Origin of the sequence: Neorhizobium sp. S3-V5DH, from assembly GCF_004343065.1 — a bacterium.
In the GTDB taxonomy this organism is placed as follows: Bacteria; Pseudomonadota; Alphaproteobacteria; order Rhizobiales; family Rhizobiaceae; genus Neorhizobium; species Neorhizobium huautlense.
This window is the reverse complement of sequence record NZ_SMCL01000004.1, coordinates 1-115343: the sequence shown is the minus strand read 5'-3', so window position 1 is coordinate 115343 and position 115343 is coordinate 1. Positions and strand designations below refer to the sequence as shown.

The window sequence follows — 115343 nt, the reverse complement described above, 5'->3', positions numbered from 1 at the left end:
TCTTTTACGGCGTCGATTGCGCCAGCGGCGATTTCTGGATGGTTGTCTAGACCGAGATAGGAGCAACGAACGAAATCCAGGAGACTGCGAGCACCAGAGTTAAGATCAACAGAAACGTGCCTTTTCTCCAAAGGTCTGGCAGACAATCCCATCACTTCTGTTTGGTAGGCGAGATCAAAATGCGGGCGGGCCTTGTCGATCATTGCACGGGTGTTGCGTGTGGCTGTGATGGAGACAGCAGCGGCCCCCTTATGAATTGAATTTATGGCCATTTTACCCTCCAGATCAACTGTAACGAGCATAGGGGGCGAAGCTAGACGGAGAAAGTGATATCTTTTATATCATCTTGATATATCTATCGAATATCCTCTGTTTAGTTCGGCATGTTTTGGGACGAAGAGCTTCCTTGTTCTTTCGACAGTCAAAAAATCGAGAATTTTATGCTCGTAATGCTTGCATTGGAAATCTGATAGTGTATAAGAATATTGAGCAGCCATGCTGCTTGGGGCTTCGAATCCCCATAGGTCGGTCCGTGCCACCGGAAGGCAACACTCCTCTATGGTCGGGGAGCCTGCGGCGTATAAAACAGGCTTAGCCGAAGGCCGCAGGGGCTGAATCTATCGGCATTCGAACTCCCCGATCACCAGGTTTTCTAACCAGCGGGCGAAACGTCCGCCCTGGAGGAGTTCATGACGCATGCAGTCGTTCGCCGAGCCCTATCATTGCAAGCAGGGGAAAAAACCGTCGATCAGTTGGTTGGCCAGCAAATCCGACTCCGCCGCACCCATTGCGGTTTGACGCAGACAGGGCTCGGAAAGCGGCTGGGGGTTTCATTTCAACAGGTGCAGAAATATGAGACCGGCGCCAATCGGGTCAATTCCTCGACCCTTTATGAAATGAGCCTCATTTTGAAAGTTCCCGTCGAATTCTTCTTCAGTGCGCTGCCAAATCCAATGCGCGAGGGAGCCGAAATGGGGCCTGAATGGGCAGGAAGGCTTGCCTATATCTCGACGCCCGAGGGGCAGCACCTTGTGGATGCCTTCCAGGATCTGCCGATACCGGTTCGCGCCAGTATTTTGGGGATGGTGCGAACCCTGGCAAGAGTGGGAGGCCTGGCGGCGGATGAACTGACGCGTCCAGCCGCCGAATCTGTTGCCTGACAGAAGTTTTTATTAGCTGTTCTTAAGACTTGTCGCGATTGCTGGCTGATGCCTATCGCGGCGCGATCGAACCTGGGAAAGGCCATTCCTCGTCAGCAACGAACTTGCCTAAAACCCACTTCAATGTCCTTGAATAGTCCAGCAGATTGTACAGGAAAAAGTCAGGACCAAGCGGCCAACTCGGTCTTCGTGGCGAAACATCGGTTGAGCCCAATGGGGCTCGCTGACGGTACATATAAATAGGTCCGGAACACTGACGGTGGCGGTCGCTGGGCCTCCGCATCGTTGGCGAATCCGCACTACCGCCACATAGGCACTGTGTGGGCGCAGTCATCATTGCCTGATACTGTTGAAATCAAACCGATATGATAATGTGGCGACGGCTCTTTCTGCTCAGCGATAGTTGGAAATAAAGGTTTGATGGAGAAAATTTTGCGCGACCAAGACGAATTTCAAGCTCAAGCGAGCGCAATTCGCATCCGCATCCTTGATGTCCTGGCGCAATTGCCGTGGGATGGCCTCAGGTTCAAGCATGAAATTCCAGGGCTTTCGCTCTATAGCGTCGTTGAGCCCGTCGGGCCTTTTTTCACTTTGTATGAGCCCAGTCTCTCGATCATCATCAAAGGAAGCAAGCGCGTCAGCGTCGGGGATAAAACGCTTGTCTACGACGAGTCCTGTTTCTTCCTAACCCCCATCGGTCTGCCGATGACAGGTCAGATCTGCGAAGCGAGCAAGTCGGAGCCGTATGTGGCCGCCATGCTGCGCCTGGATCTTGAGGCACTTCGGCGCCTGATCGTGAACTACGAATTGCATCCGCCAGTTTCATCTGACCGTGACCAAGACCGCGGCGTCGTGGTGGGTCGGGCCACGCCGGAACTGTTCGACGCCTTCTTGCGCTTGATTTCGCTTGCGAATTCGCCTGACGACATGCCCTTCATGGCAGCACACATCCAAGATGAGATCTTCTACCGACTGCTGACCAGCGAACAGGGGGCCAGGCTGCGCCGTTATGCACTTGCCGGAACGAATAGCAATCGGGTGGCGAAGGCGGTCGCCTGGCTAAAGGAGAATTACGTTCTGCCGCTTCGCCTCGACGAACTGGCGGAGATTGCAAATATGGGCGTGTCCACGCTGCATCATCATTTCCGGGCGATGACGGCCATGAGCCCGCTGCAATTCCAGAAGCATCTGCGGCTGCATCATGCGCGGGAACTGATGCTGTCAGGATCCCTCGATGCGGCGACAGCCGCGCTCAGGGTCGGCTACGAGAGCCCGACTCAATTCAACCGGGAATACCGGCGAATGTTCGGTCACCCGCCGCTACGTGACGTCAAGGCAATCCTCAATTCGGATCAGCCGAACAGGCGCAACTCCGTCGGTTAGAGCGATCGGCGATCGGATGAAGCGATCCGGGCCGCCTGTAATGAAACGGGTAAAATAAACAGAACGTGACTGATCACGACAGGATTGAGCAATAATCAGGCAGGATCGAACCTATCGGCAGTGAGCGTCGTCTTTTAAGTTTGCGGCGCAAATGACGAAATCGGAAGGTCGAAACCGGTCGGGTTGGCGCGAAATTCCGCCCGTCGCAACGTAGGAAGAACGCCATGGTGACTTTAACGATCAACGGCAAAGAACATAAAATCGATGCCGAAGCGGATATGCCGCTGCTCTGGGCGATCCGCGATCTAGTCGGGTTGACGGGAACGAAATTCGGCTGCGGGATGGCGCAATGTGGCGCCTGCACCGTTCTTCTAGACGGCGCGCCGGTGCGTTCCTGTCAGACATTGGTCAGTGATATCGACAACGCAAAGGTGACGACCATCGAGGGGCTTGCGGGCAAAGTGGCGGAAACTGTGCAGACCGTCTGGGCCGATCTCGACGTACCCCAGTGCGGTTACTGTCAGTCTGGCCAAATCATCTCGGCCACCGATTTACTTACCAACACTCCAAAGCCGACCGATGATGATATCGACGCTGCTATGGCGGGCAATCTCTGTCGTTGCGCCACCTATCACCGAATCCGTGCCGGGATTCACGAAGCTGCCAAGCGCTTGGAGGCCTGAACGATGATCCCGAAACTGATGCAATCGCTTGCCCTTCCCGTCGCAAAGACACCGGCGTCTCGCCGGCAGTTCATGCTCGGCGCGCTCGCAGCTGGTGGCGGTCTCGCCATCGGCTACCAGGTTCTGGCTTCGTCGCCTGCGGCCGCGAGCGAAATTGCCGCTGATGCTAATAAAGCAGCTGCGGCCTTTACTCCCTACCTCACCATCGACGTTGACGGTAAAGTCGTGGTGCTTTCCTCCCAGTTCGAGATGGGGCAGGGCTCGTATAACGGCCTTGCAACCCTTGTTGCAGAAGAACTCGACGCAGATTGGCAGTCCATCGATGTCCGCGGCGTCGCCGGCAACGTCAAGGCTTATGGCAACGTCGCCTTCGGCGGTACCATTCAAGGAACGGGCGGGTCCACCTCCATGGTCACTTCCTGGGAGCGCTATCGAAAGGCAGGCGCGGCGGCGCGCGCCATGCTGGTGGCTGCCGCCGCATCCGAATGGGGTGTCCAACCGGCAGAGATTACCGTCGAAAACGGGGTCCTGGCGCATCCATCGGGCAAGAGCGGCGGGTTCGGAGCGTTTGCCGCCAAGGCGGCGGCGATGCCTGTGCCGAGCGATGTAACACTCAAGCAGCCCGGCGATTGGAAGCTCATCGGCAACGCCAAACTGAAGCGGTTCGATAGCGCGCGCAAGACGAACGGAACCGAGCAATATACGATCGACATCAAACTGCCGGGAATGCTGACGGCCGTGATGATCCATCCGCCCATGTTTGGCGCCAAGGTAAAATCCTTCGACGCTGCGGCCGCACGTTCCGTCAAAGGTGTTGTCGATGTCGTCGAGACGCCGCGCGGTATTGCCGTCGTCGGCGAGCATATGTGGGCCGCGATCAAGGGCCGCGAAGTGGTCACTGTCGTTTGGGACGAGACAGGCGCCGAAAAGCGCAGCACAGCTGAACTTATGACGATGTATAAGGAACTCGCAGACAAGGCCCCAGTAGCCGTTGCGCGCAAGGACGGCGATGCCGATGCCGGCTTTGCGGCAGCAGCCAAGGTCATCGAGGCGAGTTTCGAGTTCCCCTATCTGGCGCATTCCGCGATGGAGCCGCTCAACGCGGTGGCGCGCAAAAACGATGACGGCACGCTGGAGATCTGGGGCGGACATCAGTTCCCCGATGTTTATCAGATGCTTGCCAGCCAGATCGTCGGTATTGCGCCCGACAAGGTGCAGTTGCATGTCATGAAAACAGGCGGCAGCTTTGGTCGGCGCGCGGTGTTCGACGGCGACGTGGTCGTCGAGTCCGTCTATGTCGCCAAGGCAATCGGCTTCCGGGCGCCTGTAAAGGTGCAATGGACCCGCGAGGACGACATGCGCGCCGGTCGCTATCGGCCATCCTATGTGCATAAGCTCAAAGCCGGGATCGATGGTGACGGGAAGCTCGTGGCCTGGAGCGACCACATTGTGGGTCAGTCGATCATGGCCAAGACGGCCTTTGACGGCATGGTACAGAACGGCGTCGACCCGACGTCTGTGGAAGGGGCAAACAACCTGCCTTATGCAATTCCCAACCAGATGGTCGGCCTGACGACCACCGAGGTCGGGGTTCCGGTTCTGTGGTGGCGTTCGGTGGGTTCGACGCATACCGCTTTTGCCGCCGAAGCCTTTATTGACGAAGTGGCCGAAGCGGCAGGGCGTGATCCGATCGAATACCGCCTGTCGATGCTTGAGCCGCAATCGCGTCACGCGGTGGTCCTCAAGCTCGCAGCAGAAAAGGCCGAATGGACAAAGCCTTTGCCGGAAGGCCGTTTCCGCGGAGTTGCCGTGGCGGAGAGCTTCGGGTCGGTCGTTGCACAGATTGCCGACGTTTCTCTCGATGGCAGCGGGGGCATCAAGGTCGAACGTGTCGTTGCCGCCGTCGATTGCGGCCTTGCAGTCAATCCGGATCTGGTGCGTGCCCAAGTTGAGGGAGGCATAGGTTTCGGTTTGGGCGCCATTCTGGGCGAAGAGATCACTTTGACCGCAGGCAAGGTCGATCAAGGTAACTTCGACGCGTACACGCCTTTACGGATCGATGCGATGCCGGCAGTGGAGGTTCACATTCTTGCCTCCACAAATCCGCCATCAGGTATCGGCGAGCCGGGCGTTCCGCCGATCGGACCCGCAGTTGCCAATGCCATCTACAAAGCGTTGGGCAAACGGATCCGCGTCATGCCCTTCACCAAGACATTGAATGCATGATTTGATCTCCGGCCGCCTCACGCGGCCGGAGATGTTACCGCGTGATGGAGTGGCCGCCTCGTGTTGCGCCGGGATTCGGGTCAGCGCTATCGGCTGCTTGGCATAACATCACGTACGATTCGATATTAACGCCGTGATTGTTGTAGATGCTGAGCATACTGCGAGAAGACGAAGCACAATTTCGCTGGCATCGTTTCCATCGCCACCGCACCTCTTCTTGGGCAAATCCGTCTATGCTGCCTAACTTTGTGCTTTCAGCTCTGCGCTCGTGGAAATGAGCGTCGCATCTGCTTTCGCGGGAAATGCTTGTTGGCAATGTGTCGCCAGCCGTAGCCTTGGAGTAGGAGGACGTTCTGAAGCGAGAAGGTACGTGGTAGTAAGGGGAGATTGACACTGTGCTGGCGGCGGTTTTCGGTCAGGCTTATCTCGTTTCCCATGGTTTCGTTTCAGACCGTTCTCGGCCGATCGAAGGACGACATCTACATCGAATACGCTTTACCGTAACCGGTGTCACACCCGCACCTTGACGCCGCAGCCTATTTTTGTGGCGAGCGGGTTCAGACTGAGACGTAATTGCAAAACCGGACTGCGTGAGCTACTTAGCGTCATCCACAAGGACCCGGTGAAACTCCGGGTGGCTCTTCTGGCCGCCGATCCGCCAGACAACACAGCAACGCAACCTATTCCATTTTCGAGGACCGAGTTTTGCTCGGCCCGTTGCCTCAACTGTGAAAAATCATCAATGCGAACTCTTTCAAACTACCGTCAGGAGTGGTTCTCCAACATCCGTGGCGACGTGCTTTCGGGTATCGTCGTCGCTCTCGCGCTTATCCCGGAAGCGATAGGCTTTTCGGTGATTGCGGGTGTCGATCCCAAGGTTGGCCTGTACGCCTCCTTCGCAATCGCCTGCGTGGCGGCCTTTGTGGGCGGCCGGCCCGGCATGATCTCTGCTGCAACGGCCGCGACCGCTGTCGTCATGATCTCCCTGGTCAAGGAGCACGGCCTTCAGTATCTGTTCGCCGCGACCATCCTGATGGGCACCATCCAGATCGTCGCGGGATGGCTGAGGCTCGGCCGCGTGATGCGCTTCGTCTCCCGGTCGGTCATCACGGGCTTCGTTAACGCACTTGCGATCCTGATCTTCATGGCCCAGTTGCCTGAACTTATTGGGGTCCCGACGCTCACCTACGTGATGATCGCGGGCGGCCTCGCCATCATCTACCTCTTTCCATACGTGACCAAGGCAATCCCATCGCCGCTCGTGGCCATCGCGGTCCTCACGGCCATGGCATGGTGGTTTGGCATGGACCTGCGCACCGTCGGCGACCTCGGCGAACTTCCGTCTTCGATCCCATTCCTGATGCTTCCGCAGGTTCCGTTGACCTGGGAAACGCTGCAGATCATCTTCCCATACTCAGTGACGCTCGCCGCCGTAGGACTGCTGGAATCGCTGCTTACCGCGCAGATCGTCGACGACATGACGGATACGCCCAGCAACAAGAGTCAGGAATGCGTTGGACAGGGCGCGGGGAATATCGCCTCGGCACTGATCGGCGGCATGGGCGGATGCGCCATGATCGGACAGTCGGTCATCAACGTAACATCTGGCGGTCGAGGACGGCTTTCTACGTTCGTCGCGGGTGCTTTCCTGTTATTCCTGATCGTCGTCCTTAACGACCTCGTCCAGATCATCCCCATGGCCGCGCTTGTTGCGGTTATGATTATGGTTTCCATTGGCACTTTCTCCTGGCGGTCGATCCTCGACCTGAGACGCCATCCGCTTCCGTCATCCGTCGTCATGCTGGCGACGGTCATCACCGTCGTCGCAACGCATGATCTGGCAAAGGGCGTGATCGTTGGCGTCCTGCTGTCCGGCATTTTTTTTGCTGGCAAGGTAGCCCGTCTGTTCAGGGTCACGCGCCTGGAGAATCCCGAACAGAACAATGTCACCTATGCAGTGGTGGGGCAGGTCTTCTTTGCTTCGGCAGAAGCCTTCATCCACGCGTTCGACTTCACGGATAAGGGTAAGCGGATTATCATTGATCTCACAAGGGCCCACCTCTGGGACATCACCGCAATTGGCGCGTTGGACAAGATCGTGCTGAAGTTCCGTCAGGCGGGCGACGAGGTCGAGGTTCTCGGCTTTAACGAAGCGAGTGCTGATATGATTGACCGCTTCGCGCTGCACGACAAGGATGAGCGGCTTGCGGCAAACGCCTCACTACACTGAACAATTTGACTGCGGACCGTCGTGCGCAGCCATCTGCCCTGCTACTGTTGCTCCGCTCCAAGGGCAAATTGTTCCAAGGCAAAAGCTCATGTATCTGGCCCTGCTTGTGGCCGTTGACGATGGCAGTGAGTGTGGGGGTCAGATAAGCCAGCGGATCGATGCCATTGAGTTTACAGTAACGGGAAAGTGCGGCCCCCGACTGCTGCCAGAAAAACTGTCGCGCGAGCGTATCACTTGATTCAAGACCCAGTTAGTAGCGCGGCAGGATAAGGCGCGCCTCAAGCCCGCCGGCGGGATGATTGCGTAGCTGAACCTCCCCCTTGATTCTTCGCGCTATTCCGGACGCGATGGCTAATCCCAAACCGGAACCACCGGTTTCGCGATTACGAGATTGCTCAAGCCTCACGTAAGGCTTCAACACGGTGTTCATATCCTTTTCCGGGATCCCTGGCCCTTCGTCTTTGATCGACAGAAGCAAATTTTCCTCGTCATGTTGAAGCGAAATTCGTGCTCTTCTGCCATACTTAATGGCGTTTTCGATCAAGTTGCGAAGTGCTCTTCTCAGTGCGACAGGAGGCGCGAGGCAGACCAAGCGGGGGGAGCCATTCCTAGGAGCCTCCATAAAGGCGTCATCGTATTCCTCCGCGATAGTATCCGCCATGCTCCAAAGATCGATTAATTCCGGCGGTTCATCGATGGCATTCAGCTTGGCCAATCCGATGACAGATTCTACCGTCTCCTCGATATCTGCGATGTCCCCCTCCAGCGATTTTTTAAGAGCCGAGGTCCTTATCAGCGCGAGGCGGAGCCGCATGCGCGTGAGTGGTGTTCTGAGATCATGCGCTAATGCTGCCGCCAAAAGCTCCCTCTCTTCAAAATGCTCCTGTAAACTTGCCTGAGTCTGATTCAAGGCACGGGCGGCATCTCGGAAGTCGCGACTACCTTTCTCCAAGAGGGGTGGGCTGTGGAGATCATCGCCAAGCTGGCGGACGGCTGCCTCGAGCAGTTGGTAGGGTGCTGTAAGACGCCAGACTGCCCAGAAGGCGATAACCACGACGCAGATACTGACGGCTAGATATGGTGACAAGCTGTCAGAGGCGAGAAGCGGCCCGGTCGGCGTTTGGGGAGTGACGATATTGAGCCACTGGGCGTCGGCGAACTTCAGCGAAACGATATAGCGTGGGCTCTTCAAGAAATCACTGGCGATCTCGGAAAGGTTTTCCTCTACCTCGCTTATCTCATCAGTACTTTGCATACGCTGGTTCGCCGCAGTTGGCGAATGAGACTCTTCCAGCTTGAAGCGAACTTCATCGATCCCGAACCTCGCAAGCCGTGCGGAAAGAATGTCCTCAAGCTCGGCCAGAGGATCGTGTGGATCTACGGCAGAAGCGACACCTGGGGATGCGGAGAGGCTGAGAACACCGGTGGAATCCACCATCTCGCTGCTGAGGCGTCGCCGCTCATCGGGCGATAGTGGGGCCATCAGCTTGGCGAGCCAGAACGTACGCTCATTGATGCGGTAAAAGTCAATTGTCTCGTTCGACATCATGCGATCGCGAGACATGATAACGAACGCGCTCGTCTGGGAAACGAGAAGCACAGCTACTAAAACGATCAGCACCCAGGCTGGCAACGTCCGCGGGATGAGACGCTTGCTGGTAAGCCATCTCAAATCTCTCTTGGTCGAAATGGCAGCCTCCAGAATTTTTGCAGCGACGCCAGCGTAGCGAATACCATCTAGGCTCTCGTTCGTCAGTCTCATCCGCCGTAATGCTTACAAATGCGAAATACGATTTCCATGCGGGGCGAAAGGCCTACCGTTCTCTCCATGCGACAAACGTGAATTGCGATTGGACTGGTTGTGGATGGAGGGGGTAATGTACGAAAGAACGCCATACCTAAGATCGAGGAGGTTTATCGATCTTTCCGTGCAGCGAGCGCAAAATGACAACCTTCCTGCGGGTGAGAATACACATTGGACCGGAACTGGAAGATACGGACGGCAGCCGCATTAAAGCCGATGGTCAGGCGAGTGAGTTCATTGCTCCAACAGATGACGAGATCGCTCTGATGGTAATTTCGGACATTGCGGCAAGCGCGGAGGAAGCGGAAGTCACCGCGATAGAGGAAGCGCGGCGCATGTATCTGGCTGGCCTGGCGCTTGCAATCGAGTCAATTGCTGTCCTGTGCACAACAATCTTCCTGTTTTGATTACCGGTTTATTTCTGCCACGAATTGATACCCGTCTCCTCGAACAGTCTCAATCATTGAAGGTTTTTTGGGATCATCCTCAAGCTTGCGCCTCAGCCGACTGATGAGAATGTCGATGCTGCGGTCAAAACTCTGACTCGCGTTGCCTCCACATCGTTCGATAAGCTGCTCACGGCTGAGGACGCGACCGCCGGCTTGCACCAGGGCCTCGAGAAGATTGAACTCGGCGCGCGTCAATTCTACTCGCACACCGCTAACGTCGGTCAGCCTACGACGGCCAAAATCAAGCGTCCATCCAGAAAACTGGACAACGGCATTAGCCGCAGGTGCCGGTTCCTCCAGCTGTAGTCCGCCCTGGCGGCGGAGTACAGCTCTAATACGCGCCAGGAGTTCCCGCGGGTCAAATGGCTTTGACATGTAATCGTCAGCGCCGAATTCCAAGCCAACAATTCGGTCGCTGGTATCAGTGACGGCCGTCAGCATGATGATCGGAACTCGCGACCGCCTCCGAATTTCCTGACATAATTCAAGACCGGAACGCCCCGGCAGCATTATGTCGAGGACAATCAAATCGACTTTGGTCCGTTCAATCTCGGCGTCGAGTTCGCTGCCATCCTTCGCCAGCGACACCCGCATGCCGCGCCGCTGAAGAAAATCCTTCAATAGCAACCGTATCTCGGCGTTGTCGTCGACGATCAAAATGTGAGGAGCGAGGTTCAAAGTAGGGAATCCCATCACGCTTGTTGCTAGTTAGGGTAACGAACGGTCATCCGCCATCCCCTCTGATCGCCATTACAATCCGGAAACACTTTTTAAACTTCCACGAAAAGCTCTTTGTGTGGTGTTTATGCGAAACAAGCGTGGCGGTCGATTCACTACCAACCGAGCGCGTACGAGCAGTTTTGCGTCCTTGCCGCGTGCCAGGAACTCTGCCTCGGGCATTGTGAGAGCAGCTTGAATCTTCCTATCGCGTTCAGTGCCATGAACCTCGATATGCAGCCTATGATCATCGAGAAGCACCTGCATCTGCCAGACCTTTGGAATCCCGCCAAACGGGCTAGGCCGATTCAGCATTTCACCGCTGTCTGGATCCTCGAGCGGCCCTCGGCGGTGGTGGAGGGGCATCAGCGCTAACACGCGCTGGGCCCTGTCTTAGGTCAAGCGCCATTAAGGCCTCACGCTAGCCGGCAAATCAGACAAAACTTTCAGCACGAGTTTACACATGAGCATTTTCGGCACGATGAAAGCGGCAATTCGAGTGTCACGGCAGCCAGCATCGACGAAGAACCCTCACTCTTTAGCAATTCTACAAGGTTGTCGCGAGGCTGTTGAAAATTGCCGACGAGATGGGGAAAACATTGCAGATGAAGTGTCAATCATCGCTGACAAGAAGCGATATGAGATTATCGACGGTCTACGCGGTTACTTCTTGGTGACCATGCTGCTGAACCATCTCATATTCATCGGCGGTAACTGGATGCTGTCGATCAACCAGAATCAGCTCGCTTTCGTGGAAAGCGCGCAAGGATTCATTCTTCTGTCGGGCCTGCTGGCCGGCATGATCTACAGCCGCAGAATGATCATCCACGGCTATCGGGAGGCCCGCCGACAGAGCTGGGCTCGCGCCTTTGAAATCTACCGGTATGCGATGGGTGTCATTATGGCGGTACTCGTCCTGCAGATGCTTCTGCCCGATGCTGGGCGAATATGGCATGACTGGCTGGGAAAAACGACACTGGACGAGCCGCTTCGTCTGGCAGCGATCGCTACGCTTCTCTTCCAGCCGACGTTCATGGACATCTTGCCACAATACGTCCTCTACATGTTTTTTCTCCCTGCCGTCATCTGGCTCTGCCTGCGGGGAAAATTGGCCTACGTCTTAGCGGGCTCGCTGGCACTTTGGATGGCGGCCCAGCTCGGCATCCAGACATTCGCCACCGAGGTCGTCGACAATTTGATCGCAAGCAGCGACAAGCAGGGCCTCCGCGCCAGCTTCAACCTGTTCGGCTGGCAGATGGTCTTCTTTGCTGGAGTGATTACCGGTGTCCTGACGGCAACGGGCAAGGTCGACTGGTCGCAAATTTTCCGGCCGAAAGCTACTCGTATCCCGAAACTCTGCCTCGCCATCTGCGTTTTCTTTCTGCCGCTTAGGATCCTCTCGAGCCATGATCTAATGCCGCAGTTCGTCCTCGCCAAGTTCGCGACGATGGAAATCCGCGCCGATTTCGGCCCGGTCTATCTGATGAATTTCATCGCCGCGGCGGTCGGCTTCACATGGCTGCTGATGGCGGGCTCGCAGCATGGTAATCCGTGGGTCCGCAAGTTGTCCTTTGCCCTGCGATGGCTATTCTCGCTAAGCTTCCTGCGCCTACTTGGCCGGCACTCATTGCAGGTTTACGTATGGCACGTGGCGATCGTTTATATCGTGTTTTACATCGACCAGCGGACGCCGGAGTTCTCCCAGTTTACGAAGAGTTTTATAGGTATAAGTTCCATTATGCTCCTTTCATTGCCTGCGCTTTGGAGAGAGCGTGCCCGGTTCGCCGGAGGTCCACAGCCGCAGATTATTCAGGGGACTTCCTCGGGCGTGTAGCTAGGAGCTCGATCTCCACGCCTACAAAACCGAGCCGGCGGCTCGCCCTGGCGCCGGCCGGCTCAACACTCGACGCCCACGATCCGCCTTGAGCTGCAGATGTCGGATCCGGCTTACTGCAATCAAAATACACCTCCACGCCTGCCCGCGAATGACATTCTAGGCGAGGAAATGGGGGTGCCGTCAGAAAACCGTGGGTCCGGTCTTCGATGCGCATCAACGCGAAGGATGCAACGGCACGTTATTAATCATCTCCAGATGAAGGGACAGCCACTGGCGGTTCCGCCGAACCTTTGATAGCGCCCCTTGCAGCACGCTTGGACATGATACTTAGAGCGTCTTGGTTTTGCTGTTTGCGGACTGACTGCTTCTGACTAGACCTACGACGGCAATCTGATGCTAGCTCCAGAGGCAAATAGATTTGTATGCACATCTCTGCAGCCGTCTCCCGTTCCGCTAGTCGCGTCAAAGCTTCCCAATCTCAGAGCTCTATAGGTACCCGGCGGAGGCTGAGAAGGTTGGTCGGGCGCAGCTATGGCTTCGCAGCTCATGTGCCGCGGTAGGGCAGCCGACCGGATTTTCAATTGCAAAATGTAGCGTAGCTCACGCGGCTTTGCAGGGGTGACAAGTTGAAGATTCCAATTACACTACCTGGAAGGGTGAGGGACTCATAGGCAGACGCATGCGTTGCCTGTTGAAAATTGGCCGCCGCAGAACGGGTTAGCCGTTACTGCGCACAATCGTCGGAGAGGAGCCTCACGATGCCGAACCCAAGCCAGACCAGCGACGAATGGTGGGAAAACGATCAGACACCGGACAACCCTTATGGGAAAAGCGAGGATTATGAATCCTTTCTCGATTATCTTGGGGCATTGCCGCGCAGCCTGACGCCCGAGATCGCCGCGGGTACGCTGAGGATCAACGTTTACGAGCTCAATGACCATCCCGAGTACAAGGCCGCCGCGATCGGCGCCTTACAAATGTGGGCGTCCGTGACCCCCCTGAAATTCGAGATCGTCGACGACGTGCCGTTCGACAGCACAACGGACTGGATGGAGGTTGTCAGCCCCGAACTCGGCGAAGAGGACGATGGCAGCGCTTATTCGAGCAATCGCTATGTCAGCATCGGTCAGCGTTTTCACGATACGGAGCCAAACAAGACCGATATCGGCGGATATGTCTTCGATTCCTTCATCCACGAATTCGGCCATGAATTCGGCCTGAACCATCCCGGGCTCTACAACTACAGCGGCCCCGGTGGCGTGCAGATCAACTATCTGAACAATGCGACCTGGACCTATGACCGCCAGCAATACAGCGTCATGTCCTATTTCGATGGGATCGATGTCGGCGAAACCACCCGCTGGTCTGCAGCGACGCCGCTTATGGCTGACATCGAAGCCGTCATTCGTCGCTTCTTTTCAACCGTCGACGAGAACGGCGTGCGCACCTATCAGCACATCGACCTCAACACCGGGGACAATGTTTACGGCTTCGGGAGCACGCAGTATGGCTATCAGTTGACCGCATCAGGCATGCAACATGACATCGGTTTTGCGATCCATGATACCGGCGGCACCGACACGATCGACTTCTCGGGCTCGACGGCTGGCACGATCCTTGACCTGCGCGCGGGACAGTTCTCCAGCGTCAACGGTCATAGCAACAATGTATCGATCTTTGCTGGACACAATGCGGATGGGACCGACTACTACATCGAAAACGGTATCGGCAGCGGTTACAATGACATTCTGATCGGTAATGACGGCGCCAACGTTCTCGACGGCCGATACGGCGCCGATCGCATGGCCGGCAACGGCGGCGACGATATCTATTTCGTCGACTCGTTGGATGACATCGTTCGCGAAGAGGCCAACGGCGGCAACGACACGGTCATTCTGCTGTCCCGAGATCTGAGGATTCGGAGAATCGCCAACGTCGAAAATATCATCTATGCCGACGAATCGACGCTTCAGCCGCCCGCGGGCGACAACGCACCCGCGCCCGTTTTTGGCGACAATACACTGACGAGCATCATCTTCGGCGACAATGGAAACAACACGCTTGACGGCGGCGCCGGCGACGACACGATCTTCGGCCAGGGCGGTGACGACCTGATCATCGGCGGCCGCGACTCGCTCGCCAGCCGTGACATCAACAACACGATCGATGTCGAGGATCTTGAAGACCAGACCGAAAGCGATGACGGTAACGACACGCTCTACGGCGGCGGCGGCAATGACACCATTCTTGGCGGCCAGGGCAACGATATTCTGGATGGCGGCGCCGGCGACGATACGCTGAGCGGCCAGGACGGCGTTGACATATTCAGGGGCGGCTCTGGCGTCGACACGGTCGATTACAGCAAGGAGAGCCCTTTCCAGCTGCTCGTCAACCTTGCCACCAATGTCGCCAGCGGAGGCACCGCCTCGGGAGACACTTTCTACAGTATCGAAAACTTGATCGGTTCCGACGACCGCATCGACCGCTTTATCGGCACGGCCGACGCAAACCATTTCTGGGGCCAGGGCGGCGGGGACTATTTCAACGGCGGCGGCGGCAATGACATCCTGGATGGCGGCAATGACGGCGATATCCTCTATGGCGAGGAGGGCGACGATACGATCATCGGTGGCGCCGGCCAGGACTATCTGGATGGTGGTTCCGGTATCGACACGGTCGTCTATGCCGGCAGTTCCGACGGTGTGACGATCGATCTTATGAACGGCACGGCCAATGGTGGCGATGGTGATGGCCCGGTGCAAATCGTTGGCCGAGGTGCAGTAATCCGTCATGATATACTCGTCGGCTTCGAAAATGCCGTCGGCTCATCTTTCGACGACCACCTCATCGGCAATACGCTCGCCAACGAGCTCTCCGGCGGCACCGGCGACGACACGCTGACCGGCGGCGGCGGGGCCGATATATTGAATGGCGGCGCCGGAAGCGACACGGCAGACTATGCTGACGCGACAAGTGGACTAAGGCTTAGTCTTGCCGGGGGCAGGTCCGGCGGAGATAGATATATCTCCATCGAAAACCTTGCAGGCTCTGGATTCAATGACCGTCTGACCGGCAACGGCGCAGCCAATGTCCTGACCGGCCAGGGCGGGAACGATGTGCTCGATGGCGGCCGCGGCGACGACATCCTGCTCGGCGATTTCGCCTATCAGGGCGACGCGCCGCCACGTCCGGGCATGGGAACCGGTTATGCTACGCTGGGACCGGACGCGACCAACAACTCGGTCGCAGCCGCGTTCGACATTTCTAATAATTTTTCGCTCGCCAGCGATCCCGATATCTTCGATTCGACGACCGTTCTTCATACGACCGTCAACGCCACGGGCAACGGCCAGGGCGGATATTACAAGGTCGATCTGGCCGCCGGTACGGTCATTACGATCGATATTGACGGGATTGCCGATCCCAATGTCCACGACAGCTGGGTCAGGCTGCTCGACAGCGCCGGCAACATAGTCGCTCAGAATGACGATGGCGGCGGCGATCCGGGCTCAGCGAGCAACCGGGATTCAAGCCTGGTATTCGTCGTTCAGGAGACCGGGTCCTATTACATACTGGAGGGCAGTTGGTCCCCCGATGTGCCGGGTGACGGCTGGGCGGAAGCTGTACCGGACGGCTCGACATACGAGTTGAACGTATCGGTCGAGTTTCCCCCGGCACCGGCTCAGCCAGGAGAGGCGGGATCCGATAAGCTCACCGGCGGTGCCGGCAGCGATCTGCTGGATGGCGGTCTGGCGGCCGACACGCTCATCGGCGGCGCAGGAGAGGATACATTCCGCTTCTCGACCGAGATTGGGAACGGCAATATCGACTGGATCAGAGACTTCAACGTCATCGACGACACGATCCTCCTGGACAATCTCATCTTTGAGACTGTGGGTGTCGACGGAGTCCTAGGTCTGGGGGCGTTTTACGGGAATGCGGCAGGCGCCGCTCACGACGCCGATGATCGCATCGTCTATGACACCGACAGCGGCGCCCTGTTTTATGACATCGATGGCAGTGGAGAAGGCGAAGCCATTCAGTTTGCGCAGTTGAACGCAAATCTGAGGTTGTCGGCGTCCGATTTCATTATCATCTAGCGTAACTCCGGGAGGGCGCCGTTGAGACGCCCTCCCGCGACCATCTTTTCAGATGCCCAAAAAGTGCGGCATCCTTCGGCGCCAGCGTTTCATCCTTGAAACGGCCTAGGTTTGCCGGAAACATGCAACCGTACGATTTTCGAACCACAAGATGAGCGGCAGTGCCGCTAAGCGCCTTGCGGGGCGATAGTGGAGAATGTGGAATGAAGCGCCCGACCGACCGCCGCACAGTATTGATGACCGTCGGAGTTGCGGCTGTCGCCGCGGTCGCAGGCCCAGCCGCTGGGCAATCGGCGGATATTCGCGGCGCAGTCACGTTCGAGGGCAGCGCTTTTATCCCGGAAGGTCATATCGAGATATATCTGGAGGACCCCGCCGTTCAGGATAGTAAGCGACGTCGCGTCACGGAGACGCGCGTCAAAAGCGATGGCGGGTCGAAGACGATAGCCTTTTCCTTGACGCCGCCGGTCAGCTCGAGTGCGTCGCCGACGTTGCAGATCATTGCGCGCCTGGAGCGCGCCGATGGCTGGCTGCTGGCGCGCGGCAGCATACAATTCAAGGCGGGCGAACCTGTTCATGTGACGCTCAACACCGTTATGTATTAGGAGGTAGAAATCAACCTTCAACGCCAGTCGAGATCGCCGATAGCATCATCGAGGGGAAGGCCTGCGCAGTCTCAATCAAGCTCGGCATGTCTGCTTTCAGGCCAATGGCAACGGTCGTCAAACGTGTGAATTGCACGTTCTTAAGCTGTGGATAACATGTGGATGACCGCGTCCAGCTCACCTAACAAGTTCCTATAATGTTCTAGCGGTGAGAACTATCAATCTAGATTGTTTTTGAGCTGCCCGCCGTGGCTGGTGGAAGATCATAAGAGCGGTTACCGCTCCGGCTCCGACATCCTCCTTGGCTCGAACCTGCATGGCATCGGAGAAGAAAACGAATTTTGACACGACGTAACCGATCACAATGACTACACTTCGCGCACGGAGCACCGCTTCGATGGTATTGCGCAAGGTTGATGCCAACTTCCCGCGTCAAAATGATGCGAATCAAGGAAGCAGTGCTTCGATAGCGGACGCATTTGGCAGAGGGACATTATGAGCGAAATTTCGAAGGGCAACGGCAAGGTTGCATTGATCACCGGCGTCACCGGCCAGGACGGTGCCTATCTTGCCGAACTGCTTCTCCGGAAGGGCTATACCGTTCACGGCATCAAGCGGCGCTCTTCAAGTTTCAATACCAATCGCATCGAACACCTCTACGAGGATCCGCATATCGAGAATCCGCGCTTCATCCTGCATTTCGGCGATATGACGGATTCGACCAATCTCATTCGCGTCGTGCAGGAAACGCAGCCGGATGAAATCTACAATCTCGCGGCACAGAGCCACGTGCAGGTTTCCTTTGAGACGCCGGAGTATACTGCCAATGCAGACGGAACTGGAACGCTGCGTCTATTGGAAGCTATCCGCCTTTTGGGGCTGACGAAGAAGACGCGCTTCTACCAGGCCTCCACCTCCGAGCTTTACGGCAAGGTGCAGGAAGTGCCTCAGAGTGAGACGACACCCTTTTATCCGCGTTCTCCTTACGCCGTAGCAAAGCTCTACGCCTACTGGATAGTCGTGAATTATCGCGAAGCCTACGGCATGCATGCATCCAATGGCATCCTGTTCAACCATGAGAGCCCGATCCGCGGCGAAACCTTCGTCACCCGCAAGATCACCCGTGCAGCGGCTGCCATTCATTTGGGCCTTCAGGAGCGGCTGTTCCTCGGCAACCTGGATGCCAAGCGCGACTGGGGCCATGCGCGCGAATATGTGCGCGGCATGTGGCTGATGCTGCAGCAAGACGAGCCCGACGATTATGTGCTCGCAACCGGCGAAACACACACCGTGCGTTCCTTCGTTGAAAAGTCCTTTGCCAAGGTCGGTATGCCGATCGAATGGCGGGGGCAGGGCGTCGACGAAAAAGGATATGACGTGACATCCGGCCAGTGTGTTGTCGAAATCGATCCCCGCTACTTCCGGCCGACGGAAGTGGACCTGCTGATAGGCAATCCCGCGAAAGCCCATCAGAAGCTTGGCTGGAGCCATGAGACCAATCTTGACCAGCTCGTTGCTGAAATGGTTCGCGAAGATTTGAAGGTCATGGCGCGCAATGTGCCGACCGCCGGCGGCAACAAGGGTCTTTCCCATGCCTGAAGTGATCTACAGCCTTGCCGGCAAAAGGGTCTATGTTGCCGGCCACCGCGGCATGGTCGGCTCGGCGCTCGTTCGTCGCCTGGTCGCCGAAGATTGCGAACTTCTAACGGCAACACGTTTCGAAGTGGACTTGACCCGCCAGAGCGAGGTCGAGGCCTGGATGGAGAAGAATCAACCGGATGCTGTCTTCCTGGCGGCTGCCAGGGTTGGCGGCATCCTCGCCAACGATACCTATCCCGCCGATTTCCTTTACGACAACCTGATCCTTGAGGCGAACATCATACACGCTGCCCACAAGGTGGGCGTAGAAAAGCTCCTGTTTCTCGGCTCGTCCTGCATTTATCCGAAATTTGCTGACCAGCCGATCGTCGAAGAAGCATTGCTGACTGGGCCGCTAGAGCCGACCAACGAATGGTATGCGATTGCTAAGATCGCCGGCATCAAGTTGTGCCAGGCCTATCGTAAGCAACATGGGAGCGACTTTATCTCCGCGATGCCGACCAATCTCTTTGGTCCCGGTGATAATTTCGACCTGAATTCCAGCCACGTTATGCCGGCCCTGATCCGCAAGGCGCATGAGGCCAAGCTAAACAATCTGCCTGAAATTACCATCTGGGGCACGGGAACGCCACGGCGCGAGTTTCTACATGTGGATGACTGCGCTGACGCCTGCGTCCACCTGATGAAGGTTTATTCTGGTGACACTCATGTCAATGTGGGATCTGGTGAAGACTTGACGATCCTCGAATTGGCGCGGCTAGTCTGCAAGATCGTCGGATTTCAGGGCGACATAGTCAAGGATCTTTCAAAGCCAGACGGTACGCCTCGCAAGATGATGAGCTCCGAAAAGCTTCTTAGTCTAGGGTGGTTTCCGAAGTTTGAGCTGAGACAGGCAATTGAGAGCGTCTATCGGTCGTTTCTCGAGGAGGGCCATGTCGGCGTGATTAGCACGAACACGCGAACAGGCGCGGACTGTTAATGGAATGGCCTCCGAGCAACGGTTTGACGCATGTGTTGATTTGCGCCGTAGGCCACCGCCAAACACGGACCACAAGATTGAATGTACCTAGTCGCCTTGCCCTGGCCGGTACCGCGCGTGTTCAGCCGGGTATCGTGCCAATCATAGGCACGCCAATGGGCGCCTACACACATGATGCGGCCGGTGGGCTACTGGCAAAATTCAGGAGGCTGTTACGACGAATAACGATGGTGACCCGGCGCGCTGGTCAGCAAGTCCGGGAAGTCGACCTACGGATGTATCCGATGGCAGGTAACTTGTTTGCTGCCGATGAGATGGCTTTCGCCAAGAAAGAAGAGCCGTGTATCTGCGGCAGTCTCTCGCCAATGCAGGGCTATGCCCTTCGTTTCGTTTGGTATTCCGATAATCGGCTAGTCACCACCTCACCTTGAGGGGACAAACGCAAAGGTCAGCCGAACGGCGAGAGCGTGTTTGAACCTCGACATGCTTTCCAGAATGGGACAATATCACGCTGGGAAGGTAAGAGGAGGAGCGATATGAGAGTTCAGGCGTATATTATTGCGTTGCTGATCAGTCTCCTGTTATGGTCAACGAGCTTCTTTGTACTTCGCGAGAGCTACCGATTTGCACATTCGAACGGCATCATATCGAACCTGCACATTCATAATAGGCTGAACAACTTGCTTGAGGGGTAAGCAGGGGTCAGATCTACAATGGGCTGAGCAGCATCTCACGCTGCTTTCGGTCTTCGTTGGCTTACGGGCGTGCTATCTGCCATGATGTTACTGCCCGGGGCAAAATCGGCTTTGTATATTTTTACGCAGAAGGTTCCGGCTGATGTTGCCTTTGCAGCATTGCGGCATTGAACGAGATATGTGTATTGGGATTAAGGTGGTCTTTTTTGAAAGCGAAGCGCCGGTCTTACCGGAAACTTCGATTAACTGTTCAGATCGAAATCATCCCCTGGATTGCTCCGGTCTCAGTGGGTATTTCTCTTGCAACATCATGGGGCAAGAGGGGGCTCGAATAATGAATCCCCCTGACTTGCGTATTGCGCGGTCGTCGCCGGAACCGGTCTTTGCGAGAAGTATTCAACCTGCGGCACATCTGGAATGTTTGCCTGCGAATAGGCTTCTGCTGATTTGAAGGGACGCGTCTGGAAGAACCGAAGCTTTTCTCCGAAGATCGGGATCTGCCCTTCGACGAGGAGCACCATCCTATCCTCCCGCATTTGCCGGACCTCCTGCGGCATCATCAGATCCCGTTCACGGATCTGCTCCATCTTGGTCCGCCGCGACAGACCGAGCAATTCCACCGTTCGCGATTCCGATTGATAGCGGATCGTACGCTTGCCGAGCGCCTTGGACACATAGTCCGCCGTCACCAGGTCATTGGCCCCGAGAATCAGCTGATAACCGCAATTGCCAAGCAACGAATGGCGCGCGGTTTCGCCGTAAACTTCATCGAGGGCCTTTAGGTCCTGGATGATGAAAGCGAGCTTGATATTGTAGCCCGCGACATAGGGAAGCTTCGTCACGATCTCCTCCATCCGCTTCAACTGAACGAACTCGTCGAGGAGGAAATAGACCGGCACAGACCTTGGGTCGTGGTTTAGCGTCAGCATGGTCATCACCTGCTGCACGAACAGGGTTAGTAGGGGACGCAATAGCGTCAGATCGGTGATATTGGGCGCCAGATAGATCGAGATCGCCCGGTGCTTCAAGGCACGGATATTCATGTCGGTGACGGTGGTCGCGGCAACAACCCGTTCATTCTTGAAGGGACGCAAGGCCCTCTGGATATCGAGAAGAGCGGAAGCTGCAGCGCGATCGGAAAGCGCGATATAGGAATTGAAGCTCTCCACAGTGAACTTCGAAAGAAAAGGCTCTTTCTCCTTGATGAGCTTCATCAAGGACTGGAGATCCTGTCCCGTGTTGAAGAAGGAATTGACCTCGCCGAGATTGCGGCGATCCTTATAAAGCGGGCTTTCCAGAATGTAGCTGATGACGCCGGCCAGAACCTGTTGCGCAGTCGCCTGCCAGACTGAATTTTCAGAGTCTATGTTTTCAGGGACAAGGATGCTGACGATGTTTTGAATATCTGTGGTGCGGTCGCCGCGTTCCGCCCGCACGAAGTCAAGCGGATTATAGCGGTTTGTCCTCTCTGACGCCGGCGCAAATAAAAAGACCTGGGAGCCTTGTCGGCGGCGGTATCCGGCTGTTGCTTTAAATATCTCACCTTTGATATCGGTGACGATCATCGATCCCTCGTGCATCAGGGCATTGGGGACGACGTAACCGGCGCCCTTGCCCGAGCGCGTCGGGCCTATAATCACATGATGGCGGTCATCCTTGACGCGCAGAAGGCGCCGTCCCACTCGGCCGAAGATGTGACCCCGCTTTTGGAACCACTTGCCGCGCCGAAGCGAAGCCATGTTCTGAAACGCCGCGTTACCCAAAGGATTGCTCGCGGACTTCAGACCAGCATAGGCGACAAGACCGGCTAGAAACAGCGCCGGCATCACCGATCCGAGCGCTACTTTCTGCAGGGTGGGGTTCGTTTTGTAAAACCACAATTGCTCAATCGGCGCCAACGGATTGCTGCTGATCGTGGCTTCTAGTATCCGCCCGTCTTTGTAAAAAAACTGAAGCCAAAGACCATAACCGAGCATCCAGCCGACAAATGCTATCCCGGCACAGAAGATGAGATAAATGGTTCGCAGGCCTTTGGTCATGATGCATCCCGAGCAAAGAAGACCTCGCAGACACTGCGTTTTCCCCCCTCGCGGCGAAGTTGGATGACGATCGGGATGACCATCTTGATATAGGACATAAGATCCAGCTTTGAGACGCTCGCAGACATGCCAGCCTGTTGCATCATCATGATGATCTGTTCGTAGGCGCCAATCGGCGTATCGGCGTGGATCGTCGACATGCTGCCGGGATGACCGGTATTGATGGCGCGCATAAAGGAAAAAGCTTCTGTGCCTCGGATTTCTCCCACAAACAAACGATCTGGCCGCATGCGTAGCGAGGCTTCAAGCAGGTTCTGGATCGTCACGTCCGCCGTCCCCTGATCGCCTTTTGAGGCTATCAGGTGGACTATATTGGTTTGCGGCGGAAAAAGTTCACGTGTGTCTTCGAGCGTAATGATCCGCTCAGATGCCGGCACGCATTTCAGGCAGGCATTCAGGAACGTGGTCTTGCCGGAAGACGTGCCACCGCTGATCAGGATCGAAACCCGCCTGGTAACGGCAGTACGGATGAAGTCGTAAATCCTGTTTTTATGCAGATGCTCGATCAGTTCTCGATCGACCTCGCTGAGGCCGCCGACCGCAACCGACACCTGGTCCAGAAAGCCTCTGTCGCGATAGTCCTCGAGCGCGAAATTACTGACGACCTGTTTTCTGAGCGAAATAGAACCGCCTTGCGGCGCTGCAGGCGGCAGGACGACCTGGATGCGTTCGCCGGTCGGAAGCGAGGCGCTGAGAATCGGTTTGGCGCGGCTGATAAACTGGTTGGTGGCAGCGGCAACCCGCTCGCCGATGTTCTGGATCTCGTCGGCCGTCAGAGCAACGATCGGATGATGCTCCATATGGTCGGTTCCAAACCGTTCCACATAAACGTCGCCGGGCTTGTTCACCGCGATTTCAACCACGTTTGGATCATCGAGAAATTGCCTGATCGGTTCAAGAGCGCGATTGAGGAAATAATGGGGATCGTGCCTGATCCTGGTTGGATTACCTGCCGCGACGTTCACGTCTGATCTCCTTCATCGCTTCGGTGACGGGATCGTCGTAAAGGCCGCTGAAATCGAGGTCCTGGCGCACATAGACGAAGATGCGCTCCCCTTGATCAACACTGATTGTCGGTGGGATGCGTAGGTTTTCGGTAAGGACCGTATTTGCCATATCGCTGAAAGTTTCGGCGATGGTTTCGCGTGCAAGCTCTGCGCCGCGCTCGGCGTCATCGCGGTTACCGGACGATTGTCTGCTTCCGTAGCCGGTCAGATAGCTGGCACCGGCACCAACGATCGACAGCATCATTGACGCGCCGAACCGTTCACGGAACTTGTTGTCCACATGGCCGGTCAGCCCTGAACGCCCCAGGCTATCGGCGCCGATCGAATTGAGCCGGATAGACACGCCATCATCGCGAATTAGGCGGCTCCAGATGACAAAAATCCGCTTTTGGCCCCGCGTCAATTCCGACTGATATTCGCCAATGAGGCGTGTGCCAGCCGGGACGAGGATACGCCGTCCATCAAACGAATAGACGTCCTCAGATGTAAGTGCCCTGATCTGGCCGGGCAGGTCGCTGTTGATCGCGGTTTCCAAAATACCGGGAATCAAGGTCCCCTCCGGGACCATGGCATCAATCCGCTCGATCCGGCCTGCCCTTGCACTGCGGTCGGAAAGACCGGCAGCAGTGTTAAGATATTTGCTGTTGCGGTCTTCTCCGGCAACCACCAGTCCTGACGGATCTTCCTCGCTTTCGCTTCCTGTTCCACCCGGCTTGCCCTGATTAAGTGTGACCAGCTTTGACTTGTATCGCTCCGGGAAGGCCTGCTCGACAGGTGGCGAGGCCTGTGGCGGCGATATTACATCGGGCGGTGGAGGAACGTCGAATGTCGTCGTTTGAGGTGACGGTTCGACCGACGGTGGGGGAGGCGGCAGATGGATGACCGGTTGTGGAGGCTCAGGGTTCGGTTTTTCGGTCTCTCTTAAAAATGACGGCGGCTGAAAAGTCGTTGTTTGAAACTCCTCGTCGCTCTGGACATTGTTTTCGGGCTTTTGCGTCGAGGTTGTAAGGGCAAAATAGGCAGCGATGACGCCACCCAGTAACAGGGTCGCCATTCCCAGCGTCTGATTGCGTGCGGCGTTCCTGTCGCTGACTGCCGCGTCGTCCGCCGCAACCATTGCCTGCAATTCGGGGCTTAGCTTCATCGATTGCCGCTCCTCCAACGCGTGGTTGCTTGCGTGTCGAAAACCGGCCCCAGGGTGTCTGGGTCCGAAACAGCGAAGTCAGATCTTCTGAGATTAAAAATGCAGGTCCATTGGTCGCCATCGCGCAGTGTATATTGTGTGGCAACGCCATCGACGACGATGTAGTCGCCCTCTTTGCGAAAGTTGCGCAGCGATTCCGAAAAATCGGATTGGACGGCGAAAATGGCCGGTACCCGCCTTTGGAACCTGAAGAAAGTCTTCTTGCCGTCATCAAAGATCATCTGCGGCTTCAGCGCCGGATCGCCGGAAAACGAATAGTCGATGTTGAGGTTTGCCGTGTCGATATTCCAGACATTGGGAAAAACCGCCCTATGTTCGGCTTCTTTACGCAATCGCGCATTCAGATCCTTCTCAGGATAAATAAAGCGGATACCGAATACCTGCTTGTCGTCGCTCGGTGCGTGGTCATTGAGTTCGAGGAAATAGATCCGCTTCGAGGTCACCACATTCATGTTGGTGGCGACATCTTTTGCGACCGGTTTTACAAACAGGATATTCCCCTTTTCCGATGGAGCGACCTGCCAGCTATCAGTGTCACCAAGTGAGATGGTTTCGAACTTTTCGTCCTCGTCGAAAATGATCATTGTCGAGATGCCGTAGGTGGCGGAAACCTTCACCACATTGTTGCCCTGGTAGACGACGCTGGTAACCCGTTGATCAAGCGAGCCCGCTCGCGGCACTTGGGCGGCAAGAGCCTCGCTGGCCATGGCGACAATAAAGGCCGCTGGGAGGGTAAGTCGCCTTATCATCCGGCCTCTCCCGGCGTCACCGTCTCCTGGTCGCGACGGTAGTTATAGACCTGGAAGCCGAGCGGATTTTCAAACCGCCACTCATTGGTGGCAGGGGTTTCGGTGTAACGATACCGAACCACCGAAATAAAATGGCGCATGATCTGATCGGTGTCTGACTTTTCGGTGGTCGAAAACCTGACCAAGGCGGTGCTAGAATTTGGGAAGGAGACGGACTTGATCTCGACTGTCACTTGCCGGTTTTTGCCGTAGACCTTTGCCGGATTATCCGGATTAGCCGCGCTATAAAGCTCCTGCAGCTCCCGGGCCGCGTGCTCCGCAGAAAGAAGTGCGGCAATGCCGAAATTTTCCGTGATCGCAAAAGGATCGTAGCTCTCGCGCGCACGAATGTAGCGCACGACATTGGCCTGGGTGACGGCTTGCTGGTCGGTCAGCTTCCCAGATCGGGTGAGACCGGATTTAACCTCGAGGTAGCCCGTGTTTTTATCGACTTCGATGATATAGGGCTCAAACGTCTTGAGTGGCACGAGCATGATGAGTGCCGTCAACGACAACAATGTGATCGTGCCGAAGATGGTGGTAAGGAACCAGGCGATCGTTCGCGATCGCTCCGCCTGCTTCAAGATTTCCTGTTCCCAGCGCTGGCCATCTTGAAAATAGCTACAAAGAGCAGCCTCATGCGATTGGGTCATCCGTGGTACTCCAAGACAATGACGAATAACGGGTTCAACGGGGAAGGCTGTTGCTGCTGATGCGGTTCTGCATCGCTTCGGCAGTTGCATTTCGAATATTTGTTCTCATGCCTTCCATCGTTCTGGCTTTCGCTTTCATCCCGAGATCACCAGCAATCCCTAATAATGTACGCCCCACCCCGACCGCCGCCTTCGGCAGCGTCCAGGACACGAACCGTCCCGTGTTGCGGGCAACTCTTCCGATTCCAGCGGCAACCCCGCCGGTAATGCCCTGCGCAAGCACCTGGATGTTGAAAAGCACAAACGCACCGGCGCAGCAGAGCAGAAGAAGGGCGGAGATGTCGCTCAGCCGAAGCTCTTTCTGACCAGCGACGTTCGTCACCTTGGTCAGCTCTGGATCCAGCGCTGCAATCAAGAAGGCGGCAACGACATAGACGAACAGAGGAATGAGCGCATACATCAGTACCTGCTGAAACCAGGCAACGCCGAGGCCTCGGGACCGTTCGAAAAGCATGCAGGCGATGAAGATCGGAGCAGTGCCGATCAGCACCCACATCATTACCTTTGCAAGCAAAAGGATAGCCAGCGCCACCGCGATGAAGACCGCGACACACAGCAGGATTAAAAATCCGACCATGGAAGGAAGGACGGAAAGAAAACCAGACTGCTCGGCAAAAGCAGAGGCGGCTTCATTTGCCGTTTTCCAGATCAGCGAAAGCCCGTTGGTGGGCTCGGTGATGCCGGTGCCAGTGGCGGTGAGAATCGCCCGTCCGACATCTTCGGGCGTATCCGTCAGCCAGGCGTAAAAAAGGCTGTTGAAATTTCTCCACTCGCTGACAAGCGCTAGGATGACCAGCATCCGCACGACCCGGCTGATGATCTCGCTGATGCTGACCCGCGCCGTTCCCATCACCAGCTGGACGCCGTAATAACTGACATAGGCAATGAAGAGGATGGTGAGGAATGGCACGACTTCGTCGCCGACGATTCCGAAGGCCTCTTCAGAGAAGTTTGCTCCCGTCCTTTCAACTCTTGCCAGAAGATCACCAAGGAAATCGTGCATGCCGGCAGCTCCTATCTTACCACCATCGCATCAATCGCCGCCAAAACGCTCGATGCGTTGCTATTTATCCTCGCCGTCGGACCGCAATCCGGCCGAGGATGAGGTGCATAGGAGGTCAGATTGGCGGGTCTTCTGCAGGGCGCGGTCTTTTCCTTGTAAGCGCTACCGCAGCCGGCAAGGGCGCCAGCAGCAAGTAGGAAAGCAAACATCCTGGCGGTCATGATGAGCTCACTCTTCGGTATAGCTGAGTGCTTTTTTGGAGTTAGACATGTCCGTCAGCCGACGCTGATTGTCGGCCTGCAGCGAAGACACAGCGCCATTCATGACGCCGATCAATTCGTTGATGGTGAGGCCGGCTTGGACCTGGAGCTGCGTATTCTGGTCGATCGAGCCTTTGATATCCTTGGCTTGACCAATTTTTGAACCCGCCTGTTCGAGCGACATGCGGCGGGTCTGAACGGCTTGCTGCGAGCCGGCGACAAGGGCGGCCACGCCAACTACCGTCTTCACCATCTCTTCGTAGGACTTGTCTCCCGAAAACGAGCTGCCCTCGCGGCCCGAAAGGTTTTTGACGAGCTTGAGGCCATTGATGAGCGTCGTTGCGACCTCCGCGACATCTGGGCTCACGCTCCCGAGATTTGCGGCCCCACCTGACATCAGGTGGTCAAAAGACGGTAGCTGCGAGACACTGAAACCCCGGCCCACCGCAAGGTTTTGCAGAGGGCTGGCGTCGTTGCCGCGATCGCCAGTTACGGCCTTTAAGGTTTCCTCGGCCGTCTTGAGAACTTGCCTGTTGGTTTCGAGGATCTTGTCTGTTGTCTCAGAGGTTTTCCTAGCAACGCGCAAATTTGCATTGTCGATGACAGGCACCTGCGCGAATGCGGCGGATGCAATGGGCAGCAGGAATGCAACGAACATCATTCTCTTCATGGCATGTCTCCTCATCGAGCGTTCAACATCAGTGCTATATCGGCCAACCGTTCGCGCACCTGCACGCAAGCCTTTTCCTTCGGGTTCCATGCAACCCCCCGGCGGCCATCGCAAAAACCAGCCCCGGGATCGCCATCGCCGCCGTTTTGGCTAAAGCTTCCCGTGTGCGATGAGCCGGACAAGCCGCTGATCTGAAGAGCATTCCGGGAGTTGGCGAGATCTGCGATCGTTATCCCGAGACGAATGACCTGGTTCAGCATTTCAAGATTTGCGTTCCGGGCTCCCGAATTATGATCCCAACTATCCTGCACGGCGCCGCTCGGCATCTGGCCCAACTGCTGAAACCAGGAGGTAACGTTGCCGCTCCCATCGGAGATAGCTTGTCCCGTCGCCATCGCCCTAATGGCGGAATTTCGCATCTGATTAAAAGCGGTCGCATCGCCACCATACTGAGCCGGTATGCCGGCAACGTTCGCCCCGCCGAAGGCGGGCAGCCATTTTTGGGTTATAGCCCCAACATAACCTTGTGTTTCTTTGAAAGGCGGAATGCCGCCATATGTGACAACACGGCCAGGACCGGCGTTATAGGCCGCCAATGCAAGTTTTGGATTGCCGCCAAACCGTTGCAGCTGTTGTTTTAAGTATCGGGCTCCGCCCGACAGGTTGTCTTCCATGTCATAGGGATCGACCCCAAGCTCTCTTGCCGTCTCCGGCATGAGCTGCGCTAGTCCGATTGCTCCGGCCGGCGATCTGGCACAGGGATTAAAACGGCTCTCCTGATAAACCAAAGCTAAAAACAGGCTCTCGTTGACATCCTCCTCCCGAGCGATACGCCTCACGAGCTCCGTGATCTCTGGATTGGCCGCCGCGGTCGAGGCGGCATCTCCGGTCCGACCGGGCTGATAAATCGAGCAGGTCACGCTCTTGCCAACGGAAAAACGGTTATAATCCGTTTCCTCAATATTTGAGGAAATCCGGTCCCGGTGGGTATCGATTGTCAGGACCGCCCGATCGATGACCGGAACTTGAGAAGAGGCCGGATCTACAATCGAGAGCGCCAGTGCGCTGCTCAACAGCCATAGGACAGACCGCCCCTTCATTCGCCCGTCTCCCATCCACAGAACCGAGCAAGCCAACGCTCCGGTTCCTCGCCATGAAGTTCGCGCAGGCGTGCACATTCCTCGATCGTCTCTTTACGCCCAGACAGAACCTTGACGAGATCGGGCATGGCCGACAGATCGAGTCTGGCGATGACGGAGTCATTGCCGTGCTTGATCAGGAAGGTCCTTTTTTCCGGAGGCGTGGCCTTGATGAAGTTGAATTCCTTCATCGTGAGGTCAAAGCGTTTGATATAGCTTTCTTCGTCGGCTCGGGGGTTGGGAAAGTGAATATGGGTGGCCGTCTGCTCAATCAACGTATGGGAGGCTTTCGCCTTAGCGATGTCGGCCGCAGATTGTGTGCCGAAGCCGACAATGCCGTTCAGCTTTCGGATCGTCTTCATCTTGTCGATGATGAAGTTGCTAAACGTCTCGTCCATTAAAAGCTGCCAACCTTCGTCCATGAAGAACATCGCGGGATTTCCATCGAGCAGCTCGTCAAGGCGGTGGTAAAGGTACATCAGCGCTGGCGTGCGGACGTCCTCGTTTGCGAGAATGTGGGTCATGTCGAAACCGAAGACGCGACGGGACGACAGCGACAGGACGTCGTCTGCGGCATTAAACAGCCAGGCCTTCTCGCCATCGATCCAAGCGCGAAGGCGAGAATGAAGGTCATTGGCATCCGCCCGTGAGCGGCCGATCAGAAGGCCTGCGAGGTTTATAAGGTTTCGCTCGGCCCGCGGCTCTTGCATCAGGCGCAGGATTGCCCTTTCCAGTGTGTCCTCGTCTTCCTGGGTGAGTTCGCTGCGATCGCCAGATCGCAGCATCGCCTTGGTGAGCCGGAGGAGGAAATCACGGTTCGGACCTGTATTGTCGAGTTGCAGCGGGTTAAAGCCGGTCGGCGTTCCCGGCACCAAGATCTCGTAGGAGCCCCCGATCGCTCTTATGAAGATCTCTGCGCCCCGATCCTTGTCGAAGAATACCGCCTTTGGCTTCGGTGAAACACGCATGGCCTGCGAAAGTAGGAAGGTTAATACAACAGTCTTCCCCGATCCCGTCGGGCCGGTGACCAAGAAGTGGCCGATGTCACGGCGATGAAAATTGAACCAGTAGGGGGTCTGCGACGTCGTCTCGAGGATGGTGATCGGCAGGCCCCAATGTGCGCGATCCGCCTGTCCGGTGGCAAAATTATGCATAGAGGACAGGCCCGAAAAATTTGCACTCGATAACATCGCCTTGCGCGCAATGTAGGAATGATTGCCTGGAAGCTGCGCCCAAAATGCCGCTTCAAGGTTGAGGTCCTCGCGCAGCCAATTGATGTTCATATCGGTGAGGCAGGCGCCAAGCTCAGAAACACTGCGGCTGATGCCGTCCAGATCGCGCGACAGGCAAAGTAACGACAGGTGATGGAAGCCAAATACGGCCTCCTGGTTCATCAGGCTATTTAGCGCATAGTCGATCTCAAGTTCGACCGAGCTGCCGGCTTCATCCGAGGCCCTAATTTGTCTTTGCAGTCGGGAAATCCGCTCCTGCGCAATCGGCTTGTCGGCGATGGTGAATGACTGGGTAAGTATAAACTCCTGGTTGACCTGTAGAAGACCATCCAGCATGCCGGGGCCTGTAAAAGGGGGATATTCCTTGATCGACAATATAGCGCCATAGCGACTGTCTTCATCGACAGCCGCTTGCGCCTGCATGGTCCGCTTGCCGAAATGCAGTCGTGAGCTGCCGACAAAGTTGCGGATCCCCATGCGCGGCAAGCGCATTTTTTTTGGCGCGCCGCAGGTCAGGATCGTATTGAAGAATTCACAGGGTTCAGAAAAAGGTTCTGCCCGCGTCCCGTCCGTCTGCTCTTCTGCAGGTATGGGGTCGTCGTGACGCGTCCGATGGGTGATGCCAAGCGCATGCGCACCATATTTGCTGAGATCCTGCACGATGGTGGCAACAAGCTCCTCAAGCTCGGTGATGTCGTCAGGGCTCTGCTGTCGTTTGCCACGCCTGTCCGAACGCCTGAAAATCTTGTTGAAACGATCACCAATGCCGAGAACACCACGCATCCCCGAGCGTATGATGGTAAGGTAGATTTCGTTTTTGAACATGCGCTTGTCGCGCAATTGGTCCATATAGCGTCTGTTCAAAAGATCGCAGAACCCATCATCGAAGGTGGCATCAAGGTCGGTTTCGACCTCTCTCCGCACGACCGTCGACCAAAGTGAATAGCGGCTGGAGCCGAGAGCCCGGATCATTGTATTTTGTACGACTGAACGCATATTGAGTTCAGCCTGGTCTTCCGTTTGGAAGAATAACCCCTGCAACTTGATGACGCTCAGGAGCGATCCGTCTTCAAGTCCAATGATGGTATCCGACACATGCCGCAGATACGGGATATGTCGCGACATCGGCCGCTCCCTTCGGGCGATGGGGCCGAAACCAAGCTCTTGCCTGACCACCTTCAGCATGGTTACGGCCCGTAAGAGTTCGAGCCCCAGAAATGCTTGTTAGGCGTCCGGGGGGTTGTGCGAGAGGCCACTTGCAGCACCTCGAGTATCTTGCTGTCGAAGGCGCAGAGCGAGAATAAGACAAGATAGGTGGCTGGTGCGATCAAGAGTGCCAAAAGATCGTTCGTCGCGAGCCAGCCGATAATGGTGATGCCCACGATGATGACGACCGCCATATAGGGAACGCCCCATAACGTCGGTGACCTAGTCAAGCCGACCACAAGTGGCGTGAGAGTTGGCCTTTCATCTTCGACAAGTGCAGTCATCGGTCACTGTCCGACCGCTGATATCATCTGGTCGACGATCGCCGGTGCGCCAAATACCAAGCCGATACCGATGACGACGGCCCCAGCCGTGAACCAGGAAAGGCGACCAGCAAAGGCCAAAAATCCAAGCCCGATCACTGCAATGATCGCCAAAAGCCGGCCAAAGGGGCCGGTAATGAAATCAACGATCATCTGAACGGCCGTTTCAAGCGGTGCGAAAGCACCGCCACCGCTAGTTTGGGCCAGGACGGCATCGGCGGTGATGATCTGGAGGAGGGCGATGATGCCTATCAGGGCTACAACTTTCGGTGCCCGTCGCTCGATCTTCTGCAATGGGGTATGCATCGATTTTTCTCCTTCAAAAATGCATCACACCGCCGATAAACCGGCCATTCTTTTCAATCGGGACAATGCGTATATCTTTGCCGCGATCGGTCCCCGCAAACGTGCGAGCCCCGCTGATCCCAACGCGAGATTTCGGCGTGGGCATCCTCAGACCGAGTTGATAGTTGATTACCTTTGCGACATATCTGACGGTTTCGGGAAAGGGCGGAATCCCGGCATATTGGTAAATGCGCTGCTCGCCACTGTTGTAAGCGGCCGCAATCAAGAGAGGATTCTTAAATTCCTCCTGTAGTACCCGCAGGTATCTTACCCCGCCTTCGACGTTTTGTGTTGGGTCGCAAATGTCCTCAACGCCGAAGCGAGCAGCGGTTTCGGGCATCAGTTGCATCGGACCACGCGCGCCCTTCGGGGAATTTCGCTTCGTGTCGAAATCGCTCTCGGCCCAAGCAATTGCCACTGCCAAGTCTTCGTTGACCCCGTAGCGTCTCGCGGTTTCGGCGACGAGACGTTGGACGTCGGCTGGCATCAACGGCGAGGGACCGCATTCGAGAGCCCGTTGCCCACTTTTGATCCTTGGAGGTTTTAAGCTTGAGGGTCTGACGCCGGACCCTTCAGGATTGGCACCACTCGTCATGTTTGAAGACGAATTTGGTATTCTTTCTCTTTGAAGTGGAATATGACTCAAATAGTTATCAATGATCGAGCGTCCGCAGCTTACGCCGGCAGCGCTGACGATCTTTTTAGATGAAGGGCAGGGGGGCTGGTTCGTGTCACCCGAAGGCGCAGAGATGAGAGATTGGGAAATCTTCCCCGATGAAAGAGGTGAAATCGCATAAATACCAGAAAGTAAAGGAGTTTTTGGGAAAATTTCCTCCGCATTAGTTTCACCTGTCGCAGCTGCGAAGCCTGCCGTGAGGGCTAGGAACGCCCTGCATACGCATCGGGAAAGGCGACGGTCGTGGCGCATTTTTCTCTGGCTCGCTTTTGACTTGAGCTCCGATGTTGGGTAGGCTGCAGTCCGAGGTGCTATACTGTATGAGTATAGTTTTACAGAGAGAGAATAGAATTTCAAGACCCTTTCTCGGGAAAATTGTATACGGAGTTGATATGGTACGTCTCGTAAGGCTTGTGATGGTTGTTGCGATTGGCAGCGGCCTTCTCGCCCGTCCCACGTGGGCCGTTCAGCCGATCGACGAAAACTATGTTCGGTCGCTGGCGGCACCAGGAAAGGTTGTGTTGGTGATCGAATATTACGAAGGCCAGGGCGAGGTGTTGGAGCGGAAGGGATATGCAACTTCAGGCTCTTTTGAAGTGCTGTCGGGGACCGACTTCCGCGTCCACGATACGATGGTCATCCATCTCTATGGTGTCGAGCCTTGCGAAGGCGAGATGGTCAATCGGCGGGACGGCTTTGCCGGACGCTGCATTGATTTTGCCCGTCAACAGCTCGCAATCATGCTGAAAAATCCCAAGGTGGTCTTCTGTCGGGCGTTCTTCACTGAAACGAACGCGCCGATTCAAAACGCCACCTGTTATGCGTATCACTATTTTCCGGGCAGTCTCGACAGCATCGACATGTTCGAGGAGCAGCTTGTATCGCTTGGCGCGCTCCGTCTTATAAAAAAGCCCGATGGAACCTTAGCCCGTCCAGATCTTAAACCGGCGGAGGAAATCGGCAAGAATGGCTCCTTTGGGATGTGGGCCGATCCGGGAGCAGGTCAGCGTTGATTTAAGGGCGGGGGGTGGCTAGCGCGTTTGTTTCTCGCCGGCGATAGAGACGCCTTCATCGGATACGGGCAGGCCATGTGTCAGCTGATGGTCGCTGACGCACTGTCCGTATGAAGGCTCGTAGTACCTGAGGATTTACACTTTTTTCCAGGAGGCGTCGGTACGTTATTTCTAATTAAGTTATCTATGTTTTCATCACTATCGTCCGATCTGTGGCGCCCCTCGAATGCCGAGCCGGAAGATTTTTCTACGAAAGTCCAGCCATGTTCTTGGATGAAGATCACGAAGCACTCGAAGCAGCAGAGCTTACCAAGCAGACACTTGTCGACACACAGGAGAGGATGGGCATGATGCTCGATCTCATGCCGATGGGGCTGCTCATTCATACCAGGCAGGGAATCATTTTCGGAAACCAGGAGGCGGCACGCCTATTGCAAGTGCCGCAAAGTGAAGTCGTCGGCAAACACTTCCTCGATTTTTTGACCACACATGCTGAAGACGCCGCCCGACAGATGGAGCAGGCCTTTGACGGGCGGATCAGTGTTGAGCCGACCGAGGCTGAGGTCAAAACCGCCGCGGGTGAAACACGGACGATTAAATTGATCGCAGGCGCCTTGCCTTGGGAAGGCAACCCAGTCGTTCAGCTTCTCCTACAGGATATTACCGATCTAAAGATGATCCAGGACAGACTACACCTCTTGGCCGTGACCGACGAACTGACCGGTGCGTTCAACCGCCGCCATGCTTTCGCAGTTGGCCACGGTTTGTTCAACGAAGCGAAAGCCGGTCACCGCAAACTCGCCGTGGCTGTCCTCGACGTCGACCATTTCAAGCGCGTAAACGACACCTTCGGCCACGCAGCAGGCGACACCGCTCTGAAATCCTTGACGGGGTCGATCCAGGAGATCATCGCCGCCGATCCGTCCAGCGAGATGACCTTTGCCCGTGTCGGTGGTGAGGAATTCATGATCGTGTTTCCGGCTGTCGAACCGGCCAAAGTACTTAAGATATGCGAACAGGTGAGGCGTGAGATCGAGGAGCGGCCCGTCTTATCGGCGGCGGGGACATTCCGGATGACAGTCTCCATTGGTCTGGCTTGGCAAAGGGCAGCCGACAGTTCCTTCGACGCCCTATACTCGAATGCCGACAAGGCGCTATACGAGGCGAAGTCCGCCGGCCGAAACCGTGTTCGCCAGGACGAGCGAGAACCAGAGTTGCGCCAAAGTTTGACGGGGCAATAAGGCTAAAAGCTCGCCAAAACGGTAATGTGCTGAAGCAGCTAAATGGCTTCGAAAAAGAGATGACCAAGGGCGTAATGGTAGCGTGGTTCTGACCCCGAGGATCCCGCATTCATAGCGTCTGGAAGTCTGCCGGCAACTCGATCCGTCTTCAATCAAAGCGATTTTTCTAAGAGTAAGCTCAGAAGAATCTTTCCACTGATCGGCAAATGGCTTTGATCTCCACCGCATCAAGATGAGTCCCGGTCGCCAATATGTAGCTCGCCAAGTGCTCAAGTTTCAGGTGGGCTTCGTGTTCATCCAAGGGTAGCCATGACACGATCCTGCTGCGAACGTCACGTTCGGCGTTCCGAAGCTGCGCGGCAAATGGGTTGTCTCGAGCAGGATTGCGCTGCCCCTTCAGTGCAAGGAGGAGCCTCCGATGGAGCGCGATGAGGGTCGTAAGATTGTCCAGAACGTTACCATCATCCATCGTCCAACCTGATTTGATCGCTTGGTTGTCACTCTCGGTTGACGCCGGACCTTCGCGTCTGGCCATTGGAAGCGCCGTTGATGTATGAGGGTTAGAAAACAATGATAGGCGCCTTTCATGAGAAGCAGAGTTGAGAAATACATTGAGGACAAAGGTCTCCTTCAGACGAGAGATCCCGAGGTCGACAAGCCGATTTTTCGGGGGCCGGGGTTTGAAGGGGTGCCTGAGTTTTCCGAACTCGACAGCCGAATTTCGGATGCGCTGAGGCAGGCGCGGGAGCGGACCGGACTTACCCATGCTGATGTTGCGCCTTTGCTTGGACTTCACCCTCAAGTCTACGGTCGATATGAGCGCAACGAGACGAAGATGAATGTCACGCGGCTCATTCATCTGAGTGAGCTTTTGGATTTTTCGCCGATTGATGTCGTCATGGCCGCCGCCCCATATCGATTTGGGAAAACTGAACGTGAAGCAGAAAGGCGCCGGGAACTGATCAAGATTGTCGAAACACTTCCGGCCGACGCCGTCGATTCATTGTTATCGCTGGTCGATGCAATGACCAGATTGCCGCCGAAAACAGAAAACTAATGGCGCAGCGACTGTGACATTGCAGCCCTTGTCTGCATTCGTCAAAAAGTCACGAAGTCCCTCACAGACCGTGTCCGTTTTCGACGCATCCCGTGCTCACGACGCCATCTGAGAAGTTGAGCGCCACACCACTTTCTGCGTCTCTTCTGAGCGGAACGTCGTTCGTGAAAGGACGCTTCGGTTGCTCGGCAGATGGCATGGATAACAGGGATTGCCGTATCCCATGCGTTTTCCGGTGCAGTTCGAGCAGTTGGGGCGAGGGTTTGGCGGCAATCGCCATGAGCATTTCGCCGCAGTAAAACATCGGTTCACAAAGAACCTGCAGAGGGTAGCCTCTCTTCCGGATCATCTCTACGAGCATCGGATTTGTCTGGATGATGACCGTTTCCACTCTCAGACGGACAAGGAATTCAAGAACTCCGGTCATCAAGATGTCGGCGGTTGCGACATCCCCGATACAAGGAACACGAGCGTCGGTGGCGCAACGTCCCCATTCGAAGACATGCCGTCCTTTTGGATAACTCTTTCCACCAAGTAATTCCGGATAAATATGGGAGAGAAGGTGCGGTTTTGTCGTCGGAAGCAGGCGAGAATATCCAACGACCTCGCTCATTTCCATTAGTACCAGGTGAATGGTGGACCGCGTATCGAACTGATCCTGCTCGCGCTTATCAGACCGTCGGAGTGCTTCCCAGCCAAGCTCTTCGACAAAGCGCTGATGGCGAAAACGCCAGACCTTCTCCATGGTCGTCTGTTTTTGTCCGATTTGGCTGCCTGTTATGATTTCAAGCATCGAATTTCCTCCAATCGAGCGTGGTCATTGTGCAACCGGAGGAGACTGAATTCTATCCGTAAAAGTTCGTAGATTTCATCGTTGCAGTCCGCGTCGAAACGCCTCTGCAATTAGCTGAGCCCGATTTCCTGCATCGAGCTTGCGCTGCAGGTTGGCGAGATGCGTCTCCACGGTTCGCTCCGAGCGTCGCATTAAGCTTCCTATTTCCTTGGCCGTCTTGCCAGCAACACACCAGGCGAGACATTCACTCTCGCTGGGCGTAATCATGACATCGGTCATCTTTTTGTCGTTTGTTCCCCTGAGATCTTGAAGGCGGGTGTGGGCGCATATTGCAATAATTCGCAGGAGGTCTCGGTGGGCGACAGACAATGAGACTTGGCGGCCGGCCAGAGAAAAGAGACCTACAAGACCGCACCGCGAGAAGATAGGGACCGTCACGCCGTCCACTAGCCCGAAATCGGCAGCTTCGCGCATGATCTTACGGCCTTTGGACGACAGAGCCTGCCCCCTGATCGCCTCCGACCAGACGATTGTACGGTCGGCGCGACGGACAAGGTTTACGATAGGGTCGCTAAAAAAGTAGTTCTTCTCAACGTAAACCTTAAACCATCCAGGGGACCAGCCGTTCAAGAGAAAGTAGGCCTCCAGACTCTCATGAGGGAGGGGATATCCTGCCATGGCAAATCGCTCGAAACCTAACGATGCGGTGACGCGCTCGACCAAAGCTGAAACTTCCGCTGGGCTCCGCGCTGCGGTACAAGCTTCGCAAAACTGAAGCAGCAAACTCGCCAATAACATCTCAAACTCCGCGCTCCATTGCTGGTGATCTTGGCAGAGCCGCTGACGATATGTCCCATAGGGCGGGGGAGCCGCTGGAGATTTAGATATAATTGTGGCGGCCCACCTGAACCCATCCATGGCAGCGGGACGCCTCTCAGACCAGAGCTCGATGAGCCGGCCGAGAGGTGCGACGCTGAGTTATCGAGGTCAGCTCCGACTACCTCCAGTCTTTCGCAGGACCGGTCGATCAAAACGACACCACTCCCGCTGTCAGTTAAAGCCCCTATCTTATTAAAGCGCTGCTGCCACTGTAAATTGCGAGATTTCGCATGTTCGCGCCAGGCCCTCTTCTATCCGCAAGAATGGTGGCTTCGCGGGCCACGATGCTGGGCTGGCTACCGTTCAAAGCTATCCGTTTCGTCCCGTCGGTTGAGTCCGCCCCAGATGGCCGTCCAAACCATCGAGCGGAGCTTTCGTTAGGGAACCCGCGTGCCTCAAAATCGGTTCTAACTTAGTTGCAGATTAGGAACGGTACATCGGCCAACCATCCGGAAGACGGCCCCATGACGAAGAATGGGATGATAGGCCTGCTCCTGATCGTGGTTATAGTTCTGGTGGCGGCGGTTTTGATGCGTGGACCAAGCCAGCCAAGCCGATCAGGTGTGGTAGCGCCGGCTTATACGCCTCCGCCCGTAACCACGCCTTCCCCACCAGCCATCACTCCAAGCCGATGATTGGCGCCAGCGTCTTGCTAATACCGGAAGATTTTCACCGGAGGCGTCGTCTGAATTTTGACACCTGGGTAAAAGATGGGCTGATGCCAGAAGGGAAACGGGTTCGCGGTGTAATGCTGTGGGACGCGGAACGAGTGCGCGCCGCATGGCAAGCTCTTATTGACCAAGATGATTCGAAAAAGGACGATGGGGTGAACCCGTTCGATCAGATGGTGGTCTGATGAAGACGGAGCTACGCTTTCTCGTTCACGATCCCGATAAGCGCGGAAATGATCGATCCTACCTGCGGCTCAAGGGCCGCCCGAAAAAGCGCATTCGGCAGACATTTAAGGATGCTGAAGGCAACATCACGCAGGATTTCATGGCCGCTTATTGGGCGGCACTTGCCGAGCTGCGTGGTGAAGTGCCGGCGGAGAAAAAGACCGTACTCCGCGAGGACACGTTCAACGGGCTATTTGCTCAATACTACTCATCCGCCATGTTCAAGCGCCTCGACCCGGCGACACAGAAGGACAAGCGGAGCGTCATAGACCGTTTTTCGGAGGCGGCCGGAGACCTCCCTTATAAGAAGTATCGCCGGGAGGATATGGAAAAGAGCCAGCAGGCTCGCGCTAAGACCCCCGGCGCGGCCGACAAGTTGGTGAAGGTTCTGAGGGCCGTGTTCAATTGGGCCATGGCTCAGAAGCCGCCGCTGGCGAACCTCAACCCTGCGGCCGGGATAGAGCCGATCAACAGGAAAAAGGGAGGCTTCCACACTTGGACACCTGACTAGGTCGATAAATACCGGTCGCATTGGGCCGTGGGTACTGTCCCTCGGCTTGCCATGGAAGTGACGATCACTATCGGTGCACGTCGATCGGATGCTGCTGCTATCGGCCCCCGGCACGAGTTCACCAAGGATGGTGAGCGGTGGCTGCGCTTTAGGGCTCACAAGGGCCGCAATCGCTTTCCGGTCGAGATCGAGGCGCGTCTGACGGCCGAGCTGATCGAGGCTATCGAGAAACCGAGGTCGGGCATCAAACCTATATTTTGAGTGCTCGGAAGGAGCCTTATACGATCGAGAGTTTTGGCAACGCGTTTTCTCGCTGGTGTGGCGAGGCGGGCCTGCCTCATTGCTCATCCCACGGCCTGCCGAAGGCGGCTGCTGTGGCGTATGCCGAGAGCGAGGCAACGGCTCCCGAGCTTATGGCTGTCTTCGGTTGGTCTAATCTGCGAACAGCTCAAATTTACATCGAACAGGCTGAAAACCGCGGATGCGGAGGAACGCTTTCGTCCGTCGAGAGGCATACGAAAAACTGAGAAATGTCCCACTTTCTGGAGCGGCAAGCCCGAATGAGACAAACGAGGGAAAAAGCGATGAAAAAACAGCGTGATTTTAATGTAATGGTGGGCGATGAGAGACTCGAACTCCCGACATCCTCGGTGTAAACGAGGCGCTCTACCAACTGAGCTAATCGCCCGTCTGCGGCTGCGGAGAAGATGTCCCGCCGCGTCGGTGGCCGTGATCTATGCGGATCGCGGGAAAACCGCAAGAGCCTTCGTGATGTTTTTTTGAAATTTTTGGGCAGACCTTTATAATCAACAGGTGGAGTAGGGCAAACAGGCGAGGCGTCATCCTTTTGTCTTGAAACCTGCTTGACACCCGATCACGAACCTCTTAGTTAGCCGCTCAACCGAGCGGTCGAGGCCGCAAGGGGAGGGCTCTTTGCCCTTGAGAAATGTGCGGGTGTAGCTCAGTCGGTTAGAGTGCCGGCCTGTCACGCCGGAGGTCGCGGGTTCGAGCCCCGTCACTCGCGCCATTCTCCTCCTCGAATATCCGCCAGTCGCGCGATCAGCGTGATGAAGCGGACGCCGAAAATCGGCAATATGCGCGGGTGTAGCTCAGTCGGTTAGAGTGCCGGCCTGTCACGCCGGAGGTCGCGGGTTCGAGCCCCGTCACTCGCGCCATTTTTCGGGACTCATCTCCATTTGTTGCTGTTGATCTCATGTAAATGAGCGTCCTCTAAAATATTTATCCCTCCGACTATTGCATCCGAAGCGCGATTTGCATATTTCCGCGGCGTCGCTTGCGGCTGAGCGATGTGTCTGTCGAGGCGAGCTTTAGGAAGCGTCGTCTGTCCAACTTCGTGATCCTTTTGGAGCTCGGCAGGTTTCTGCCGAGGGCACTCATGCCGGTCCTTCGGCCCAAGCCACGCGCTCATTGCAAATTGTGCTTTGGAACTGCTTCATTTTGGTGCAGGGGCTGCCGTTCAAAAGTCTTGCGCCGCGCCTTCGGCTGCGCTAGTCACGGCTTATTGCAATGCACGTTCGCTTGCCGCGTACGAATGATGGGCGCCGCCCCGGCGCTGTGGCAAGCAGGGATCGAATATCATGAGTGAACTCCTCACTTCCTATGTCCCGATCGCGATATTTATCGGCATCTCCATGGTGATCGGATTGGCGCTTTTGATCGCGCCGTTTGCTGTTGCCTACAAGGCTCCCGACTCGGAAAAGCTGTCAGCCTACGAGTGCGGCTTCAACGCCTTTGATGATGCGCGCATGAAGTTCGATATTCGGTTCTACCTCGTCTCGATTCTCTTCATCATCTTTGACTTGGAAGTGGCCTTCCTGTTCCCCTGGGCAGTGTCCTTCGGTGCCATCGGCTGGTTCGGCTTCTGGTCCATGATGGTTTTTCTTGCCGTTCTGACGATCGGCTTCATTTATGAATGGAAGAAAGGAGCGCTGGAATGGGAGTAGTCGATAGCGGCAATACCCTGGTGGCGCCAAAGCCGAAGGGGATCATCGATCCCAATACCGGCAAGCCCATCGGCAGCGACGACGCCTTCTTTGGCGAGATCAACAACGAGCTCGCAGACAAGGGTTTTCTCGTCACCTCGACCGACGAGCTGATCAACTGGGCCCGTACCGGCTCGCTGATGTGGATGACCTTCGGCCTTGCGTGCTGCGCCGTGGAAATGATGCAGCTCTCGATGCCGCGTTATGATGTGGAGCGCTTCGGGTTTGCTCCCCGCGCGTCGCCGCGTCAGTCGGACGTGATGATTGTCGCGGGCACGTTGACCAACAAGATGGCGCCGGCGCTCCGCAAGGTCTATGACCAGATGCCGGAGCCACGCTACGTGATCTCGATGGGCTCCTGCGCCAATGGCGGCGGCTATTATCACTATTCCTATTCGGTGGTCCGCGGCTGTGATCGGGTCGTGCCGATCGACATTTATGTTCCGGGCTGTCCCCCCACGGCCGAGGCGCTCCTTTACGGCGTGCTTCTGCTGCAGAAGAAAATCCGGCGGACCGGCACGATCGAGCGTTGAGGCCAAAGGCTAAGGGTAATTGGACAAGATCATGAGTGAAGCCCTGAACGAGCTTTCGACCTATATCCGCGAAGCGCGTCCGTCGCTCGTGGAGGACGCGGCGATTGCCTATGGCGAACTGACGCTGACGACGGCAGCGCAAAACCTTCTGTCCCTGCTGACATTTCTCAGGGACGACGTGCAGTGCGGTTTCGTGAGCTTCATCGACATCTGCGGTGTAGATTATCCCGCGCGTGAGAAGCGTTTCGACGTGATCTACCATCTGCTTTCGCCGCGCCAGAATCTGCGTATCCGTGTGAAGGTAGCAACCGCTGAGGATGAACCGGTCCCGTCTGCCTGCTCGGTTTATCCGGGAGCCGATTGGTTCGAGCGCGAAGCGTGGGATATGTACGGCATTCTGTTTACCGGCCATCCCGATCTGCGCCGCATCCTGACCGATTATGGTTTTGAAGGTCATCCGCTCCGCAAGGATTTCCCGACCACCGGATTTGTCGAAGTTCGTTATGACGACAGCGCCAAGCGGGTGGTCTACGAGCCGGTCGAGCTTCGCCAGGAATTCCGCAGCTTTGACTTTCTTTCTCCCTGGGAGGGCACGGACTACGTCCTTCCAGGTGATGAAAAAGCCAAGGTTTAAGAAAAACCGGCGCGGTGAGCGCCGGCCAAACGCATTCCTTCCCGCTCGGTCTTCGCCCGGCATGGAGCAAGCAGTATGACTGAACACAACGTCCGCAACTTCAACATCAATTTCGGACCGCAGCATCCGGCGGCGCACGGCGTGTTGCGGCTTGTGCTGGAGCTGGATGGCGAGATCGTAGAGCGTGTCGATCCGCATATCGGTCTTTTGCATCGCGGCACCGAAAAGCTGATCGAAACCAAGACCTATCTGCAGGCGATTCCCTATTTCGACCGGCTCGATTACGTCGCGCCGATGAACCAGGAGCACGCTTTTGCCTTGGCCGTCGAAAAAATGATCGGCCTTGAGATCCCGATCCGGGGGCAGCTGATCCGCGTGCTCTATTCCGAAATCGGCCGCATCCTCTCGCATCTGCTGAACGTCACCACTCAGGCCATGGACGTGGGCGCCTTGACGCCGCCGCTCTGGGGCTTCGAAGAGCGTGAAAAGCTGATGGTGTTCTACGAGCGTGCCTCAGGCGCGCGCATGCATGCCGCATACTTCCGTCCAGGCGGGGTTCATCAGGATCTGCCGCCCGAACTGGTGGAAGACATCGGCAAGTGGTGCGATGAATTTCCGTCAAAATTGGACGACATCGACGACCTGCTCACCGGCAATCGTATCTTCAAACAGCGTAACGTCGATATCGGCGTCGTGAAGCTGGAAGACGCCTGGGCCTGGGGATTCTCAGGCGTCATGGTTCGCGGTTCGGGCGCTGCCTGGGACCTGCGCCGCGCGCAGCCCTACGAATGTTATTCGGAGCTGGATTTCGATATCCCGATCGGCAAGAACGGCGATTGCTACGACCGATACCTCATCCGCATGATCGAGATGCGCGAGTCCTGCAAGATCATGAAGCAGTGCGTCGACCGCCTGCTGGGCGATGCCAAGACCGGACCGTTCTCCTCCACAGACGGCAAGGTCGTGCCGCCGAAGCGTGGCGAGATGAAGCGCTCGATGGAAGCCTTGATCCACCACTTCAAGCTCTACACCGAAGGTTACCACGTGCCGGCCGGAGAGGTATATGCGGCAGTCGAAGCGCCGAAGGGCGAGTTCGGCGTCTTCCTCGTTGCTGATGGTACGAACAAGCCTTACCGCTGCAAGATTCGCGCGCCGGGTTATGCCCATCTGCAGGCGATGGATTTCATCTGTCGCGGGCATCAGCTGGCGGACGTTTCGGCGGTCCTCGGCTCTCTGGATATCGTGTTCGGTGAGGTCGACCGCTGATGATCCGCGCTATCGTCGCTGCCGGAATGGTCCTTGCGGCTCCTGTTGCTTTCGCGCAGCAGGATCAGGCGCAGGTGTCCGGTGGGTCGACGGTCAGCGGCGGGTCCAGATCAATGCCTGATCTTTTGTCGGAAGGGTACGAGATCAAGGCAAGCGTTCCGAATGGAACAAAGTTCATAGTGTTCATGCAGAAAGAGAAGTCTGCCTATGCCTGCGAATTCGTGACGCTCACGAAAACCAGGTGTGGATCCATAAACTGATAAGGCGTGGAAAAGAATGTCCGTTCGTCGATTAGCCGAAGATAGCGTCCAGCCGGTAGCGTTTGCCTTCAACGAGGAGAATGCGGCCTGGGCCGAGGCAACGATCAGGAAATATCCGGAAGGCCGGCAGCAATCTGCCGTGATTCCGCTTCTGATGCGCGCGCAGGAGCAGGACGGCTGGGTGACCCGGGCAGCAATCGAGCATGTCGCCAATCGATTGGACATGCCCTATATCCGCGTGCTGGAAGTTGCGACCTTTTATACGCAGTTCCAGCTGAAGCCGGTCGGCACCCGCGCCCATATCCAGGTCTGCGGCACCACCCCCTGCATGCTGCGCGGCGCCGAAGACCTGATGAAGGTCTGTCAGCACAAGATCCATCACGATCCCTTTGCGTTGAACGCCGAGGGTACGCTCTCCTGGGAAGAGGTCGAATGTCAGGGCGCCTGCGTCAACGCGCCGATGGTCATCATCTTCAAGGATGCCTATGAGGACCTGACGCCACAGCGGCTGGAGGAGATCATCGACGCTTTCGAGGCCGGCAAAGGCGACCAAATCAAGCCGGGCCCGCAGATCGACCGTCATTTCGCAGCACCTGAAGGAGGCCCGCTGACGCTTCTCGAAGACGTCAAGCCGGTTCGCACCAATCTGGAACCGCAGCGCGATCTGGCGGAGACTGCGGCTGCCACTACCGTGCCGCCGGCCGATGCCGCGCGTCCCAAAGACACGGCGCCGGAAACCAATCCGACCCTGAAGACGCCGGCGACGGATAAGGAAGGCGCCAGGAAGCGCGCCAAGACTGCGGAGAAGCAGCCGCTCTCGGGAACGGCGAAAAGCAAGCCTGATCCCAAGGCGGCGGGCAGCGTCGCAGAGGGTGCTCCGCCGGAACCGGGTGCGGTATCTGGCGATTTGAAGCCGAAGCGCACCAGGCGTAAGACGACCACGGAAGGTGAGTCGTCGTGATCATCGAGAAATCTTGTGCGGCCTTCGAAAACGGCTGCATGATGCTAAACAATGACCGGTTCAATCTCGGCGGACTTGTGGAATAGATCATGTTGAAAGATCAGGATCGCATCTTTACCAATATCTACGGCCTCAAGGACAAGTCCCTGAAAGGCGCGATGAGCCGCGGCCACTGGGATGGCACCAAGACCATCATCGAGAAGGGCAGGGACTGGATCATCAACGAGATGAAGGCCTCCGGTCTTCGTGGACGCGGTGGTGCCGGGTTCCCGACTGGTCTCAAATGGTCATTCATGCCGAAGGAATCGGACGGTCGTCCGCATTACCTGGTGGTCAATGCCGACGAATCCGAGCCCGGTACCTGCAAGGACCGCGAAATCATGCGCCACGATCCGCACACGCTGATCGAAGGTTGCCTGATTGCCGGTTTTGCGATGGCCGCACATACCGCCTACATCTACGTCCGCGGCGAATATATGCGCGAACGTGAGGCGCTTCAGGCGGCGATCGACGAATGCTACGATGCCGGATTGTTGGGAAAAAACAACAAGAACGGCTGGGATTTTGACATTTACGTGCACCACGGTGCCGGCGCCTATATCTGCGGCGAGGAGACCGCCTTGCTCGAAAGCCTCGAAGGCAAGAAGGGGCAGCCGCGCCTTAAACCGCCGTTCCCGGCGAATATGGGCCTCTATGGTTGCCCGACGACCGTCAACAATGTCGAGTCGATCGCCGTTGCCCCGACAATCCTGCGTCGCGGCGCCGGCTGGTTTTCCTCGATCGGTCGGCCGAACAATGTCGGCACCAAGCTCTTCATGATCTCGGGCCATGTGAACAAGCCCTGCACGGTCGAAGAGGCCATGAGCATTCCGTTCCGTGAGTTGATCGATAAGCATGCCGGCGGCATCCGCGGTGGCTGGGACAACCTGCTTGCCGTCATTCCGGGCGGTGCATCCTGCCCGGTCATCAAGGGCGAAGACATGGGCGACGCGATCATGGACTTCGACGGGATGCGTGACAAGAAGTCGTCCTTCGGTACCGCTGCGATCATCGTCATGGATAAGTCGACCGACGTCATCAAGGCGATTGCCCGCCTCTCGGCGTTCTTCAAGCATGAAAGCTGCGGACAGTGCACGCCATGCCGCGAAGGTACGGGCTGGATGTGGCGCGTCATGGAGCGCATGGTGAAGGGCAATGCCCAGAAGCGCGAGATCGACATGCTCTTGCAGGTATCGAAACAGATCGAAGGGCACACCATCTGCGCGCTCGGTGATGCGGCTGCCTGGCCTGTCCAGGGCCTCATCCGCAATTTCCGACCGGAGATCGAGGCACGTATCGACCAGTATACCTATAACGCCATGGCGCATGGCGCTGTCATGGAAGCCGCGGAGTAAGCACTTGGCCAAGAAGAGTGACGAGCGGAAGATAGGAACGGCGGACGATCCTACGGTCGATCGCGCGCGCGCGCCTGATTTTTCCGAGGCATTGTCGCTCAACCCGCTGTTTGCGCACTCGGCTGCAGCCATGGCCGCGGCGACGGCGATAGGCTTTGGTTTCGCGAACCAGATGGCAAGCGCCTTCTTCGGAGCCTTGCAGGGGGCGCTGGAAACCGCCGGTCAGAAGAGTACCGAGAAGCAAGCCGAGGCATCGAGGACGGTGGAAGCGCCTGAGGCGCCCGCTTCGGCCGCCGGTCTTGCAGTCGACGCACCGTCCGTTGCCAAGACCTCTGGCGTGGCGCCTGAAAAGCCCAAGGCGAAGCCGGCTCGCAAACCTGCCGCCCAAAAGAAAACTGCTGCAAAGCCTGTGCAACCAGAGGCCCCTGTTGTCAAAGCCAAGAAGGCGGTTACAGGGAAGCCTGCCGCTGTGTCGGGCGCCGATGATTTGAAGCGAATTTCCGGGATCGGCCCAAAGCTGGAAGCTGTCTTGAAGGGGCTTGGCGTGACGAGCGTGTCTCAGATTGCCGCCTGGAAGGATGCGGACATCACCCGTTTTGACAAGGAACTGGGTTTCGAAGGACGCATCAAGCGGGACGACTGGGTAGGCCAGGCGAAAGCTCTGTTGAAATAAAAGGATTATGTCCCGGGCCTTCGGCTCAAGGGATGGAACTAGGGACGTAAGTGATACGATGGCAAAGCTGAAGGTAGACGGCAAGGAGATCGAGGTTCCGGATCATTTCACGCTGCTTCAGGCGTGCGAGGAAGCCGGCGCTGAGGTGCCGCGTTTTTGTTTCCACGAACGCCTGTCGGTCGCCGGCAATTGCCGCATGTGCCTGATCGAGGTGAAGGGCGGACCGCCGAAACCGGCGGCATCCTGCGCCATGGGCGTGCGCGACGTTCGCGGCGGACCGAATGGCGAACTGCCGGAAATCTTCACCAATACGCCAATGGTCAAGAAGGCCCGCGAAGGCGTGATGGAATTCCTGCTGATCAACCACCCGCTGGATTGCCCGATCTGCGACCAGGGCGGCGAATGCGATTTGCAGGACCAGGCGATGGCTTTTGGCATCGACTCGTCTCGCTACACGGAGAATAAGCGCGCCGTCGAAGACAAATATATTGGGCCGCTCGTCAAGACGGTGATGAACCGCTGTATTCACTGCACGCGCTGCGTTCGCTTCACGACTGAAGTCGGCGGCATTTCGGAGCTCGGCTTGATCGGCCGCGGCGAGGATGCCGAGATCACCACTTATCTCGAGCATGCCATGACGTCCGAGCTGCAGGGCAACGTCATCGACCTTTGCCCGGTTGGCGCGCTGACCTCGCGCCCCTTCGCCTTCACTGCGCGTCCGTGGGAGCTCGGCAAGACCGAATCGATCGACGTCATGGATGCGGTCGGATCCGCTATCCGGGTCGATACTCGCGGTCGGGAAGTGATGCGCATCATGCCGCGCGTCAACGAGCAGGTGAACGAAGAGTGGATCTCCGACAAGACCCGCTTCATATGGGACGGCTTGAAGACGCAACGCCTCGACCGTCCGTACGTTCGCAAGGACGGCCGCCTTCAGGCTGCATCCTGGGGTGAGGCTTTCGGCGCCATCAAGGCTGCGGTCTCGGCAACGTCGGCGCAGAAGATTGGGGCGATTGCCGGTGACCTGGCATCTGTCGAAGAAATGTATGCCTTGAAGGAACTGATCCGCTCGCTCGGATCGGAAAACCTCGACTGTCGGCAGGACGGGACGGCGCTTGATCCGTCGATCGGCCGCGCAAGCTACCTCTTCAACCCCACGATCGAAGGCATTGAACAGGCCGGAGCGCTGCTTCTGATCGGCGCTAATCCGCGCCTCGAGGCTGCTGTTCTCAACGCCCGCATCCGCAAGCGTTTCCGCCGCGGCAACTTCCCGATCGGCGTGATCGGCGAAGTCAGCGAACTGCGTTATGCCTACGATTATCTCGGCGCCGGCCCGGAAACGCTCTCCGAGCTTGCCTCCGGGGCGAACAGCTTTGCTGATAAGCTTCGCAATGCCAAGAACCCGATGATCATTATAGGGCAGGGGGCTCTCGCGCGTCCGGACGGCCCTGCGGTTCTTGCCGCGGCCGCCCAGCTTGCCGGCTCGGTCGGCGCATTGACGGAAGACTGGAACGGCTTTGCCGTGCTGCACACGGCTGCCGCCCGCGTCGGTGGCCTTGATCTCGGCTTCGTTCCGGGATCCAAGGGCGTGAATGCCGCGAAAATGCTCACCGGCATGGATGTCCTCTTCCTGCTCGGTGCCGACGAGCTCGATTTTTCGAAGAAGGGTGCCAGGTTTACCGTCTATATCGGCAGCCACGGTGATGCGGGTGCGCATAATGCGGACGTTATTCTGCCGGGTGCGGCCTATACGGAAAAGTCCGGGACCTGGGTCAACACCGAAGGACGTGTCCAGATGAGCACGCGAGCCGGGTTTGCCCCGGGCGAAGCACGCGAAGATTGGGCAATTCTGCGTGCGCTCTCGGACGTGCTTGGAAACAAGCTGCCGTTCGATTCGCTGAGCGCACTGCGCGCAAAGCTCTACGAAGCATATCCGCATTTTGCCGCTTTGGACGAGATCGCGGCTGGTTCGGTGAACGAAATTGCCATACTCGGCCAAAAAGCCGGTGAGATGTCGAAGTCCGGGTTTGCGTCGCCGGTCAAAGACTTCTATTTGACGAACCCAATTGCACGGGCTTCGGCAGTGATGGCCGAGTGCTCGGCATTGGCCCGCAACAATTTCCAGGCTGCGGCGGAGTAATTTTGAACATGGACTCGTTCTTTTCCATCTATGTCTGGCCGGGCCTGATCATGGTCGCGCAGTCGCTGCTGCTTCTGGTCTGCCTGCTCGTCTTCATCGCCTATATCCTGCTTGCCGACCGCAAGATCTGGGCAGCCGTGCAGTTGCGCCGCGGTCCGAACGTCGTCGGTCCGTTTGGCCTCTTTCAGTCTTTCGCCGACCTTTTGAAATTCGTCTTCAAAGAACCGATCATTCCGGCCGGTGCCAACAAGGGCGTCTTCCTTCTGGCTCCGCTCGTGTCCGTGACGCTGGCGCTGGCCACCTGGGCCGTCATCCCTCTCAACGAAAACTGGGTGATCGCCAACATCAATGTCGGCATTCTCTACGTCTTCGCGATCTCTTCCCTTGAAGTCTACGGCATCATCATGTCGGGCTGGGCGTCGAACTCGAAGTATCCGTTCCTCGGTGCTTTGCGTTCTGCGGCGCAGATGGTTTCTTACGAAGTGTCGATCGGCTTCGTGATCGTGACGGTTCTCCTCTGCGTGGGCTCCTTGAACCTCACCGACATCGTTTATGCACAGAAGGACGGTCTCGGCACGATGGTCGGCTTGCCGAACTCGTTCCTCGACTGGCACTGGCTGTCGCTGTTCCCGATGTTCGTGATCTTCTTCATCTCGGGACTGGCGGAAACCAATCGTCCGCCATTCGACCTTCCGGAAGCGGAATCGGAGCTGGTTGCGGGCTACATGGTGGAATATTCCTCCGCTCCGTACATGATGCTGATGCTTGGCGAATATGCCGCCATCCTGCTTATCTGCTCGCTGACGACGATCCTTTTCCTGGGAGGCTGGCTGCCGCCGCTCGATATTGCCGTTCTCAACTGGGTTCCCGGCATTATCTGGTTCGTGCTGAAGGGATCGTTCGTCTTCTTCCTCTTTGCAATGGTGAAGGCTTTCGTGCCTCGCTACCGCTACGACCAACTCATGCGGCTCGGCTGGAAGGTGTTCCTCCCGCTGTCGCTTGCCATGGTCATCATCACCGCATTCGTGCTGAAGCTGGCAGGGTGGGCATGACTATGACCATCTTGGCTTCTGGCATCATTGGAGAATAAGGATGGCAAGTCTCGGCCAAGCCATTAATTCGTTGTTCCTCAAGGAGTTTGTAGGCGCGTTCTTCCTGTCGATGCGCTACTTCTTCAAGCAGAAGGCAACGATCAACTACCCGTTCGAAAAGATGTATTATTCGCCGCGCTTCCGCGGCGAGCACGCCCTTCGCCGCTATCCGAACGGGGAGGAGCGCTGCATCGCTTGCAAACTCTGCGAGGCGATCTGTCCTGCCCAGGCCATCACCATCGAAGCAGGCCCGCGCCGCAACGACGGCACCCGCCGCACCGTGCGTTACGACATCGACATGGTGAAGTGCATCTATTGCGGTTTCTGCCAGGAGGCCTGCCCGGTCGACGCGATTGTCGAGGGACCGAACTTCGAGTTCTCGACCGAGACGCGCGAAGAGCTTTATTTCGACAAAGCGCGGCTTCTCGAGAACGGCGACCGCTGGGAGCGGGAAATCGCCCGCAATCTCGCTCTGGATGCGCCCTATCGCTAAGGGCGGGACGCATCTGTCGGTGCCGCCGCGTCTGCGGGCAGTGCGCCGATGATATCTGGATGAAATGCCCGGTGCGTAGAACGCGGCCGGGTTTCGACGGGAAGGGGCACTCGCTCCGATCCCGCTGAGGGACGAAAAGGCACCACGATGGGTCTGCAGGCTATCTTCTTCTATCTCTTCGCGTTCATCGCGGTGGCGTCGGCGTTTATGGTCATTTCGGCCAAGAACCCGGTCCACTCGGTGCTCTTCCTCATCCTCGTCTTCTTCAATTCGGCCGGGCTCTTTTTGCTGACGGGCGCCGAATTCCTGGCGATGATCTTGCTGGTCGTTTATATCGGCGCGGTTGCGGTTCTCTTCCTCTTCGTCGTCATGATGCTCGATATCGACTTCGCGGAACTGCGCTCGGGCGTGCTGCAATACGCGCCGGTCGGGATACTCATCGGATTGATCGTCGCGGCGGAACTGATCGTCGTCATTGGCGGCAGTGTCCTGACTCCCGATGCGGCGCGGTCGATCACCATGCCGATCCCGAACCCGACGGTGCGCACCAACACCGCCGCCCTCGGCGACGTGCTTTATACGAATTATGTGTATTTCTTCCAGATCGCCGGCCTTGTCCTTCTTGTGGCGATGATTGGCGCGATCGTGCTGACGCTGCGTCACCGCACCAACATCAAACGCCAGGATATTTCCAAGCAGGTGGCCCGTACGCCCGCGACCGCCGTCGAGGTGGTCAAGGTCAAGCCGGGTCAGGGCGTCTGAGGCGGAAAAAGGAAAAAAGAAATGGAAATCGGACTTTCCCATTATCTCACGGTCAGCGCCATCCTCTTCATTCTCGGCGTTTTCGGCATCTTCCTGAACCGCAAGAACGTCATCATCATCCTGATGTCGGTCGAACTGATCCTGCTTTCGGTCAACCTCAACATGGTGGCCTTCTCCTCCTTCCTGAACGATATCGTCGGCCAGGTCTTCGCGTTGTTCATTCTGACCGTTGCTGCTGCGGAAGCGGCCATCGGTCTTGCAATTCTCGTCGTCTTCTACCGCAACCGTGGTTCGATCGCCGTCGAAGACGTCAATATGATGAAGGGCTGATCAGGTCATGATCTACAAGGCAATCGTCTTCCTTCCCCTGATCGGCTTCCTGATCGCCGGCCTGTTCGGTCGCTCGATCGGCGCCAAGGCGTCCGAATACGTCACCAGCGGCTTCATGGTGATCGCGGCCATCCTCTCCTGGATCGTTTTCTTCAACGTGGCCCTTGCCCATGGTGAAGGCCATGAGGTCATCAAGGTCGAGGTCATGCGCTGGATCCAGTCCGGCGGCATCGATGTCGAATGGGCCTTCCGCGTCGATACCCTGACGGCGGTCATGTTCGTTGTCGTCAATACCGTCTCGACGTTGGTGCACATCTATTCGATCGGCTACATGCATCACGATCCGCATCGGCCGCGGTTCTTCGCCTATCTGTCGCTCTTCACCTTTGCCATGTTGATGCTGGTGACCTCCGACAACCTCGCCCAGATGTTCTTCGGCTGGGAAGGCGTCGGTCTCGCCTCCTATCTGCTGATCGGTTTCTGGTACAAGAAGCCGTCGGCTTCGGCCGCAGCCATGAAGGCCTTCATCGTCAACCGCGTCGGCGATTTCGGTTTCGTACTCGGTATTGCCGGCGTCTTCGTCCTGTTCGGCTCGATCAGCTTCGAAACGATCTTTGCCGCTGCCGCCAGCTATCTGCCAGCCGAAGGCTCCCCGGAGGCTGGACAGGCGATCGTCAACATCTTCGGCATGACGCTCGACAAGGCCAATGCGATAACCGTCGTCTGCCTGTTGCTCTTCATGGGCGCCATGGGCAAGTCGGCCCAGTTTCTCCTGCACACCTGGCTGCCGGACGCGATGGAAGGCCCGACTCCGGTTTCGGCTCTCATCCATGCAGCAACCATGGTCACGGCCGGCGTCTTCCTTGTCGCCCGCATGTCCCCGATCTTCGAATTGTCGCACGATGCACTCGTTGTCGTGACGTTCATCGGTGCAATCACCGCCTTCTTCGCAGCGACGGTCGGCCTGGTGCAGAACGACATCAAACGCGTCATTGCCTATTCGACCTGCTCGCAGCTCGGTTACATGTTTGTGGCGCTCGGGGTCGGTGCCTATGGCGCGGCGATCTTCCACCTCTTCACGCACGCCTTCTTTAAGGCGCTGCTGTTCCTCGGCGCCGGCTCGGTCATCCACGCTGTGGATGGTGAGCAGGACATGCGCTACATGGGCGGCTTGCGGAAGCATATCCCGATCACCTTCTGGATGATGACGATCGGCACGCTTGCGCTGACTGGCGTCGGCATTCCAGGCACCATGTTCGGCTTCGCCGGGTTCTTCTCCAAGGACGTGATCATTGAGAGTGCCTATGCCTCCCATTCGGTGGTATCCGGCATTGCTTTCACGCTTCTGGTGATCGCCGCGCTTTTCACCAGCTTCTATTCCTGGCGCCTGGCCTTCCTGACCTTCTTCGGCAAGCCACGCGCCTCCGCCGACGTGATGCACCATGTGCATGAATCGCCGATGGTCATGCTGGCGCCACTCTACGTGCTGGCGGTCGGCGCCGTTTTGGCCGGTGTTCTCTTCGAAGGTTATTTCTTCGGTCACGAATATGCGGAGTTCTGGAAGGGCGCCCTGTTCACGCTGCCGGAAAATGAAATTCTTGAAGAATTCCACCATGTGCCGGCGCTTGTGAAGTGGAGCCCCTTCATCGCCATGGCGATCGGCTTCGTGACGGCCTGGTACATGTATATCAAGTCGCCTTCGACGCCGCATCGTCTGGCGCAGTCGCAAAAGGTCCTCTACGAGTTCCTGCTCAACAAATGGTACTTCGACGAACTCTACGACTTCCTCTTCGTCCGCTCCGCGAAGGCGCTCGGCCGGTTCCTGTGGAAGAAGGGTGACATCGGCGTCATCGATACCTACGGCCCGAACGGCGTTGCCGCCCGCGTGGTCGACGTCACCAACCGGGTCGTCAAGCTGCAGTCCGGTTACCTTTATCACTATGCGTTCGCGATGCTGATCGGCATCGCCGCCCTCGTCACCTGGATGATGCTCGGGAGCTCAATGTAATGACCGACTGGCCAATTCTCTCGACGGTCACCTTTCTGCCGCTGGTCGGCGTCCTGCTGCTGCTGCTCACGCGGGAGGAGGGTCCCTACGGTCGCCGCAATATCCTGAACGTCTCCCTGTTCACGACGGCCTTCACCTTCGTGGTATCCTTGTTCATCTGGATCGGTTTCGATAATTCCAATCCGGGCTTCCAGATGGTCGAGAAGCATGCCTGGCTCGGCACCGGCATCTCTTATCATTTGGGCGTCGACGGCATTTCCATGCTGTTCGTCATCCTCACCACCTTCCTGATGCCCTTCTGCGTACTTGCCAGTTGGGATTCCGTGGGCAAGCGCCTCAAAGAATACATGATCGCCTTCCTCCTCCTGGAAGTGGTCATGGTCGGCGTCTTCGTTTCGCTGGATATCGTACTCTTCTACGTCTTTTTCGAAGCGACCCTCATTCCGATGTTCGTCATCATCGGCGTTTGGGGCGGCAAGGACCGGGTCTACGCGTCGTATAAGTTCTTCCTCTACACGCTGACCGGTTCCGTGCTGATGATGCTTGCCGTCATGGCCATGTACTGGCAGACCGGCACGACCGATATCACCGAACTCCTGAAATACGGCTTCCCGGCCGGCATGCAGACCTGGCTGTGGCTCGCCTGCTTTGCCGCTTTCTCCGTTAAGATGCCGATGTGGCCTGTCCATACCTGGCTTCCGGACGCCCACGTCCAGGCTCCGACGGCCGGATCGGTCATCCTGGCCGGCGTCATGCTGAAGCTCGGCGGCTACGGTTTCGTCCGCTTCTCGCTTGCCATGTTCCCCTTGGCATCCGACTACTTCGCGCCTTTCGTGTTCACGCTGTCGGTGCTGGCGATCATCTATACCTCGCTGGTCGCGATGATGCAGGACGACATCAAGAAGCTGATCGCCTATTCTTCCGTTGCCCATATGGGTTACGTCACCATGGGCATCTTTGCGGCCAATGTGCAGGGCCTCCAGGGAGCGCTCTTCCAGATGCTGTCGCACGGCATCGTCTCCGGCGCGCTCTTCCTCTGCGTCGGCGTCGTTTACGATCGCCTCCACACCCGCGAAATCGCGGCCTATGGCGGGCTTGTCAACAATATGCCGAAATATGCCGTCGCCTTCATGATCTTCACGATGGCGAATGTCGGCTTGCCGGGCACCTCCGGTTTCGTCGGCGAATTCCTGACGATCATCGGCGTCTTCCGGGTCAATACCTGGGTCGCGCTTTTCGCCGCCACGGGCGTCATCCTTTCGGCCTCCTATGCGCTATGGCTCTACCGTCGGGTGATCTTCGGCGCGCTGGAAAAGGAAAGCCTTAAAGGTCTGCTCGACCTTTCGGCGCGTGAGAAGCTCATTCTCTATCCGCTGGTCGCACTTACCATCTTCTATGGCTTCTATCCGGCCCCGATCTTCGATGCGACGGCGGCCTCGGTAGACCAGCTGGTGAACAATTATTCCGCAGCCCTGCAGGCGGCGAAAGACCTTGCACTCAATGTGCACTGAGACGGGACACGACAGGACATGACCGCTGAAATACTCTCTCTAAGCCTGCAGCTCTCGATGCCGGAGATCATTCTGGCCGTGGGTTCGCTCGCTCTCCTGATGATCGGAGTTTTCTCCGGCGACAAGTCGACGTCGACGGTCACGGGTCTTGCGGTGGCGCTGCTTCTGGTCGCCGGACTGTGGCTGATCTTCATGCCGGGCGAGGGCGAAGCCTATGGCGGCGCATTCATGCTTGATCCCTTTGCCCGGTTCATGAAAGTCATCGCTCTGATCGGTTCGATCACCGCCATGGTGATGTCGGTTGGCCGTGCCCAGTCGGATCAGCTCGACCACTTCGAATTTCCGGTTCTGCTGGTGCTTTCGACGCTCGGGATGATGCTGCTGATCTCGGCAAACGATCTCATTGCGTTCTATCTCGGCCTCGAATTGATGTCGCTGGCGCTCTATGTCATCGCGGCCTTCAACCGCGACAGCATCCGCTCGACGGAAGCCGGCCTTAAATATTTTGTACTCGGCGCCCTGTCTTCCGGCATGATGCTTTACGGCATGTCGCTGGTCTACGGCTTCACCGGTAATACCGGTTTCGACGAAATCGCCGGCATACTGAGCTCTGAGCCCCGGCATATGGGCCTCATCTTCGGCATGGTCTTCATACTCGCCGGCGCCTGCTTCAAGATTTCGGCTGTGCCGTTCCACATGTGGACGCCGGACGTTTATGAAGGCGCGCCAACCCCCGTCACGGCATTCTTTGCGGCTGGCCCGAAGGTTGCTGCGATGGCGATCCTGGTGCGCATCGTATCGGAAGCCTTCCTGCCGATCCTGGCCGACTGGCGCCAGATCATCGTCTTCGTGTCGATCGCCTCGATGCTGCTCGGTTCCTTCGCCGCGATCGGCCAGCGCAACATCAAGCGGCTGATGGCCTATTCCTCGATCGGCCATATGGGCTACGCACTGGTAGGTCTTGCTGCAGGGTCCGAAACCGGCGTATCCGGCGTCGTCCTCTACATGACGATCTACATGGTCATGACGCTTGGAACCTTCGCCTGCATCATGGCGATGCGCCGCAAGGAAGGCGGCAATGTCGAAAACGTGGACGATCTCGCCGGGCTTTCTTCCACCAAGCCTTTCATGGCGATCGTGCTGACGGCGCTGATGTTTTCCATGGCGGGTATCCCGCCGCTGGCAGGCTTCTTCGCCAAGTATTTCGTGTTCGTGGCAGCGATCGAAGCCAAGCTCTATGCATTGTCGGTCATCGGCGTACTTTCGTCCGTCGTGGGTGCCTATTATTACCTGCGCATCGTCAAGCTCATGTGGTTTGATGAAGCCCAAGGCGAATTTGCCCGCATTTCCGGTGAGTTGCGCCTTGTCTTTGGCCTTTCCGGGCTCTTCGTCACAGCCTACGTACTCTTTGGTGGCCCGATCGGCATCGCTGCAAATGCGGCAGCCAAGTCCTTCTTCTGAGGATGCCAAGTCGGGGCAGCCGCTTTTCGCTTGATGAGTTTCGCCACGAAGCTCTGAGCGAAGTTGGTTCGACAAATAGCGAATGTCTCGCCCGCGCTCGCGCGGGCGATTTCGGTTTGTTGTGGATCACCGCCAGCCGCCAGCTTGCCGGACGCGGAAGGCGAGGGCGCGCCTGGACGTCGGAGCCCGGCAACCTCTACGCCTCCTTGCTGTTAATCGACCCGGCTCCGCCTGAACGGTTGGCCTCGCTGCCCCTGGCCGTCGCTGTTGCCGTGCATGCGGCGATCCGAGCCGTGCTGCCGCCGGGTGGCGATCCGGTCGAAGTTAAATGGCCGAACGATATCTTGATCGGACGCAGGAAGACCTGCGGCATTCTACTGGAAGGCGAGGGGCTGCCGGACGGCCGCCGTGCACTCGTCATCGGTATCGGCATCAATATCCGCCACATGCCGCAGGATGTGCCCTATGGTGTCACCCGGCTCGCCGATCATGGCTTTGGCGCGTCTCCGGAAGAGGTTTTTGCTCATCTCTTCAGGGAGATGGCCGATGTTCTGAAAGTTTGGGACGAGGGGCGTGGCATGACAGAGATCAGCAGGCGCTGGCGTGCCGTCGCCTGTGGCATCGGCGAAAAAATCACCGTAAACCTGTCCGACCGCTCGCTTGTCGGAACATTCGCAGGTATCGATGACAAGGGGTTTCTGATGCTGGACACCGGGCACGGCGAGATTTTGCCGATTGCCGCCGGTGATGTATTTTTCGACAGAACGGAATAAGAGAGAAATGGCAAAACAGGAAGAACTGGTGTTTCTGCCGCTCGGCGGCGTGGGCGAGATCGGCATGAACCTCGCCCTCTACGGCTATGGTTCGCCGGAGAAGCGCCAGTGGATCATGGTCGATTGCGGGGTTACCTTTCCGGGGCCTGACCTGCCGGGTGTCGATCTGGTTCTCCCGGACATCCGCTATCTCGCAAGTCAGCGCAACAACCTCAAGGCCATGATCATCACACATGCCCACGAGGATCATTACGGTGCGATGAACGACCTGTGGCCGGGTCTCAACGTACCGGTCTATGCCTCGCCGTTTACGGCGGGCATGCTGGAAGCGAAGCGAAACTACGAAGGCTCCCGCGCCGATATTCCCGTCACGATCTTCAAGGCGGGTGACCGGATCAATATCGGCCCCTTTGAAATCGAGGCGGTGGGGGTCAATCATTCGATCCCCGAGCCGATGTCGCTCGTCATCCGCACGCCGCTCGGCAATGTCGTCCATACCGGCGACTGGAAGATCGATGCGGCGCCCACACTCGGGCCGCTGACCGACGAACATCGGTTCCGTCAGCTGGGAGACGAGGGCGTGCTGGCCCTCATGTGCGACTCCACCAATGCGATGCGCGAAGGCGTGTCGCCTTCCGAAGAGGAGGTCTCCGAGGGACTGCGCAAGGTGATCGAAGAAGCCGAAGGCCGCGTTGCGATTACAACCTTTTCATCGAATGTCGGCCGCATCCGCTCGATCGCGCAGGCCGCGGAGGCAGCAGGCCGGGAGGTGCTGCTGCTCGGCAGCTCCTTGAAGCGCGTCGTCGATGTCGCCCGCGACATCGGCATTATGGAAGGCTTGAAGCCGTTCATAGCCGAAGACGAATATGGCTATATTCCGCGCGACAAGATCGTCGTTATCCTCACGGGCAGCCAGGGCGAGCCGCGCGCAGCGCTTGCCAAGATCTCGCGCGACGAGATGCGCAACGTTGCGCTGTCGGCCGGAGATACGGTGGTCTTCTCATCGCGTACCATTCCGGGCAACGAAAAGGCCATTATCGAAATCAAGAATGGCCTCATCGAGCAGGGCATCAAGATCGTCACGGATTCAGATGCGCTGGTGCATGTTTCGGGCCATCCGAGGCGCAATGAACTCCTCAAGATGTACGAGTGGACGCGGCCGCAGATTCTGGTGCCCGTGCATGGCGAGGCTGCGCACCTGACGGCGCAGGCCGAACTTGCTGCATCGGCCGGTATCAAGACCGTGCCGCGGGTGCGCAACGGCGATATACTTCGGCTTGCGCCGGGACCGGTTGAAGTCGTCGACGAGGCGCCGCACGGCCGGATATTCAAGGACGGCAAGCTCATCGGCGATTTCGATGAAATGGGCATCGGCGATCGGCGCAAGCTCTCCTATGTCGGTCATGTGGCAGTGAATGTGCTTCTCGACAACCGCTATGAGTTCCTGACGGATCCCGATCTGGTATCGTTCGGCCTGCCGGAATTTGATGACGAAGGCGAGGACATGGAGGATGCACTCTACGATGCCGTGCTTGGAGCCGTAGAAAGCATTCCTCGCGCCCGCCGAAAGGATCTCGACATGCTGCGCGAGGCGGTCCGCCGGGCAGTGCGCGCCGCCGCCAACGAAACATGGGGCAAGAAGCCGGTCGTCACGGTATTCGTCACGCGGCTTTAAAGGTCAGGCCGGAAGGAAGAGATCATGCTGGGACGCGTCAATCACATAGCCATCGCGGTGCCGGACCTATCTGCCGCCACCGCGACCTATCGCGACACTTTGGGGGCGCGCGTATCCCAGGCCCAGGCTCTTCCGGAACACGGCGTCACGGTGGTCTTCGTGGAGCTTGAAAATACCAAGGTCGAGCTTCTCGAACCCCTTGGCGCGGACTCACCCATTGCCGCTTTTTTGGAGAAGAACCCGGCGGGTGGCATGCACCACATCTGTTACGAAGTGGACGATGTCCTGGCTGCGCGCGACCGGCTGAAGGCAGGGGGCGCGCGTGTGCTTGGTGACGGCAATCCGAGAACTGGTGCACACGGAAAGCCGGTCATCTTCCTTCATCCCAAGGATTTTAACGGCACCCTCGTCGAACTCGAAGAGGTCTGAACTAGTACCAAGAATCCGGAAATCACAGTTCCTTCCGCGAGTTAAGCGCCGACCCGGATTCACTTTCGCAAGCTGCGACATCCCGTCCGCCGCCATCGTTTGAGCTTCACAAGCTTTCGTCCTATAACGCCGCCTGTTTCTTAAATTCGGGAAAAAGATCATGTCCCTGCTGACGGTCGCGGCCATCTATTTTATTCTTTGGTGGACTGTCCTCTTCATGGTCCTGCCGCTTGGCTACCGCAGTCAGCAGGAAGACGGCGAAGTGACTGTCGGAACGGTCGAGAGTGCTCCTACCAAATTCCGCGGCGGCCGGGTCGTGATACTCACAACTCTGATCTCCGCTGTGCTTTACGCTACCTATTATCTGGCTTCGACCTGGTTCGGTTTCGGGATCACCAATATTCCGAACATCGTGCCAAGCTTCGAATAGAAACTACCGCAAGAAGCATTTCATATTCCTGTTACGTTTCGTATGCATAGCGGGCGCGTCAATCACGCCGCAGAGGCGCTTTGGGATTTAAAGGCAAAAAAAAACAAGGCGGTTAAGCCTTGTTTCTAGTTTCGCGTGATCCTTAACCGTTACCGGGGCAGCGAACAAGCGCGCCTAAGATCTGATCCTCCCAAGACTTGACCGCGAAATGGCAAGAATTTGAACTCCTTGCCTCTTTTGTAAGCTGAACCTAGCTTAACGGTTGGGCTTTGTCACTCGATTTTTTTGTATTTTTGACACACTTCGATAAAATTTTTTCGTTGACACAAATGTCGCGGACTTGCCATGAAATCCCCACTTTTTCGCGATCTTCAGGCGCGGCCTCGAATCGTGGCTTTCTCGCGATTCCTGCGGGAGCGGGTTCCCATCCTTCTCTGAAACCGCTATGTAGCCGCGCGATATCCTTACAAAATGGCCTGATTCCTCGACCGAGAAATCGGCCCGGCAACCTCGGAAATCTCGATGCGCCTTTCCCGCTATTTTATGCCCATTCTGAAGGAAAATCCCAAGGAAGCGGAAATCATCTCCCACCGGCTGATGCTGCGCGCGGGCATGATCCGCCAGCAGAGCCAGGGCATCTATTCGTGGCTGCCGCTCGGCAAGAGGGTTCTGGACAAGGTCAACGCCATCATTCGCGAGGAGCAGAACCGCTCCGGTGCGATCGAGCTTTTGATGCCGACGCTGCAGTCAGCCGAACTCTGGCAGGAAAGCGGTCGTTACGACGCCTACGGCAAGGAAATGCTGCGCATCAAGGACCGCCAGGATCGGCCGATGCTTTATGGTCCTACCAACGAGGAAATGGTCACGGACATCTTTCGGTCCTATGTCAAATCCTACAAGAACCTGCCGCTCAACCTCTACCACATCCAGTTGAAGTTCCGTGACGAGATCCGTCCGCGGTTTGGCACCATGCGGTCCCGCGAGTTCCTGATGAAGGATGCCTATTCCTTTGATCTGACGAAGGAAGCTGCCGAACATTCCTATCGCAAGATGTTTGCCGCCTACCTGCGCACGTTCTCGCGGTTGGGGTTGCGCGCCATTCCGATGCGCGCCGATACCGGCCCGATCGGCGGCAACCTTTCTCATGAATTCATCATCCTGGCCGAGACCGGCGAGTCGGAAGTATTTTCCCACAAGGATTTCGTAAATTTCGAAATTCCCGGTGCGGAAACCGATTTTGACGATGTCGCAGGCCTGCAGGCGATCTTCGACAAGTGGACGTCGGTTTATGCGGCGACCTCCGAGATGCATGACGAGGCAGCGTTCAATGCCATCCCCGAAGGCGACCGGCTTTCAGCCCGGGGTATCGAAGTCGGCCATATCTTCTATTTCGGCACCAAATATTCAGAGCCCATGGGCGCCAAGGTGCAAGGTCCGGACGGCAAGGAACACCTTGTTCACATGGGTTCCTATGGTATCGGACCGACCCGCCTTGTTCCCGCCATCATCGAAGCATCGCATGATGAGAATGGAATCATCTGGCCGGCATCGGTGGCGCCCTTTGACGTCGTGGTGATCAACATGAAGCCGGGCGACGACGCCTGCGATCGTCTCTCCGAAACCGTTCACAGCGGGCTGACGACGATTGGCAAGGACGTACTTCATGACGATACCGACGAGCGCGCCGGGACCAAGTTCGCCACGGCCGATTTGATCGGCGTGCCGTTCCAGGTGATTGTCGGTCCGCGCTCCGCCGGCAACGGCGAGGTGGAGCTTAAGAACCGCAAGACGGGCGAGCGCGAAGTGCTTACCCTCGAAGCGGCCATGAACAAGCTCGCCGGGGCCTGATACGGCGATTTGCCGGAGCAGTTCCAGATCATCTGTCTGGAACTGTCAAAGACAGAGACTGGGCTGGTTGAGGAGACGGCATGGCGAGCGTCGCGACGAATGGTGAAGCGGAAAAGGCGGGGCGCTCCCCTTCGGCAGGCCCTTTTTCGGCCTTCGAGCGCATGGTCGCCTGGCGTTACCTCCGCTCTCGGCGACGCGAGGCGTTTATATCCGTCATTGCTGGTTTCTCCTTCGTCGGCATCATGCTCGGTGTTGCAACGCTCATTATCGTCATGGCGGTAATGAACGGTTTCCGCACCGAGCTCATTTCCCGCATCCTTGGCATCAACGGCCATATGATCGTCCAGCCGATCGACGGTCCTTTTAACGATTACGCCGAGCTGACGCGGAAATTCGCGGCCGTCCCTGGGGTGAAGATGGCTCTGCCCCTGGTGGAGGGGCAGACACTGGCTTCGGGTCGCGGCGGTGCGGGGTCTGGAGCCCTGGTTCGCGGCGTCCGTCCGGAAGATCTTGAAAAGCTGGCCGAGGTCGCCGGAAACGTAAAATCCGGCGACATGGTGGGTTTTGCCTCGGGGCAGGGCGTGCTTGTTGGTTCAAGGCTCGCGGCGCAGCTCGGCCTGAGTGCAGGCGATCAGATCACACTTATTTCGCCCGAGGGAGACGTCACTCCCATGGGCGTCAATCCGCGCGTGAAATCCTATCCCGTATCCGGCATCTTCGAGATTGGCATGTCGGAATACGATGCAACGATCATCTATATGCCGCTTGAGGAGTCGCAGCTCTATTTCAACGCCGATGGCATCGTGCAATCGATCGAGCTCTTCGTCGACAATCCGGATAATGTCGATGCATTGCGCCCGCTGGTGGAAGCAGCCGCCGGACGACAAATATTCATCACCGACTGGCGCCAGCGCAATCAGACCTTCTTCTCCGCGCTACAGGTAGAGCGGAACGTGATGTTCATGATCCTGACTCTGATCGTGCTGGTGGCAGCGCTCAACATCATCTCCGGTCTCATCATGCTCGTGAAGGACAAGGGCAGCGATATCGCGATCCTGCGCACCATGGGCGCGGGGGCCGGCGCAATCATGCGGATCTTCTTTATGACCGGGGCTGCGATCGGCATCGTCGGTACGATCGCAGGCGTGGTGCTCGGCGTCGTCGTCTGTCTCAACGTCGAGTCGATCCGGCAGTTCTTCTCGTGGTTGTCAGGCACCGTGCTCTTCGATCCGGAGCTTTATTTCTTGAGCCAGCTGCCGGCCGAGATGAGCTTCAGCGAAACCCTGTCGGTCGTGATCATGGCGTTGGCGCTCTCCTTCATCGCGACGATCTTCCCTGCATGGCGGGCCTCGAAGCTCGATCCAGTCCAGGCCCTTCGGTACGAATAGGACCCGCATCCTTGGCACGTAAACCCGTCCTGCAACTCTCTGGTGTCGAACGTATTTACGGCCAGGGCGAGACCACGCTTTCGATCCTCAAGGGGGCTGACTTCGAGCTTAGAAGCGGAGAGACCGTTGCCCTGGTTGCACCGTCCGGCACCGGTAAATCGACCTTGCTGCATCTTGCCGGTCTGCTGGAACATCCAGACGGTGGCGAAGTCTTCATCGCCGGCCAGCCCTGCAACGATCTGAGCGACGACGAACGCACAGCCATCCGGCGCAACCAGATCGGCTTCGTCTACCAGTTCCATCATCTCCTGCCTGAATTCTCGGCTTTGGAAAACATCATGATGCCGCAGCTCATTGCGGGTCTTGCCAAGACCGAGGCCAAGGAGCGAGCAAGCCAGCTCCTCGACTACATGCGCATAGGCCACCGGGCCGACCACCGTCCGGCGGAGCTTTCCGGCGGCGAGCAGCAACGCGTGGCAATCGCACGAGCCGTGGCGAACGCGCCGCGCGTGCTGTTGGCAGACGAGCCGACGGGCAATCTCGATCCGAAGACGGCATCATACGTTTTCGAGGCGCTTGAAGCACTGGTGCGCCAATCAGGTCTGGCTGCCCTGATCGCCACTCACAATCATGATCTTGCTCAACGTATGGACCGCCGCGTGACGATCCAAGGCGGCAAAGTCGTGGAAATGTGACGAACCTCCGGTCAATACGGAGGTCTTTTGCCGACCCTCGCCGGACCGTTGACCTCACCACTTCCTAACGGCCGGGTGGAACAGGGATCGCAGACATGCGTTGCATCTGCCTCATGGAGGAGCCGGATGCTGAAGGAAGCGAAGTTCGAACGGCTGGCACGCTTTGGTTATGCTGCTCGCGGTATCGTTTATGTTCTCATTGGTGGCATGGCGCTGTTGACGAGCTTTGGCGGCGGGGAGCCTGACAGCAAGTCTGCTCTGCAGCTCGTACTGGAGCAACCGCTCGGTGCGATCTGGCTGGCGCTGATCGGCATCGGGCTGATTGGTTTCGTCCTGTGGCGGGTGGTGCAGGCGGTCTTCAACACCGACCGGCACGCCTCCGATGCCAAAGGTTATGCGGTAAGAGCCGCTCTTTTCGTCAGTGCAGCCACCTATACCAGTCTGGCGTTTTATGCCCTGGGGCAGGCAATGCAGGTGGGGCTTGGCGGCAGCCAGTCGGGCGACGAAAAAAGCTGGGCTGCATGGTTGATACAGCAGCCCTTCGGTCCCTATCTGGTGGGGATGGTGGGCATTGCCATCATCGCGGCCGGAGTGGCACAGATCGTCAAGGGAATGAGAAAGAGTTATTTGAAATATTTCGGCGCGGATTGGGAGCGGAGGTCGCTCCTGAACGGTATCTGCATGTATGGGCTCGTGGCGCGGGGTGCAGTTTTTCTTATCCTCGGCGGATTTTTCCTCTATGCAGCATTCGCGGTCGACCCGTCGCAAGCGGGAAGCCTGGCAGACGCGCTCGCCTGGATACGCCAACTGCCATTCGGTTCCATTTTGTATGCCTTGGGGGCTCTTGGTCTTTTCGCCTTCGGCGCCTATGGCCTGATCGAGGCCCGCTTCAGGAACATCGCACCGCCAACGCTTTCCGACGCGCGTCATGCGCTCCCGGTCTGAGACCAGCACAAAGTACAACAGGAAGGAGAACATGGTCTTCCATTCTCGGATGAGACAGAGGATCGTCGAAAGGTTCATGACCTTCGAGCCGATCGGTTTGATGATGTTCGCATTTCTGGCGGGCGGTCTGTTTATCTTCTTCAACCTGACAAGCGAGGTCGTTGAAGGCGATACGCGTGCGTTTGACGAGCGTATTCTGCTTGCCCTGAGGACGACAGCCGACCTGTCGATACCGGTGGGTCCCTATTGGCTCAGCCATGCCTTCGATGACATCACCGCGCTCGGCGGCACCACGGTGCTGTCGCTGATGACTATCATGGGGACCACTTACCTTCTGCTCGCCAGGCAAAGGGCGATCGCGATCTTCATGTTCCTGTCGATCCTCGGCGGATGGCTGGTCAGCAACGCCTTGAAGCTTGGCGTCGCGAGACCGAGGCCGGATATCGTGCCTCATCTGATCGAAGTTCATGACCTCAGTTTTCCGAGCGGTCACGCCATGCTTTCCGCCGTTACCTATCTGACGCTCGGAGCACTCCTGTCGCGAGCGCAGCAGTATCGGTCCACCCGCATCTTCCTGATCGCCGCCGCTATATTTCTTACGCTTCTAATCGGCTTCAGCCGGATTTATCTGGGCGTCCACTACCCCACGGATGTGCTGGGCGGCTGGTGCGGCGGTGCCACCTGGGCTGTCGGTTGCTGGATGATCGCGCGCCGCTTCATTTCTGCAAAGCCGTCCGCAAACGCCTGATTGGCCGCGCAAGCGTGCGAAAAGGGCGCATATGCCCGCCTCTTAACTATAATTCAAAATCCGCAATTCCCGTTTTGTTCCTCTGTTGACTCTCAAACAAAATGAGAACAAAATGAAAACATAAAGGAACAAGGGAGACGACGATGACTGACCTTCTTCGTGACATTGCCGCATTTGCTTCCATCGCCACCTTCGTGGCCAGCCTTTCCATGATCGTCATGGCAATGTGACATCCCGGCCTGTCTCCGAAAGACGTTGAGCAAGGAAATCCGATCTGGACTCTCTGGACGCCGCACTGGAAAATGACCCGATTCAGGAAATGGGTATGGCGCGGACATGGCAGATTTGACGCAGATGGGATCGGGTGCCGAAGGGCAAGGGGATTCCCCGCAATTTGTGCACCTTCGGGTTCATTCTGCCTATTCGCTCCTGGAAGGAGCGCTGCCTCTTAAGAAGATACTCTCCAAGGCGATAGCGGACAATCAGCCCGCGATCGCCATCACCGACACGAACAATCTCTTCGTTGCACTGGAATTTGCCCAGAAGGCAGTCGGCGACGGGTTACAGCCGATCATCGGCTGCCAACTGTCGATCGATATGGAAGATCAGTCGGATGAACGGCGAAACAGCCACCAGCAACTCGCCAAGCTACCGACGATCGTCGTGCTGGCGGCAAATGCCGTCGGTTACGAACGTCTCGTTGACCTCATCAGCCGCGCCTATCTCAGCGGTGAGGGGCATCACTCCACCCATATCTGCCGCTCCTGGTTGGAGGAAGGCGGCACCGAGGGCCTGATCGCCCTGACCGGCGCCGGCACCGGCCCGGTGGACGTAGTCCTGAAAGAAGGCAACGCAACGCTTGCCGAAGCAAGACTGCTCAAGCTCAAAGAGATATTCGGTGACCGGCTATATGTCGAACTGCAGCGCCACGGCGCCTACGACCGGCGCCACGAGCACAAGGTCGTGACGCTTGCCTACGACCATGACCTGCCGCTGGTCGCCACGAACGAAGCCTTCTTTCCGTCCGAAGCCGACTACGACGCCCATGACGCGCTGATGGCGGTTGCTCACAATGCCATCGTTTCCGACGACAGCCGTTTCCGCCTGACACCGGACCACTATTTGAAAAGCCGTGCCGAAATGTCCGCGCTGTTTGCCGACCTGCCGGAGGCGCTGGAAAACACCGTCGAAATCGCCAGGCGTTGTTCGTTCGTTCTGAAGACACGCAACCCAATCCTGCCGCGCTTTACTGGCGCCACCGACGATCCGGCAGAAGCCGAACGTGCCGAGGCGGACGAACTTCGTCGTCAATCGATCGAAGGTCTGGAAGAGCGTATAGCCACGCTGGGCATGACTCGCGGTTTTACCGAACAGGATTATCGGGAGCGACTGGATTTCGAACTCAGCGTTATCGAGAAGATGAAGTTTCCAGGCTACTTCCTGATCGTTGCCGACTTCATCAAATGGGCGAAACAGCAGGGCATCCCGGTCGGGCCTGGCCGCGGTTCAGGTGCGGGCTCGCTTGTCGCCTATGCGCTGACCATTACCGACGTCGATCCGCTGCGCTTCTCGCTTCTGTTCGAACGCTTCCTCAATCCCGACCGCGTCTCGATGCCGGACTTCGACATCGATTTCTGCCAGGACCGCCGAGAAGAGGTGATCCGCTACGTACAGCAGAAATACGGTCGCGAGCAGGTGGCGCAGATCATCACCTTCGGTTCGCTGCAGGCGCGTGCCGCGCTTCGCGACGTCGGTCGCGTGCTGGAAATGCCCTATGGGCAGGTCGACAAGATCTGCAAGCTGGTGCCGAACAACCCAGCCAACCCGACGCCGCTTTCCAAGGCGATCGAGGAGGAGCCGAAGCTTCGGGAGGAGGCCGAGAAGGAACCGGTCGTCGCGCGACTGCTGGACATCGCGCAGAAGATCGAGGGTCTTTACCGTCACGCTTCGACGCATGCTGCCGGCATCGTTATCGGCGACCGGCCGTTGTCCAAGCTCGTGCCTATGTATCGAGACCCGCGCTCGGATATGCCGGTGACCCAATTCAACATGAAGTGGGTGGAGCAGGCGGGTCTCGTAAAGTTCGACTTCCTCGGCCTGAAGACCCTGACAGTGCTGAAAACGGCGGTGGATTTCTGCAGGAAACGGGGCATCGAAGTCGAGCTGGAAAAGATCCCGCTCGACGATCAGAAGACCTACGAGATGCTGTCGCGCGGCGAGACGGTCGGCGTGTTCCAGGTGGAAAGTGCCGGCATGCGCAAGGCGCTGATCGGCATGCGGCCGGACTGCATTGAGGATATCATCGCGCTTGTGGCGCTCTACCGTCCGGGACCGATGGAGAATATCCCGACCTATAACGCCCGCAAGCATGGCGAGGAGGAGATCGAATCGATTCATCCGATGATCGATTATCTGCTCAAGGAGACGCAGGGTGTCATCGTCTACCAAGAGCAGGTCATGCAGATCGCCCAGGTCCTGTCAGGCTATTCGCTCGGCGAGGCCGATCTTCTGCGCCGCGCCATGGGTAAGAAGATCAAGGAGGAAATGGACAAGCAGCGTGCCCGTTTCGTCGACGGTGCGGTGAAGAACGGCGTTTCGAAGCCGCAGGCCGACAATATCTTCGATCTTCTGGCCAAGTTCGCCAATTACGGCTTCAACAAGTCGCACGCCGCCGCTTACGCGATTGTCTCTTACCAGACCGCCTATATGAAGGCGCATTTCCCCGTCGAGTTCCTTGCCGCATCGATGACCTACGATATGGCAAACAGCGAGAAGCTGAACGACTTCCGCCAGGATGCCGGTCGTCTCGGGATTACCGTCGTTCCGCCGTCCGTCCAGACCTCCTTTCGGCATTTCGAAACGGGTGAAAACAAGATCTACTACGCACTCGCGGCTCTCAAGGGTGTGGGCGAAGCGGCCGTTGATCATATTACCGCGGTGCGCGGCGATCGGTCGTTCAAGAGCATCGAGGACTTCTGCCTTCGTATCGACCCGAAACAGATCAACCGTCGCGTGATGGAGAGCCTCATCTCCGCCGGTGCGTTTGACTGCTTTGGAATAGACCGTGCCGAACTCCTCGGCGGTCTTGATCGCATCATCGGTTATGCACAGCGCGCGCAGGAGGAGAAGGTTAGCGGCCAGTCTGATTTCTTCGGATCGTCGGCGAGCGCCGGCCCGGAGAAGCTCATCCTGCCGCAGTTCAATCCCTGGACGCCATCGGAAAAGCTGATGCGCGAGTATCAGGTCCTGGGCTTCTATCTGTCGGCTCACCCTCTTGATTCTTACGCCGCCGTGCTCGCCAAGATGCGTGTCCAGACCTTTGCGGAATTTTCCGCTGCCGTGAAGCAGGGTGCGACGGCCGGCCGCCTGGCCGGCACGGTAACGAGCAAGCAGGAGCGTAAGACGCGCACCGGCAACAAGATGGGCATTGTCGCTTTTTCAGATTCGTCAGGCCAGTTCGAAGCCGTGCTGTTTTCGGAAGGATTGGCGCAGTATCGAGATCTCCTCGAGCCGGGCAAATCCCTGGTGATTACCGTGCAGGCGGAAGAACGGCCGGAAGGCATCGGGTTGCGGATTCAGACGGCCCAGTCTCTTGAAGAGAAGTCGGTGCAGATGCAGAAGGCGCTGCGTGTCTATGTCCGGGATTCCGGTCCGTTGAAGGCGGTTGCGCGGCACCTCAACGCAAGGGGCGACGGCCTCGTCTCCTTCGTCGTCATCAAGGATGATGGCAAGCGGGAGATCGAGGTGGAGTTGACGGAGAAATACCGCATTTCCCCCGAGATAGCCGCTGCGCTCAGAACAGCGCCGGGCGTTCTCGACGTGGAATTGGTTTAGGCTTTCAATACAGCCCGATCCCGCGGGGCTTCAAGGCAGCGGATGTCTGACGCACCGGGCGGACCTTCGTAACGGATGCCTGGGCCGCTGCTTGGCGCTGCGGATGGGTGACAGTGACGAAATCCGTCCCCTTGCCGGTCTCCGGCCCGATACCCTGGTCGTTTATCGTTACCGATGTGCCGTCGGTCATAAGCGTCTCGATCCGGTCGCGAATATCGGCAGGGATCTCGATCCGATCGAGCGCGCTGGCAGCGGTTGCCGGTGCGGAGCGATCTACGGTGACAGTGATGCCGAGCCGCTGCTCGGTCGCCTCGCCGAGTTGATTCGGCAGCGTCAGAGCGGTCCATTCGGCCGTTTCTGCGTTACGCTCCACCTTGTCCACCGTGAAGAAATGGGTGCCGAGCGCGATTTCGGGATTCTTGATGCCGACAGGTGCTTCGAACAGCGGCTCAAAATTCCGGCGCACCATGATCTGACCCGCCGGCGGCTGGGGTTTGCCGGCCGTTTCGTAAAGGGCGGTCAGTAAGTCAGGTGTCAGCAACGGCCCCTTTTGGGAAAGCCCCTTCCAGCGCTTGAAGCCCGCAATGGCTTGTCGGGTAAGCGGCCCTGAATATCCGTCCGATCCGCCTGTCTCGAAACCCAGATCCTGAAGCAGCAGCTGGGCATCCATCAGCGTCTCCCGTTCACCTCGACGGGTGATCAGGATCCGGAGCGGGGCGGCGTCAGGGTCTGTGGCGGCGATTGCAGGGGCAGGGGCTGGATGGGGGGCGGCAGGATTGCCCGGCACGATGTTCATGGCCACTTCGACAGGCCTGTCGCCCGCGCGGATCGCAGAGGCGCGCAGCTCCACGTCGGACATTAACGGCCCCGTCGGCAAGGGTTTGCGAGGACGGAAGAGATTAGCATGGTCGATCCGCTCGGGCTCGACCGGCGCGTCGGTGATGATCACATGCGCGCCCTGCTCGGTCATCTGAAAGAGGGACTTCGCAAATGCGCCCGGCATACGGACGCAGCCGTGCGACGCCGGATAATTGGGCACGCTGTTGGATTCGTGAAGCGCAATGCCCGACCATGTCAGCCGCTGCATCCACGGCATCGGCGCATTCGAATAGAGATTCGACTCGTGATACTTGCGCTTTTCGAGGATCGAGAAGATCCCGCTCGGTGTCGTATGTCCGGCCTTGCCGGTCGACACCTTGGAGGTGGTCACGACGTTGGCTCCGTCATAGACGACCAGCTGCTGCTTGTCCTTGGAAACGATGATCTGAAGTGTGCGGGCGCCTTCCGCCAAAGCCGGATGCGACAGCATGGTCGCAGACAAGAGCCCAATTCCGAACGCAATACGACGCAGCATGTCTCGACCCTATACGCAATACACAGGCGGCATATTAGCTAACGAGGTTTAACGAAGATTTTCCGCGGGTCGAAAAGTTCGAATGTGGTGGTTGAAAACGGATCACATTTCATTGATCCCGACGGCGGTCTGCGAAGGTGTAACCGGTCTCCACTGCCGCCTTGCCGAACTTGTCGCGCAGCTTGTCCATCGCCGCCTCCGCTGCGGCGCGGCGGCCGGATTGTCGGTCGACGAGGTCCGGCGGATCGGCAAGGGCCGGATCGGTGAGGTCGGTGACCCCGATTCCGATCAATCGAAACTTGGTACCGTCGGTTTCTCTTTCCATCAAGGAGAGGCCTGTGCGGAAGATCCGATCCGCAAGCTGCGTCGGATCCTCGAGCCGCCGATTGCGCGTCCTGCCCTTGAAGTCGGCAGTCTTCATCTTCAGGACGACGGTCTGCCCGGCGATTCCATGTTTCTTAAGGCGTGTGGAGACCTTTTCCGAAAGCCGGCGCAGGATCGGCACCAGTTCATCGTGGCTCGAAATATCGTCAAAGAACGTCGTCTCGGCAGAGACGCTCTTTGCCGCCTCGTTGGGATGCACCTCGCGGTCGTCTATGCCTCGCGCCAGGCGATAAAGGCGCTGCCCCATGCTCCCGTACCGACGCATCAGGTCGCTTTCCTCCATACTCTGAAGTTGGCCGATGGTGCGGATGCCGTCGGCCTCCAGGGTGGCATTGAAGGCCTTGCCGACCCCCCAGATGGTCGTCACCGGACGTGCCATGAGAAATTCCAGGGCTTCTTCGCGGCCGATGACGGAAAACCCGCGAGGCTTGTCGAGATCGGAAGCGACCTTGGCGAGAAACTTGCAATAGGAAAGACCGATCGAGATGGTAATACCGAGTTCGCTCTGCACCCGCGTAGCGAGCCGGGCGAGCGTGCGAGCCGGCGGATCGTGATGCAGCCGCTGCGTTCCAGCCAGTTCAAGAAAGGCTTCATCGATGGAAAGTGGCTGAACCAATGGCGTCAGATCCATCATCATCTGCCGCACCTGGCGCCCCACCTGGACATATTTGTCCATATTCGGTCGGATGACGACCGCATCCGGGCACAGTTCCAGCGCCTTGAACATCGGCATGGCAGAGCGAACGCCGTTGATCCGCGCGATATAGCAGGCAGTCGAGACGACGCCTCGCTTGCCTCCGCCGATGATCACCGGCTTGTCCGCAAGGTCTGGATTATCGCGTTTTTCGATCGTCGCATAAAAGGCATCGCAATCGATATGCGCCAGCGTCAGCCCATAAAGTTCCTTGTGATATAGGAGGCGGGGGCTGCCGCAACTGCGGCACCGGCGCGTTTGCGCCTTCTGCTCCGCAAGGCAGTCGCGACAGAAGCCGGATGTCGTATCAGGCGTGGGCGTCATGACAGAGAACAAAGGTTGAACACCGCGACGTTAAGGCCTAAGCTCGCGAGTCACAAGGGGCGATGTGGAGGTTTGGCGTGGATATCGAGCTTCATTTCGAGCCTGTGACAGCGGAGCGCTGGGAGGATTTCGAGATGCTCTTCGGCCCGCAGGGTGCCTTCTGCCACTGTTGGTGCGTCGCTCTGCGCCTGCCGCATGCGGTGCGCACCAAGATGCAGCCGCAAGAGCGGAAGGATCATATCCACAACCGCATAAATGCTGGTCCGCCGCCCGGCATTCTGGCCTACGCGGATGGCGGGCCGGTCGCCTGGGTACAGGTCGGACCGCGCCATGATGTGCCGCAGTTCAATTCGCCGCGTACCGTCTCGCGCCCGCTGGACGAGGCGGATGCAACCGATCCCTCTGTCTGGGCGGTCAGCTGTTTTTTCCTGACGCCGAAGCTCCGGGGCAAAGGGCTGAGCCACCGCCTGCTGTCGGGTGCCATCGACTATGCGCGCCGGATGGGAGCGCGGTTCGTCGATGCCTGTCCGATCGATCATGTTAAGCAGTCGAAATCGGTGACGCTGTGCATCGGCTCGACGGCGATCTTCGACGCCGCCGGCTTCGAAGTGATAGCCCGCCGCAAGGATGGCCGGCCGCTGATGCGGCTGGAGCTTTGACGTCGGGCGTCCTCGGAACGGATATAGGTCCGCACGAGTTTACCGCATGACATCCGTCGATCGCTCGCCCAGCGCCTTCCAGCGGGTTTCGGAGCGGGACGATGGCAGCGGTGAGTCGAGCATCTTATGGAGAGGAGGGACGCGAGCGGTTGGTCATTTCAGTATTCGCTGGAATCGAAGCTGGTCCCGGCGTAGTGCTGCCAGGCCGCCGCCACGGTTTCCGGCCTGGTATCCGTTGCCTGGCAGAACGCAAGCAATGTGGGCTCATGCCCCATCAGGAAGTCGATCATGCCCGCAAGAAAGCCCGGATCGTTGACGGCATGGCGCATTTGATTGGGCTGCAGGCCCGATAAAGCAAGGAAGCGCCCGAGCATCTCCGGCTCGTTGGCCAGCCAGCCGAGCACAGCGGCAGCCGTTTCCTCCGCATTGGCCGCGCTGGTGTTGGTTCTTGTCGGTTCGCGGCGCATCGTCTGAAGGTTACCTTTTCTTCAACCAAATCGTCTTACTATGCCTAAAATAAGGCCTGTGGAATCGACCGTTGGCAGAGCTTATATACAGAAGGCACGCTTGCAAGGCGGGATTAAGGAACGGATCGCTATGCCCAAACGGGTCATGATCGTCGAGGACAACGAGCTGAACATGAAGCTCTTCCGCGACCTGATCGAAGCATCGGGATACGATACCATCCAGACCCGCAATGGCATGGAGGCGCTCGACCTCGCCCGCAAGCATCGGCCGGACCTCATCCTCATGGACATCCAGCTCCCGGAAGTTTCGGGCCTCGAAGTCACCAAGTGGCTGAAGGAGGATGATGAGCTTCACATTATCCCCGTGATCGCCGTAACTGCCTTCGCGATGAAGGGGGACGAAGAACGCATTCGTCAGGGCGGCTGCGAAGCCTATGTCTCCAAGCCGATTTCGGTCCCGAAATTCATAGAGACGATCAAGACTTATCTGGGTGACGCGTGAAATCGGATCGGATGGCATGACCGCACGCCTGTTGGTAGTCGACGATGTTCCTGCAAATGTGAAGCTGCTCGAAGCGCGGCTGCTCGCCGAGTATTTCGATGTGCTGACGGCAGATGACGGGTACAAGGCGCTTGCGATCTGTGAAAGCACCCATGTCGATCTGATCCTGCTCGACATCATGATGCCCGGCATCGATGGTTTCGAAGTCTGCGAGCGGCTGAAGGCCAATCCGCGGACTGCCCATATTCCGGTCGTCATGGTCACCGCGCTCGACCAGCCTTCCGATAGGGTTCGGGGCTTAAAAGCCGGCGCCGACGATTTCCTGACCAAGCCGGTCAATGACCTGCAGCTCATTTCCCGCGTAAAAAGCCTGGTAAGATTGAAAGCCCTGACGGACGAGCTGCGTATCCGTGCCGACACCGCCCACAATATCGTGCTTGAAGATGTATTGAAGGGGGTAGACGGTCGTGAGGAGCCTGCCCAGGTCCTGCTGGTCGATGGACGTGCAAGCTCTCAGGAGCGGATCGTCAAGGCATTGAAGCCGATTGCCGAAGTCATCGCAATGTCCGACCCGCAGGCGGCGCTCTTCGAAGCCGCGGAAAATCCGGTCGACCTGGTCATCGTCAACGCCAATTTCGACGAATATGATCCCTTGCGTCTCTGCTCGCAGCTTCGTTCGCTGGAGCGTACCCGCTTCCTCCCGCTATTGCTGGTGACGGAGCTGGGGGCCGACGACCTGATCGTTCGGGCGCTGGATCTGGGCGTCAATGACTATATCGTACGACCGCTTGACCCGAACGAGCTGATCGCCCGCGTCCTGACGCAGATCAAGCGCAAGCGCTATAACGATCGCCTGAGGATGAGCGTCCGCCAGACGATCGAACTTGCTGTAACCGACGGGCTGACCGGCCTCAATAACCGCCGCTATCTCGACAACCACCTGAAGGTGTTGTTCAACCGCGCCGCGGCGCGGGGCCGGCCACTCTCCGTTTGCATCACCGACATCGATCGCTTCAAGTCCGTCAACGATACCTACGGGCATGATGCCGGAGACGAGGTGCTGAGAGAGTTTGCTGCGCGCATACGCTCCACTGTGAGGGGAGCCGATCTTGCCTGCCGATACGGCGGCGAGGAATTTGTGGTCGTGATGCCCGATACCGATGCCGTGGCCGCGACCGCTATCGCCGAGCGCCTGCGCGGCATCATCGAAAGCCAACCATTCTCTCTGAAGAGTGCGGGCGCTGCCCTCAACGTCACTGCGTCACTCGGAATCGCGTGCAACACGTACGGAGCCGAAACTCCGGAACAACTCTTGAAGCAGGCCGATCGGGCGCTCTACGAAGCCAAGAACGGCGGGCGCAACCGAGTAGTCGCCGCCGCAGCATAAGAGAATCATTTAATTCTAAAATACCTATTTGAACGCCTATGGATTTTCGATTTCGGCAATCACTGCTGTTCATCCCTCATTATTTGCCCCTCGCGCAGGGTTTTTGGGGATTAAAGTTTGCACAGAAAAAGACCTTGCTAGGAAGACCATAAATCTTCTGGTTGAACAGCTTCGAGAAGTCTTAAGCTGTATCGCCTACCCATTTCCCAAGTGGAATGAAACTAGCGGGCTGATGCAGCTTCACGTTTTTTGCGGGGCGCAGAAAAAACACTCTGACGCTAAAGCTTATTCTTGGAACGGCCGATAGTTTGTTGAAAATTACCTGAGTAGAAAAGGTTGATTTTCATCAATTGTTGATGGGTTTCTCCAAAAAGTCAGATGACGTGGAGATGTTCCAGCGTGAATTTTAACCAACAAGGTATGTGGATTGAACATCGAGTTAAGAATCTGTTGATTTTCTTTTCGTTTTGAGCAACTTTGGCCGCAACCGAAACTATGGGTTCCCTAAAGGGATCGTCATACCCCATGATGTTCAGGTCCGCCGCATCTCCTGGGTCGTGGGGTCGGTCGACTGGCAGGCATACCAAAGCGGTTCCTCGTGCCGTGATTGCAAGCTGGTCGACCCCCATTTAAAAAGCGCCGCTTCCATGTCATGGGAGCGGCGCTTTTCTTTTATGCGAGTGCGTCGAGCAGCGAAGGCCGAACCTCGGCCAAAAGAAAAGGCGCCTGAAGCCTGACGGCCGGCGCCTTCTGACAACCTCGGATCAAGGTTTACTTGATCTTGGTTTCCTTGAATTCAACGTGCTTCTTGGCAACCGGATCGTACTTGGTCTTTGTCATCTTGTCCGTCATCGTGCGGCTGTTCTTCGTCGTGACGTAGAAGAAACCGGTGTCAGCCGTCGACAGCAGCTTGATCTTGATGGTCGTAGCTTTCGCCATGGTCGTTCTGCCTCTAAAAAAATGAAGCCGTGGACGCGGGTGAGCTCCACGGCAAAATCTGGCGCGAAATTACAAATCGCGCCCGAAAAGTCAACCTCGTTTTGATCGGAAAAGTAAGCGGCAGCCCGAAACCACCACATAGAAGCCGAAGAAACCGGCCAGTGCCCACGCAAAACCGTCATTGCCGCCGACGTCCATCGCGGCCCCGATGCTCTGCGGTCCTGCGACCGTACCCACTGCGTAGCAAAAGATAAAGGCCGCATTGGCGGCTGCAAGATCCGGGCCGCTCAGCCTTGCGCCCAAGTGCGCCAGGCCCACTGTATAGAGCCCGGACACACAGCCGCCCCAGAAAAACAGGACGACGGCCATCAGGATCCAGTTTTCGATCAGCATGGGGAGCGCCAGCGAGCCTGCAACTCCCAGCGCTGCCATAGCGGTCAGAAGCGGTCGGCGGTCGCGCATTTTATCGGAAATCAGGCCAAGGGGAATCTGAAAAGCCATGTTGCCGATTCCCATTACCGTGAGAAGGACCGCAGCCTGCTGCTCGCTCAATTGCTCGCGAAGCGCATAGATCGGGAAGAGTGAGAGGCCGCCTGCCGAAACTGCCCCGAAAGCGAAGACGGCTGCCGTCGCGGTGGGCACCAGAAAAATATAGTGGAAGAAATGCCGGTCGGGCTTGGTGTCGAGCACCGGGCTTTCGTGCCGGGCGATGAAGATCGGGATCACCGCGAGCATGATGATGCCGGCACCCACCAGGAAGGGCAGGATGCCATCGCTGCCGAGCGCCGAGAAAAGCAAGGGGCCACTCGCAAAGCCGATCGCCAGGACGGTTGCATAGATCCCCAGCACAAGCCCGCGTCGCCGCGGAGGTGCGGCCTCGTTGATCCAGAATTCCGATAGGATGAAGAGGGTGGTGGTAGCGCCATGAAACGTAAATCGAAGCGGGAACCACATCCAGAAGGCGTCGGCGTAATAAAAGCCGATAGCGCTCAATGCCGCCACCACGACGGCGAATATCATGGTCCTTGCAACGCCGTAGTCATGCGCGAGTTTGGTCGTGACGGGGGCGGCAAGCATTGAAGCGACGCCCGCCATGGCCGCGTTGAGCCCGATCAGCGTTGAGGGAATTCCGCGCTTCTCCAGGATAATGCTGAGGAGCGGCAGACCGAGCCCGATGGCAATCCCGACTGCGCTGATGGCGGCGATAGCGGCGATGAGCGACGGCCAATGGATCCGCTCGACATGGCCGTTGGCGTCGGTCGTCGGCTGGGGCATTCGATATTCCTTACAGTCGGCTGCGGACGAATCGTCCATGGCGCATGAAGTAGAAGGACACCGGATTTCCGAACGACAAAGAGGGATCGGCTGTCATGAGATTTTTCACGTCCTCCAAGACCGTCTTCGTAATGGCCGGGAGTTTCAGACCGGAAAGGTCGGCGATGTCAAGCCAGCGCACGTCCTGAAGTTCGCTGGAATCTCCCAAACTCGTCATGTCGAAGACAGTCTCGTCCGAAAAGGCAAGGAAGAAGCGCGTGTCGTAGCGACGTACATTGCCGGGAGGAGTGATCGCGCGTGCGACATAACGCAGACGTGAAAGGTCCGGTGCCATCCCGCTGGCTATTCCCGTCTCCTCACGAAGCTCCCTCAATGCGGCAAGCGCGAGCGCCCGCGCGCGATTTGGGGTCAAGCGGGACGATGTGCCGAGAAGGAGTTTTTCCAGAACAAGCGTATCGAGATCGGCGCTGAAGGGCAGGGCATGATCCCGTGCATCCCGCCGTCCGCCGGGAAAGACATAGACATCCGGCATGAAGACATGGCCGCTGCCGCGCCGGCCCACGAGGACGCGCGCACCGCCTGCGGAGCGATCGATCAGGATGAGCGACGCTGCATCTTTCGGCCGCACGCCGGCGACGGGCGCATGCTTCAGCGAGTCCATTGCCGACGGCATCTGTTCCTCGGCAGAGGAAATCATGCGATCGGTCCGCCGCGGCCGGGATCTGCTACCCCGCCGTCCTCACCGCCGAAGCCGTGCATCCTTAGCGCCCATTGCAGGCCGATGACACCGCCTTTGATCGGCTGAATGGTCAGCAGTGCGGCGAGCACGGCAAGCGGCACCCAGATCGCAAGGTGCACCCATGGGGAAACGAGCAAGACCATGTCGGTCAGCATATAACCTGTAAGCAGAACGTGCCCGACGACGACGATGACCAGGTAAGCCGGCAGGTCGTCGGCGCGGTGATGAGAAATGTCCTCGCCACAGGCAGCACAAGCATCCACCGGTTTCAGAAAGGCTCGAAAAAGACGGCCGGTCCCGCAGTTCGGACAGCGGTTCAGCATACCCCGTTTTATCGAGCGCCCGAGCGGCCTCCCGGCTTCCACGGCACTTCCGTACCGGACCGTCTGCTCGTCCTGTCTTTCCATTCCTATCTCCTCCGGCCGCTGCGTGGCGGCCGCGTACCGGGCTTTGCTCGGCCGCTGGATCGGTCGCGCCGTCCCGACTTGTGGAAGGAGCGGCTCGCCGTGGGCAGTTTTTTACCCTCGCTCAGCATTTCGAACTGCAGCGAACCGGCAAGCGGGATGGCTTGCACAAGCTTCACATCGACGGTATCGCCGAGCTGATAACCTACTCCCGTTTTCTCGCCGGACAGCGCCTGATGCGCCTCGTCGTAGATGAAGTAGTCGTTGCCGAGGGTAGATATAGGGATGAAACCGTCGGCACCATAGGCCGGAAGCGAGACAAATAGTCCCGCCTTCGTGACGCCGGAGACGCGGCCTTCGAATTCCTCGCCGACCCTTTCACTGAGATGATAGGCAATCAGCCGGTTGATCGTGTCACGCTCCGCCGCCATGGCGCGGCGCTCGAACGTTGAAATTTCCGCAGCAATATCGTCGAGCTGTGCCTCTTCGTCCGGCGTAATCCCGCCTTCGCCGAGCCCCAGGGAGCCGACCAGCGCACGATGCACGATCAGATCTGCATAACGGCGGATCGGTGAGGTGAAATGCGCGTATTTCATCAGGTTGAGGCCGAAATGGCCGATATTCTCGGGGCTGTAGATGGCCTGGCTCTGGGAGCGCAGCACCATCTCGTTGACCATGCTCTGATGCGGCGTATCGAGCGCGCGGGCGAGGATGCCGTTGAAGGAATTTGCCCGCATTTGCCCGCCTTTGGCCATCGAAATGCCGATCGTAGCCAGAAACTCCCTCAGCGCCTCCTGTTTGGAAAGAGCCGGCGTGTCGTGAACGCGATAGACGAGCGGCTGGCGCTTCTTCTCAAGGGTCTCGGCCGCAGCGACGTTAGCCTGGATCATCATCTCCTCGATGAGCTTGTGCGCGTCGAGGCGTTCGGGCACATGAACACGGTCGACCGTGCCGTCCGGCTTCAAGATGATCTTGCGTTCGGGCATGTCCAGTTCGAGCGGCTGACGGCGGTCCCGGCCGCGTTTCAGGATGCGATAGGCGTGCCATAGGGGCTTGAGAATCGGCTCCAGCAGTGGCCCGGTCTTATCGTCAGGCTTTCCGTCGATCGCCGCTTGCGCCTGCTGGTACGAGAGCTTGGCGGCGCTCTTCATCATAACACGATGGAACGTGTGGCCGGATTTTCGACCTTCCTTGGAGAAAACCATGCGCACGGCGAGTGCCGGCCGATCCTCGCCTTCACGAAGAGAGCAGAGATCGTTCGAGATACGTTCAGGCAGCATCGGCACGACGCGATCCGGAAAATAAACGGAATTGCCGCGCTTCAGCGCTTCCCGGTCGAGCGGCGAACCGGTGCGGACATACCAGGAAACGTCGGCTATCGCGACCGTGACGATCACGCCGTCCGGGTTGTCAGGGGAGGGGTCCGGTTCGGCGTAGACGGCGTCGTCATGGTCCTTGGCGTCGGCCGGATCGATGGTGATGAGCGGAAGATCGCGCCAATCGTCCCGTCGGGACATGGTCGCGGGCTTGGCGGCTTCTGCCTCATTGAGAACCGCCTGAGGGAAAATATGCGGGATACCGTGAGAATAAATGGCGATCATCGAGATCGCCTTCTCCGACCCGACGGAGCCGACAACGGATAGCACGCGGGCGCGGGGAAGACCGAAACGGCCTGAACGGACGACTTCCGTCTCGACCAGGTCTCCGTCCTTGGCGTCGCCGATGTCGGTGCTCTCGATCACCATTTCCTCGCCCCGCCGGTCGGTCGGCAGCAGGCGCAGTTCACCATCGGCGAGCTTTTTGACGACGCCGAGCGAGGCACCGCGGCGCTTGTCGATAACCTTGATGATCCGGGCCGTGTAGGCGGGGCCGGAGCGGTCCTTGTTCGCGAAGATTTTTGCCAGCACCCTGTCGTTGAGGCCTGCGGCCGGCGTCTTGCCCTTGCCACGGTTTTCCGAAGGCTGGCGGATGAGAACAGCGGGTGCGGCGCCCTGTTCTTCCGGCCATTCGGCGGGACGGCCTATCAATTCGCCGTCCTTGTCGCGAGTGGTGATGTCGAGCACCGTCACCGGGGGCAATGCGCCGGGGCGTGTCAGCGACTTGCGGTTCTTGGTGAGAAGGCCTTCATCCTCCAGCGTCCGCAAAAGATCCTTCAGCTCGACTCGCGTTTCTCCCTTCAGGCCGAAGGCTTTGGCAATCTCCCGCTTCGAAGCCTTGTCGGGGTTTTCGGCGATGAATTCGAGCAGGACCTCCCGGGGCGGCACCGCGCCGTGAATGATCACGCGCTTCTCGCCGGCGGAAGAGGTAGTCGCGCCGACAGTTCTGTCCTGCCGTTTGCCGTGGTGTTTCGATCTGTCGCGCGGTTCTCTCACGTTCCCGTCTTCTTCGCCTTGGGCGCCGCCTTCTTGGCAGGCGCTTTTGCCTTTGCCTTCGGCGCAGCTTTCTTGGCGCCGGTGCCCGCCTTGGCGGCTGCCTTTTTCGGCGTGGCTTTGCCTGCAGGCGCCTTGCCGCCCTTTTCAACAATCAGCGCGAGCGCCTGTTCCAGGGTGACCCCTTGCGGGTCCATGCCCTTCGGCAGAGTGGCATTCACCTTGCCCCAGTTTACGTAAGGGCCGTAGCGGCCGTCACGCACCGTGATCGATCCTCCATCGGGATGGTCGCCGAGCTCCTTCAGAGCCGCAGGTGTTCCTCGGGTTCTCCCGCCGGGACCCTTGCTCTGCTTCTCCGCAAGCACCGTCACGGCCCGGTTAAGTCCGATTGTGAAGACGTCCTCGATAGATTCGAGATTGGCATAGGTGCCGTCATGCAGGACGAAGGGACCGTAACGGCCAAGGCCGGTCGAGATCATCTTGCCGCTTTCGGGATGCTTGCCCACATCGCGCGGCAAGCTAATCAGAGCGAGCGCTTTCTCGTGATCGATCTCCTCCGGCTTCCAGCCCTTCGGCAGCGACGAGCGTTTGGCATCCTTGCCCTCGCCACGCTGGATATAGGGACCGAACCGGCCGGAACGCAGCGTCAGCTGCTCGCCGGTATGCGGGTCGGCGCCCAGTGCCTTCGGTTCGTTCAGGCCGTTCGCTTCCGCCTCCGCGCCGCCTTCTGAGGAAAGCTGGCGCGTATAGTTGCATTCCGGGTAATTCGAGCAGCCGACGAAGGCGCCGTATTTGCCGAGTTTCAGCGATAGTTGGCCGGTGCCGCAGACCTGACAGGTGCGCGGGTCGCTGCCGTCCTCCCGTTTCGGGAAGACGAGCGGCGCCAAAGCCTCGTTCAGCGCGTCGAGCACGTTGGTGACACGCAGCTCCTTCGTGTCTTCGATCTGGGCGAAGAAATCCTGCCAGAATTCGCGCAGGACTTGTTTCCAGTCGAGTTCACCGGCGGAAATCTTGTCGAGCTTCTCTTCAAGGTCGGCGGTAAAGTCGTATTCCACGTATCTGGTGAAGAAGCTCTCGAGGAAGGCGGTTACCAGCCGGCCCTTCGCCTCGGGAACGAGCTTGCGTTTGTCGATCGTCACGTATTCACGGTCGCTCAACGTCTTCAGTGTCGCGGCATAGGTGGAGGGCCGGCCGATACCGAGCTCTTCCATCTTCTTGATCAGCGATGCTTCCGAATAGCGGGGCGGGGGCTCGGTGAAGTGCTGGCTGGCATTCACCTTGCTCTTGTCGAGCTTTTCGCGCGCATTGATTTCAGGAAGCCGGCCGTCGTCCTCATCATCGTCGCCTTTTTCGCCGTCCTCGCGTTGGTCCATATAGGCGCCAAGGAAGCCGTCGAAGCGAATGACGGAGCCCACTGCTCTGAGACCGGCCCGCTGGCCGTTGTTGTCTGCAAGGATCTCGACCGTGGTGCGCTCGATTTCGGCGGATGCCATCTGGCTTGCGATCCCGCGCTTCCAGATCAGTTCGTAAAGCCGGGCCTGGTCGGCATCGAGGTAGCGGCGCACCTTGTCCGGCGAGCGGTTGAAATCGGTGGGGCGAACGGCTTCGTGCGCTTCCTGTGCGTTCTTCGCCTTGGTGGAATAGAAGCGGGGCTTTTCCGGCAGGTAGCGGTTTCCGAATTGGTCGGCGATAGCGTGACGGGCCCCTTCAATGGCTTCGGGCGCCATCTGCACGCCGTCGGTACGCATATAGGTGATGAGACCGACGGTTTCGCCGCCTATATCCACGCCCTCATAGAGCTTCTGCGCGACCTGCATGGTACGCGAGGCATTGAAGCCGAGATTGGAGGACGCAGCCTGCTGCAGGGTTGAAGTGGTGAAGGGCGGGCCAGGATTGCGTTTGACGGGCTTTGCCTCGACCGTGTCAACGACATAGCTGGCGCCGTCGAGGAGCGTCTTCAGCCGATTGGCGTCCTCGCCGTTTTTGATGGAGCGGTTCTGCAGGCGTTTCCCGTCTGCGGAAACGAGGCGGGCCTCGAACTCGTCCCCGCGCGGGGTGCGCAGCAGGGCGGACAGGTTCCAATACTCTTCCGAGACGAAGCGTTCGATTTCCGATTCCCGGTCGCAGACGAGCCGCAGCGCGACGGATTGAACGCGGCCCGCCGAGCGTGCGCCCGGCAGCTTGCGCCAGAGAACCGGCGAAAGATTGAAGCCGACGAGATAATCTAGCGCACGGCGGGCGAGATAAGCATCGACCAGAGGCACGTCGATGTCACGCGGATTGGCCATGGCATCAAGCACGGCTTTCTTGGTGATAGCGTTGAAGACGACCCGCTTGACCGGCTTGTCGCCTATCACTCGCTTTTTCTTCAGAAGATCGAGCACATGCCAGGAGATAGCTTCACCCTCGCGATCAGGGTCGGTCGCCAGAAACAGCCCGTCCGAACCCTTCACCGCGTCGGCAATATCCTTCATGCGCTTCTGGGACGCACCATCGACCTCCCAGGACATTTCGAAATCCTGGTCGGGAAGCACGGACCCATCCTTCGCTGGAAGATCGCGCACGTGGCCGAAAGAGGCGAGAACCTTGTAGCCGGAACCGAGATACTTATTGATCGTCTTGGCTTTGGCTGGAGATTCTACAACAACAACATTCATCTTTTTTCTCTGAATAGAGGCTTCGCCCAGCAGCGGTCGCGGCCAGGCGGAAATCTTGACCTCCCGACATGGAGGGCGTTTGCCCCGCGGTCAAGAGGTGATCGACAAAATCGGGATACAACGGAATGCAACCCAAGGAAGATTTCCAATCGGTTGCAATCTTAAATAAATGCTATATGGTCGGTTGCACATGCTGCTATGCGTGGCATCCAACCCGCCGCGTTGCTCGACAGGAATGTAACATGGTCCCTCAAAATGAGATGAACGGTCGGCGTGAGGAGAATACCAGGGAGAATATTGCCTATATCCGGCAGATGCTTGGAGAATTGAGGCAGGTTGCTCTTGGGGAGGGGGCGGATATGCTCTGCTATCTGATCAAAATGGCCTATGTCGAGGCGGGGATGTTCAGGCCGGGCGCCGTCCCAGGTCATTCCTCCATCGCGAGCGAGACAAATCCCCAACGTGTCGGTGTAGACGGCCGGCCAGGTCGAGCTCAAGCAAGATCAGGTAAACGCAGGAGGCGGGCAGTCCGGTATGCCGGATGACGTCATCCACCTCCACCGGCGTCGGTCCGAGCGCGGAAACGATCCTTGCGCGGTCGTCGTCATCGGGCGGGAGCATGCTGCCGCTCGTCTTGTCCGGTTCTTCCACGACCGATCCGTCGAAAAGATCAAGCTCGGAAAGTGGCGCTAGGGCCTCGATGACGTCGGTCGAGGCGGTGGTTACGATAAGCGCCCTGTTTAAGCAGGCCGTTTGTGCCGTGACACCTGGGGTCGAGCGGCGAGCCGGGAACGGCAAAGACCAGTCGACCGAAATCGGTGGCAATCCGCGCGGTGATGAGCGAGCCCGAGCGTTCTGCTGCGTCCCCCACGACGACACGAAGCGAGATGCCGGCAATCAGTCGGTTGCGACGGGGGAAATCCCTTGCGCGGGGTTCCCAGCCGAAGGGCATTTCGCTCACTGCCAAGCCGGCGCGGTCGGTGATCTCGTCGACAAGCGGACTGTTTTCCGGCGGGTAAGGCTGGTCGAGCCCTCCGGCAAGCACCGCAATCGTTCCGCTCTCGAGGCTGGCGCGATGCGCTGCGGTGTCGATCCCCCGAGCGAGGCGGGACGTGACTGTATAGCCTGCGCGACCACAATCGCGGGCAATCATTGCCGCGAACTTGGCGCCAGCAATCGAGGCATTGCGTGATCCCACGACACCGACTGACGGGCGCGTTGCCGCCGGGAGGTGACCTTTGACGGCCAATAGCGGTGGGGCGCCATCGATCTGGCGAAGAGCTGGCCGGTAATCCGGTTCGCCGATGCCGATAAACCGTGCGCCGTGGCGACGGGTGGCGTCGAGCTCGCTTTCTGCTTCCGCGACCGTGGCGATGCGGATCGCTCTTGCCGCACCACCGCGTTTGGAAAGTTCCGGCAACATGGCGAGAGCGTTTTTTCTGCGGAACCGCAATGATTGATGAGGTCGCGAAAGGTCGCGGGGCCGACATTGTCGGAACGGATCAGCCTGAGCCAGGCGATTCTTCGTCTTTCCGTCAGCGCAATCCCAGTCCGCCTTGCGCTGCCATCCATATTATCCCTTTTGGCCGATCTTGCTTTCCGTACCGGCGATCAACCGCTTGATATTGGTTTCGTGCTTCCACCAGGAGATGACTGTCATGATCGCCATGATCAGTGCAATCTTCGGCTCATCTATGAACCACAGCACAACCGGGATGACAAGAGTTGCAACCAGAGCGGACAGCGAGGAATATTTGCTGAGCTTCGCGGTTGCAAGCCAGATCGCGGCGAAGACGAGAACCATCATCGGCGCCACGCCGAGCAGGGTGCCGATATAGGTGGCGACGCCCTTGCCGCCCTTGAAACCCAGCCAGACGGGGAAGAGGTGGCCCAAAAAGGCTGCAGATCCCGCCAGCAGCCCCGCTTCTTCACCGAAGAAATACCAACCGATCACGGCCGCGGCCGTGGCCTTCAGAGCATCGAGCAAAAGAGTTGCCGCCGCGAGCTTTTTGTTGCCGGTGCGCAGAACGTTTGTCGCGCCGATATTGCCGGAACCGATCGACCGGATATCGCCGAGGCCCGCGGCTCGGGTGAGGATGAGGCCGAAGGGAATGGAGCCTAGCAGGTAGCCGAAGATGAGCACTGCAATTGCGATAGGCAGCGTGATCTGCCAATTGAATAGCTCACTCAAGCATCGTCCCCCATCAAAGCGAATGTACGCATTTGCCCGCCACGTAGGTCGCCATGGCGCGACCTGAGAAACGCGCGTCTTCAAAAGGCGTGTTCTTCGAACGGGACAAAAGCATATCCTTCGATACGATCCAAGGCTCGTCGAGATCGATGAGCGTGATATCAGCCTTGGCCCCCGGTTTCAGCGTGCCGGCGTCGAGGCCGAAAATCTGCGCCGGACGGGTCGACATGGCGTCGATTAGGCGCATCAACGGCACCCGGCCGTCGTGATGCAGCCGGAGGGCGGCGGCGAGCATCGTCTCAAGCCCGATCGCGCCGTCGGCGGCATCCGCAAAAGGAAGGCGTTTGGTGTCGACGTCCTGCGGGTCGTGCGAGGACACGATGATGTCGATCGTGCCGTCGGCAATTGCATCGGCCATTGCAACGCGATCGTCCTCGGAGCGCAGCGGCGGCGAAAGCTTGAAGAACGTCCGGTATTCGCCGATGTCGTTCTCGTTGAGCGACAAATGATTGATCGATACGCCGCAGGTGACTTTCGCGCCGCGCGAGCGAGCGACGCGGACCGCCTCAGCCGATTCCGCCACGGAGATCTTGGCCGCATGATACTTCGCACCGGTCAGGCCGGCGATTCGTAAATCGCGCTCGAGCGGAATGATCTCCGCTTCCTTCGGCACGCCCGACAGACCGAGCCAACTCGCGAACAGACCCTCGTTCATGACCCCGTTGCCGAGATATCGTTCCCGTAATTCGAGAGCTATGACCGCATCGAATTCCCGCGCATAGGTCATGGCGCGGCGAAGAAGCAGGCTGTCGGAAAGGCCATGGCGACCGTTGGTGAAGGCAACCGCACCGGACTGCTGCAACAGCCCAATCTCGGTCATCTCTTCGCCGGCGAGTCCTTTGGTCAGTGCTGCGGCCGGATGAACGTTGACCAGTGCCTTGTCGCGCGCCGTCTTCTGCACGAACTCGATCAGCGCGATATCGTCCAGCACCGGATCCGTGTCCGGCATCATGATGAAGGAGGTGACGCCTCCGGCGGCTGCCGCACGGCTCGCCGATTCGATCGTCTCGGTGTGCTCGGCGCCTGGCTCGCCGACGTAGACGCGGGCGTCCACGAGGCCCGGTGTCGCGACAAGACCCAAACAATCCTTGATCGTTGCGCCTTCCGGCGTGCCCTGGTTCTGCGCATCCCTCCCGGCAGCAAGAATGCGGCCGTCGTCGCCGATGATGATCGTGCCGGTCTCATCAAGATTGCGCGAGGGGTCGATGATGCGGAGGTTCTTCAGAACAGTCGCGGTCATGCGCGCTCTCCCTGGTTATGCGAGACGAGCAATGTCTCCATCACCGCCATGCGCACCGCGACCCCCATTTCAACCTGCTGCTCGATGACGCTTTGCGGGCCGTCCGCCACCTCGGAGGCAATCTCCACGCCGCGGTTCATCGGGCCCGGATGCATGACGAGCGCGTCCTCCTTGGCCGCCTTGAGTTTTTCTGCATCGAGACCGTAGAAGCGGAAATATTCGCGCACGGAGGGTACGAACGCCCCGGCCATGCGCTCTCGCTGAAGCCTGAGCATCATTACCACATCGGCATCCTTCAGGCCTTCCTCCATCGAGTGGAAGACCTCCACGCCCATCTCCCGGATGCCGGAGGGCAAAAGCGTCGACGGCGCGACCACCCGAACCCGAGCGCCCATCGCGTTGAGCAGAAGGATATTGGAGCGGGCGACGCGCGAGTGCAGCACGTCGCCACAGATCGCCACGATGATGCGCGACAGCTTTCCCTTGGCGCGGCGGATCGTCAACGCGTCGAGCAGGGCCTGGGTCGGGTGTTCGTGCTGACCATCGCCGGCATTGACGACCGAGCAGGCCACCTTCTGTGCAAGCAGTGCGGCCGCACCCGCCGAGGAATGGCGCAGCACCAGCACGTCGGGACGCATCGCATTGAGCGTCATCGCCGTGTCGATCAGGGTCTCGCCTTTTTTTACCGACGAATTGCCCACCGACATGTTCATCACATCGGCGCCAAGCCGTTTGCCGGCGAGTTCGAATGAGGATTGGGTGCGTGTAGAGGCCTCGAAGAAGAGGTTGATTTGCGTGAGGCCGCGTAAGGTCGACGTCTTCTTTTCCCGCTGGCGGGAAATCTTCACGGCCTCATCGGCCTTGTCGAGAAGAAAGGTGATGTCCTGTTCGGTAAGGCCCTTGATGCCAAGGAGATGGCGATGGGGGAAGAAGACCATAAGATCATGTCTCCGCTTGCGTTCGGCGGTCTATAAGGTCTGATGGTGAAGGTCGCAAGCGGCAGAAGAGTTATCTCACCACTTGTTCGGGCCGTGCCGGCAGATCTTCTCTGCCCCCGTCGCGGCCTTTTGTGCAGAACGACCGAAATCGTTAAAGGCTGCCGTTTCCAGACTCTGTAACTTCCGCTAGAACCGCCTCATGAACCAGATATCGCGCGCCGAAGAAAAATTTGTCGAACTGAACCAGCCGAAACCCTGGTCGGGGATCAATGCGTATCGATCCGATCCGTTGGTTGTCGACCTGACGAGTGGCCTGCATCGTACGGTTCGGGAGGAATACGACCAGCTGGGCCGTTACGTGACTTCGCCGGAGGCGCAGGAACTTGCGCGCATGGCGAACGAGAATCCGCCGAAGCTCAAGACCCATGGCCCGCGTGGCGAGCGGCTGGACACCGTGGAGTTTCACCCGGCTTGGCATGCGCTGATGCGCCGCTCGATGCAGGCGGGACTGCATTCCTCCGTCTGGGAAAACATACCGGAAGCCAAGGGCCATGAGCACAAGGCGCGCGCAACGCGCTTCTATCTGACGGCGCAGCTCGAATGCGGCCATCTTTGCCCGCTGACGATGACCAGCGCCTCGGTCGCGGCCCTGATGGCCTCTTCGCGCGTCCAGAAGGAATGGGCGCCGAAGATCCTGTCGCGCAAATACGATTCGACGAATCGCCCGGCGCTGCAGAAAACCGCCGTCACGCTTGGCATGGGCATGACGGAGAAACAGGGCGGTACGGATGTACGCGCCAATCGTTCGACCGCCGAGCGGGTGGGAGAGGGCATTTACCGGCTTTCCGGCCACAAGTGGTTCATGTCGGCACCGATGAGCGACGGCTTCGTCATGTTGGCCAAGACGAACGAGGGCATCGGCTGCTTCCTTGTTCCGCGTCTTCTGGAAGACGGATCGGCGAACGGCCTGCAGTTTCAGCGGCTCAAGGACAAGCTCGGCAACCGCTCGAACGCGTCGTCGGAAGTCGAATTCACCGATGCCTTCGGTTATCTGCTCGGCGATCCGGGCGCCGGTATCCGCACCATCCTCGACATGGTGACGCTGACGCGGCTCGATTGCGCCCTGGCATCCGCTGGTATTATGCGGGCTTCGCTGGCCGAGGCGGTGCACCATTGCCGGGGCCGCGGTGTCTTCGGCAAAAAGCTGATCGACCAGCCTTTGATGACGCGTGTATTGGCCGACATGGCCCTGGATGTCGCAGCGGCGACGGCACTCAGTTTCAGGCTGGCCGATGCCTTCGACCGCGCCGCCTCCGATCCGGCGGACGCTGCCTTTGCCCGTGTCATGACCCCTGTGGTCAAATACTGGAACTGCAAGCTGGCGCCCTCGCTCATCTACGAGGCGATGGAGTGCCTGGGCGGCAACGGTTATGTCGAAGAGAGGCCGATCGCCCGTCACTACCGCGAGGCTCCGGTCAACGCGATATGGGAAGGCTCCGGCAACGTAATGGCGCTCGACGTGCTGCGTGTGCTGTCGCGCGGCAAGGACCTGTTCAACACGGTGCTCGCCGGTTTCGAGCGCGATCTCGGTGCGTCCGGCAGAAAGACGGTGGAGGTGCTGCGCGCCGCCATGGCGCTCTGCGAAACCGATGAGGGGGCGGCGCGCCTCCTGGTCGAGCAGCTCGCTCTCGCAGCCGGTGCATCCGAACTCATGCGCCTCGGCGCGGGCAAGATCGCCGATGCGTTTCTTGAAACCCGATTGGCGGGCGGCTGGCGTTCGACCTACGGCATGCTTGATGCGAGATTCGATGCCCGCTACATCATCGATCTTCTTTATCCCGCGGCAAGCTGACTGGCAGCGATCATCACCAGCGGCATGGTGAAGAACGAGGCGACCGTCTGCACCGTTGCGGTCGCCGCATAGAGGTCCGCGTCGCCACCCATCTTCTTGGCGAGCAGATATCCGTTCATGGCCGTCGGCACGCTTGCGCTCAAGGCGAGCAGCACGAGCGTTTCGCCGCCGACACGGCAAAGAATCGCCAAGCCGACCATGACTGCCGGAAACATCAAGAGCTTCAGCGCGGTGCCGAGCATCACCATGGCGCCTGGCTTGAGGGCATCGGCGATCCGCAGACCGGCGCCGACGGCGATCAGGCCAAGGCTTAGCGATGCCTGCGAGACGAGCCCGACCGTCACCATTAACGGCTGATAGATCGGGATGTTCAGAAGATTGACGACGATGCCGGCAACACTGCTGAAAATCAGCGGATTGGTCACGATACGAAGGGCAAATATCCGATATCCCTGCCATCGACCGGAGAACCAGAGCAGCACCGAGACGTTGATCAGGTTGATGGGCACGATGATCGCTGCCATGATGACAGCGATTATCGCAATCCCCTCAGTTCCAAAAATTTTTTGACCGATTGCAAGAGCGACAAACGCATTCCAGCGGGTCGAGCACTGGAAAAGCGAACTGAAGGCCGGCGCGCCAACGCCGGCTCGGCGAAGGACTGGCCAAAGAGCCAGAACCAGGCCCGCCATCAGTATCACCGCCCCGTTCGATACCGCGCCGATCAATCCTATATCGATTTTCGTGAAGTCTGCGGTCGCCAGCGTATAAAAAAGCAGGGCCGGAAACAGGACGTAGTAGCCCAGTTGCTCAAGCCCGTCCCAAAGCGTCGCATTGATGAAGGAACTTCGCTTCAAAGCCGCACCGAGTAGCACCAGAAGGAAGATCGGCAGGATACTTTCGAATATCAGGAGCATTTGCCAGTAACGGGATCGAGGAGGTGTTCCCCTCGTTAGTCCCTCGCAAGCCCTTGTGCAATCAGACAGTTGCTGAACGACATATCATAATGCGCCGCAATCTTGTGCATGGCTCTTCGGACGGCTTGCAGTGCCCGAGGCCCCGCTTTATCGCGATGACAAGCTCAATTGGTACAGGCGACAGATGCTCCAGATCCCCGAAGTCACGGCGCAGGCAAGTCCGGCTGCAAAAGTGCGCAATCGCGCCAGCACGGAACGCGCGATCTTTCTCGCTGCGCGTAATCTTCTGGCCGAACAGGGATTCCAGGGCTTCGGTATCAATGCCATCGCCCGCAAGGCCGGTTGCGACAAACAACTTATCTACCGCTACTACGGCGGCCTCGAAGGTTTGATCGAGGCGATCGGCGCTGATCTCGGCACTTGGGTCAAGGAACGGATACCGGAAGACACCGGCGGCATGTTCCTGCTGACCTATGGCGACCTGATGGAGAAGCTTGCGATCTATTTCATGGAGGCGCTGCGCGACGATCCACTCGTCTGCAAGATCGTTGCCTGGGAGGTCTCGCAGGACACGCCGCAGGTTCGCCGCCTCTCGGAAGCCCGAACGAAGGCTCTCGGCAAATGGCTGGACCGGATGCGGGGATCGCTGACACCGCCCAAGGGTGTCGACGCCACGACCACCAACGCGATCCTGTTTGCCGCAATCCAGCATCTTGTGATTTCGGCCGCCGTGAGCGGGCAGTTCGCCGGCGTTGCGCTGCGCACCAACAAGGACTGGGACAAGGTCGTGGGCGCCATCTCCCGCCTGGTCCGCGCCATCTATGGCTGATCGACTTTTCCACAGTCCCGCCTCTTCGAATTAACCATGCGCCGCGGTTTCCGTTGCGGTAAATCTCTGGCCCTCTAAGTTTGACGTTAACGCATCATTAACCAAAGATGATCGGGACGCGGACGACATGGGAACTGCAGTAAGGGGTAAGGCATTGCTGGTCGCCATGACCGCAATCTTCGCCATGCTGGCACTGAATATTGCCGTTCCGGCTGTGGTTTTGAGTGTCATGGCGCTAACGAGATGGCTCATGGCGCCGGAGATGTATCCGGTCGAGCCGAGGGGGAGGACCGCATGAAGTGGTTCCTGATTTTATGGGCCGGGCCCGTCTTGCTGCTGACCAGCTGGTACGGGCTCTCCTACTACGACATGAGCTTCGGCTTCTTCATGCTGACGCGTCAGACGCATGATCTGGTCTTTCAGATATACGGGCATGTCCTGGGCATACCGCCGGAGACCATTCCCCCGCTGGTGGCCCGTGCCATCGCGTTCGACAGTCTGATCGTTTTTGCGATCATCGGGTTCCGCAAGCGCCGGCAGATTGCTGCCTGGTGGCGTCAGCGTCAGGCGTCGCGGGAGGAGATTTCCCTGCGGAGCGAGGAAAGTCTGTCGAGAGCTCCCTGAAGAATGAAGCTTGCCGCAGCGGAATCGATCCGCTCGGCCCGCTTTGCCCGGGAAACATCCATTTCAAGAAGCGCCCGCTCGGCCGCGACCGTGGAAAGCCGTTCGTCCCAGAAGACAAAGGGAATGGGGGTCTTCTCGCCCATAGAACGCACGAAGGCTCGGGTTGCCTGGACGCGAGGCCCGGACGAACCGTCCATATTTACCGGCAGGCCGATGATGAAAGCCGCCACCTTTTCCTTTTCCGCGAAATTCAGCATCAGTTCCGCGTCCTTGGTGAATTTCACCCGCCTGATGACCGGACGAGGGGAGGCAAACCGCCGGCCGATGTCCGACATGGCAAGCCCGATCGTTTTCGTGCCGAGATCGATACCGGCGATTGCCTGCGCGGGCTCGAGGGCTTCGGCCAGTTCCTCGATCGTCATCACTGCCATTTGCTCTCCGTTCCCTGTGGTGAAGCGGCCGCTGGTTCCTCGCTCCGCCCCTTTCCTTTAGCTCCATATCGGCTATCTGTCGTTACCATGTTGACCCGTATAGCAGGAGTAATTTCATGAAGCTGACCTGGCTCGGCCATTCCGCCTTTCGCCTAGAAACCGCAAAGGCGAAGATACTGATCGACCCATTTTTCACAGGGAATCCCGCCTTTAGCGGGCAGGATGCAAAAGCCGCGGCAGAGGGAGTGACCCATATTCTGCTGACCCACGGCCATGGCGATCACGTCGGCGATACCGTCAGGATTGCTAAGGAAACCGGCGCAACGGTTCTTGCCAATGCCGACCTTGCCGCATGGCTCGGCAGCAAGGGCGTCGAAAAGCTTGAAATGGGCAATACCGGTGGAACGGTGGCCTTTGACGGCTTTACCGCGACCTTCACTCAGGCGCACCATTCCTCTGCGCAGATCACCGAGGACGGCGTTTCCCATAGCCTCGGCAATGCAAATGGACTGATGCTGCATTTTGACGACGAACCGTCCGTGCTGCATATGGGCGATACCGACATTTTTACCGATATGGGGCTGATCAACGAACTGCACCAGCCGGATATCGGCATCGTGCCGATCGGCGACCGGTTCACGATGGGCGGGGCCGTCGCCGCGCTTGCCTGCCAACGCTTCTTCGATTTCAAGCACGCCATTCCCTGCCACTACGGAAGCTTCCCCATCATCGATCAGACGCCGGAAAAATTCGTCAAAGGCATGGAAGGCACCCGCACCCGCGTGGAAACGCCGTCCGTGGGGGCCAGCCTGAGCTATTGAGGCTTGGTCGAGCGGGGAGTGGCCGCGCGTTGAGCTGGCGCGCGTTATCCTGTTGCGAAGGGCGGGCGTGGCCATTATAGCGGGGAGGATTTTTCTTGCCCGGAGTTATGCCATGTCCGTCGATCTCGCCACTGTGAAGCGCGTCGCGCGCCTTGCCCGCATTGCGGTCACCGAGGAAGATGCCAATCGCATGGTCGGCGAGCTGAACGGTATCCTCGGCTTTGTCGAGCAGCTCGGCGAAGTCGACGTCGCCGGTGTCGAGCCGATGACTTCTGTGACCCCGATGGAAATGCGCAAGCGCACCGACAATGTCACGGATGGCGACAAGGCGGACGACATCGTGGCCAATGCGCCGTCCACCGACTACAATTTCTTCCTGGTGCCGAAGGTCGTCGAGTGAGCGCGGACAGCGCCGCTTCTCTCCTTTTCACGTATTCGAACATTTTGAAGAGACCATGACCGAACTCACCAGCCTCACCATTGCCGAAGCCCGCGAAAAACTGAAGGCCAAGGAATTGACGTCCGTCGAGCTGACGAAGGCTTATCTCGATGCGATCGAAGCGGCTAACGGCGTGCTGAACGCCTATGTGGCCGTCACGCCGGAAAAGGCCCTGGATATGGCCAAGGCTTCGGATGAGCGCCGTGCTGCCGGCAAGGTCGGTGCTCTGGAGGGCATCCCGCTCGGCATTAAGGATCTTTTCGCCACCCGCGACGTCCATACTCAAGCCTGCTCGCATATCCTCGACGGTTTCAAACCGAAATATGAATCGACCGTGTCTCAGAACCTCTGGGACGATGGCGCCGTCATGCTGGGCAAGCTCAACATGGACGAGTTCGCCATGGGCTCCTCCAACGAGACGTCGCATTACGGTGCGGTGATCAACCCCTGGAAGGCCGAGGGCTCCAATCAGCAGCTGGTGCCGGGCGGTTCGTCCGGTGGTTCGGCCGCGGCCGTTGCGGCACATCTTTGCGCCGGCGCGACGGCGACCGATACCGGCGGCTCGATCCGCCAGCCGGCAGCCTTCACCGGCACCGTCGGCATCAAGCCCACCTATGGCCGCTGCTCGCGCTGGGGCATCGTCGCCTTCGCCTCTTCACTGGATCAGGCAGGCCCGATCGCCCGTGACGTGCGGGATGCCGCGATCATGTTGAAATCCATGGCAAGCGTCGATGCCAAGGATACGACCTCGGTCGATCTGCCAGTGCCGGATTACGAGGCCGCGCTCGGCCAGTCGCTGAAGGGCATGAAGATCGGCATTCCCAGGGAATACCGTGTCGACGGCATGCCGGACGAAATCGAAAAGCTCTGGCAGCAGGGCATCGCCTGGCTGAAGGATGCCGGCGCCGAGATTGTCGACATTACCCTGCCGCACACCAAATACGCACTTCCGGCCTACTACATCGTGGCGCCGGCGGAAGCGTCTTCAAACCTTGCTCGCTACGACGGCGTGCGCTACGGCCTGCGCGTCGACGGCACGGACATCGTCGATATGTACGAAAAGACTCGCGCCGCCGGCTTCGGTACGGAAGTCAAGCGCCGCATCATGATCGGTACCTATGTTCTGTCCGCTGGCTACTACGATGCGTATTACCTGCAGGCGCAGAAGGTCCGCACCCTCATCAAGCGCGACTTCGAGCTCGTCTTCGATGCCGGCGTCGATGCCATCTTGACGCCCGCTACCCCGTCCTCTGCCTTTGGCGTCGCCGACGAGGATCTGGCTTCCGATCCGGTGAAGATGTATCTGAACGACATCTTCACCGTGACCGTGAACATGGCTGGTCTGCCGGGCATTGCCGTTCCTGCCGGTCTGGACCACAAGGGCCTGCCGCTCGGTCTGCAGCTGATCGGCAAACCCTTTGAGGAAGAAACGCTGTTCCGCACTGCCCATGTCATCGAACAGGCCGCCGGTCGGTTCACGCCGGCAAAGTGGTGGTAAGCGGTCTTAAAATCCGGAAAATGATAATCGCCGATCACCACGTGGTCGGCGAAGTCGGTTTTGCGGCCTGGTCCGCCAGTGATGCGTTCGAGGAGAGCTATCTCGATCCCGAGGTGGTTGTCCGGGTAAAACATGAGTTCGCGATCTTTCCGTCAGAAGGTGGCGCCGAGATCCATGTCGCGGAGCTGGATGGAGAGATTGTCGGTTGGGGCGCGCGCGAAAACGCACCGAATTATGTGTCGGATCTTTGGGTTCGCCCGGATCGCCAGGGTCGCGGTGTCGGTCGGTCGCTGCTCCTTCATCTTTGCGACGTGATCGCAGCGGAAGGTCTGCGGACGGTCCGCCTCGATACCCATGCAAAGAATTTCGGCGCTATCCGTCTGTATGAGCGTTGCGGCTTTGCTATTGTCTGGCGCGGTTTTGAACATTCCAAAGCCATGGGCGTCGAGCTGGAAAAGGTGCATCTGGAAAAGATGCTTGGCCGCCCTTAACGGAGGAGGAAACGGTCATGGAGAACTCAGATTTGGCAAAATTGGTCGCAGCCTTTGACCGTCTTGCGGCTGCCGGCTTCACAATGGGCGCGGATTGGCAGGCGGTCCACGAAATCTGCCAGGCTCACGAGGGCGAAAAGCCCTTCGACTGGGGCCACGCGCTTTGCCATCGCATCGAAGGCGATGATTGGAATGCGGACTACTGGTATCGCCGCGCCGGTAAAGCACGTGTGGGAACGGTCGCCGAGGAATGGTCGGCGATGAAGGCGGAGTTGCTCGCTTGATAGGCGGTGGGCCCAGATGCCGCCGTTATCTTCTCATCTATCCCAGCGGGAACGCTGACGGTCCTGGTCATAGTCGCGGCGGTCGTTGCTGTCCGAGGACGTGTCCCCCTGTAGCCGGTCAAGCACCTGCAGGAGGAGATCGGCGCAGTCTTTCGCCGGCTCTCCGTCTGGGCAGCGAAGATCGATGGTCGTACGGCCTGTCTCGATCCGGAAGCGCGCCCCTCTCTCACGGAGCGGCGGATGCATCCGCCATTCGCCTTTGACCGTATCCTGATCCTGTTCGGCCGGTGCTGCGGGCGGTGGCGCGTCGCGGGGAGGCGCATCCGCCTGGGGCGGGGAACTCGGTGGCGTCTCAGGGGTCTGTTGAGCATAGGGCACGCTCGCCGAAAAGGAGAGGGCGGCGGCTGTGGTGAGGGCAAGCAGTTTCATTTGGAGGCCTCCAGATCCAGATGCTCGATCAACACGACCGGCGTTGGTTTGTTCCGAGTCTTTCTGGGACGAGTTGCCGGTTCTTGGAGGGCGGTTGAGATGACGCCTTTTGTAGTGCAGGAATGGGTGGCGAACGAGAGCATGGTTAGGCCGCCGATGGCGGACCGGGACGCAGCTCGCAGTGGATATCCCGCGTCAATATCGACGCGGGATATCGGTTCCTGACTACCGGTTGTCCTGTTCGGCTCTCACCAGCACCAACCCCCTTTCGGTGATGCGGTAAGGCTTGCCAGCTTTGGATCGGATCGCCTTCTTCTGCTTGAGTTTGCGGAAAGTGATCAGATCGATGCGGGAGAAAACCCAGCCTTCGCGGGTAAAGAGCTGCAGCTTTTCGATCTTGCGGTTTTCGTCGCGGGTGATTTCGATCCTGCCGCCCTGGGCGAGCAGGTGGAGGATGCGCTGTTCGGCGCGGGAGATGTCCATTGGTCTTGATGTCCGGATAGGCGCTCGCTCGCGAGCGCACAAAAACGTTGCCGGCGCTTTGGTTGGCGTCGGGGCTCTCGTTTTTGTCTGGGCCGGTGCGGCTTACGTCGCTGACCGGCCCCTTAGAAGGTCTCCACGGAAGAGAACATCAAAACTCCATCGGTACGAATTCGCTGCTAGCACGTTTTCCCCAAGCGTCAAGCTGCATTATGCAGTCCGGCCGATGTTCTGCTGGCAAAAGGCAAGACTCAGTGTTCTACTGGCGCAACAACAGGGGGTGCCATGGCCAGCATTCGCAATGCGCGTGAAGATGAAGTGGATACCCTTGCGGAAGTGGGATTTCGCGCTTGGGAAAAGGCCATGATCTCGATCGGCGAGATGACCGATATGCGGGAAAGCGCCTTTTCCGCCTTCCAGAATTTCACCCATTCCTCGTGGCTCACGATTACGATCGTAGAGCAGGGCGGCAATGTCGCCGGTTGGGCTGCGCGCGAGAAGCTGGACGAGTTGATTTCCGATTTCTGGATCGATCCGGCATTTCAGGGCCAGGGGCTCGGTAAGCTGCTTCTGGAAGAGATTGAAGCACAGATCGTCCATCAGGGATTTGAGGTTGCGCGGGTCGAAACCCACGCCCGCAATACGGAGGCTGTCGGCTTCTTCGAAAAGCACGGCTATTCGGTCAACTGGCTGACTGTGGCCTATTCGCCCAAGATCGACCGGGATGTGCAATCGGTAGGGCTCTCCAAGCGTCTCGTGGTGGAAGCGCCGGATACCTATGGACCGAGCTTCTAAAGCTTGCGCCTCATCGCCATTTGCTCTACCTCCAGACAAAATAATCGAGACCATTTCACGAGCATCAGATGACCATTGTTGACGTCCGCACGCCTGACCCGAAACGCTTCATTCCCGGTGCAACCGGCGACTGGGAGGTTATCATCGGCATGGAGGTGCACGCCCAGGTTCTGTCCAATTCCAAGCTCTTTTCGGGCGCTTCCACCGAATTCGGCAAGCCTGCCAATTCCAACGTATCGCTGGTCGATGCCGCCATGCCCGGCATGCTGCCGGTGATCAACGAGGAATGCGTCAAGCAGGCGGTACGCACCGGCCTCGGCCTCAAGGCGCAGATCAACAAGCGCTCCGTTTTCGACCGCAAGAACTATTTCTATCCGGACCTGCCGCAGGGTTATCAGATCTCCCAGTACAAGGATCCGATTGTTGGCGAGGGCAAGATCGTCATCTCGCTCGGCCCGGACCGCCAGGGTCAATTCGAGGATATCGAGGTCGGCATCGAGCGCCTGCATCTGGAGCAGGACGCCGGCAAGTCGATGCATGACCAGCATCCGACCATGTCTTATGTGGACCTGAACCGTTCCGGCGTGGCGCTGATGGAAATTGTCTCCAAGCCCGACATGCGCTCGTCCGACGAAGCCAAGGCCTATATGACCAAGCTGCGTTCGATCGTGCGTTATCTCGGCACCTGCGACGGCAACATGGACGAGGGCTCGATGCGCGCCGACGTCAACGTTTCGGTCCGCCGTCCGGGCGCGGAATTCGGTACCCGTTGCGAGATCAAGAACGTCAACTCGATCCGCTTCATCGGCCAGGCGATCGAATACGAGGCACGTCGCCAGATTGCCATCCTCGAGGACGGTGGATCGATCGACCAGGAAACCCGTCTCTTCGATCCGGGCAAGGGCGAAACCCGCTCGATGCGCTCCAAGGAGGACGCACACGACTATCGTTATTTCCCCGATCCTGACCTGCTGCCGCTCGAATTCGACGACGCTTTCATTGCCGAATTGAAAGAGCATCTTCCCGAACTGCCGGACGATAAAAAGGCACGCTTCGTACGCGACCTCGGCTTGTCGATCTATGATGCCTCGGTTCTCGTTTCGGAAAAGGCGATCGCCGATTATTTCGAAGCCGTCGCCGAAGGCCGCGACGGCAAGATCGCTGCGAACTGGGTCATCAACGACCTGCTTGGCGCCTTGAACAAAGCCGGCAAAGACATTGATCAGACTCCGGTTTCGCCCGCTCAGCTCGGCGCGATCATCGATCTCATCAAGTCCGAAACTATCTCCGGCAAGATCGCCAAGGATCTCTTCGAGATCATCTGGAACGAGGGCGGGGATCCGGCCGAGATTGTCGAAGCCCGCGGCATGAAGCAGGTGACCGACACCGGCGCGATCGAAAAAGCTGTCGACGAGATCATTGCCGCCAACCCGGATCAGGTTGCCAAGGTGCAGGCAAAGCCGACGCTCGCTGGCTGGTTCGTGGGTCAGGTCATGAAGGCGACCGGCGGCAAGGCCAACCCGCAGGCTGTCCAAGCCCTCGTAAAAGCCAAACTGGGCATAGAAGAATAGACCCATGGTCTACTTCGTACGCACCGCCGGAGAACGGGATGTGGAGCAAATCCGCAGCCTTTTGGCGGAAACGTTTCATGCCACCTACGATCCATTTTACGGGTCCGAACGGGTGCAGAAGATGATTGATGGCTGGCATTCCCTTGCCGCCATTCGATCGCGAATTCAAAAAAGAGAAGGCGAATTCCTGGTTGCCGACAACGGCAAGGGCATCGGCGGCATCGGTTACGCCGCCGTGTATCCGAAGATGGCCAAGACGGCGATGCTTCACCAGCTTTACGTCAGGCCCTCCTGCCAGAGCGAAGGCATCGGGCGCGATATCTTTGCCGAACTCGAAACCTGTTTTCCGGATGCGGAGATCATGCGCGTCGAGGTGGCGCTGCAAAACGTCCGTGCGATTTCCTTTTACACCAGGCTCGGATTTTCCGAGGTCGACCGCATGGAGGAATGGGGAGCTCCCAATTCCGGTCTGCCGGCGGTCATTCTGGAGAAGCGCCTGCCAGCCTGAAAAATAGGCTCACTCGGCGGGAGGCTCGAGTGCCTTGCCGTCCTCGTTGTAGATCGTGACTACACTGCATTCGATGAGATCCTTGCGCCGTTTGCGATCACAGACGGATTTGGAAGCCTGCAGTGCTGTTTCCTTGCTGTCGAAACCGCAGTGCACTTCATGCCAATGCGGTCCGTCTTTCTGTTGTACGAAGATGTCGATGCTCCAACCGGCGGGAAAACAAGCGGTCGTTTCGAGACAATCTTCCGCCGTGCCGCCGCCGTCGACGCATTGCTTCTTTGCGCAGTCCAGCGCTTTGCGGATCGACTTGCCGACGCAGGTGCCGCTGCTCATTTCAGGCGCCTGGGAAAAGGCGATCGCGTTGCGGGCCTGAGCGTTGGTGATTGTGAACGCGGCTACTCCCAGTGAGAATAATACCGCCGCAAGCCTTTGTCCCATTACCCGATCCCTCTATGGTCCCCGCACCGATCATTGCTGATTCTTGTCGGAAAGGAAAACAGGTGACGGATAATCTGCTGATCCGCCGGGCACGGGAAACGGATCTTGCCGCACTCATTGCCCTCTTTGCCGCAGACGCTATCGGCGGCCACGCAGACACGACGGCGGACGAGGCTTTCGAGGACTATCTGCGCGCTTTCCACATGATCGACGCCTCCCAGAACGAGCAGCTTTTCGTGGCTGAACGTGGGGGCGAAGTGGTGGGTACCTTTCAGGTCCTCTTCAACCGCGCCCTGACGGGCAGGGGATCGCTTTCGATGATTATAGAAGCGGTGCAGACGCGAGCCGACATGCGCGGCCAAGGGATCGGTGCGCAGATGATCGGCTACGCGATCGAAGAGGCCAGGCGCCGCGACTGCCGGTCCGTCCAGCTCACCTCCAATATGGCGCGCGTCGATGCGCACCGTTTTTACGAGCGCCTCGGCTTCGCCAAGAGCCATTTCGGCTTCAAGATGCGGCTCAAATGACGGCTGCGACAACGGGAATCACTGGACATCCCTAAGATCAAGCGGCATAAGCGGATCAGCCATGTCTATGGTACCTCTCCTGTTTGCCAAGCCGACGGAATATTCATGAAAAACCTCCTGCTGCAGATTTTCACCTGGTGGAATGGACAGACGATCGGGACGCGGTTCTTCACCTGGCGTCACGGCAAGAAGGTTGGTGAAGACGAGTTGGGCAACGTTTATTACGAAGGCCCTCTGACGTCCTGGGGGCCTCCCAAGCGCTGGGTTATCTACAAGAACTATGCTGAAGCCTCCGCCATTCCGCCGGGCTGGCACGGTTGGATGCACTATCGCACCGACATTGCCCCATCGCAGGAAGACTACAAGGCGCGTGACTGGCAAAAGTCCCACAAGCCGAACATGACCGGTACGCCGCTCGCATATCGTCCCAAGGGCTCGCTTGCTGCGACCGGCGAACGTCCGCGCGTGACCGGCGACTATGACGCCTGGACCCCCGGCAACTGACACCTGTTTTGGCCATAATCGGGCCTTAGGCGTCGACTCTGACATGTTGTCGAGACGGGACACGGAATGACACGGATGAAGCTTTCCCCACGAAAACTGGTCGCCGGCACGGTGATGGCGGCAATCTCCGTTTTTGCGGGGGAAGGGGCTTTTGCTGCGCGTGTCTCCAATCCTGTTGCCGTATTCAAGGGCATCGACAAGATTACCGGCCGCATCACGACCTTCGACGTCTATGTCGACGAGACCGTGCAGTATGGCGCGCTTCAGGTGACGCCGAAGGTTTGTTATTCGCGCGACGATACGGAAGCACAGAAGATAGACGGCTTTATAGAAGTCGATGAGATCACGCTCGACCGCAAGATCCGGCGCATCTTCACCGGCTGGATGTTTGCCGACAGCCCCGGCCTGAATGCCGTCGAGCACCCGATCTATGACGTTTGGCTGACCGGCTGCAAGCCGAGCTCGGACGTGCCGCCGCCCAAGGCGACGAACTAGGCGTCAGAACTCTTTGTCCGGCACATCGACCGCTTTCTTGAGAAGCTTGAGATACTCATCCTTGGGGATGTCGATCGCACCGAAGGTCTTCAGGTGTTCGGTGGTGAACTGCGTGTCGAGCAGCGTAAAGCCCTTTGCTCTCAAACGTTCGACAAGATGAACAAGGCAGATCTTCGAGGCGTTGGTGCGCCTGGAAAACATGCTTTCCCCGAAAAAGGCTGAACCCAACGATACGCCGTAGAGACCACCTACCAGTTCCTCGTCTTCCCACGCCTCGACACTGTGCGCATGCCCCATCCGATGCAGCTCCGTATAGAGTTTGCGAATGGTGGTGTTGATCCAGGTGCTTGGCCGATCTTCAGCGGGTTCGGCGCAGTAGGTGATCACCCGCTCGAAGGCCGTGTCGAAGCGAATATCGAACGGCCTCTTTCGGACCGTTTTGGCAAGGCTTTTCGAGATATGAAAACCGTCAAGGGGCAGGATGCCGCGCATTTCCGGTTCGACCCAGAAGATTTCCGGGTCGTCGGAGGATTCGGCCATCGGAAAAAGGCCGATGGAATAGGCGCGCAGCAGTATGTCCGGAGTGATCGCCGGGTAATATCTGCCGCGCCGCCCTGCCATCCAGGTCTTTCTCTAGTGCGCTTTGTCCCCGGCCAGATAATCCTCCAGCCAGTGGATGTCGTAATCGCCGTTGGCTATGTCCGGGTTTGAAACGAGGTCCTGGAACAACGGCAGGGTTGTCTTGATTCCGTCCACAACGAACTCGTCCAGAACGCGACGCAGACGCATCATGCATTCGACGCGGGTGCGCCCGTGCACGATGAGCTTGCCGATCAGACTGTCGTAGTATGGCGGGATACGGTAGCCCGCATAGGCGCCGGAATCGACGCGCACGCCGAGGCCCCCGGGGGCATGGAAATGGGTGATCGTCCCAGGTGACGGTACGAAGGTACGCGGGTCTTCAGCATTGATGCGGCATTCGATGGCATGGCCGGAGAAGACGATGTCTTCCTGCTTTACCGATAGCCCGCCGCCCGATGCCACTCGGATCTGTTCATGGACGAGATCGATCCCGGTGATGGCTTCCGTGATCGGATGCTCCACCTGCAGGCGGGTGTTCATCTCGATGAAATAGAACTCGCCGTTCTCGTAAAGGAATTCGATGGTGCCGGCGCCGCGGTATTTCAGCTTTTTCATCGCATCGGCGCAAATCTGTCCGATTTTCATCCGCTGTTCGACATTGAGGGCAGGCGAGTTGGCCTCTTCCCAAACCTTCTGGTGCCGGCGCTGCAGCGAGCAATCCCGTTCGCCGAGATGGATCGCATTGCCTTCGCCGTCGCCGACCACCTGGATTTCGATATGGCGCGGCTTGCCGAGATACTTCTCCATATAGACCGCGTCATTGCCGAAAGCGGCCAAAGCTTCGGAGCGTGCCGTGGAGACGGCTTCTTCGAGATCCGCTTCCGTCTTGGCGACCTTCATGCCGCGACCGCCGCCGCCGGCTGTGGCCTTGATAAGCACGGGGAAACCGATCTTGCGGGCGATCTCCAGAGCGTTCTCCGGCTTGACCTCGCCATCGGAACCCGGAACGACGGGAATGCCGAGTTCCTGCGCGGTCAGCTTGGCGGTGATCTTGTCACCCATGATGCGGATGTGCTCGGCTGTCGGGCCGATGAATGTGATGCCGTGCGCGTCGAGGATATCGGCGAACTTGGCGTTTTCCGACAGAAAACCGTAGCCCGGATGAACGGCGTCGGCGCCGGTGATTTCGCAGGCCGCAACGATCTGATGGATGTTCAGATAGCTCTCTCGCGACGGCGGCGGGCCGATGCAGACGCTTTCGTCGGCAAGCCGCACATGCATGGCGTCTGCGTCTGCGGTGGAGTGGACCGCGACGGTCGCGATGCCCAGTTCCTTACAGGCGCGAAGCACGCGAAGTGCAATCTCACCGCGGTTGGCTATGAGGATCTTGGAAATCATGGACCGGGCCTTACTCGATGATCACGAGTGGCTGGCCATACTCGACAGGCTGCGAGTCGTTGACCAGGATCTCCGTGATTTTGCCGGAGCGCGGCGATGGGATCTGGTTCATCGTCTTCATGGCCTCGATGATCAGCAGCGTCTGGCCTTCCTTGATGGTAGCGCCCACTTCGATGAAGGCGCGGGCGCCCGGGGCGGCCGCGAGATAGACGGTGCCTACCATCGGCGCCGTCACGGCGTTTTTGTTGTCCTGCGGTGCCGGAGCTGCAGGGGTCGGCGCTGCGGCGACCGCCGAAGGAGCAAATGCCGGAGCGGATGCGATTGGTGCCTGAACATACTGTGTCGTTCCGGCGCGCGAGACCCGGATGCGCAGGTCCTCCTGCTCGACTTCGATTTCGGTCAGGTCGGTCTCGTTGAGGATGTTCGCGAGGTCGCGGATCAATCCTTTGTCGATCCCATTCTTCTTCTCAGACATGGCAAACCCTATTGTTCTGTTTATCTTGTCAGGCGGTAATGGATTTCAAGGCGTGAAGCGCAAGAATGTAGCTTGCGGTACCAAAGCCGCAGATCACGCCCTTTACAGCCGGTGCGATCATCGAATGGTGACGGAATTCCTCCCGTGCATGCACATTCGAAATATGAAGTTCCACCACGGGAACGGAAATGGCCTTGATCGCATCATGCAACGCAATCGAAGTGTGGGTATAGGCGCCCGCGTTTATCGCGACGCCCACGGCCTTCTCGCCGGCTTCGTGGATCCAGCCGATGAGGTCGCCTTCATGATTGCTCTGGCGAAAATCGACATCGAAACCCAGATCCCGACCAGCCGCGATGCAGTCGTTTTCAACATCCGTGAGTGTCTTGCCGCCGTAGATGCCGGGCTCGCGCTTTCCCAGCATGTTGAGGTTGGGGCCGTTGAGGACGAAGACCGTCTTGCTCATCAGTGATCTGTTGTTCCATCCAGAAATTCAGGGCCACCTATAGACCGGCAAGCGCGCAAGGAAAAGCCCCCGGCATGCCGAAAGCCGGGGCGTCCACTGCGACGGAACATTTGATGAGTAATATGGCGCGCTCAGCAGGTTGCCTTGCCGCAGGCGCGGACGTTGGCGACCTTTTCCTCGATCACTTCGGAGCCGACGGCACCGAAGACAGCCTCGTCGCCGAGGATATAGGTCGGGGTGCCGGTAATGCCGATGCTGTTGGCGAGCTGGTAGGCTTGCCGCACGATATCGTCGTTCGGCTTCTCGGCCATGGATTTGCGGATTGCGGCCTCACTCAGCCCGAGGGAGGTAGCGACTGCAACTGCCGTGGCCTCCGACGCGTGCTCCTCTGCGCCGAGCAGCGTGCGATGGAACTGGGCATATTTTTCCGGTGCGAGAAGGCGCACCGCATTGGCCACACGGTGCGCGGCAAGTGAATCCGGTCCAAGAATCGGGAATTCCTTCAGGATGAAGCGGACATTGTTATCCTTGGCAAGAATGTCATCCATGTCGCTGAGCGCACGCTTGCAGTAGCCGCAATTGTAGTCGAAGAACTCGACGACCGTGACATCGCCCTTTGGATTGCCGAGCGTGATGTCGGTCGGGGAGGAAAAAATCTGCTGGCGGTTGTCGGCGATGCCCTTCATGGACTGCTCGACGCGCTTCGACTGCTGTTTCGCTTCCAGCGCGTTCTGCGCCTCAATGAGAATCTCGGGATTCTCGATGAGGTATTCGCGGATGAAAGCACCCATCTCCTTTTTCTGCTGCTCATCCAATGCGACGGCCGGCGCGGCAGAAAAAACAGCCAATGCCAGCATCGAACTGGTGGCGAGCGTTTTCAAGGTGTGGGTCATCCTTATCCTCATTGGTCGGCGCAAGCGAATCCTGCGACCATTGTTTCGGTTTGCGCCCAAAATAAGCCAGGCGTACCTTTCGAAAAGCCGCAAAATCACATCTCGGCAATTTGGGCTCATCACAACTGCGTATAGGCGGGCTTCTCGAATCCGGAAAATTGATTCGTCTTCAGGACGATAGCGAGTTTTTCGGAATCGATCCCTTATCCGGTTGATTCAGTTTCTCATGCGCGATTCGGACGCCGCCAACGCAAAACGGCCGCGTCTGGCGCGGCCGTTGTCTTCAAAAGTTATCACTCTGGCAAATCAGAAGAAGCCGCGGCGCTGCCACCAGCCGGCCTTCTTCGGCTTTGCGGCGTCGCCATCGGTTTCCTGCGCGGCGGCCGGATCCGAACTCTTCACGACAGCTTCGGACGAGGAGGAGATATTCGATGCGCGGTTGGCGCGCACCGGCTTTGCGTCCTCGGCATCCGCTTGCTCTACCTCGTCAGGCGCGATGTGCTGCACGGCTGTTGCCGCAGGTGCCTGAGGCTCTTCGCCAAGCGCGGCTTCGACCTGTTCCACCATGGTTTCGACCGGCGGCGATACGTCCTCGATAGCCGGAGCGTCTACCACGGTCGCTTTTCCACGACGCGACCGCCGGGGTTTCGTCGGGGTTTCAAGAACCGGAGCTGCTTCCGGCTCGGCGGCGACGGTGACCGCCTCAGCCGGAGTCTCTTCAGAGACTTCGATGGCAACTGCCGTTTCGTCGCTCTCAACTTCATCCGTATCGCCGGCATCGTCGGCGCTCAATTCACTGCCTTCGTCGTCGCCATTGCGGTTGCGACGACCGCCACGCTTGCCGCGGCGGCGGCGCTTGCGGCGGTTGTTTTCATCGGTGTCCGCGGCAGCATCGACTTCGGAGACTTCCGCGACGTCGTCTTCGCCTTCGTCGCCATCTTCGTCGTCGCCAATGACATTCTCGCTGCCGCCCTGTGCTGCCTGGGCGTCCGTGCCCCGTTCGCCATTGCGGTTGCGGCGGCGGCGGCGGCGCTTGCGCTTGCGGCCATTCTGGTCGTCGCCCTGCGGAGTACGCTCGGCGCTGGCGGCAGCTGGCTGCGAGGCCGAGGCCGCGATCTCTTCCTCTTCGTCCTCATCGGCTTCGATGATGACGTCGTCATCATCCTCTTCGACGGGGATGGCGGCGAACTGCATCAGGCTTTCGATCTTGACCGGGTTCTCCACGGGCTCGCCGCGGTCGATCGCGAAATGGTTCGAGCCGATGCTGACATCCGACTCGATGAAGATCGAGACGCCGAAGCGGTTCTCGTAATCGACGACTGTGCCGCGCTTGTGGTTCAGGAGATAGAGCGCGATGTCCGGCGTCGTGCGGACGTTGATGTCATGCGTGGTATTCTTGAGCAGATATTCCTCGACGCCACGCAGCACATGCAGCGCGACCGACGACTGTGAGCGCACGTGGCCGGTGCCGCCGCAGTGCGAGCAGATCTGGGTCGTCGATTCCAAAACCGAGGCGCGGATGCGCTGGCGCGACATTTCGAGCAGGCCGAAATGCGAGATGCGGCCGACCTGGATGCGGGCGCGGTCGTTCTTCAGGCAATCTTTCAGCTTCTTCTCGACAGCGCGGTTGTTGCGCTTCTCTTCCATGTCGATGAAGTCGATGACGATCAGGCCGGCAAGGTCGCGCAGGCGAAGCTGGCGCGCCACCTCTTCGGCGGCTTCGAGGTTCGTCTGGAGCGCCGTTTCCTCGATGGAATGTTCGCGGGTCGAGCGGCCGGAGTTGACGTCGATGGCGACGAGCGCTTCCGTCTGGTTCATGATCAGGTAGCCGCCGGACTTCAGCGTCACCTGCGGCTGCAGCATGCGATCAAGCTGCGCCTCGATGCCGGAACGCGAGAAGATCGGATGCAGGTCGCGATAGGGCTGGACCACCTTGGCATGGCTCGGCATCAGCATCTTCATGAAGTCTTTCGCTTCACGATAGCCTTCCTCGCCCGACACGATGATCTCAGAGATATCCTTGTTGTAGAGGTCGCGGATCGAGCGCTTGATCAGCGAACCTTCTTCATAAACGAGGCAGGGTGCGGTCGAGTTCAATGTCAGCGTGCGGACGTTTTCCCACAGGCGCATCAGGTACTCGAAGTCGCGCTTGACCTCGACGCGGGTGCGGTTGGCGCCGGCGGTGCGCAGGATGACGCCCATGCCCTGCGGCACGTCCAGTTCGCGGGCGATTTCCTTGAGGCGCTTGCGGTCCTGCGGCTGGGTGATCTTGCGGGAAATGCCGCCGCCGCGCGCCGTGTTCGGCATCAGCACCGAATAGCGGCCGGCAAGCGAAAGATAAGTCGTGAGGGCGGCACCCTTGTTGCCGCGTTCTTCCTTGGCGACCTGCACAAGCAGGATCTGGCGGCGCTTGATGACTTCCTGGATGCGGTACTGCTTGCGCGGCTTGCGGACGATCCGGTCCGGAACTTCTTCCATCGCGTCTTCGGCGCCGACCGATTCAATAACTTCCTTCTCACCGTGGTCGTCGTCATCGTCGTCGTCCACGTCGTCGCGGCCGCGACGGATATCGACATCTTCCGAAATCGAATCGGTATCGACCATCGCAGCCATTTCGCCAGGCGTGGATCCTTCGTCGTCGCCGCTGGTCTCGCTGGACGAGGGGACGTCACCTTCGCTCGGCGCATCCTCGGAGGCTGTTGGAGTTTCCTCCGCAGCGGCTTCGACCGGCTTTTTGCGGGAGCGACTGCGCTTCGGCTTGGCTTTCGGCTTTTCGCTCTCTTGTTCCGCGGCCGCTTCGTTCGGGCTGGCTTCGGTTGCTTCCGATCCGGCTTCGCTGACAGGTTCATCCGCCGGGGGCGGAACGGAAGCAATGCCGATATCCGGCTGCTCCTGTTGGGCGGGATCGGTCGCCGGGTCGGCTGCCTCGGCTTCTGCAATCTTGCGCTGGTCTTCCGCTTCCTGCTGCATCAGGGCCTGACGGTCGGCAAGCGGGATCTGGTAATAGTCCGGATGGATTTCCGCGAAGGCCAGGAAGCCGTGGCGATTGCCGCCATAATCGACAAAGGCGGCCTGCAATGAGGGCTCGACCCTCGTTACCTTTGCCAGATAGATGTTGCCGCGTATCTGCTTCTTATGCTGCGATTCGAAATCGAATTCCTCGATCCGGTTGCCGCGAACGACGACTACGCGCGTCTCCTCTTCGTGAGACGCATCGATAAGCATTTTGTCTGCCATTGAAATTCTGCTCCTCGGCGCCGCCGGGAGGGTGCAGTAGAGCCTGCCGCGAGGACTGGGCCGTCATGCAGTACGGTCGTTGCGCCGGATAAATATGCTCCCGTCAGGCGCGGCTGTGACGGCAACCGGAAAGATGACGGGGCTCCTCGCTCCCTCAGTCCTTCCAGGTTCTGAAATTTGTGCCGTGACATCAAAGACCAAACGAGAATGACGATACTATAGGCCCTGAAAAGGCCCGATGAATGTGCTCCGTATGAGCGGTGGGTGGCATGCCACCCGGGATTGTTCCGGCCACCGCCGGATGGATCGAGTATCAGGACAAAGTGTAACGACGGCGGATGACTGCCGGTCTTCGGCGCCAGTTTCCACTGTGGCTGGCGGCCTATCGACAGACTATCCCGTCAACACTTTAACCCTCATTCGCGTTGTATGGTTTATCTGTCACAATAGCAAGGGAAAAGCCAAGTTTGCCATATTCTGGATGGAATTAGCGCTCTTATGAGTGGCATGGAACGGGTGAATGATTCGCGTGTCCGGAGGGGTAAACGCCTTCCGAAGCGGGCGCTTGGCGGCGGATCTTATAGGCAGGTGGCGGGTCTTTGATGCGGGTTTCGAGTTGAGGGCGAGTGTGAAGGCAAGGGCGGTCGTAGCCCATAACGGTCGGCCGAAGCTGGCGTTGACGCGAATCATTCCTGCACTGCTCTTTCTAATGGTCGTTGCAGTCGCCTTGCCGTTGCTGCCGGCGCATGCCTCGACGCAGACCCTTCTGGCATTCAGCGCACGGGTCGCAGGTGACGACGCGCGCACCCGCATCGTAATCGATTTCGAGAAGAAACCGGAATTTTCCGTTCATTATGTCGCTGCACCCGAGCGGGTGGTCGTCGAGTTGCCCGCAACAGCGTTCGGCTTTCCCGCCGAGGATCTTTCGGCCCGTGGGCTCTTCAGGGACATTCGCTACGGTACGATGGACGAATCGAGCGCCCGCATCGTGCTGACGGCGAAGAAGCCGGTTAAGCTGGTGCTCGCCGAAACGCAGCCGAATGAAAACGGCACCTTCCGTCTGGTGCTGGACGCGGAGATGACCTCGAAGGAGATCTTCAGCGACCTCGTGAAGACGCAGGATTGGCAGATGCCGGTCGAACCCGCACCGAACGCCTTGGCCACGGGTGAACAGGACAATGTTTTCACGGTCGCAGTCGATGCCGGACATGGCGGAATCGACGCCGGCGCGACCGGTGCGGCGACCAAGACGTCGGAAAAGACGATCACGCTGGCTTTCGCCAGGATGCTTTCCGAGCGGCTGAACAAGATCGCGGGCATCAAGGCATTCCTGACCCGCGACGACGACACCTTCCTGTCGTTGTCCGAGCGCGTTACGCTCGCTCGCCAGGGACATGCGGACCTTTTTGTTTCACTGCATGCCGATACGCTGGCGCAGAAGGATATCCGCGGCGCAACCATATATACTTTGTCCGACCGGGCCTCCGACCGCATGGCCGAAAATCTCGCGGCGCGCGAAAACCTCTCGGACGAACTCGCAGGTTTCAGCATCCACAGCGGTCCGCCGGAAGTGGCCGACATTCTGCTCGATCTGGCGCGGCGCGAGACGCAGGCCTTTTCCGTCGCGCTCGCCTCGAATGTCGTTGAATCCTTCGAAGGTCAGATCGGTTTGATCAACAACCCGCATCGCTATGCCGGTTTTCAGGTTTTGCGCGCCCCTGACATCCCCTCCGTCCTGCTCGAGTTGGGCTTCCTTTCCAATACCGAAGACGAGAAGCTCCTGCTCGATGAGGCCTGGCGTACAAAGGTCACCGATCGGCTAGCTGACGCCGTGCGACGCTATCGGGACCGGGCGCTGGCTAACGGCGGTTGAGACAGGCTGTTCCGTGGCCTGCCTGCCACAGGACCCTTGGAATGTCTGCGGAACCGCACGGCCTGATCCAAAACGGATGTCGGAGCCCTATTTTACTCACATTCCAGCGATTACTCAGTGGGTGTGAGATGCAATTTATGACGGACGTTTGATCCGCTTCCACCTTGCGTTGCCGCAATCACCGTGCAAAACGCGTCAAACCATGCGATGGTGCGTTTCGTGCGCCGAATGAAAGCTGAACGGTAGCTTCGATATGATCAGATTGATTGGTTATCTCTTTGGATTGGCTTGCGTCCTGTTTTTGGTCGTAGCCGCCGGTGTGGGTATCTACCTCACAGGGATGACCAAGGGATTGCCGAATTACGAGGTGCTGGCGTCCTACGAGCCGCCGGTTGCAACGCGTGTTCACGCCGGCAATGGCGCGTTGATGGCAGAATATGCACGAGAGCGGCGGCTGTTTTTGCCCATCCAGGCGGTTCCCGATCGCGTGAAGGCGGCGTTTCTCTCGGCGGAAGACAAGAATTTTTACAACCACCCGGGCATCGATATTACCGGCCTCGGCCGTGCGATCCTGACCAACCTCCAGAATTTCGGTTCGGGCAGGCGCCCAGAGGGTGCTTCCACGATCACCCAGCAGGTCGCGAAGAACTTTCTTCTGACTGCCGACCAGACCATCGACCGCAAGGTCAAGGAAGCCATACTATCGTTCCGCATCGAGCAGACCTATTCGAAGGACAAGATTCTCGAGCTTTATTTGAACGAAATCTTCTTCGGCCTTAACTCATACGGCATTGCCGGCGCCGCACTGACCTATTTCGACAAATCGGTAACGGAATTGACCACGGCGGAGGCGGCCTATCTTGCCGCGCTTCCCAAAGGACCTGCCAACTATCACCCGTTCCGTCGCGAAAAGCAGGCGCTCGAGCGCCGCAACTGGGTCATCGATCGTATGGCGGAGAATGGTTACATCACCCAGGCCGATGCGGACGATGCCAAGAAGCAGCCGCTTGGCGTCAAGCAGCGCCGTACGGGCACGCATCTCTTTGCATCCGATTATTTCTCTGAAGAGGTTCGCCGCCAAATCATTGAGCGTTACGGCGACAAGTCGCTCTACGAAGGTGGCCTGTCGGTGCGCACCTCGCTTGATCCCGATCTCCAGGTCATCGCGCGTCGGGTCCTCCAGGAGGGTCTCCTGGATTATGACGAACGTCGCGGTTTCCATGGCCCTGCCGCTCAGATCAGCGTGACGGGTGACTGGGGACCTGAACTCGCCAAGCTGCCCCCGCTGCGCGATGTGCCGGAGTGGAAGCTTGCCGTCGTCACCGAGGTTTCAGCCAAATCGGTTTCGATCGGGCTACAGCCTTCGACCGACGCGGGCGGCAAGGTTGATCCTGCCCGCGAGACCGGCGTGATCGCGGCAGACGATATGAAGTGGGCGTTCCGTGATGCCTCCGGCACCCGCAAGACGGCGAAGTCGCCGGACGGTGTGCTGAAGCCGGGGGATGTCGTTTACGTCGAACCGATCAACGAGGCATCTAAGACCTACCGGTTGCGTCAGCCGCCGAAAGTGCAGGGCGGTCTGGTCGCGATGGACCCGAATACGGGCCGCGTGCTCGCCATGGTGGGCGGATTTTCCTATTCGCAATCCGAGTTCAACCGCGCCACCCAGGCGATGCGCCAGCCGGGCTCCTCGTTCAAGCCTTTCGTTTATGCCGCAGCGCTCGACAACGGCTATACGCCCGCGTCGGTCATCATGGACGCTCCAATTGAAATCGTCTCTGGCGGCCAGGTCTGGCGGCCGGAAAACTACGGCGGCGAATCCGCCGGCCCCTCGACGCTGCGCACGGGTATCGAAAAGTCGCGAAACCAGATGACGGTGCGCCTGGCGCAGGACATGGGCATGGAGCTCGTCGCTGAATATGCCGAGCGCTTCGGCATTTATGACAAGATGATGCCCGTCCTGGCCATGTCCCTCGGGTCCGGCGAAACGACGGTCATGCGGATGGTTTCCGCCTATGCCGTGTTCGCCAATGGTGGAAAGCAGATCAAGCCGACCGTTATCGACCGCATTCAGGATCGGTACGGCAAGACGATCTTCCGCCACGAGGAACGGACCTGCGAAGGTTGCAACGCCAATGATTGGGCGAACCAGGAAGAGCCGACTGTTGTCGATAACCGCGAACAGGTTCTCGACCCGATGACCGCCTATCAGATCACTTCGATGATGGAGGGCGTGGTTACACGTGGTACGGCCGCCGGCAAGATCCCGGTCAAGGATCGCCCGGTCGCCGGCAAGACCGGCACCACCAATGACGAGAAGGACGCCTGGTTCGTCGGTTACACGCCGAACCTGGTCGCCGGCCTCTATCTCGGCTTCGACACGCCTGCCCCTCTCGGCAGAGGCGGCACCGGCGGGTCTCTATCCGCTCCGATCTTCGGCAAGTTCCTGGCCGAAGCCGCCAAGCTGACGCCGGCCGAAAAGTTCCATGTTCCGGAAGGCATGCAGTTCGTCGCCGTGAACCGCAAGACCGGCATGGCTGCAATGGAAGGCGAACCCGATACGATCGTCGAAGGCTTCAAACCCGGCACCGGCCCGGCTGACGTCTTCCAGGTCATCGGCGAAGGGGAATACCTGACCCAGGACCAGATCTTCAACAACTCGCCCCAGGCTCAGCAGGCCGTGACTTCGGGCATGCCGGGTCTCTTCTGACCCGTCGATGACGGATAGCCATCGGGCCTGGGCTTTACATCCCGGTCCGGTGCAACTATGTCCTCGGCACCGAGAAACACCCAAAATGAAGAGTGAAAAGCAAGCGCCATGCGTGCGGAAATCATCAATATAGTCGACGAAATCAAGCAGGCCATAAGCCTGCTGAGGAGGCATCTTTGACTGGGATCAGGCGGTAAGACGACTGGACTGGTTGAACAACAAGGCTGAGGATCCCAACCTCTGGAACGATGCGGCGGAAGCGCAGAAGCTGATGCGCGAGCGTCAGCAGCTCGATGACGGCATCAACGGGGTGAAGGCTCTCGACCAGCAGCTTAACGACAACATCGGACTCATCGAACTCGGCGAGGAAGAGGGCGACGAGGCGATCGTCAAGGAAGCCGAAGATGCGCTGAAGGCATTGAAAGTCGAAGCCGGACGCCGTCAGGTGGAGGCAATGCTTTCCGGCGAGGCGGACGGCAACGACACCTATCTCGAAGTCCATTCCGGCGCCGGCGGCACCGAGAGCCAGGATTGGGCGAACATGCTGCTTCGTATGTACACCCGCTGGGCCGAACGTCAGCGCTTCAAGGTCGAACTTCTGGAAGTGCATGACGGCGAAGAGGCCGGCATCAAGTCCGCGACGATCCTCGTCAAGGGCCACAATGCCTATGGCTGGCTGAAGACCGAATCGGGCGTCCACCGCCTGGTCCGCATTTCGCCCTATGACAGCAATGCGCGCCGCCACACATCCTTCTCGTCGATCTGGGTTTACCCGGTGGTCGACGACTCGATCAACATCGATATCAACGAGAGCGATTGCCGCATCGATACCTATCGTTCCTCCGGTGCAGGCGGCCAGCACGTCAACACCACCGACTCCGCCGTGCGCATCACGCATATTCCCTCCGGCATCGTCGTTCAGTGCCAGCAGGAGCGGTCACAGCACAAGAACCGTGCCAAGGCCTGGGACATGCTGCGGGCCCGCCTCTACGAAGCGGAGCTGAAGAAGCGGGAAGAGGCTGCGAACGCGGAAGCCGCGTCAAAGACGGATATCGGCTGGGGGCATCAGATTCGCTCTTACGTGCTTCAGCCCTATCAGCTGGTGAAGGATCTGCGCACCGGCGTGGAAAGCACGGCGCCCGGCGATGTGCTGGATGGCGATTTGAACGAGTTCATGGAGGCAGCGCTCGCACACCGCATCAGCGGCAAGGCGGATGTGGAAGTGGCCGACGTCGACTGACGGTTCGTCTTCACGAGACAAAAAAGCGGCCGGGCTTCAAAACCCGGCCGCTTTCGTTGTGCGCCCAGCATGGGCGCATTCTTGTGGGTGGAAGTCCCACCGTAAGCTGGTCATGGCGAGCGAAGTGAAGCGCAACTGCGGAAGGG

General features: G+C 58.4%; 104 protein-coding genes, 3 tRNA genes, 4 pseudogenes and 1 other annotated feature (1 of these 112 running past the window's edge). Of the genes and pseudogenes, 67 read left to right on the top strand and 44 right to left on the bottom strand.

Going from position 1 to position 115343, the window contains the following annotated elements:
- A protein-coding gene (locus EDE09_RS08550) for an aminotransferase class I/II-fold pyridoxal phosphate-dependent enzyme (protein ID WP_132410097.1) crosses the window boundary here: on the bottom strand, positions 1–272 show its 5' end (the start). It extends 988 nt beyond the left edge of the window; only the first 272 of its 1260 coding nucleotides appear in the window; its start codon is at positions 270–272; the stop codon falls past the left edge of the window.
- Between the two features lie 417 nt (positions 273–689).
- Here EDE09_RS08550 and EDE09_RS08545 point away from each other — a divergent pair, with 417 nt between their 5' ends.
- The 5 genes from EDE09_RS08545 (at position 690) to EDE09_RS08525 (ending at position 7682) form a co-directional block, all read left to right on the top strand.
- A complete protein-coding gene (locus tag EDE09_RS08545) occupies positions 690–1160 on the top strand; it encodes a helix-turn-helix domain-containing protein (RefSeq protein WP_105371949.1) in 471 nt (156 codons plus the stop codon).
- Positions 1161–1580: 420 nt separating this feature from the next.
- The gene (locus tag EDE09_RS08540) at positions 1581–2543 is read left to right on the top strand and encodes an AraC family transcriptional regulator (protein ID WP_105371948.1); all 963 of its coding nucleotides are present in this window, start codon (positions 1581–1583) and stop codon (positions 2541–2543) included.
- A gap of 224 nt (positions 2544–2767) precedes the next feature.
- Entirely contained in the window at positions 2768–3226 is a 459-nt protein-coding gene (locus tag EDE09_RS08535; protein WP_132409744.1) for a (2Fe-2S)-binding protein, read from the top strand.
- Between the two features lie 3 nt (positions 3227–3229).
- The gene (locus EDE09_RS08530; protein WP_132409742.1) at positions 3230–5452 is read left to right on the top strand and encodes a xanthine dehydrogenase family protein molybdopterin-binding subunit; all 2223 of its coding nucleotides are present in this window, start codon (positions 3230–3232) and stop codon (positions 5450–5452) included.
- Between the two features lie 612 nt (positions 5453–6064).
- Positions 6065–6120 (top strand) — a sequence feature (sul1 is cis-regulatory element that is thought to sense ions involved in sulfur or methionine metabolism; They are found in Alphaproteobacteria).
- A 74-nt stretch (positions 6121–6194) separates the two neighbouring features.
- Positions 6195–7682: a SulP family inorganic anion transporter gene (locus EDE09_RS08525; protein ID WP_132409741.1), complete on the top strand. Its 1488-nt coding sequence runs from the start codon at positions 6195–6197 to the stop codon at positions 7680–7682.
- Positions 7683–7740: 58 nt separating this feature from the next.
- Here the strand turns inward: EDE09_RS08525 and EDE09_RS08520 are convergent.
- Positions 7741–7881 (bottom strand): annotated as a pseudogene (locus EDE09_RS08520) (transposase domain-containing protein); the annotation flags it as partial.
- A 51-nt stretch (positions 7882–7932) separates the two neighbouring features.
- A complete protein-coding gene (locus EDE09_RS08515; RefSeq protein ID WP_132409739.1) occupies positions 7933–9444 on the bottom strand; it encodes an ATP-binding protein in 1512 nt (503 codons plus the stop codon).
- A 182-nt stretch (positions 9445–9626) separates the two neighbouring features.
- On the opposite strand from EDE09_RS08515, the gene EDE09_RS08510 reads away from it, so the two are divergent.
- The gene (locus EDE09_RS08510; RefSeq protein ID WP_132409737.1) at positions 9627–9893 is read left to right on the top strand and encodes a hypothetical protein; all 267 of its coding nucleotides are present in this window, start codon (positions 9627–9629) and stop codon (positions 9891–9893) included.
- On the opposite strand, the gene EDE09_RS08505 is transcribed toward EDE09_RS08510, so the two are convergent.
- Positions 9894–10613 carry a response regulator transcription factor gene (locus EDE09_RS08505; RefSeq protein WP_245505095.1) on the bottom strand — a complete coding sequence of 240 codons (720 nt, stop codon included), beginning with the start codon at positions 10611–10613 and terminating at the stop codon, positions 9894–9896. It lies immediately after the preceding gene.
- A gap of 502 nt (positions 10614–11115) precedes the next feature.
- On the opposite strand from EDE09_RS08505, the gene opgC reads away from it, so the two are divergent.
- The 5 genes from opgC (at position 11116) to EDE09_RS08480 (ending at position 19772) form a co-directional block, all read left to right on the top strand.
- On the top strand, positions 11116–12486 hold the full coding sequence (gene opgC / locus EDE09_RS08500; RefSeq protein ID WP_281033647.1) for an OpgC domain-containing protein: 1371 nt from the start codon (positions 11116–11118) through the stop codon (positions 12484–12486).
- 761 nt (positions 12487–13247) lie between these two features.
- Positions 13248–16589 carry a M10 family metallopeptidase C-terminal domain-containing protein gene (locus EDE09_RS08495; protein WP_132409733.1) on the top strand — a complete coding sequence of 1114 codons (3342 nt, stop codon included), beginning with the start codon at positions 13248–13250 and terminating at the stop codon, positions 16587–16589.
- Positions 16590–16792: 203 nt separating this feature from the next.
- Positions 16793–17194 carry a hypothetical protein gene (locus EDE09_RS08490; RefSeq protein WP_132409731.1) on the top strand — a complete coding sequence of 134 codons (402 nt, stop codon included), beginning with the start codon at positions 16793–16795 and terminating at the stop codon, positions 17192–17194.
- Between the two features lie 495 nt (positions 17195–17689).
- Positions 17690–18793 (top strand): GDP-mannose 4,6-dehydratase, encoded by a 1104-nt coding sequence (gene gmd, locus EDE09_RS08485; RefSeq protein ID WP_132409729.1) that lies wholly within the window; start codon positions 17690–17692, stop codon positions 18791–18793.
- The gene (locus tag EDE09_RS08480) at positions 18786–19772 is read left to right on the top strand and encodes a GDP-L-fucose synthase (RefSeq protein ID WP_132409727.1); all 987 of its coding nucleotides are present in this window, start codon (positions 18786–18788) and stop codon (positions 19770–19772) included. Before gmd ends, EDE09_RS08480 begins: the two co-directional genes overlap by 8 nt.
- Positions 19773–20817: 1045 nt before the next feature.
- On the opposite strand, the pseudogene EDE09_RS08475 reads toward EDE09_RS08480, so the two are convergent.
- The 12 genes and pseudogenes from EDE09_RS08475 to EDE09_RS08415 form a co-directional block, all read right to left on the bottom strand.
- Positions 20818–22506: pseudogene (locus EDE09_RS08475) on the bottom strand (type IV secretory system conjugative DNA transfer family protein); the annotation flags it as partial.
- On the bottom strand, positions 22503–23531 hold the full coding sequence (virB11, locus tag EDE09_RS08470; protein ID WP_132409725.1) for a P-type DNA transfer ATPase VirB11: 1029 nt from the start codon (positions 23529–23531) through the stop codon (positions 22503–22505). The pseudogene EDE09_RS08475 and the gene virB11, both read right to left, overlap by 4 nt.
- Positions 23512–24717 carry a type IV secretion system protein VirB10 gene (virB10, locus tag EDE09_RS08465; RefSeq protein ID WP_132409723.1) on the bottom strand — a complete coding sequence of 402 codons (1206 nt, stop codon included), beginning with the start codon at positions 24715–24717 and terminating at the stop codon, positions 23512–23514. The genes virB11 and virB10 overlap by 20 nt, the downstream gene beginning before the upstream one ends.
- Positions 24714–25526, bottom strand: coding sequence for a P-type conjugative transfer protein VirB9 (gene virB9 / locus EDE09_RS08460; RefSeq protein ID WP_132409721.1), 813 nt, complete (start codon positions 25524–25526; stop codon positions 24714–24716). The genes virB10 and virB9 overlap by 4 nt, the downstream gene beginning before the upstream one ends.
- Positions 25523–26218, bottom strand: coding sequence for a type IV secretion system protein (locus tag EDE09_RS08455; RefSeq protein WP_132409719.1), 696 nt, complete (start codon positions 26216–26218; stop codon positions 25523–25525). The genes virB9 and EDE09_RS08455 overlap by 4 nt, the downstream gene beginning before the upstream one ends.
- Positions 26219–26252: 34 nt before the next feature.
- Positions 26253–27281 (bottom strand): type IV secretion system protein, encoded by a 1029-nt coding sequence (locus tag EDE09_RS08450; protein ID WP_132409717.1) that lies wholly within the window; start codon positions 27279–27281, stop codon positions 26253–26255.
- A 228-nt stretch (positions 27282–27509) separates the two neighbouring features.
- Positions 27510–28211, bottom strand: a complete 702-nt coding sequence (locus EDE09_RS08440; protein WP_132410093.1) for a type IV secretion system protein — start codon at positions 28209–28211, stop codon at positions 27510–27512.
- Positions 28212–28222: 11 nt separating this feature from the next.
- Entirely contained in the window at positions 28223–29311 is a 1089-nt protein-coding gene (locus tag EDE09_RS08435; protein WP_132409715.1) for a lytic transglycosylase domain-containing protein, read from the bottom strand.
- The gene (locus EDE09_RS08430; protein ID WP_132409713.1) at positions 29308–31767 is read right to left on the bottom strand and encodes a VirB4 family type IV secretion/conjugal transfer ATPase; all 2460 of its coding nucleotides are present in this window, start codon (positions 31765–31767) and stop codon (positions 29308–29310) included. The genes EDE09_RS08435 and EDE09_RS08430 overlap by 4 nt, the downstream gene beginning before the upstream one ends.
- 2 nt (positions 31768–31769) lie before the next feature.
- On the bottom strand, positions 31770–32072 hold the full coding sequence (locus EDE09_RS08425; RefSeq protein WP_112802104.1) for a VirB3 family type IV secretion system protein: 303 nt from the start codon (positions 32070–32072) through the stop codon (positions 31770–31772).
- 3 nt (positions 32073–32075) lie between these two features.
- Complete coding sequence (locus EDE09_RS08420; RefSeq protein ID WP_112802106.1) at positions 32076–32417, bottom strand: TrbC/VirB2 family protein; 342 nt, start codon at positions 32415–32417, stop codon at positions 32076–32078.
- 13 nt (positions 32418–32430) lie between these two features.
- On the bottom strand, positions 32431–33384 hold the full coding sequence (locus tag EDE09_RS08415; protein ID WP_245505094.1) for a lytic transglycosylase domain-containing protein: 954 nt from the start codon (positions 33382–33384) through the stop codon (positions 32431–32433).
- Positions 33385–33524: 140 nt separating this feature from the next.
- Between EDE09_RS08415 and EDE09_RS08410 the strand changes: the two genes are divergently transcribed.
- Together EDE09_RS08410 and EDE09_RS08405 are read left to right on the top strand one after the other, a co-directional pair.
- On the top strand, positions 33525–34145 hold the full coding sequence (locus EDE09_RS08410) for a hypothetical protein (RefSeq protein ID WP_245505093.1): 621 nt from the start codon (positions 33525–33527) through the stop codon (positions 34143–34145).
- Between the two features lie 263 nt (positions 34146–34408).
- The gene (locus tag EDE09_RS08405) at positions 34409–35386 is read left to right on the top strand and encodes a sensor domain-containing diguanylate cyclase (protein ID WP_112802112.1); all 978 of its coding nucleotides are present in this window, start codon (positions 34409–34411) and stop codon (positions 35384–35386) included.
- A gap of 178 nt (positions 35387–35564) precedes the next feature.
- Here EDE09_RS08405 and EDE09_RS08400 read toward each other — a convergent pair whose 3' ends face one another.
- Positions 35565–35921, bottom strand: coding sequence for a hypothetical protein (locus EDE09_RS08400; RefSeq protein ID WP_132409711.1), 357 nt, complete (start codon positions 35919–35921; stop codon positions 35565–35567).
- Positions 35922–36074: 153 nt separating this feature from the next.
- On the opposite strand from EDE09_RS08400, the gene EDE09_RS08395 reads away from it, so the two are divergent.
- Complete coding sequence (locus EDE09_RS08395) at positions 36075–36443, top strand: helix-turn-helix transcriptional regulator (protein ID WP_245422827.1); 369 nt, start codon at positions 36075–36077, stop codon at positions 36441–36443.
- Between the two features lie 61 nt (positions 36444–36504).
- Here the strand turns inward: EDE09_RS08395 and EDE09_RS08390 are convergent, their stop codons facing one another.
- Together EDE09_RS08390 and EDE09_RS08385 are read right to left on the bottom strand one after the other, a co-directional pair.
- Positions 36505–37236: an acyl-homoserine-lactone synthase gene (locus EDE09_RS08390; protein WP_245505092.1), complete on the bottom strand. Its 732-nt coding sequence runs from the start codon at positions 37234–37236 to the stop codon at positions 36505–36507.
- A 75-nt stretch (positions 37237–37311) separates the two neighbouring features.
- Entirely contained in the window at positions 37312–38034 is a 723-nt protein-coding gene (locus tag EDE09_RS08385) for a LuxR family transcriptional regulator (protein ID WP_112802116.1), read from the bottom strand.
- 936 nt (positions 38035–38970) lie between these two features.
- Here EDE09_RS08385 and EDE09_RS28605 point away from each other — a divergent pair.
- Genes EDE09_RS28605 through EDE09_RS28595 form a run of 3 tightly spaced genes read left to right on the top strand, consistent with a single transcriptional unit; the run spans position 38971 to position 40049 of the window.
- Entirely contained in the window at positions 38971–39522 is a 552-nt protein-coding gene (locus EDE09_RS28605) for a hypothetical protein (protein ID WP_245505091.1), read from the top strand.
- A gap of 27 nt (positions 39523–39549) precedes the next feature.
- On the top strand, positions 39550–39783 hold the full coding sequence (locus EDE09_RS28600) for a hypothetical protein (RefSeq protein WP_245505090.1): 234 nt from the start codon (positions 39550–39552) through the stop codon (positions 39781–39783).
- Entirely contained in the window at positions 39780–40049 is a 270-nt protein-coding gene (locus tag EDE09_RS28595; RefSeq protein WP_245505089.1) for a tyrosine-type recombinase/integrase, read from the top strand. The genes EDE09_RS28600 and EDE09_RS28595 overlap by 4 nt, the downstream gene beginning before the upstream one ends.
- A gap of 85 nt (positions 40050–40134) precedes the next feature.
- On the opposite strand, the gene EDE09_RS08375 is transcribed toward EDE09_RS28595, so the two are convergent.
- Positions 40135–40210 (bottom strand) — tRNA-Val (locus EDE09_RS08375).
- A gap of 262 nt (positions 40211–40472) precedes the next feature.
- Between EDE09_RS08375 and EDE09_RS08370 the strand changes: the two genes are divergently transcribed.
- The 28 genes from EDE09_RS08370 to dnaE all read left to right on the top strand — a co-directional run bounded on the left by EDE09_RS08370 (position 40473) and on the right by dnaE (position 69807).
- Positions 40473–40549, top strand: a tRNA-Asp gene (locus tag EDE09_RS08370).
- Positions 40550–40620: 71 nt separating this feature from the next.
- Positions 40621–40697 (top strand) — tRNA-Asp (locus tag EDE09_RS08365).
- Positions 40698–41120: 423 nt separating this feature from the next.
- The gene (locus EDE09_RS08360; RefSeq protein WP_105371923.1) at positions 41121–41486 is read left to right on the top strand and encodes an NADH-quinone oxidoreductase subunit A; all 366 of its coding nucleotides are present in this window, start codon (positions 41121–41123) and stop codon (positions 41484–41486) included.
- Positions 41477–42058, top strand: coding sequence for an NADH-quinone oxidoreductase subunit B (locus EDE09_RS08355; RefSeq protein ID WP_105371922.1), 582 nt, complete (start codon positions 41477–41479; stop codon positions 42056–42058). Before EDE09_RS08360 ends, EDE09_RS08355 begins: the two co-directional genes overlap by 10 nt.
- A gap of 31 nt (positions 42059–42089) precedes the next feature.
- Positions 42090–42692 carry an NADH-quinone oxidoreductase subunit C gene (locus tag EDE09_RS08350; protein ID WP_105372061.1) on the top strand — a complete coding sequence of 201 codons (603 nt, stop codon included), beginning with the start codon at positions 42090–42092 and terminating at the stop codon, positions 42690–42692.
- Positions 42693–42767: 75 nt separating this feature from the next.
- Entirely contained in the window at positions 42768–43958 is a 1191-nt protein-coding gene (locus EDE09_RS08345) for an NADH-quinone oxidoreductase subunit D (RefSeq protein ID WP_132409709.1), read from the top strand.
- Complete coding sequence (locus EDE09_RS28590; protein ID WP_205839330.1) at positions 43955–44218, top strand: hypothetical protein; 264 nt, start codon at positions 43955–43957, stop codon at positions 44216–44218. Before EDE09_RS08345 ends, EDE09_RS28590 begins: the two co-directional genes overlap by 4 nt.
- 16 nt (positions 44219–44234) lie before the next feature.
- Positions 44235–45179 (top strand): NADH-quinone oxidoreductase subunit NuoE, encoded by a 945-nt coding sequence (gene nuoE / locus EDE09_RS08335; RefSeq protein WP_112802177.1) that lies wholly within the window; start codon positions 44235–44237, stop codon positions 45177–45179.
- An 89-nt stretch (positions 45180–45268) separates the two neighbouring features.
- Positions 45269–46573 (top strand): NADH-quinone oxidoreductase subunit NuoF, encoded by a 1305-nt coding sequence (gene nuoF / locus EDE09_RS08330; RefSeq protein WP_105371918.1) that lies wholly within the window; start codon positions 45269–45271, stop codon positions 46571–46573.
- A gap of 4 nt (positions 46574–46577) precedes the next feature.
- The gene (locus EDE09_RS08325; RefSeq protein ID WP_132409707.1) at positions 46578–47246 is read left to right on the top strand and encodes a 5' DNA nuclease; all 669 of its coding nucleotides are present in this window, start codon (positions 46578–46580) and stop codon (positions 47244–47246) included.
- A gap of 58 nt (positions 47247–47304) precedes the next feature.
- Positions 47305–49386 (top strand): NADH-quinone oxidoreductase subunit NuoG, encoded by a 2082-nt coding sequence (gene nuoG / locus EDE09_RS08320; RefSeq protein ID WP_112802182.1) that lies wholly within the window; start codon positions 47305–47307, stop codon positions 49384–49386.
- Positions 49387–49394: 8 nt separating this feature from the next.
- Complete coding sequence (gene nuoH, locus EDE09_RS08315; protein ID WP_112802280.1) at positions 49395–50438, top strand: NADH-quinone oxidoreductase subunit NuoH; 1044 nt, start codon at positions 49395–49397, stop codon at positions 50436–50438.
- A 40-nt stretch (positions 50439–50478) separates the two neighbouring features.
- Positions 50479–50970, top strand: coding sequence for an NADH-quinone oxidoreductase subunit NuoI (gene nuoI / locus EDE09_RS08310; protein WP_105371915.1), 492 nt, complete (start codon positions 50479–50481; stop codon positions 50968–50970).
- Between the two features lie 147 nt (positions 50971–51117).
- The gene (locus EDE09_RS08305; protein ID WP_105371914.1) at positions 51118–51732 is read left to right on the top strand and encodes an NADH-quinone oxidoreductase subunit J; all 615 of its coding nucleotides are present in this window, start codon (positions 51118–51120) and stop codon (positions 51730–51732) included.
- 21 nt (positions 51733–51753) lie between these two features.
- Complete coding sequence (nuoK, locus tag EDE09_RS08300; protein ID WP_085423062.1) at positions 51754–52062, top strand: NADH-quinone oxidoreductase subunit NuoK; 309 nt, start codon at positions 51754–51756, stop codon at positions 52060–52062.
- Between the two features lie 7 nt (positions 52063–52069).
- A complete protein-coding gene (nuoL, locus tag EDE09_RS08295) occupies positions 52070–54070 on the top strand; it encodes an NADH-quinone oxidoreductase subunit L (RefSeq protein WP_112802185.1) in 2001 nt (666 codons plus the stop codon).
- Positions 54070–55581, top strand: coding sequence for an NADH-quinone oxidoreductase subunit M (locus EDE09_RS08290; RefSeq protein ID WP_112802188.1), 1512 nt, complete (start codon positions 54070–54072; stop codon positions 55579–55581). Before nuoL ends, EDE09_RS08290 begins: the two co-directional genes overlap by 1 nt.
- A gap of 18 nt (positions 55582–55599) precedes the next feature.
- Positions 55600–57042: an NADH-quinone oxidoreductase subunit NuoN gene (nuoN, locus tag EDE09_RS08285; protein WP_112802190.1), complete on the top strand. Its 1443-nt coding sequence runs from the start codon at positions 55600–55602 to the stop codon at positions 57040–57042.
- A gap of 2 nt (positions 57043–57044) precedes the next feature.
- Positions 57045–57815 carry a biotin--[acetyl-CoA-carboxylase] ligase gene (locus EDE09_RS08280; protein WP_112802192.1) on the top strand — a complete coding sequence of 257 codons (771 nt, stop codon included), beginning with the start codon at positions 57045–57047 and terminating at the stop codon, positions 57813–57815.
- A gap of 7 nt (positions 57816–57822) precedes the next feature.
- The gene (locus EDE09_RS08275; protein WP_105371909.1) at positions 57823–59490 is read left to right on the top strand and encodes a ribonuclease J; all 1668 of its coding nucleotides are present in this window, start codon (positions 57823–57825) and stop codon (positions 59488–59490) included.
- Between the two features lie 24 nt (positions 59491–59514).
- Complete coding sequence (mce, locus tag EDE09_RS08270) at positions 59515–59919, top strand: methylmalonyl-CoA epimerase (protein WP_112802195.1); 405 nt, start codon at positions 59515–59517, stop codon at positions 59917–59919.
- 160 nt (positions 59920–60079) lie between these two features.
- Complete coding sequence (locus tag EDE09_RS08265) at positions 60080–60349, top strand: DUF1467 family protein (RefSeq protein ID WP_112802197.1); 270 nt, start codon at positions 60080–60082, stop codon at positions 60347–60349.
- 522 nt (positions 60350–60871) lie between these two features.
- Entirely contained in the window at positions 60872–62197 is a 1326-nt protein-coding gene (gene proS / locus EDE09_RS08260) for a proline--tRNA ligase (RefSeq protein ID WP_132409705.1), read from the top strand.
- 80 nt (positions 62198–62277) lie between these two features.
- On the top strand, positions 62278–63585 hold the full coding sequence (locus EDE09_RS08255) for a lipoprotein-releasing ABC transporter permease subunit (protein ID WP_112802201.1): 1308 nt from the start codon (positions 62278–62280) through the stop codon (positions 63583–63585).
- Positions 63586–63596: 11 nt separating this feature from the next.
- Complete coding sequence (locus tag EDE09_RS08250) at positions 63597–64280, top strand: ABC transporter ATP-binding protein (RefSeq protein WP_162712514.1); 684 nt, start codon at positions 63597–63599, stop codon at positions 64278–64280.
- A 126-nt stretch (positions 64281–64406) separates the two neighbouring features.
- A complete protein-coding gene (locus EDE09_RS08245) occupies positions 64407–65225 on the top strand; it encodes a DUF1206 domain-containing protein (protein ID WP_132409703.1) in 819 nt (272 codons plus the stop codon).
- Positions 65226–65256: 31 nt separating this feature from the next.
- A complete protein-coding gene (locus EDE09_RS08240; protein ID WP_112802207.1) occupies positions 65257–65973 on the top strand; it encodes a phosphatase PAP2 family protein in 717 nt (238 codons plus the stop codon).
- 336 nt (positions 65974–66309) lie between these two features.
- Entirely contained in the window at positions 66310–69807 is a 3498-nt protein-coding gene (gene dnaE, locus EDE09_RS08235; protein WP_112802209.1) for a DNA polymerase III subunit alpha, read from the top strand.
- A gap of 4 nt (positions 69808–69811) precedes the next feature.
- Here dnaE and EDE09_RS08230 read toward each other — a convergent pair whose 3' ends face one another.
- Positions 69812–71161, bottom strand: coding sequence for a L,D-transpeptidase family protein (locus tag EDE09_RS08230; RefSeq protein WP_132409701.1), 1350 nt, complete (start codon positions 71159–71161; stop codon positions 69812–69814).
- A gap of 109 nt (positions 71162–71270) precedes the next feature.
- Positions 71271–72563 (bottom strand): DNA polymerase IV, encoded by a 1293-nt coding sequence (locus EDE09_RS08225; RefSeq protein ID WP_132409699.1) that lies wholly within the window; start codon positions 72561–72563, stop codon positions 71271–71273.
- Positions 72564–72640: 77 nt separating this feature from the next.
- Here EDE09_RS08225 and EDE09_RS08220 point away from each other — a divergent pair, with 77 nt between their 5' ends.
- Positions 72641–73222 carry a GNAT family N-acetyltransferase gene (locus EDE09_RS08220; RefSeq protein ID WP_112802215.1) on the top strand — a complete coding sequence of 194 codons (582 nt, stop codon included), beginning with the start codon at positions 72641–72643 and terminating at the stop codon, positions 73220–73222.
- A 158-nt stretch (positions 73223–73380) separates the two neighbouring features.
- On the opposite strand, the gene EDE09_RS08215 is transcribed toward EDE09_RS08220, so the two are convergent.
- Positions 73381–73689 (bottom strand): DUF3572 domain-containing protein, encoded by a 309-nt coding sequence (locus EDE09_RS08215; RefSeq protein ID WP_112802217.1) that lies wholly within the window; start codon positions 73687–73689, stop codon positions 73381–73383.
- Between the two features lie 130 nt (positions 73690–73819).
- Between EDE09_RS08215 and EDE09_RS08210 the strand changes: the two genes are divergently transcribed.
- Both EDE09_RS08210 and EDE09_RS08205 read left to right on the top strand, forming a co-directional pair.
- Complete coding sequence (locus EDE09_RS08210; protein WP_085423079.1) at positions 73820–74191, top strand: response regulator; 372 nt, start codon at positions 73820–73822, stop codon at positions 74189–74191.
- Between the two features lie 16 nt (positions 74192–74207).
- Entirely contained in the window at positions 74208–75578 is a 1371-nt protein-coding gene (locus EDE09_RS08205) for a PleD family two-component system response regulator (RefSeq protein ID WP_105372059.1), read from the top strand.
- A gap of 771 nt (positions 75579–76349) precedes the next feature.
- Here the strand turns inward: EDE09_RS08205 and rpmG are convergent.
- The 6 genes from rpmG to topA form a co-directional block, all read right to left on the bottom strand.
- Positions 76350–76517 (bottom strand): 50S ribosomal protein L33, encoded by a 168-nt coding sequence (gene rpmG, locus EDE09_RS08195; RefSeq protein ID WP_003547442.1) that lies wholly within the window; start codon positions 76515–76517, stop codon positions 76350–76352.
- A 90-nt stretch (positions 76518–76607) separates the two neighbouring features.
- On the bottom strand, positions 76608–77792 hold the full coding sequence (locus EDE09_RS08190) for an MFS transporter (RefSeq protein ID WP_112802223.1): 1185 nt from the start codon (positions 77790–77792) through the stop codon (positions 76608–76610).
- Between the two features lie 10 nt (positions 77793–77802).
- Positions 77803–78453, bottom strand: coding sequence for an NUDIX domain-containing protein (locus EDE09_RS08185; RefSeq protein ID WP_245505103.1), 651 nt, complete (start codon positions 78451–78453; stop codon positions 77803–77805).
- A gap of 32 nt (positions 78454–78485) precedes the next feature.
- The gene (locus tag EDE09_RS08180) at positions 78486–78938 is read right to left on the bottom strand and encodes a DUF983 domain-containing protein (RefSeq protein WP_112802227.1); all 453 of its coding nucleotides are present in this window, start codon (positions 78936–78938) and stop codon (positions 78486–78488) included.
- 2 nt (positions 78939–78940) lie between these two features.
- The gene (gene rnr, locus EDE09_RS08175; RefSeq protein ID WP_245505102.1) at positions 78941–81217 is read right to left on the bottom strand and encodes a ribonuclease R; all 2277 of its coding nucleotides are present in this window, start codon (positions 81215–81217) and stop codon (positions 78941–78943) included.
- Positions 81218–81303: 86 nt separating this feature from the next.
- Positions 81304–83961: a type I DNA topoisomerase gene (topA, locus tag EDE09_RS08170; protein WP_132409695.1), complete on the bottom strand. Its 2658-nt coding sequence runs from the start codon at positions 83959–83961 to the stop codon at positions 81304–81306.
- Between the two features lie 242 nt (positions 83962–84203).
- On the opposite strand from topA, the pseudogene EDE09_RS28930 reads away from it, so the two are divergent.
- Positions 84204–84472: pseudogene (locus EDE09_RS28930) on the top strand (hypothetical protein).
- On the opposite strand, the pseudogene dprA reads toward EDE09_RS28930, so the two are convergent.
- The 4 genes and pseudogenes from dprA to EDE09_RS08150 all read right to left on the bottom strand — a co-directional run bounded on the left by dprA (position 84367) and on the right by EDE09_RS08150 (position 88390).
- Positions 84367–85533: pseudogene (dprA, locus tag EDE09_RS08165) on the bottom strand (DNA-processing protein DprA). The pseudogenes EDE09_RS28930 and dprA overlap by 106 nt on opposite strands.
- A 1-nt stretch (position 85534) precedes the next feature.
- Positions 85535–86152: a glycerol-3-phosphate 1-O-acyltransferase PlsY gene (gene plsY, locus EDE09_RS08160; protein ID WP_112802233.1), complete on the bottom strand. Its 618-nt coding sequence runs from the start codon at positions 86150–86152 to the stop codon at positions 85535–85537.
- A 13-nt stretch (positions 86153–86165) separates the two neighbouring features.
- Positions 86166–87452, bottom strand: a complete 1287-nt coding sequence (locus tag EDE09_RS08155; protein WP_112823796.1) for a dihydroorotase — start codon at positions 87450–87452, stop codon at positions 86166–86168.
- On the bottom strand, positions 87449–88390 hold the full coding sequence (locus EDE09_RS08150) for an aspartate carbamoyltransferase catalytic subunit (protein ID WP_105371887.1): 942 nt from the start codon (positions 88388–88390) through the stop codon (positions 87449–87451). Before EDE09_RS08150 ends, EDE09_RS08155 begins: the two co-directional genes overlap by 4 nt.
- Positions 88391–88589: 199 nt before the next feature.
- On the opposite strand from EDE09_RS08150, the gene EDE09_RS08145 reads away from it, so the two are divergent.
- Positions 88590–90242, top strand: coding sequence for an acyl-CoA dehydrogenase family protein (locus EDE09_RS08145; protein WP_105371886.1), 1653 nt, complete (start codon positions 88590–88592; stop codon positions 90240–90242).
- On the opposite strand, the gene EDE09_RS08140 is transcribed toward EDE09_RS08145, so the two are convergent.
- The gene (locus tag EDE09_RS08140) at positions 90224–91159 is read right to left on the bottom strand and encodes an AEC family transporter (protein ID WP_112803716.1); all 936 of its coding nucleotides are present in this window, start codon (positions 91157–91159) and stop codon (positions 90224–90226) included. The two genes, EDE09_RS08145 and EDE09_RS08140, sit on opposite strands and share 19 nt — an antisense overlap.
- A gap of 184 nt (positions 91160–91343) precedes the next feature.
- Here EDE09_RS08140 and EDE09_RS08135 point away from each other — a divergent pair, with 184 nt between their 5' ends.
- The 3 genes from EDE09_RS08135 to EDE09_RS08130 all read left to right on the top strand — a co-directional run bounded on the left by EDE09_RS08135 (position 91344) and on the right by EDE09_RS08130 (position 92612).
- A complete protein-coding gene (locus EDE09_RS08135; protein ID WP_112803714.1) occupies positions 91344–91988 on the top strand; it encodes a TetR/AcrR family transcriptional regulator in 645 nt (214 codons plus the stop codon).
- A 127-nt stretch (positions 91989–92115) separates the two neighbouring features.
- Positions 92116–92286 (top strand): hypothetical protein, encoded by a 171-nt coding sequence (locus EDE09_RS28120; RefSeq protein ID WP_165924139.1) that lies wholly within the window; start codon positions 92116–92118, stop codon positions 92284–92286.
- Positions 92283–92612: a DUF6105 family protein gene (locus tag EDE09_RS08130; RefSeq protein WP_112803712.1), complete on the top strand. Its 330-nt coding sequence runs from the start codon at positions 92283–92285 to the stop codon at positions 92610–92612. The genes EDE09_RS28120 and EDE09_RS08130 overlap by 4 nt, the downstream gene beginning before the upstream one ends.
- Here EDE09_RS08130 and ruvX read toward each other — a convergent pair.
- Positions 92552–93043, bottom strand: a complete 492-nt coding sequence (gene ruvX, locus EDE09_RS08125; protein WP_112803710.1) for a Holliday junction resolvase RuvX — start codon at positions 93041–93043, stop codon at positions 92552–92554. The two genes, EDE09_RS08130 and ruvX, sit on opposite strands and share 61 nt — an antisense overlap.
- Positions 93044–93159: 116 nt before the next feature.
- On the opposite strand from ruvX, the gene EDE09_RS08120 reads away from it, so the two are divergent.
- The 5 genes from EDE09_RS08120 to EDE09_RS08100 all read left to right on the top strand — a co-directional run bounded on the left by EDE09_RS08120 (position 93160) and on the right by EDE09_RS08100 (position 96576).
- Positions 93160–93864: a metal-dependent hydrolase gene (locus tag EDE09_RS08120; RefSeq protein WP_112803707.1), complete on the top strand. Its 705-nt coding sequence runs from the start codon at positions 93160–93162 to the stop codon at positions 93862–93864.
- 112 nt (positions 93865–93976) lie between these two features.
- On the top strand, positions 93977–94264 hold the full coding sequence (gene gatC, locus EDE09_RS08115) for an Asp-tRNA(Asn)/Glu-tRNA(Gln) amidotransferase subunit GatC (protein ID WP_112800507.1): 288 nt from the start codon (positions 93977–93979) through the stop codon (positions 94262–94264).
- Positions 94265–94319: 55 nt separating this feature from the next.
- On the top strand, positions 94320–95801 hold the full coding sequence (gene gatA, locus EDE09_RS08110; protein WP_132409693.1) for an Asp-tRNA(Asn)/Glu-tRNA(Gln) amidotransferase subunit GatA: 1482 nt from the start codon (positions 94320–94322) through the stop codon (positions 95799–95801).
- Positions 95802–95821: 20 nt separating this feature from the next.
- Positions 95822–96292, top strand: coding sequence for a GNAT family N-acetyltransferase (locus EDE09_RS08105; protein ID WP_112800502.1), 471 nt, complete (start codon positions 95822–95824; stop codon positions 96290–96292).
- Positions 96293–96309: 17 nt separating this feature from the next.
- On the top strand, positions 96310–96576 hold the full coding sequence (locus tag EDE09_RS08100; RefSeq protein WP_112800500.1) for a hypothetical protein: 267 nt from the start codon (positions 96310–96312) through the stop codon (positions 96574–96576).
- Between the two features lie 33 nt (positions 96577–96609).
- Here the strand turns inward: EDE09_RS08100 and EDE09_RS08095 are convergent, their stop codons facing one another.
- Together EDE09_RS08095 and EDE09_RS08090 are read right to left on the bottom strand one after the other, a co-directional pair.
- Positions 96610–97005 (bottom strand): hypothetical protein, encoded by a 396-nt coding sequence (locus EDE09_RS08095; RefSeq protein WP_207914823.1) that lies wholly within the window; start codon positions 97003–97005, stop codon positions 96610–96612.
- 225 nt (positions 97006–97230) lie between these two features.
- A complete protein-coding gene (locus EDE09_RS08090) occupies positions 97231–97488 on the bottom strand; it encodes a YjhX family toxin (RefSeq protein WP_105371876.1) in 258 nt (85 codons plus the stop codon).
- Positions 97489–97770: 282 nt separating this feature from the next.
- On the opposite strand from EDE09_RS08090, the gene EDE09_RS08085 reads away from it, so the two are divergent.
- From EDE09_RS08085 to EDE09_RS08075, 3 genes are all read left to right on the top strand, one after another.
- Positions 97771–98280: a GNAT family N-acetyltransferase gene (locus tag EDE09_RS08085; protein WP_105371875.1), complete on the top strand. Its 510-nt coding sequence runs from the start codon at positions 97771–97773 to the stop codon at positions 98278–98280.
- 68 nt (positions 98281–98348) lie between these two features.
- Positions 98349–99851: an Asp-tRNA(Asn)/Glu-tRNA(Gln) amidotransferase subunit GatB gene (gene gatB, locus EDE09_RS08080; RefSeq protein WP_132409691.1), complete on the top strand. Its 1503-nt coding sequence runs from the start codon at positions 98349–98351 to the stop codon at positions 99849–99851.
- Between the two features lie 4 nt (positions 99852–99855).
- The gene (locus EDE09_RS08075) at positions 99856–100359 is read left to right on the top strand and encodes a GNAT family N-acetyltransferase (protein ID WP_105371873.1); all 504 of its coding nucleotides are present in this window, start codon (positions 99856–99858) and stop codon (positions 100357–100359) included.
- A gap of 9 nt (positions 100360–100368) precedes the next feature.
- Here the strand turns inward: EDE09_RS08075 and EDE09_RS08070 are convergent, their stop codons facing one another.
- Positions 100369–100797 (bottom strand): hypothetical protein, encoded by a 429-nt coding sequence (locus EDE09_RS08070; RefSeq protein ID WP_112800497.1) that lies wholly within the window; start codon positions 100795–100797, stop codon positions 100369–100371.
- Between the two features lie 14 nt (positions 100798–100811).
- Between EDE09_RS08070 and EDE09_RS08065 the strand changes: the two genes are divergently transcribed.
- From EDE09_RS08065 to EDE09_RS08055, 3 genes are all read left to right on the top strand, one after another.
- Positions 100812–101324: a GNAT family N-acetyltransferase gene (locus EDE09_RS08065; RefSeq protein ID WP_132409689.1), complete on the top strand. Its 513-nt coding sequence runs from the start codon at positions 100812–100814 to the stop codon at positions 101322–101324.
- Between the two features lie 105 nt (positions 101325–101429).
- Positions 101430–101828, top strand: a complete 399-nt coding sequence (locus EDE09_RS08060) for an NADH:ubiquinone oxidoreductase subunit NDUFA12 (protein WP_105371870.1) — start codon at positions 101430–101432, stop codon at positions 101826–101828.
- 75 nt (positions 101829–101903) lie between these two features.
- The gene (locus tag EDE09_RS08055; RefSeq protein WP_112800491.1) at positions 101904–102323 is read left to right on the top strand and encodes a DUF2155 domain-containing protein; all 420 of its coding nucleotides are present in this window, start codon (positions 101904–101906) and stop codon (positions 102321–102323) included.
- A gap of 3 nt (positions 102324–102326) precedes the next feature.
- Here EDE09_RS08055 and aat read toward each other — a convergent pair whose 3' ends face one another.
- The 6 genes from aat to EDE09_RS08025 form a co-directional block, all read right to left on the bottom strand.
- On the bottom strand, positions 102327–102944 hold the full coding sequence (gene aat / locus EDE09_RS08050; RefSeq protein ID WP_112800489.1) for a leucyl/phenylalanyl-tRNA--protein transferase: 618 nt from the start codon (positions 102942–102944) through the stop codon (positions 102327–102329).
- Positions 102945–102956: 12 nt separating this feature from the next.
- The gene (gene accC, locus EDE09_RS08045; RefSeq protein ID WP_105371867.1) at positions 102957–104303 is read right to left on the bottom strand and encodes an acetyl-CoA carboxylase biotin carboxylase subunit; all 1347 of its coding nucleotides are present in this window, start codon (positions 104301–104303) and stop codon (positions 102957–102959) included.
- Positions 104304–104313: 10 nt separating this feature from the next.
- Entirely contained in the window at positions 104314–104778 is a 465-nt protein-coding gene (gene accB, locus EDE09_RS08040) for an acetyl-CoA carboxylase biotin carboxyl carrier protein (protein WP_105371866.1), read from the bottom strand.
- Between the two features lie 28 nt (positions 104779–104806).
- On the bottom strand, positions 104807–105244 hold the full coding sequence (gene aroQ, locus EDE09_RS08035) for a type II 3-dehydroquinate dehydratase (protein WP_105371865.1): 438 nt from the start codon (positions 105242–105244) through the stop codon (positions 104807–104809).
- 131 nt (positions 105245–105375) lie between these two features.
- A complete protein-coding gene (locus EDE09_RS08030; protein WP_132409687.1) occupies positions 105376–106137 on the bottom strand; it encodes a DsbA family protein in 762 nt (253 codons plus the stop codon).
- 306 nt (positions 106138–106443) lie between these two features.
- Entirely contained in the window at positions 106444–109374 is a 2931-nt protein-coding gene (locus tag EDE09_RS08025) for a ribonuclease E/G (protein ID WP_132409685.1), read from the bottom strand.
- 709 nt (positions 109375–110083) lie between these two features.
- On the opposite strand from EDE09_RS08025, the gene EDE09_RS08020 reads away from it, so the two are divergent.
- The 3 genes from EDE09_RS08020 (at position 110084) to prfB (ending at position 115197) form a co-directional block, all read left to right on the top strand.
- The gene (locus EDE09_RS08020; protein WP_112803718.1) at positions 110084–111247 is read left to right on the top strand and encodes an N-acetylmuramoyl-L-alanine amidase; all 1164 of its coding nucleotides are present in this window, start codon (positions 110084–110086) and stop codon (positions 111245–111247) included.
- A gap of 253 nt (positions 111248–111500) precedes the next feature.
- Complete coding sequence (locus EDE09_RS08015) at positions 111501–113957, top strand: penicillin-binding protein 1A (RefSeq protein WP_112823792.1); 2457 nt, start codon at positions 111501–111503, stop codon at positions 113955–113957.
- Positions 113958–114065: 108 nt separating this feature from the next.
- Positions 114066–115197 (top strand): peptide chain release factor 2 gene (gene prfB, locus EDE09_RS08010; protein ID WP_162712562.1). Its coding sequence is split into 2 segments (ribosomal slippage): positions 114066–114134 and positions 114136–115197, totalling 1131 coding nucleotides; the frame shifts between segments, so codons are not numbered across the junction.
- Positions 115198–115343 lie beyond the last annotated feature (146 nt).

Coding starts and splice junctions, on each gene's coding strand:
- EDE09_RS08545 (WP_105371949.1), top strand. CDS start 690: ATGACGCATGCAGTCGTTCGCCGAGCCCTATCATTGCAAGCAGGGGAA.
- EDE09_RS08540 (WP_105371948.1), top strand. CDS start 1,581: ATGGAGAAAATTTTGCGCGACCAAGACGAATTTCAAGCTCAAGCGAGC.
- EDE09_RS08535 (WP_132409744.1), top strand. CDS start 2,768: ATGGTGACTTTAACGATCAACGGCAAAGAACATAAAATCGATGCCGAA.
- EDE09_RS08530 (WP_132409742.1), top strand. CDS start 3,230: ATGATCCCGAAACTGATGCAATCGCTTGCCCTTCCCGTCGCAAAGACA.
- EDE09_RS08525 (WP_132409741.1), top strand. CDS start 6,195: ATGCGAACTCTTTCAAACTACCGTCAGGAGTGGTTCTCCAACATCCGT.
- EDE09_RS08515 (WP_132409739.1), bottom strand. CDS start 9,444: ATGAGACTGACGAACGAGAGCCTAGATGGTATTCGCTACGCTGGCGTC.
- EDE09_RS08510 (WP_132409737.1), top strand. CDS start 9,627: ATGACAACCTTCCTGCGGGTGAGAATACACATTGGACCGGAACTGGAA.
- opgC (WP_281033647.1), top strand. CDS start 11,116: ATGAGCATTTTCGGCACGATGAAAGCGGCAATTCGAGTGTCACGGCAG.
- EDE09_RS08495 (WP_132409733.1), top strand. CDS start 13,248: ATGCCGAACCCAAGCCAGACCAGCGACGAATGGTGGGAAAACGATCAG.
- EDE09_RS08490 (WP_132409731.1), top strand. CDS start 16,793: ATGAAGCGCCCGACCGACCGCCGCACAGTATTGATGACCGTCGGAGTT.
- gmd (WP_132409729.1), top strand. CDS start 17,690: ATGAGCGAAATTTCGAAGGGCAACGGCAAGGTTGCATTGATCACCGGC.
- EDE09_RS08480 (WP_132409727.1), top strand. CDS start 18,786: ATGCCTGAAGTGATCTACAGCCTTGCCGGCAAAAGGGTCTATGTTGCC.
- virB10 (WP_132409723.1), bottom strand. CDS start 24,717: ATGAAGCTAAGCCCCGAATTGCAGGCAATGGTTGCGGCGGACGACGCG.
- virB9 (WP_132409721.1), bottom strand. CDS start 25,526: ATGATAAGGCGACTTACCCTCCCAGCGGCCTTTATTGTCGCCATGGCC.
- EDE09_RS08455 (WP_132409719.1), bottom strand. CDS start 26,218: ATGACCCAATCGCATGAGGCTGCTCTTTGTAGCTATTTTCAAGATGGC.
- EDE09_RS08450 (WP_132409717.1), bottom strand. CDS start 27,281: ATGCACGATTTCCTTGGTGATCTTCTGGCAAGAGTTGAAAGGACGGGA.
- EDE09_RS08440 (WP_132410093.1), bottom strand. CDS start 28,211: ATGAAGAGAATGATGTTCGTTGCATTCCTGCTGCCCATTGCATCCGCC.
- EDE09_RS08435 (WP_132409715.1), bottom strand. CDS start 29,311: ATGAAGGGGCGGTCTGTCCTATGGCTGTTGAGCAGCGCACTGGCGCTC.
- EDE09_RS08430 (WP_132409713.1), bottom strand. CDS start 31,767: ATGCTGAAGGTGGTCAGGCAAGAGCTTGGTTTCGGCCCCATCGCCCGA.
- EDE09_RS08425 (WP_112802104.1), bottom strand. CDS start 32,072: ATGACTGCACTTGTCGAAGATGAAAGGCCAACTCTCACGCCACTTGTG.
- EDE09_RS08420 (WP_112802106.1), bottom strand. CDS start 32,417: ATGCATACCCCATTGCAGAAGATCGAGCGACGGGCACCGAAAGTTGTA.
- EDE09_RS08415 (WP_245505094.1), bottom strand. CDS start 33,384: ATGCGCCACGACCGTCGCCTTTCCCGATGCGTATGCAGGGCGTTCCTA.
- EDE09_RS08410 (WP_245505093.1), top strand. CDS start 33,525: ATGGTACGTCTCGTAAGGCTTGTGATGGTTGTTGCGATTGGCAGCGGC.
- EDE09_RS08405 (WP_112802112.1), top strand. CDS start 34,409: ATGTTCTTGGATGAAGATCACGAAGCACTCGAAGCAGCAGAGCTTACC.
- EDE09_RS08400 (WP_132409711.1), bottom strand. CDS start 35,921: ATGGCCAGACGCGAAGGTCCGGCGTCAACCGAGAGTGACAACCAAGCG.
- EDE09_RS08390 (WP_245505092.1), bottom strand. CDS start 37,236: ATGCTTGAAATCATAACAGGCAGCCAAATCGGACAAAAACAGACGACC.
- EDE09_RS08385 (WP_112802116.1), bottom strand. CDS start 38,034: ATGTTATTGGCGAGTTTGCTGCTTCAGTTTTGCGAAGCTTGTACCGCA.
- EDE09_RS28605 (WP_245505091.1), top strand. CDS start 38,971: ATGAAGACGGAGCTACGCTTTCTCGTTCACGATCCCGATAAGCGCGGA.
- EDE09_RS08360 (WP_105371923.1), top strand. CDS start 41,121: ATGAGTGAACTCCTCACTTCCTATGTCCCGATCGCGATATTTATCGGC.
- EDE09_RS08355 (WP_105371922.1), top strand. CDS start 41,477: ATGGGAGTAGTCGATAGCGGCAATACCCTGGTGGCGCCAAAGCCGAAG.
- EDE09_RS08350 (WP_105372061.1), top strand. CDS start 42,090: ATGAGTGAAGCCCTGAACGAGCTTTCGACCTATATCCGCGAAGCGCGT.
- EDE09_RS08345 (WP_132409709.1), top strand. CDS start 42,768: ATGACTGAACACAACGTCCGCAACTTCAACATCAATTTCGGACCGCAG.
- nuoE (WP_112802177.1), top strand. CDS start 44,235: ATGTCCGTTCGTCGATTAGCCGAAGATAGCGTCCAGCCGGTAGCGTTT.
- nuoF (WP_105371918.1), top strand. CDS start 45,269: ATGTTGAAAGATCAGGATCGCATCTTTACCAATATCTACGGCCTCAAG.
- nuoG (WP_112802182.1), top strand. CDS start 47,305: ATGGCAAAGCTGAAGGTAGACGGCAAGGAGATCGAGGTTCCGGATCAT.
- nuoH (WP_112802280.1), top strand. CDS start 49,395: ATGGACTCGTTCTTTTCCATCTATGTCTGGCCGGGCCTGATCATGGTC.
- nuoI (WP_105371915.1), top strand. CDS start 50,479: ATGGCAAGTCTCGGCCAAGCCATTAATTCGTTGTTCCTCAAGGAGTTT.
- EDE09_RS08305 (WP_105371914.1), top strand. CDS start 51,118: ATGGGTCTGCAGGCTATCTTCTTCTATCTCTTCGCGTTCATCGCGGTG.
- nuoK (WP_085423062.1), top strand. CDS start 51,754: ATGGAAATCGGACTTTCCCATTATCTCACGGTCAGCGCCATCCTCTTC.
- nuoL (WP_112802185.1), top strand. CDS start 52,070: ATGATCTACAAGGCAATCGTCTTCCTTCCCCTGATCGGCTTCCTGATC.
- EDE09_RS08290 (WP_112802188.1), top strand. CDS start 54,070: ATGACCGACTGGCCAATTCTCTCGACGGTCACCTTTCTGCCGCTGGTC.
- nuoN (WP_112802190.1), top strand. CDS start 55,600: ATGACCGCTGAAATACTCTCTCTAAGCCTGCAGCTCTCGATGCCGGAG.
- EDE09_RS08280 (WP_112802192.1), top strand. CDS start 57,045: ATGCCAAGTCGGGGCAGCCGCTTTTCGCTTGATGAGTTTCGCCACGAA.
- EDE09_RS08275 (WP_105371909.1), top strand. CDS start 57,823: ATGGCAAAACAGGAAGAACTGGTGTTTCTGCCGCTCGGCGGCGTGGGC.
- mce (WP_112802195.1), top strand. CDS start 59,515: ATGCTGGGACGCGTCAATCACATAGCCATCGCGGTGCCGGACCTATCT.
- EDE09_RS08265 (WP_112802197.1), top strand. CDS start 60,080: ATGTCCCTGCTGACGGTCGCGGCCATCTATTTTATTCTTTGGTGGACT.
- proS (WP_132409705.1), top strand. CDS start 60,872: ATGCGCCTTTCCCGCTATTTTATGCCCATTCTGAAGGAAAATCCCAAG.
- EDE09_RS08255 (WP_112802201.1), top strand. CDS start 62,278: ATGGCGAGCGTCGCGACGAATGGTGAAGCGGAAAAGGCGGGGCGCTCC.
- EDE09_RS08245 (WP_132409703.1), top strand. CDS start 64,407: ATGCTGAAGGAAGCGAAGTTCGAACGGCTGGCACGCTTTGGTTATGCT.
- EDE09_RS08240 (WP_112802207.1), top strand. CDS start 65,257: ATGGTCTTCCATTCTCGGATGAGACAGAGGATCGTCGAAAGGTTCATG.
- dnaE (WP_112802209.1), top strand. CDS start 66,310: ATGGCAGATTTGACGCAGATGGGATCGGGTGCCGAAGGGCAAGGGGAT.
- EDE09_RS08230 (WP_132409701.1), bottom strand. CDS start 71,161: ATGCTGCGTCGTATTGCGTTCGGAATTGGGCTCTTGTCTGCGACCATG.
- EDE09_RS08225 (WP_132409699.1), bottom strand. CDS start 72,563: ATGACGCCCACGCCTGATACGACATCCGGCTTCTGTCGCGACTGCCTT.
- EDE09_RS08215 (WP_112802217.1), bottom strand. CDS start 73,689: ATGCGCCGCGAACCGACAAGAACCAACACCAGCGCGGCCAATGCGGAG.
- EDE09_RS08210 (WP_085423079.1), top strand. CDS start 73,820: ATGCCCAAACGGGTCATGATCGTCGAGGACAACGAGCTGAACATGAAG.
- EDE09_RS08205 (WP_105372059.1), top strand. CDS start 74,208: ATGACCGCACGCCTGTTGGTAGTCGACGATGTTCCTGCAAATGTGAAG.
- rpmG (WP_003547442.1), bottom strand. CDS start 76,517: ATGGCGAAAGCTACGACCATCAAGATCAAGCTGCTGTCGACGGCTGAC.
- EDE09_RS08190 (WP_112802223.1), bottom strand. CDS start 77,792: ATGCCCCAGCCGACGACCGACGCCAACGGCCATGTCGAGCGGATCCAT.
- EDE09_RS08185 (WP_245505103.1), bottom strand. CDS start 78,453: ATGGACTCGCTGAAGCATGCGCCCGTCGCCGGCGTGCGGCCGAAAGAT.
- EDE09_RS08180 (WP_112802227.1), bottom strand. CDS start 78,938: ATGGAAAGACAGGACGAGCAGACGGTCCGGTACGGAAGTGCCGTGGAA.
- topA (WP_132409695.1), bottom strand. CDS start 83,961: ATGAATGTTGTTGTTGTAGAATCTCCAGCCAAAGCCAAGACGATCAAT.
- EDE09_RS08155 (WP_112823796.1), bottom strand. CDS start 87,452: ATGACCGCGACTGTTCTGAAGAACCTCCGCATCATCGACCCCTCGCGC.
- EDE09_RS08150 (WP_105371887.1), bottom strand. CDS start 88,390: ATGGTCTTCTTCCCCCATCGCCATCTCCTTGGCATCAAGGGCCTTACC.
- EDE09_RS08145 (WP_105371886.1), top strand. CDS start 88,590: ATGAACCAGATATCGCGCGCCGAAGAAAAATTTGTCGAACTGAACCAG.
- EDE09_RS08140 (WP_112803716.1), bottom strand. CDS start 91,159: ATGCTCCTGATATTCGAAAGTATCCTGCCGATCTTCCTTCTGGTGCTA.
- EDE09_RS08135 (WP_112803714.1), top strand. CDS start 91,344: ATGCTCCAGATCCCCGAAGTCACGGCGCAGGCAAGTCCGGCTGCAAAA.
- EDE09_RS28120 (WP_165924139.1), top strand. CDS start 92,116: ATGGGAACTGCAGTAAGGGGTAAGGCATTGCTGGTCGCCATGACCGCA.
- EDE09_RS08130 (WP_112803712.1), top strand. CDS start 92,283: ATGAAGTGGTTCCTGATTTTATGGGCCGGGCCCGTCTTGCTGCTGACC.
- ruvX (WP_112803710.1), bottom strand. CDS start 93,043: ATGGCAGTGATGACGATCGAGGAACTGGCCGAAGCCCTCGAGCCCGCG.
- EDE09_RS08120 (WP_112803707.1), top strand. CDS start 93,160: ATGAAGCTGACCTGGCTCGGCCATTCCGCCTTTCGCCTAGAAACCGCA.
- gatC (WP_112800507.1), top strand. CDS start 93,977: ATGTCCGTCGATCTCGCCACTGTGAAGCGCGTCGCGCGCCTTGCCCGC.
- gatA (WP_132409693.1), top strand. CDS start 94,320: ATGACCGAACTCACCAGCCTCACCATTGCCGAAGCCCGCGAAAAACTG.
- EDE09_RS08105 (WP_112800502.1), top strand. CDS start 95,822: ATGATAATCGCCGATCACCACGTGGTCGGCGAAGTCGGTTTTGCGGCC.
- EDE09_RS08100 (WP_112800500.1), top strand. CDS start 96,310: ATGGAGAACTCAGATTTGGCAAAATTGGTCGCAGCCTTTGACCGTCTT.
- EDE09_RS08095 (WP_207914823.1), bottom strand. CDS start 97,005: ATGAAACTGCTTGCCCTCACCACAGCCGCCGCCCTCTCCTTTTCGGCG.
- EDE09_RS08090 (WP_105371876.1), bottom strand. CDS start 97,488: ATGGACATCTCCCGCGCCGAACAGCGCATCCTCCACCTGCTCGCCCAG.
- EDE09_RS08085 (WP_105371875.1), top strand. CDS start 97,771: ATGGCCAGCATTCGCAATGCGCGTGAAGATGAAGTGGATACCCTTGCG.
- gatB (WP_132409691.1), top strand. CDS start 98,349: ATGACCATTGTTGACGTCCGCACGCCTGACCCGAAACGCTTCATTCCC.
- EDE09_RS08075 (WP_105371873.1), top strand. CDS start 99,856: ATGGTCTACTTCGTACGCACCGCCGGAGAACGGGATGTGGAGCAAATC.
- EDE09_RS08070 (WP_112800497.1), bottom strand. CDS start 100,797: ATGGGACAAAGGCTTGCGGCGGTATTATTCTCACTGGGAGTAGCCGCG.
- EDE09_RS08065 (WP_132409689.1), top strand. CDS start 100,812: ATGGTCCCCGCACCGATCATTGCTGATTCTTGTCGGAAAGGAAAACAG.
- EDE09_RS08060 (WP_105371870.1), top strand. CDS start 101,430: ATGAAAAACCTCCTGCTGCAGATTTTCACCTGGTGGAATGGACAGACG.
- EDE09_RS08055 (WP_112800491.1), top strand. CDS start 101,904: ATGAAGCTTTCCCCACGAAAACTGGTCGCCGGCACGGTGATGGCGGCA.
- aat (WP_112800489.1), bottom strand. CDS start 102,944: ATGGCAGGGCGGCGCGGCAGATATTACCCGGCGATCACTCCGGACATA.
- accC (WP_105371867.1), bottom strand. CDS start 104,303: ATGATTTCCAAGATCCTCATAGCCAACCGCGGTGAGATTGCACTTCGC.
- accB (WP_105371866.1), bottom strand. CDS start 104,778: ATGTCTGAGAAGAAGAATGGGATCGACAAAGGATTGATCCGCGACCTC.
- aroQ (WP_105371865.1), bottom strand. CDS start 105,244: ATGAGCAAGACGGTCTTCGTCCTCAACGGCCCCAACCTCAACATGCTG.
- EDE09_RS08030 (WP_132409687.1), bottom strand. CDS start 106,137: ATGACCCACACCTTGAAAACGCTCGCCACCAGTTCGATGCTGGCATTG.
- EDE09_RS08025 (WP_132409685.1), bottom strand. CDS start 109,374: ATGGCAGACAAAATGCTTATCGATGCGTCTCACGAAGAGGAGACGCGC.
- EDE09_RS08020 (WP_112803718.1), top strand. CDS start 110,084: ATGGTCGTTGCAGTCGCCTTGCCGTTGCTGCCGGCGCATGCCTCGACG.
- EDE09_RS08015 (WP_112823792.1), top strand. CDS start 111,501: ATGATCAGATTGATTGGTTATCTCTTTGGATTGGCTTGCGTCCTGTTT.